Source organism: Sphingomonas sanguinis NBRC 13937, assembly GCF_001591005.1.
Lineage (GTDB): Bacteria > Pseudomonadota > Alphaproteobacteria > Sphingomonadales > Sphingomonadaceae > Sphingomonas > Sphingomonas sanguinis.
In genome coordinates this window covers 1-107,187 of sequence record NZ_BCTY01000006.1, presented here as the reverse complement: position 1 = coordinate 107,187, position 107,187 = coordinate 1, and the positions used below count along the sequence as shown (strand labels likewise).

Below are 107,187 nucleotides of genomic sequence, written 5' to 3'. Positions count from 1 at the left end.
ATACTCCTTCCGAAGCGCCATGGACTGACGCCTCGTTTCGACCAATGTCGGGACGGTGGGGCCCGGCATCAAGCGGGTGTAACGCACGGCCGCTGAACAAAGCGTATCGCGCGAACGAAAATCTACGGGCCGTCTCGGTGCGAGTGCGCCGGAAGAGGCCCGGCCGGGTCACCGCTTGAAGAGCGCGTCGGCGCTGGCGCGGTGGAGCGTGGCGCGGTCCATGTGCCGACGGGTCCGCGCGATCTCCTGTTCCAACACCGCGATTCGCGTCTCCAGTTCGGCAAGCGAGAGCGGGTCGAGATCCGCCTGCACCAGCGCGGTCAGGCTGTCGGGAAGGCGGATCGGAGAATCGTCCTGTTCCATAATGGGATGCAGCGTTGACCCGGCCGCCGCCGATGTCAATAACGGTGTCACGAGAGCCGATGATGGGGGGATGGCAGCCAGTGCACGCATTCGGCGAGGAAATGGGCGGCGACGATATGAGCGGCAAGGAAAAGGGGATCGGCGATATCCCCAAGCTGATGACCGCCATCGACCCCGAGGAGCCGGGCGGCCCCGACGTGCTGGTGCCCGTCCAGCGCCCGACACCCATGCCGGGCGAGGGCGAGGTGCTGATCCGCGTCGCGGCCGCCGGCGTCAACCGGCCGGACGTGATGCAGCGCCAGGGTCTGTATCCGCCGCCGCCCGGAGCGCCCTCGATCCCCGGTCTGGAGATAGCGGGCGAGATCGTCGCGCTGGGCGAGGGTGTGGGGCCGGAACTGCTGGGCCAGCCGGTCTGCGCGCTGATCGGCGGCGGCGGCTATGCGCAATATGCCGTTGCGGTCGCCGAGCATTGCCTGCCCGTGCCGCACGGCCTGTCGATGGCGCAGGCCGCGGCCCTTCCCGAGACGCTGTTCACCGTGTGGACCAATGTGTTCGAGCGCGCCTATGCCCGTGACGGCGAGAGCCTGCTCGTCCATGGCGGGACCAGCGGGATCGGTACCATGGCGATCGCGCTGGGCCGGATCTTCGGGCTGAGCGTGATCGTGACGGCGGGATCGGACGAAAAATGCGCTGCCGCCGAGAAGCTCGGCGCGGCCAAGGCGATCAACTACAAGGCGGTCGATTTTGTCGAGGCGGTAAAGGACTTTACCGACGGGCGCGGCGTCGACATCGTGCTCGATATGGTCGGCGGCGATTATCTGCCGCGCAACATCCAGTGCCTGGCCGAGGATGGTCGCCACGTCTCGATCGCGGTGCAGCGCGGCGCGAAGGCCGAAATCCCCATTTGGGAAGTGATGCGCCGTCGCCTGGTCCTGACGGGTTCGACGCTGCGCGGGCGTGACCGCGAATTCAAGGCGATGGTCGCCGACGAGATCGCGCGCATCGTCTGGCCGCATGTCGAGGAGGGGCGGTTGCGGCCCTTGATCGACCGGAGCTTCCCGCTGGCACAGGCGGCTGATGCGCATCGCCGGATGGAAGCGGGCGATCATCTGGGCAAGATCGTCCTGACCTTCGACACCTGATAGCCGCAAGGCTTGATCCAATTGCAAAAGATTGCAACGGAGCGAATGGCCGGACCGGTCGTTTTTCGGCCCGGGAAATGGGGGGTGTCGGTAATGCAGGGCTATGGTCGGGCTGCGCTCGTGATGTCGGTCGGTTTGGGAGCCGCGACCGTCGCTGTCCCGGTACAGGCCGAATCCGCCCGCGAAATCCTGACCCAGGCGTCCTTTTCCGACAACGACGAGGCAAGCGCGCTGCGCCGCGTGGCGCTGGCTTATAACGCCGCGCTGGGCGCATTGCGCCGCATGCCGGAGGATCATGAGGCGTTGTTGATGCGTGCGACCGCGCTCGGCTATCGCGCCAAGTTGACCGGCAATCGCACTGATGCGGTCGCCGCGCGTCACCAGTTTGAGGCGCTGGTCGCGCAAAATCCCCGCGATGCCGAGGCGCTGTTAGCGCTGGGAGCGTGGCATGTCGGTGCGGTCAAGAAACTCGGGGCGATCGTGGGCCGCGCGGCGGTCGGGGCGCAGCGGGGCGTCGGCTTGGCCGCGCTCGACAAGGCAGTGGCGCTGGGCGGTGACCGGGCGCTGTTTTCGGGGCTGGCGGGGCTGTTGCGTCTGGAGGTCGACCCGCGCGATCCGCGTGGGCGCCTCTTGACGGAAGCGGCGGCGCGGGCGGGGGGATCGAGTGCGATCGACCGGATCATGCAACGCGCGGCGATGGCCGTTCTGGTCCCCTTGCGCGCCGGTGACACCCAGGCGACGCGCAAGCTGGCCTCGCAACTTTTGCCCTTCGGCCGGTTCGACGACGACAATTGACGCACTCGTGGCGGGTGGACGACGGGGTCACATCCGTCTATCGGGCCGGGTTTCCGACAGATTGTCGTGCCGCACCTTGCTCTTGGGGGCGGCTTTCATTAGGTTTGCCGCCGCTACGGCCGCTCCGATGAGGGGCGGCCCTTTTATTTTCCGACTGGAGTGATCCCCGTGGCCCAGCCGCTCATGCCCCATGCGACCGCTTCCTGGCTGGTCGACAATACTTCGCTCTCGTTCGAACAGATCGCGGATTTCTGCGGCCTCCATATCCTCGAAGTGCAGGCGATCGCCGACGACACGGCGGCGACCAAGCTGACCGGTCGCGATCCGGTGCGCGCGCACGAGCTGGCGCAGACCGAGATCGAGAAGGCGCAGGCCGATCCCGATTATCGCATGAAGATGATCAAGGGCCCCGAACAGGTCCGCCGCACCAAGGGCCCGCGCTATACGCCGGTCAGCAAGCGGCAGGACAAGCCGGACGGCATCGCCTGGATCATCCGCAACCACCCGGAAATCTCGGACGGCGCGATCAGCAACCTGATCGGCACCACCCGCACGACGATCGCCGCGATCCGCGACCGCAGCCACTGGAACATCGCCAACATCACACCGAAGGACCCGGTGACCCTGGGCCTGACCACCCAGCGCGAGCTGGACTCGGCGGTGGCGAAGGCGGCGAAGGCGACCGGCGGCAATGCCGAGGCGCAGCCGACCGACACCCGCCTGGAAGGTGACCGCGAAGCCCTGCTCGCCTCGCTGCGCGCCGAGCGCGAACAGGCGAGCCGCGACGTGGATTCGGTTGGCCATCACGGCGACGTGATCGATCCGCACTCGCTATTCCGCAACTGATCGCGGATCAGGCTGTAGACGAGGGGGCGTCCACCGACCGGGTGGGCGCCCCTTTTGCGTGTCGGGGAACGGCGTCTGTCCTGTCCCGTTGAACCGGACAAAGGAGAGACGTCCTATGTCCGAGCAGGAAAAACCCTTCGACCATGATCGTGGCCATAGCGGCCAAGCCTATCACCGCGACGATGAGCAGGCGATGGGCCGCGCCGAACCGTCGGGCAGCGTGACGATTACCCCGCCAGCAGCAGGTGATGGCAATGCGGGTACCGACCTGCCAGCCGACAATGGCAAGCGCGCCTCGGTCGACCCGAAGACAGGCGAAGTGCATGGCAGTGGGGCAGGGGCCGGTGGTGGCCATCGCGGTGACGAGATCGACGAGGTGGACCCCGCGACTCGGCCGGGCGTGGGACCGCGGCCGGTGAATTGATCAATCCTCCCCGCTCGCGGGGAGGGGGACCATGCGCAGCATGGTGGAGGGGGCGTGGGGCAAAGGACTTCCCTTGCAGAAGCCCCCCCCTTCGTCAAGGCTGCGCCCTGCCACCTCCCCGTGCCGGGGAGGATAAGGACACAGCTTCGCCCACCGGTTAGGCGATGCGAGCAAATCCAACGATGTCATGAAAAGTGGCAGGAGTGCACGGACTCGAACCGTGGGCCCTCGGTTTTGGAGACCGATGCTCTACCAACTGAGCTACACTCCTGCGAGGCGGCCGCCATTAGCCCGGCTGACCGGGCGGGACAAGGCCAAATTTGCGATTTTCGTAAATCGCCCCGAAAGAGCAGGGGAGTCCCCTCTGCCCCGACATTGACCATCGTCCGACTCCCGCGTATAGCCCGTCGCTGCACGAAGGGAATTTCTCGGGATTCGGGACTTATCCGTCGGGCAAGCTTGAACATTGCTGGATGCGAATAGGGCCGGGCGAAAGCCGCAAAGGCCCCTTTTTGTATTCCGAAGTGCTGTGATGGCTCCAGCAAAGTAACCTCATGGAAAGGTGAAGGCTTCAATGCCGACGATCAACCAGCTGGTCCGCAAGGGCCGCGAACTGCAGAAGGCCAAGTCCAAGGTCCCTGCAATGGAGCAGAACCCGCAGAAGCGCGGCGTTTGCACCCGTGTCTACACGACGACCCCGAAGAAGCCGAACTCGGCACTTCGCAAGGTGGCCAAGGTTCGCCTGACCAACCAGCGCGAAGTCATTTCGTACATCCCGGGCGAAGGCCACAACCTGCAGGAGCACTCGGTGGTGCTCATCCGCGGCGGCCGTGTGCGCGACCTTCCCGGCGTGCGCTACCACGTGCTGCGCGGCGTTCTCGACACGCAGGGCGTGAAGGATCGCAAGCAGTCCCGCTCGAAGTACGGCGCGAAGCGTCCGAAGTAAGCCGGTCGGGCCTCTCTTGAGGCTCCTCGACCATCCAAGGCTGAAGTTTTGTAAGGAAATACGAGAATGGCTCGTCGTCGTCGTCCCGAAAAGCGGGAAATTCTGCCGGACCCCAAGTTCGGAGATGAGGTCCTGTCGAAGTTCATGAATTCGGTCATGCTGGACGGTAAGAAGTCCGTGGCCGAAGCCATCGTCTACGGTGCTCTGGAAACCGTCGAGACGCGCGCCAAGCGCGATCCGATCGGCGTGTTCCACGATGCGCTGAACAACATCAAGCCGGGCATCGAAGTCCGTTCGCGCCGCGTCGGCGGTGCGACCTACCAGGTCCCGGTCGAAGTCCGTCCGGAGCGTGCCCAGGCTCTGGCCATCCGTTGGCTGATCGGTGCGTCGCGCGCCCGTTCGGAGAACACGATGGCCGCCCGTCTGTCGGGTGAGCTGATGGACGCCGCGAACAACCGTGGCAACGCGGTCAAGAAGCGCGAAGATACGCACCGCATGGCGGAAGCGAATCGCGCCTTCTCGCACTACCGCTGGTAAGGGCCTGCGGCGGGACCGGAATTATTTCCGTCCTGCCGCAACCTTTTCAGGGTGCGGTGCCGGCGGTCTTCCGCTGGTCACGCAAACAGCCTATATAAGGGGGAGCCGGGCCAACCGGCTCCCCCCTACGCTTGAGGAAGATCGATCATGGCCCGCAGCCATCCGCTCGAGAAGTATCGCAACATCGGCATCATGGCGCACATCGATGCCGGCAAGACGACCACGACCGAGCGCATTCTTTATTACACCGGCAAGTCCTACAAGATCGGCGAAGTGCACGAAGGCACCGCCACCATGGACTGGATGGAGCAGGAGCAGGAGCGCGGCATCACCATCACGTCGGCCGCGACGACCTGTTTCTGGAACGACAACCGCATCAACATCATCGACACCCCCGGGCACGTCGACTTCACCATCGAAGTGGAGCGTTCGCTCCGCGTGCTCGACGGCGCGGTCGCCTGCTTCGACGGCGTGGCGGGTGTTGAGCCGCAGTCGGAAACCGTGTGGCGTCAGGCCGACAAGTACGGCGTGCCGCGCATGTGCTTCGTCAACAAGCTCGACCGCACCGGTGCCGACTTCTACTTCTGCGTGAACTCGATCATCGAGCGTCTCGGCGCGCGTCCGGCGGTCCTGTATCTGCCGATCGGCATCGAGGGCGGCTTCAAGGGTCTCGTCGATCTGGTCGAGAACCGCGCGATCATCTGGCTCGAAGAGTCGCTGGGCGCGAAGTTCGAATATCAGGACATCCCGGCCGACATGGCCGAGAAGGCCGCGAAGTATCGCAGCGACCTGATCGAAATGGCCGTCGAGCAGGACGACGCCGCGATGGAAGCGTATCTGGAAGGCAATGAGCCGACCGTCGCTGAACTCAAGGCGCTGATCCGCAAGGGCACGCTGGAAATGGCGTTCGTCCCCGTGGTCTGCGGCTCGGCGTTCAAGAACAAGGGCGTGCAGCCCCTGCTCGACGCGGTCATCGACTATCTGCCGTCGCCGCTCGACGTTCCCGCCATCAAGGGCGTGAAGCTCGACGGCGAGACGCCGGACGAGCGTCCTTCGTCGGACACCGAGCCCTTCTCGGCGCTGGCGTTCAAGATCATGAACGACCCGTTCGTCGGTTCGCTGACCTTCGCCCGCATCTATTCGGGCAAGCTCGAGACCTCGTCGCAGGTCCTGAACTCGGTCAAGGACAAGAAGGAAAAGATCGGCCGCATGCTGCTGATGCATGCGAACAGCCGTGAGGACATCCAGGAAGCCTATGCCGGCGACATCGTCGCTCTGGCGGGTCTCAAGGATACCACGACCGGTGACACGCTCTGCGCGCAGAATGCCCCGATCATCCTGGAGCGCATGGAATTCCCCGAGCCCGTGATCGAGCTGTCGGTGGAGCCCAAGACCAAGGCCGACCAGGAGAAGATGGGCGTCGCGCTCAATCGTCTCGCTCGCGAGGACCCCTCGTTCCGCGTGACCTCGGACGCCGAGTCGGGCCAGACCATCATCAAGGGCATGGGCGAGCTCCATCTCGAGATCCTGGTCGACCGCATGAAGCGCGAGTTCAAGGTCGAGGCGAATGTCGGTGCGCCGCAGGTGGCGTATCGCGAATACCTTAAGAAGCCGGTCGACATCGACTACACGCACAAGAAGCAGTCGGGCGGCACCGGCCAGTTCGGCCGCGTCAAGGTCAAGCTGACCCCGGGCGAGCGTGGTTCGGGCTTCGTCTTCAAGGACGAGATCAAGGGCGGTAACATTCCGAAGGAATATATCCCCGCGATCGAGAAGGGCTTCCGTGAAACTGCGGAAACCGGTTCGCTCGTCGGCTTCCCGATCATCGACTTCGAAGTCCTGCTGTATGACGGCGCGTATCACGACGTCGACTCGTCGGCGCTGGCGTTCGAAATCTGTGCCCGCGGCGCCATGCGCGAAGCGGCCCAGAAGTCGGGCATCACGCTGCTCGAGCCGGTCATGAAGGTCGAAGTCGTGACCCCGGAAGACTATCTGGGCGACGTCATCGGCGACATGAACAGCCGTCGTGGTCAGATCCAGGGCACCGACACGCGCGGCAACGCGCAGACGGTCGAGGCGATGGTCCCGCTGGCCAACATGTTCGGCTATGTGAACGCGCTCCGCTCGTTCACACAGGGCCGTGCGCAGTACTCGATGCAGTTCTCGCATTATGACGAAGTGCCGCAGAACGTCGCGGACGAAGTCAAGGCGAAGATGGCCTAAAGCGTCCGTCGCGCCTCCGGGGCAACTGGAGGCGCGAACACGCTAGGGGCTGGCAATCACCTGAAACACCCGCTATGGGGCCGCGTTCGCGTGGCCTCGGATGCGGCACCGAATTCGATTCAGAAGGTAGGAAAATGGCAAAGGCAAAATTCGAGCGGAACAAGCCGCACCTCAACATCGGCACCATCGGTCACGTCGACCATGGCAAGACCTCGCTGACCGCCGCGATCACCAAGGTTCTGGCCGAGACCACCGGCGGCACCGCCGTTGACTTCGCGAACATCGACAAGGCTCCGGAAGAGCGCGAGCGCGGCATCACCATCTCGACCGCGCACGTCGAGTATGAGACGACGAACCGCCACTATGCGCACGTCGACTGCCCCGGCCACGCCGACTATGTGAAGAACATGATCACCGGCGCGGCGCAGATGGACGGCGCGATCCTCGTCGTGTCGTCGACCGACGGCCCGATGCCGCAGACCCGCGAGCACATCCTGCTCGCCCGCCAGGTCGGCGTGCCCGCAATGGTCGTGTTCATGAACAAGGTTGACCTGGTCGACGACGAGGAAATCCTCGAGCTGGTCGAGCTGGAAATCCGCGAGCTGCTGAGCTCGTACGAATTCCCGGGCGACGACATCCCCGTCGTTAAGGGTTCGGCCACCTGCGCGCTGTCGGGCTCGAACGACAAGTTCGGCAAGGAAGCCGTTCTCGAGCTGATGAAGCAGGTCGACGAGTACATCCCGCAGCCGGAGCGTCCGCTCGACAAGCCGTTCATGATGCCGATCGAAGACGTGTTCTCGATCTCGGGTCGCGGCACCGTCGTCACCGGCCGTGTCGAAACCGGCATCATCAAGGTTGGTGAAGAAGTCGAGATCGTCGGCATCAACGACACCCGCAAGACCACCGTCACCGGTGTCGAAATGTTCCGCAAGCTGCTCGACTCGGGCCAGGCCGGCGACAACATCGGCGCGCTGATCCGTGGCGTTGCTCGTGACGAAGTCGAGCGTGGTCAGGTTCTGGCCAAGCCGGGTTCGATCACCCCGCACACCGACTTCAAGTCGGAAGTGTACGTCCTGTCGAAGGAAGAAGGCGGCCGTCACACCCCGTTCTTCGCGAACTATCGTCCGCAGTTCTACTTCCGCACGACCGACGTCACCGGCACCGTCGAGCTGCCTGAGGGCACCGAGATGGTCATGCCGGGCGACAACGTCGCTCTGGGCGTGAAGCTGATCGCTCCGATCGCCATGGACATCGGTCAGCGCTTCACGATCCGTGAAGGCGGCCGCACCGTCGGCGCCGGCGTCGTCAGCGCGATCGACAAGTAAGTCTCGGGCGAAAGCCTGAAATTTCTTAGGAAAGGGCCGGCCCCGGTGACGGGGTCGGCCTTTTTCGTTCGTGGGTTTGCTGTTGCGGCACCCGAACCCTTCCGGCGCTTCCTCTCCCGGCGGGAGAGGGAAGGGGCCTGCCCGTTGCGAGCGGGGGGAAGGGTAAGGGTGCGATTTGGGTAATTGGGGGCCGGTTCCATCCCCTCCAACAAAAACCCGTCGCCACCCCTTGCGGCACCCCCGGCATATGCGTATAGGCACACGCCTTGAGGGAATCGGCTGGCACCGGAAACACCGGAGTCGGCCTTTTGCTTTTAGTGAGGGCAGGGGTGGTTTGCCGCCACTGTCGTAACCCAGAGTTTGTTTCGGCCCAGGGTCGCCTTCACGGCGAACGGTCGAGTGCCCGGTCGGATCGCCGATCGCACTTGCCGCTCACTGTGATCGCGAACCGAAAGCCCGCTCTTTCGCATCGGTAGGGATCATGGACAGCAATATCCGCATTCGTCTGAAGGCGTTCGACCATCGCGTGCTCGATCAGGCCACTGGCGACATCGCCGACACCGCACGCCGTACCGGCGCGCTCATCCGCGGTCCGATCCCGCTTCCGACGCGCATCGAGAAGTTCACGGTCAACCGTGGTCCGCACATCGACAAGAAGTCGCGTGAGCAGTTCGAGGTCCGCACCTACAAGCGGATGCTGGACATCGTGCAGCCGACCCCGCAGACCGTCGATGCGCTGATGAAGCTCGACCTGGCCGCAGGTGTTGATGTCGAGATCAAGCTGGCGTAAGAGGGCCAGCACTCCCGTGGTTGACGATTCCGTCCCACGGGATTTTGGCGTTTTCCGGTTCTGAAGCAGCCGGAAAACGCGCCGAGGTCGCTCCCGCGATCCGGCACTCTTTAGGGATACCGCCCGGTGGTTTCGCGCAAGCGAGATGGTGCCGGGGCAGCGTCCCCCGTCTGACCGGTTCGCCGGTCGCCAGCCCGGGACGGGGGCTCGTTTCGCTTTAATCGGGCTGGATATGCCCCCCTTGAATGGTTCTTGGGGGCCTCTGTCGAGGAAGGAACAGGATCATGCGTACCGGCGTGATCGCGAAGAAGCTGGGGATGACCCGCCTGTTCCAGGACGATGGTCGGCACGTGCCGGTCACCGTCCTGGCGCTTGAAGGCGTACAGGTCGTCGCTCGCCGCGAGATGGATCGTGACGGCTACACCGCCGTCCAGCTTGGTGCAGGTGTCGCCAAGACCAAGAATGTTGCCAAGCCGCAGCGTGGCCACTTCGGCAAGGCCGAAGTCGAGCCGAAGCAGGTGCTGGTCGAGTTCCGCGTGAACGAAGACGGCCTGCTGGACGTCGGCGCGGAAATCTCCGCCGACCATTTCGTCCCCGGCCAGTATGTCGATATCCAGGGTCGTACCCAGGGTAAGGGCTTTGCCGGTGCGATGAAGCGCTGGAACTTCGGTGGTCTGCGCGCGACCCACGGCGTCTCGGTCTCGCACCGTTCGCATGGTTCGACCGGTAACCGTCAGGACCCGGGCCGCGTCTTCAAGAACAAGAAGATGGCCGGTCACATGGGTGACAAGAACCGCACGCAGCAGAACCTCGAAATCGTGTCGACCGACGTCGAGCGCGGCCTGATCTTCGTCAAGGGCTCAGTGCCCGGCTCGAAGGGTGGCTGGCTGATCGTCAAGGACGCGGTCAAGGTTTCGCGCCACGCGGACGCCCCGTTCCCCGCCAGCATCAAGGCGGCCGCCAACAACAACGCTTCTGCCGAGCCTGCTCCGGAAGCCACCGAGAGCCAGGAGGGCTAAGTCGTGAAGGTCAAGGTTCAATCCTTCGCCGGCACCGACGCCGCGGACATCGAGCTCAACGACGAGGTCTTCGGCCTCGATCCGCGCGCCGACATCCTGCACCGCGTTGTGACCTGGCAGCTGGAAAAGCGTCGCGCCACCGCGCGCGGCACCCGTGAGCGCGCCGATGTCGCGCGTTCGGGCAAGAAGCTCGGTCGCCAGAAGGGCGGCGGTGTCGCTCGTCACGGCGATCGTCGGGCCCCCGTCTTCATCGGCGGTGGTAAGGCGCACGGCGCTCGCGTCCGCGACTTCAACCCGGGCCTGAACAAGAAGGTTCGCGCTCTGGGTCTGAAGATGGCGCTGTCGAGCCATGCCAAGGCGGGTTCGCTGATCGTGATGAACGATCTGGCGGTCGCTGGTAACAAGACGAAGACGCTGCAGGGCGATCTGGTGAAGCTCGGCTTCGGCAAGACCGCGCTGGTCATCGATGGCGACGCCGTCGAAACGTCGTTCGCGCTGGCCGCAGGCAACCTGAAGGAAATCAACATCCTTCCGGCCGCTGGCGCCAATGTCTACGACATTCTGAAGCATGACACCCTGGTGCTGACGCGCTCGGCTGTCGAAAAGCTGGAGGCCCGTTTTAATGGCTAAGCAGCAGAAGGCGGTCGATCCGCGTCATTACGACGTGATCGTTGCGCCGCACATCACCGAGAAGGCGACGCTCCTCAGCGAGCACAACGCCGTGGTGTTCAAGGTCGCTTCGGGCGCTACCAAGCCCGAGATCAAGGCGGCCGTCGAGGCTCTGTTCGACGTGACCGTCACCGGCGTGAACACGATCGTCCAGAAGGGCAAGACGAAGCGTTGGAAGGGTGCTCCCTATCAGCGTTCCGACATGAAGAAGGCGATCGTCACCCTCAAGGACGGTCAGTCCATTGACGTGACGACGGGGATCTGAGGCGATGGCACTCAAGCATTATAACCCGACGAGCCCGGCCCGCCGTGGCCTGATCCTCGTCGACCGCTCGGCGCTCTGGAAGGGCGCGCCCGTCAAGGCGCTCACCGAAGGCAAGCGCAAGACCGGCGGCCGCAACAACAAGGGCCATGTGACCAGCCGCGGTATCGCGGGCGGCCACAAGCAGCGCTATCGCTTCATCGACTTCAAGCGTCGCCAGTGGGACGTCGAGGGCACCGTGGAGCGGATCGAATATGATCCCAACCGCACCGCTTTCATCGCGCTCATCAACTATGGCACCGACGAAGCCGGCAAGGTTGACCAGTCCTACATCATCGCGCCCCAGCGTCTGGCTGTTGGCGATAAGGTGATCGCGGGCAAGAAGACCGACGTGAAGCCGGGCAATGCCATGGAGCTGGGCCAGATGCCGGTCGGCACGATCGTCCACAACGTCGAGATGAAGCCCGGCAAGGGCGGTCAGATCGCACGTTCGGCCGGCACCTATGTGCAGGTCGTGGGCCGCGACAAGGGCATGGTCATCGTCCGTCTGAACTCGGGCGAGCAGCGCTACATCCATGCGAACTGCATGGCGACCGTCGGCGCGGTGTCGAACCCCGACAACGGCAACACCAACCTGGCGAAGGCCGGTCGCAACCGTTGGAAGGGCCATCGTCCGCTGACCCGCGGTGTTGCGAAGAACCCGGTCGACCACCCGCACGGCGGTGGTGAAGGCCGGACCTCGGGCGGCCGTCATCCGGTCACCCCGTGGGGCAAGCCGACGAAGGGTGCGCGCACTCGTCACAACAAGGCGACGGACAAGATGATCATCCGTAGCCGTCACGCCAAGAAGAAGGGCTAACACGCAATGGCTCGTTCCGTTTGGAAGGGTCCTTTCGTGGACCTCCATCTCCTGAAGAAGGCCGAAGTGGCTCAGGATGCTGGCAATCGCGCAGGTCCGATCAAGACCTGGTCGCGTCGCTCGACCATCCTGCCGTCGTTCGTCGGTCTGACCTTCAACGTCTACAACGGTCGCAAGTTCGTTCCCGTCTCGGTGAACGAGGACATGGTCGGCATGAAGCTCGGTGAATTCGCGCCCACGCGCTACTTCCCCGGTCACGCTGCCGACAAGAAGGGTAAGCGCTGATGTCGAAGCCCGCATCCCCCCGCAAGGTCGGTGACAAGGAAGCGCTGTCGGTCGGCACGCAGATCCGTGGTTCGGCGCAGAAGCTGAACCTGGTTGCAGCGCTCATCCGCGGCAAGAAGGTCGGCGACGCGATGAACATCCTCGCCTTCTCGACGAAGGCGATGGCCGTCGACGCGCGCAAGGTGCTCGCCTCGGCGATCGCCAATGCCGAGAACAACCACAACCTCGACGTCGACGCCCTCGTCGTCGCCGAGGCGTCGGTCGGCAAGTCGATCACCATGAAGCGTTTCGCGACGCGCGGTCGTGGCAAGTCGACCCGCATCCTGAAGCCGTTTTCGCGGCTCCGCATCGTCGTCCGCGAGCAGGAAGAAGCATAATGGGTCAGAAGAGCAATCCGATCGGCCTGCGTCTCCAGATCAACCGTACCTGGGACAGCCGCTGGTTCGCCGAAGGCCATGACTATGGCCGCCTGCTGCTGGAGGATCTGAAGATCCGCCAGTTCATCATGAAGACGCTGCCCCAGGCCGCGATCTCGAAGGTCGTTATCGAGCGTCCGGCCAAGCTGTGCCGCATCTCGATCTTCGCGGCGCGTCCGGGCGTGATCATCGGCAAGAAGGGCGCCGACATCGAAAAGCTTCGCAAGAAGCTGGGTTCGATGACCTCGTCCGACGTGTCGCTGAACATCGTCGAAATCCGCAAGCCCGAGATCGACGCCAAGCTCGTCGCCCAGGGCGTGGCCGACCAGCTGGAGCGCCGTATCGCGTTCCGTCGCGCCATGAAGCGTGCGGTGCAGTCCGCGCTCCGTCTGGGCGCCGAAGGCATCCGTATCACCTGCGGCGGCCGTCTGGGCGGCGCGGAAATCGCGCGTACCGAATGGTATCGTGAAGGCCGCGTTCCGCTGCACACGCTGCGTGCGAACGTCGACTATGCCGAAGCGCAGGCCCACACCGCTTATGGTGTGTGCGGCGTGAAGGTGTGGATCTTCAAGGGCGAGATCCTGGGCCATGACCCCATGGCGCAGGACCGGCTGATGATGGAGGCTCAGACCTCCGGCGTGCGCCCGGCGCGCGACGATCATCGCCGCTAAGGATCAAAGAACATGCTGCAACCAAAGCGCACCAAGTTCCGCAAGGCCTTCAAGGGCCGCATCCACGGCGATGCGAAGGGCGGCACCAGCCTGAACTTCGGTTCCTATGGCCTGAAGGCCATGGAGCCGGAGCGTATCACGGCTCGCCAGATCGAGGCGGCTCGCCGCGCGATCACGCGTCACATCAAGCGCCAGGGGCGTTTGTGGATTCGTATCTTCCCGGACGTGCCCGTCTCGTCGAAGCCTGCCGAAGTCCGCATGGGCTCGGGCAAGGGTTCGCCGGAATTCTGGGCCGCCCGCGTGAAGCCCGGTCGCATCCTGTTCGAGCTCGACGGTGTCGACGGCCCGCTGGCCGCCGAGGCATTCGAGCGCGCGGCGATGAAGCTGCCCATCAAGACCAAGGTCGTTGCCCGCCTGGGCGACACCTCGCACCTCGGAGGCGAGTAATGGCCAAGACTGAATATACCGGCCAGAGCGACGACCAGCTCGTCGAGGCGCTGGGCAACCTGAAGCGTGAGCAGTTCAACCTGCGCTTCCAGGCGGCCACGAGCCAGCTCGAAAAGCCCAGCCGGGTCAAGGAAGTCCGTCGCGACATCGCGCGGATCAAGACCATTCAGGCGCAGCGCACCGCTGCGGCTGCCAAGTAAGGACCGAGACACATGCCGAAGCGCGTGCTGACCGGGGTGATTGTCTCGGACAAGACCGACAAGACGGTCGTCGTCAATGTGGAGCGGAAGGTTAAGCACCCCCTCTACGGCAAGATCATCCGTCGGTCGAAGAAGTATCATGCTCACGATGAGAGCAATGAGTACAAGGCCGGTGAGACGGTGCGGATCGAAGAGACCGCCCCGATCTCCAAGCTGAAGACCTGGAAGGTCGTCGAGCGGGTCGATACCCACCTGACGCCCGAGCGGGCCTCGGCCGAAGGCTAAAAGCCCTTGATTGCGTGCCCCGCTTCTCCGTCAAGGGAGGGGCGGGGTTCGGAATGAAGGCCGTCCCTTCGGGGGCGATGAGCGGATTGGTCGAAAGGGCGGGGCGACTCGCTTGCCTTTCGCACCAGGAGTGGCTATGGGGCCTCTCCCCCTGGCGCAGCAGCCCTGCGCCGGGGGTCGTTTTTTAAGGCGGGGTCGGGTCGGTATCCACCCCAGAAGAGAGAAGGAAGCGGATCCATGATCCAGATGCAGTCCAATCTCGACGTCGCGGACAACAGCGGCGCGAAGCGGGTGCAGTGCATCAAGGTGCTGGGCGGCTCGAAGCGCCGTACCGCATCGGTCGGCGACATTATCGTCGTCAGCGTCAAGGAAGCGCAGCCGCGTGGCCGCGTGAAGAAGGGCGACGTTCACCGCGCTGTGATCGTGCGTACCGCCAAGGACATCCGCCGCGCCGACGGTTCGGTGATCCGTTTCGACGGTAACGCCGCCGTGCTGGTCAACAAGAACGAGGAGCCGATCGGCACCCGTATCTTTGGCCCGGTCGTGCGTGAGCTTCGCGGTAAGAAGCACATGAAGATCATCTCGCTGGCGCCGGAGGTTTTGTAATGGCCGCTGCACGCATCAAGAAGGGTGACAAGGTCATCGTCCTGTCCGGCAAGGACAAGGGCAAGACCGGCACCGTGTCGCTGGCGATGCCGAAGGACGGCAAGGTCGTCGTGGACGGCGTGAACATCGCCACCCGTCACCGCAAGCCGACCCAGGCGAACCCGCAGGGTGGCCTGGAGCGCACGGCTGCTCCGCTGCACATCTCGAAGGTTGCGCACGTGACCGCCGATGGCAAGCCGACCCGCGTCCGTTTCGAGACGCAGGATGGCAAGAAGGTCCGCGTGGCCGTCAAGACCGGGGAGAAGATCGATGGCTGATTACAAGCCCCGCATGAAGGCTATCTACGAGGATAGCATCATCAAGGCGATGACCGAGAAGTTCGGTTACAAGAACGTCAACGAGATCCCCCGGATCGAGAAGATCGTGCTCAACATGGGCGTGGGCGAAGCGACGCAGGACAAGAAGCGCGTCGACCAGGCCGCCTCCGAGATGGAGCTGATCGCCGGTCAGAAGCCCGTCATCACCAAGGCGAAGAAGTCGATCGCGCAGTTCAAGCTGCGTGAAGGCATGCCGATCGGTGTGAAGGTCACGCTGCGTCGCGAGCGCATGTACGAATTCCTGGACCGCTTCATCACGATCGCGCTGCCGCGCGTTCGCGACTTCCGCGGCCTGAATCCGAAGTCCTTCGACGGTCGCGGCAACTATGCCTGCGGCATCAAGGAACAGATCATCTTCCCCGAAATCAACTATGACCGCATCGACAAGGTGCGCGGCATGGATGTGATCGTGACCACCTCGGCGAAGACCGACGACGAAGCGCGCGAGCTGCTGCGTCTCTTCGGCTTCCCGTTCCCCAAGGAAGACGCTGCCGACGAGAAGAAGGCGGCGTAACCGGACTGCCCCCTCTCCACGCCGGGGAGGGGGTCCTTACAGAAAGAGCTTAAGTCCATGGCGAAACTGAGTTCAATCAATAAGAACGAGAAGCGTCGCCTTCTCGTCAAGAAGTATGCGGGCAAGTACGCGAAGCTCAAGGCGATCGCGAACGACCAGAGCCTCGATGAGACCGAGCGTCTGATCGCGCGCCTGAAGATGGCCGAGATCCCCCGCAACGGCAATCCGACCCGTATCCGCAATCGCTGTGAGATCACCGGTCGTCCGCGTGCGTATTACCGCAAGTTCCGTCTCGCTCGCGTCATGCTGCGTGAACTGGCCAACAAGGGCCAGATCCCCGGCGTCACCAAGTCGAGCTGGTAAGGACCATTTGAGATGGCAGTGACCGATCCCCTGGGTGACTTGCTCACCCGCATCCGCAACGGCCAGCGCGCGCGCAAGGACTCCGTCCTGACGCCTGCGTCGAAGCTGCGCGCCCGCGTGCTCGACGTGCTTCAGCGCGAGGGCTATATCCGTGGCTACAGCGAAGAGCAGATGGGCCCCGCGGCCGGCATCCGCATCGAGCTGAAGTATTTCGAAGGCCAGCCCGCGATCAAGCACGTCGCGCGCGTGTCGAAGCCCGGCCGCCGTATCTATTCGGGCGCGCAGGATCTTCCCCGCGTTCGCAACGGCCTGGGCATCACCATCGTGTCGACGCCGCGTGGCGTTCTGTCGGACGCCGAAGCGCGTGAGCAGAACGTCGGTGGCGAAGTCCTGGCGGAGGTGTTCTGATGAGCCGCATCGGTAAGAAGGCGGTCCCGGTTCCGGCCGGCGTCACCGCAACCATCGCCGACAAGGTGCTGAGCGTGAAGGGTCCCAAGGGTACCCTCTCCATGCCGCTCGCCGACGAGATCACCTATGACGTCCAGGCGGACGCCATTGCGGTGCAGCCTGCCAACGCCACGAAGCGCGCTCGCGCGTTCTGGGGCATGCAGCGCACCATGGTGCAGAATCTCGTCACCGGCGTGACCGCAGGCTTCTCGAAGAAGCTGGTCATCACCGGCGTCGGCTACCGCGCCGCCGCGCAGGGCAAGACCCTGAAGCTGCAGCTCGGCTACAGCCACGACGTCAACATCGACGTGCCGGAAGGCCTCGAGGTGAAGACGCCGGACGCCACCACCGTCGAAATCAGCGGTGCGGACAAGCAGAAGGTCGGCCAGCTGGCCGCCGAGATCCGCCGCTGGCGTAAGCCCGAGCCGTATAAGGGCAAGGGCATCAAGTACGACGGCGAGTTCATCTTCCGCAAGGAAGGGAAGAAGAAGTAATGACCAAGGGTCTCTCTCTTTTCGAGAAGCGCCGTCGGCGCAACCGTACCGCGCTGCGTGCGCGGGCCGGCACCCGTCCGCGCCTGTCGGTGCATCGCTCGGGCAAGCACATCTATGCCCAGGTGATCGACGACGAGGCAGGTCGTACCGTGGCTTCGGCCTCGACGCTGGAGAAGGACGCACGCGGCCAGTCGGGCGCGAACGTCGCAGCGGCGAGCGAAGTCGGCAAGCGCGTGGCCGAGAAGGCCAAGGCCGCCGGTGTCACGCAGGTCGTTTTCGACCGTGGCGGCTTCCTGTTCCACGGTCGCGTCAAGGCGCTGGCCGAGGCGGCACGCGAAGCGGGATTGGAGTTCTAATATGGCTGACGAGAACAACGTGGCCGTTGCCGGTGCCGAAGGCGCTGCGCAGGACGCGACCCAGGGTCGTGGTCCCCGGGGCGGCCGTGGCCGTGGTCCGGGCGGCGGTGACCGCGGCCGTGGTGGCCGTGACGGCAACCGTGGTCGTCGCGACGACCGTCGCGGCAACCCCGAGGAGCAGGGCGAAGAGCTGATCGAAAAGCTCGTCCACATCAACCGCGTCTCGAAGACCGTGAAGGGTGGTAAGCGTTTCGGCTTCGCCGCGCTCGTCGTGGTCGGCGATGGCAAGGGACGTGCGGGCTTCGGTCATGGCAAGGCGCGCGAAGTGCCGGAAGCCATCTCGAAGGCGACGGCTGCCGCCAAGAAGGCGATGGTCCGCGTTCCGCTGAAGGACGGTCGCACGCTGCATCATGATGGCAACGGCCATTTCGGTGCGGGCCGCGTGACGGTGCGTTCGGCTCCGCAGGGTACCGGCATCATCGCCGGTGGTCCGATGCGCGCCATCTTCGAATCGCTCGGCGTTGCCGACGTGGTGACGAAGTCGGTCGGTACGTCGAACCCGTACAACATGATCCGTGCCACCTTCGAGGCGCTGGGCGAGCAGACCTCGCCCAAGTCGGTGGCGCAGCGTCGTGGCAAGAAGATCGCCGACCTGCTGGGTCGCGGTCACGGTGCCACCCAGCAGACTGCCGAGGCGGAAGCCGCGGCCGTCGTGGAGTAAGCGACCATGGCTACCATCAAGATCAAGCAGACCGGTTCGCCGATCCGCCGCACCAAGGACCAGCGCGCGACCCTCGTCGGCCTGGGCCTGAACAAGATGCACAAGGTCTCCGAGCTTCAGGACAGCCCTGAAGTCCGCGGCATGATCCGCAAGGTGCAGCACATGGTTCAGGTGGTGGACTGAGCTCTGTCCTCAAGACAGACTCATATCCGTCACATTGAACAGTGACAAACACGGGGAAGGGGGCTATGCGGCCCCCTTCCTTTTATCTAGCGGCCGTGATTCTTCGGAGTGACGGCCATGCGCGAAACAAGCGAAAGCGAGTGCAAATCATGAAGCTGAACGAACTTTTCGACAACCAGGGTGCCCGCAAGTCCAAGATCCGCGTCGGTCGCGGTATCGGTTCGGGCAAGGGCAAGACCGGTGGTCGCGGCGTCAAGGGCCAGAAGAGCCGTGAGGGCGTGTCCATCGCGGGCTTCGAGGGCGGTCAGATGCCGCTCCACATGCGTCTGCCGAAGCGTGGCTTCAACAACATCTTCGCCAAGGACTATGCCGAGGTGAACCTGGGCGCGATCCAGAAGGCGATCGACTCGGGCAAGCTGAAGACCGACGGCACGATCGATCACGCCGCGCTGAAGGCCGCTGGCCTGGCCCGTGGCGGCAAGGATGGCGTGCGTCTGCTCGGCAAGGGCGAGCTGACCACCAAGCTGTCGTTCGTCGTGCAGGGCGTGTCGGCCTCGGCGCGTGAAGCGGTCGAAAAGGCCGGTGGTTCGGTCGACGTGCCGCACGTCGTGCCCGCCGCCGAAAAGGCCGCCGCGAAGAAGGGCCAGACCCGCGCCGCGAAGCTCGCCGCCAAGGCCTGAACCGGATAAAGTCCGCCGCTGTCACGGGGCAAATGCCACACGGACAGCGGCGGATTTTTCATCCGGGTTAGACAAGCGCGTCTTCGCGCCTATATGAGCGGCGGGGCGGTTCAAAACGCATCCCGCCGTTTTTCGTTTCCAGGATAACGCAACAGCTATGGCATCCGCAGCCGACCAGATGGCGCAAAGCATCAGCCTGGCGAAATTCGCCAAGGCCACCGACCTCAAGAAGCGGCTGTGGTTCACGATCGGCGCGCTGATCGTCTTCCGCCTGCTCAGCTATGTTCCGCTGCCGGGCGTCGACCCGACCGCGCTGGGCCTGCTGAGCCAGAAGACCACGGGCGGCGTGCTCGACTTCTTCAACACCTTCTCGGGCGGCTCGCTCAGCCGCATGTCGCTGATCGCGCTGGGCGTGATGCCGTACATTACGGCGTCGATCGTCGTGCAGCTCGCGACCTCGCTGAGCCCGCAGCTCGCCGCCATCAAGAAGGAAGGCGAGAGCGGCCGCAAGAAGCTGAATCAGTATACGCGCTACGGCACGGTGCTACTGACCGCGATCCAGGGCTATTTCATCGCCGCCGGGCTCGAGACGCTGGGCGCCAGCCAGGGCATCCAGGCGGTGATCGAACCGGGCATGACCTTCCGCATTGCGGCGGTGATCTCGCTGATCGGCGGTACCATGTTCCTGATGTGGCTGGGTGAGCAGATCACCAGCCGGGGCATCGGTAACGGCGTCTCGCTGATCATCATGGCGGGCATCGTCGCCCACCTGCCGACGACACTCATCAACCTGCTGGAAGGCGGGCGTTCGGGCAGCATCGATCCGGTGCGCCTGATCCTTATCATCCTGGCGGTCGTCGTCCTCGTCCTGTTCATCTGTTTCATGGAGCGCGCGCAGCGCCGCATCCTGATCCAGTATCCGAAGCGCGCGACGCAGCGGGGCATGCAGGCGGATCGCAGCCACCTGCCGCTGAAGATCAACACTGCGGGGGTGATCCCTCCGATCTTCGCCTCGTCGCTGTTGCTGATGCCGCTGACCATCTCGCAGTTTGCGGGCCAGCGTGTGGCGGGTGAGAGCCGCTGGGGCGACTTCATCATCAGCCTCAACCAGTATCTGCAGCACGGCAGCCCCGTGTACATGCTGCTCTACGGCGCGGGCATCATCTTCTTCTCGTTCTTCTACACCGCGGTGGTGTTCAACCCGGAAGAGACGGCCGACAACCTGAAGCGCTATGGCGGGTTCATCCCCGGCATCCGTCCGGGCAAGAACACCGAGACCTATCTCGATTATGTGCTGACCCGTATCACGGTCATCGGTGCGGCCTATCTGACGATCATCTGTCTGCTGCCCGAATATCTGGTCTCGGCGCTGCAGATCCCCTTCTATCTAGGTGGCACCAGCCTGCTGATCGTCGTCAACGTGACGATGGATACGGTGACCCAGATCCAGAGCCACTTGCTCGCGCATCAATATGGCGATCTGATCAAGAAGGCGAAGCTGAAGGGCGGTCGCCTGCGCTGATCGCGCAGGTGGTTTCAGGGACAAGAAGGGGAGAGTGACGTGGGCGTGAACATCATCCTGCTGGGTCCGCCGGGGGCGGGCAAGGGAACCCAGGCGCAGCGGCTGGTGGCCAATCGCGGCATGGTGCAGCTGTCGACCGGCGACATGCTGCGTGCTGCGGTGAAGGCGGGCAGCCCCGTCGGGCTCCAGGCCAAAGCGGTGATGGACGCGGGCGAGCTGGTGTCGGACGCGATCGTCTCGGCGCTGATCGGCGAGCGGCTCGACCAGGCCGATGCCGAAGGCGGCGCGATCTTCGACGGCTATCCCCGCACCGCCGCCCAGGCCGAGGCGCTCGACATGCTGCTGGCCGAGCGTGGCAAGACGCTGGACCATGTCATCGAGCTGGCGGTGGACGAGGATGCGCTGGTCGAGCGAATCACCGGCCGCTTCACCTGCGCCTCGTGCGGCGCGGGCTATCACGACAGCTTCAAGCCGACCCAGGTCGAGGGCGTCTGCGACGTCTGCGGCTCGACGGAGTTCAAGCGTCGCCCGGACGACAATGCCGAGACGGTGCGCACGCGCATGGCGGAATATCGGGCGAAGACGGCGCCGATCCTGCCGATTTATGAAGCGCGCGATATCGTGACCCGGGTCGACGGCATGGCGGCGATGGATGAGGTGGGCGCGGCGATCGACGCGGTGCTCGACCGCTGATCCTCGGTTCGATCGGATTTCAGGAGGGGCGCGGCCGAAAGGCGGCGCCCCTTTTTTCGTTACATCCCGAAAGAAACTTTTTGTAAAAAGCCCCTCTCCCGGCAGGGGGAGGGGTGGGGAGGGGCAGGGCCGCGAAGACTGGTCTCGGTGAGACCTTAAGCCCTCCCCCATCCCCTCCCGCCTGCGGGAGGGGAGCGGCCAAGGGCCATCGTTGGAAGCGTTCTGGGTGCAGAGAGGCGGACGGCTTCGGCGGAACACGCCAAACGTCTCGCCCGCATCAGGGAACCGGCCTACACCGCTTCTCATGACCGTGCCGATCGCCGACTATTACCGCCACTTGACCGTCGACTTGCGCCGCTCGGACCATACAGTGCGCGCCTATGTCACGACGGCGGAGCGGCTTTGCGCTTTTCTCTCCGAACATTGGGGAGAGGCCATTGACGGCGCAGCGCTGGCCCGCATTACTGCCGCCGACCTCCGGGCCTATCTGGCGCGACGTCGGGGCGAGGGGCTGGCGGCGTCCTCGACCGCGCGGGAATTGTCGGCGGTGCGGACCTTCCTTCATTGGGCCGGCGTTGAGCCGCCCGCCCTGAAGGGACCTCGCCGCAAGCGCAGCCTGCCGCGCCCCCAGTCACCCGCCGACATCATGGCGCTGGGCGAGGATATGGGAGACCATGCCGCCGAGCCGTGGATCGCGGCGCGGGACTGGGCGGTGCTGCTGCTGCTTTATGGCGCGGGCCTACGCATCGGGGAGGCGTTGGCGCTGACCGCCGATATCCTGCCGTTGGGCGAGACGATCCGGGTGACGGGCAAGCGCGGCAAGACCCGGATCGTCCCGCTGCTCCCTGAACTGCGCTCCGCGATAGAGGCCTATGCCGCGCAGAGCCCCTATCCGTTGATCCCGAACGAAGCGCTGTTTCGGGGCGCGAAGGGCGGTCCGCTATCGCCCGCAATCATCCGGCGGGCGGTGCAGGGCGCGCGCGAGCGGTTGGGGCTGGGCGGGCGGACGACGCCGCATGCGTTGCGGCACAGCTTCGCGACGCACCTGCTGGGTCGCGGAGCGGATTTGCGGCAACTCCAGGAACTGCTCGGCCATGCCAGCCTCAGCTCGACCCAGATTTATACGGCGGTCGATGCCGCGCATCTGCTCGACGTGTACCGGACCGCACACCCGCGCGCCTGATTACCGTTTGCCGTGGGGCTTCCAGGTGACCACGCGCCAGAGATAGCCGATGACGATCGCCACCGTCATCGCGATGGCCGCCGGGCCGATATAGCGGTTGATCGCCTCGAAGTTCGATCCCAGCCACAGTCCGGCATAGGCGAGGATCACGTTCCAGATCGTGCTGCCCGCAAAGGTCCAGAGCAGGAACTTGCCCAAGGGCATCCGCGTGATCCCCGCAGGCAGCGAGATCAATGTGCGGAACGCGGGCATGAAGCGAAAGACGAACACCACCCAGCCGCCATGCCGAACGAAGAACAGGTGCAGCCGCTCGACATCGCGCCACTCCATGGTCAGCCACCGGCCATGCTTGTCAATGAACGGGCGGAAGCGCTCATAGCCGATATAGCGCCCGACCGCGTACCAGGCGTAATTGCCCGCCGTCGTCCCGGCCGTGCCCCAGAGGATCAGCGGGATCATCTCCATCTGCCCGCGCGCCACCGCCATGCCGCCCAGGCCCATGATGACCTCGGACGGGATCGGCGGTATGATATTTTCCAGCGCCATCAGCAGGAAGATGCCGAAATAGCCGCCCCAGGCGATCAGGTTGAGAATGAAATCGGTCATGCGTGCAGGGATGTACCGATGAGGGCAGGGGCGGTTCCCGTAGACGGCCTGGGCACTCGGCGAAAGAGCCGGACCGACTGATGACGCCGCTTGACGGAACCGGCGGGTTGCGCGAACCCGCTGGCCATGGCCGATACACCCAAAACGTCGGAGACGAAGGACACGCTGCGCTTCTTCCTGAAGCTGGCCCTGTTCGTCTTCATCCTGCGCAGCTTCATCGTGACGTCGTTCGTCATCCCCTCGGAATCGATGCTGCCGCGCCTGTTGATCGGCGACTATCTGTTCGTGACCAAGTGGAATTACGGCTATTCGCGCTGGTCGCTGCCCTTCGGCCTGCCGCTGCTGCCTGGCCATATCCTGGGCCGTGCGCCGACACGCGGCGATGTCGTGGTGTTCCGCTCGCCGGGGCCCGACGATCATGACGTCATCAAGCGGGTGATCGGCCTGCCCGGCGATACGATCCAGGTGACGAACGGTCAGGTGATCCTGAACGGTCGCCCGATCCCCAAGCAGCGCGTCGCCGACTTCGTCCTGCCGCTGACCCCCAATTTCGGCTTCAAGGAGTGCGGACCGTTCGTCGACACGGTCGATGGCAAGCCGGTCTGCCGCTATGCCCGGTTCCGCGAGACGCTGCCGAACGGCAAGACCTATGACGTGCTCGACCAGGGCAACTTCCCCGACCGCGACGATACGGTTCTCTACAAGGTGCCAGAGGGCCATGTCTTCCTGATGGGCGACAATCGCGACGACTCCGCCGACAGCCGGTTCGCGCCGCCCCAGGGCATGGGCATGATCCCGATGGAGCGGCTGGAAGGGCGCGCCGCGATCACCTTCTTCTCGACCGATGGCTCGGCCGAGTGGATCAAGCCCTGGACCTGGGTATCGGCCGCGCGCTGGAACCGGATCGGAGAAGGGTTTTGAGCGCGGTCGATGACTGGCTGGCGCAGGTTCTGGGCCGGGCGCCCAAGGATAGCGTCCCCTTTCACCGGGCACTGACCCATGGCAGCCAGGCGGCCGAGAATTACGAGCGGCTGGAGTTTCTGGGCGACCGGGTGCTGGGTCTGGTCATGGCCGAATGGCTGTGGGAGCAATTCCCGACCGAGCCCGAGGGGCAGTTGTCGCGTCGGCTCAATTCGCTGGTGACCGGCGCGGTCTGTGCGGAGGTTGCGCGGGACCTGGGCGTGCGCAATCACTTGCGCCTCGGCAAGCAGGCACGCGACGACGGCGCGTCGGACAGCGACAATGTGCTCGGCGACGTGATGGAGGCGCTGATCGGTGCCTGGTATCGCGAGGCGGGGCTGGACGCGGCGCGCGCCTTTATCCGCCGGGCCTGGGGCGACCGAGTGCACTCGCAAGGCAAGGCACCGCAGCACCCTAAATCGGCGCTGCAGGAATGGGCCGCCGCGCATAATCGCAAGGCCCCGGAATATGTGGTGACGGACCGCTCGGGCCCGCATCATGCGCCGCGCTTCACCGTGACGGTGCGGATCGGTCGCACGGCGGAAGCCAGCGCGACGGGAGCCAACAAGCAGGAAGCCGAGACGGCCGCCGCCAAGGCGTTGTTGGCGAAGCTGAAGGCTTAAACCCTGCGTTCCCCGGCGAAGGCCGGGGTCCAGTTTCTATGCACTATCGAGAACGATATCTGTCTGGCGCGTTGGCGAACAGGCAGCTGTGTGGAATCTGGGCCCCGGCCTTCGCCGGGGAACAGATAGATTCATGACGCTGCTCGCTCGTTCACCGGACTCAGCGCCCCTTGGCCGCCGCGGCTTGTTTCTTGGCCTGCACCTTGGCGCGGTGATGGCCGATCGCGCAGCCCGCCGCCGCACCCAGCACGGCATGGCCCTTGCCGACGAAATGGCCACCGACGCCACCGACCGCCGCGCCCTTCAGGCAGCCCTTGGCCGAGGCAGGGCCCGCGACGGTCAGCAATGCAGCGGCCGACAGGGCGGTGATGAGGGTCTTCATGGCAACTCTCCTGGCTCTTGAAATCGTGGCTGGAAAAATGCGCGCGGGGGCGTGGCCGTTCCGTGATGCGACCATTACATTCCGTCCATGTGGGCTGGCCGTTGCGGGAAGGGGGCCGGACCTGTACCGCTGGGGCATGACTGAACAACGTTGCGGCCTCGTGGCCGTCGTCGGCGCGCCCAATGCCGGCAAATCCACCCTCGTCAATGCGCTGGTCGGCCAGAAGGTCGCCATCGTCAGCCCCAAGGCGCAGACGACCCGCGCCAAGCTGCTTGGCGTCGCGATCGAGGGGGATGCGCAGATCCTGCTGGTCGACACGCCCGGCATCTTCGAGCCCAAGCGCCGCCTGGACCGCGCGATGGTCGCCGCCGCTTGGGAAGGCGCGGAGGGCGCCGACATCCTGGCGCTGGTCGTCGACGGCAAGGGCGGCATCGGCCCCAAGGTCACCGCCATCGCCGAATCGATCGCGCACCGGCCCGAGCCCAAGCATCTGATCCTCAACAAGGTCGACATCGCCGACAAGGCGCGTCTGCTGGGTCATGCCGAGAAGCTGAACGCGGTCGTGCCCTTCGACGAAATCTGGTTCGTCTCGGCCCAGACCGGCGACGGCCTGCCCGAGCTGAAGGCGCATTTCGCCAAGCTGATGCCCGAGGGGCCGTGGCATTACCCCGAGGATCAGGTGTCCGACGCCACCGAACGCGCACTGGCCGCCGAGGTGACGCGCGAGCAGATCTATCTCCAGCTTCATGCCGAGCTGCCCTATGCCAGCGCGGTCGAGACCGAGGCCTATAAGGAGCGCGAGGACGGATCGGTCGAGATCCACCAGCAGATCCTGGTCGAACGCCCGACCCAGCGCGCCATCGTGCTGGGCAAGAATGGGGTGCGGATCAAGGAAATTGGGGCCAGGGCCCGCGAGGAACTGTCGCGCATCCTGGGGCACAAGGTTCACCTGTACCTGCATGTGAAGGTGAAGCCGGGCTGGGACGAGGATCGTTCGGTGTACAAGGATATCGGGTTGGATTGGGTGGACTGATTTTGTTTGGGTTGGGGGCTCGGTGAGACACCTTTGCCCTCCCCCATCCCAGTTTCAGGTAAACGATGCCCCGCATCGTTTAGGTCATGCCGGGGGCATGACCGACCTGAAACTCGCCTGCGGGAGGGGTGCGTTGTTAGGCAAGTGTCGGGTATAAGCCTCGCGACCATCGCTTATAGAAGCGTGACCCTTTGAGCGGGGCACGCCCCTCCCGCAAGCGGGAGGGGATGGGGGAGGGCAGGGGCTAGGCGGCAGACCCGCCAAGCCGCCCTAAAGCCCACTCCACCGCCTCCACTACCACCGGGTCAACATCCCCCAGCAACCCCTGCAACACCGGCACCAGCTCCGACGCGCCGCTATTTCCCGCCGCAATCGCGGCATTGCGCACCATCCGGTTGCGCCCGATCCGCTTGATCGGCGAACCCGAAAACACCTGCCGGAAACCGGCATCGTCCAGCGACAGCAAATCCCCTAGCTCCGGCGCGGTCAGCTCGGCGCGGGGGTGAAACGCCATGTTTGCCTGTGCGGCGGCCGCGAACTTGTTCCAGGGGCACACCGCCAGGCAATCGTCGCAGCCATAGATGCGGTTGCCCATCGCCGCCCGGAATTCCTCGGGGATTGGCCCGGCATGTTCGATCGTCAGATAGGAAATGCACCGCCGCGCATCGAGTTGGTAAGGTGCCGGAAACGCGTCGGTAGGGCAGGCCCGCTGGCACGCGTCGCACCGCCCGCAGGTGTCGCGCGCCACGGCATCGGGCTCCAGTTCCAGCGTGGTGTAGATCGCCCCCAGGAACAGCCAGCTGCCATGGTCCCGGCTGACGAGGTTGGTGTGCTTGCCCTGCCAGCCCAGCCCGGCCGCCTCGGCCAGCGGCTTTTCCATCACCGGCGCGGTGTCGACGAACACCTTCAGGTCGCACTTGGCCTCCTGCGCCAGCCAGCGGCCCAGCGCCTTTAGCTGGCGCTTCACCACATCGTGATAATCCGCGCCCTGCGCATAGACCGAGATGCGCCCGATCCGCCCCTGATCGGCCAGCCGCATCGGGTCCTCGGCGGGAGCATAGCTGACGCCCAGCGAGATGACGCTCTTCACCTCGGGCCACAGACTGGCGGGGCTCTGGCGCTGGTGCGCGCGGTCGGCCATCCAGATCATCGACCCGTGCCGTCCCTCGGCCAGCCATTGGTGCAGCCGCTCGACGGTTTTGGGCGCGGCGTCGGGATGGGTGATGCCGATCGAGGCGAAGCCCAGTTCGGCCGCCTTTGCCTTGATCCGGGTTTCCAGCTTGTCTTGCGCCACAAACGCCCGCTACCACAGGCGATCAGGGAGGGACAATCAGCGTGGAAAATCAGTGGGCGGTCAGCGCCTCGGGCCTCGCCAAGCGTTTCGGCGACCGGCGTGTCGTCGATGGGGTGGACATCGCTGTCCCGACCGGCGCGGTGTACGGTGTGCTCGGCCCCAATGGCGCAGGCAAGACGACGACGCTGCGCATGTTGCTGGGCATCATCGAACCCGATGAGGGGCAGCGGACGCTATTGGGTTATGCCCATCCGCGCGAGGCGAGCGATCTGGTCGGCTATCTGCCCGAGGAGCGGGGGCTGTACCCGGCGATGAAGGCGCGCGAGGCGATCGCCTTCATGGGTGCGCTGCGCGGGCTCGACTGGAAGACGGGTCGGGCGCGGGCGGGTGAGCTGCTCGAACAGGCCGGGCTCGGCCATGCCGCCGACAGCAAGATCCGCAAATTGTCCAAGGGCATGGCGCAGCTGGTCCAGCTGCTTGGCTCGGTCGTCCATCGCCCGAAGCTGCTGGTGCTGGACGAACCTTTCTCCGGCCTGGACCCCGTCAATCAGGAACGGCTGGAGGCGCTGATCCTGGGTGAGCGCGACCGGGGGGCGACGATCCTGTTCTCCACCCATGTCATGGCCCATGCCGAGCGGCTGTGCGACCGCCTGGCGATCATCGCGGGCGGGCAGCGGCGGTTCGAGGGGACGGTGGACGAGGCGCGCGGTACGCTGACCGCCCGGGTGCGCTATCGCCCGCGCGATCCCGACCGGGTGACACCCACCCTGCTGCCCGCCGATGCGGTGCGTGACGGGGCCGACTGGCGCTTTCCCCTGCCGGATGAGGGGATAGAGCCGGTGCTCGGTCGGTTGCTGGCGGCAGGAGCCGGTATTCTGAACCTGTCGATCGAGCGGCCCAGCCTGCACGAAGCCTTTGTCCGCATCGTCGGCGAACAGACTCCCCAGGAGAATGCGGCATGAGCCCGACCCGTCGGTTGATCCGCCAGACCATGACGATCGCGCGCCGCGATTTCGTCGCGACTGTCTTCACCCCCATTTTCCTGCTGTTCCTGTTCGCGCCGCTGATCATGGTGGCGTTCAGCACCGTCGGCGCGATGGGCGCGGCGCAGGCGGCCGACCATGGCGCCGACCGGGTGCGCATCGTCGCGATCGTCCCGGATACGCTCGCCCGGACGCTTGTCGAGGCGGACACCCGCACCCGCACGGTGTTTCGCCGCGACGAGGAGCCGCCCGAGCTGGTCACCCTCGCACCCGACGGAAACCCCGCCGCCCAGGCCCGCGCGGCGTTCGAGGCGAAGGATTATGACGCGACGGCGGTGCTGTACGGCCCGCTCGACCGACCGACGATCCTGTACGGCGCGCGCGGATCGCGGGCGGCCGATTATCTGGTTGTACTGGCCGGACAGGCACTGTCGGCCGAGCGGCTGGGCGGGCCCCTGCCTCGGATCGAGGCGACCAAGACCGCCTTTTCGCGCCAGCGTGCGACGCTGGGCGGGCAGAACCAGACCGCGTTCCTGGCGGTGTTTGGCGTGTTCTTCCTTACCCTGTTCCTGGCGGGGCAGGTCGTCGGCACCATGGCCGAGGAACGGTCGAACAAGGTGATCGAGGTGCTGGCCGCCGCCGTGCCGCTGGAGGCGGTGTTCCTGGGCAAGCTGCTCGGCATGTTCGGGGTAGCGGTGCTGTTCGTCACCTTCTGGGGCACGGTGCTCGGCCAGGTGACGAGCGTGTTGCCGCCCGCCTTTGCCGGGATGGTGGGGGAGCTGTCGCCGGCGGTCGGCCTGCCGATGTTCACCGTCCTGTTCGTCACCTATTTCACCATGGCCTATCTGCTGCTGGGCTCGGTGTTCCTGACGATCGGGGCGCAGGCCTCGACCATGCGGGAAATCCAGATGCTCTCGCTGCCGATCACCATCGTGCAGGTCGGCATGTTCACCCTGACGCTGAGCGGCCTGTCGCAGCCGGGTAGCTGGCTGGCGGTGGTTGCCGAAGTCTTCCCGCTATCCTCGCCTTTTGCGATGGCGGGCATGGCGGCGGCGAGCGACTCGCTGTGGCCGCATGCCGTGGCGCTGGCGTGGCAGGCGCTGTGGGTAGCGCTGTTCGTGACGCTGGGCGCACGACTGTTCCGGCGCGGGGTGCTGCAATCGGGGAGCGTCCGGCCGTTCTGGCGGCGCAAGGGGGTTTAAGCGGAAAGGAGAGTGGGCGTGCTTGCCGGTGCGCCGGGCCTTCCTATCTTAGGTGAATGACTGCATCCTCTTCTGATCGCCGCGCATTTCTTTCGCTGATGGGCCTGGGTACGCTGGGTATCGGCCTGTCCGCCTGCGGGCGTCAGGCCGATGCGGCCGAGCGCTTTCCCGTGGCCATGAGCGATGCTGCCTGGCGGCAGAAGCTCGGCCCGGCGGCCTATAATGTCCTGCGGCACGAAGGGACCGAGCGGCCCTATTCCAGTCCGCTCAACGGCGAACACCGCAACGGCATTTTCGCCTGCAAGGGCTGCGCGCAGCCTGTCTTCTCCTCGAAGACCAAGTTCGAGAGCGGCACCGGCTGGCCGAGCTTCTGGGCGCCGCTGCCCCGCGCGGTGGCGACGCGGAGCGATCGGTCGCTGATGATGGAGCGGGTGGAGGTGCATTGCAGCCGGTGCGGCGGGCATCTCGGCCATGTCTTCGATGACGGGCCCAAGCCGACGGGCAAGCGTTACTGCATGAATGGTGTGGCGATGACGTTTCGGGCGGCGTGAAGCAAGGCTAAGTTACGCCTGTCTTCGCAAGGAGTGGAAAGCCCGCGCTTACTCGACCGGAGCGGCGAAGGTCATGATGCCCGAAACCCGGCCATCGTTGCGCGAAGCGATTTCGGTGGCGGGCAGGTCGGCGGTGCCGCCCTTGTGGCCCGAATAGATGAAACCCTTGGTCGGATAGGCCGAGGTGCCCAGGCCGCCAGTCGGGCCGTACCAGACCTTGACCATCGACCAATCATTGTTCGGCGAGACGTCGATGGCGCGGACGTCACGCTCGATGCCGCCGCGACGCGACCAGTTGGCATGGGTCAGGAGGACTTCGCGGTCGCTGACGACCTTGCTGACCATGGCGACATGGCCGACGCGCATCCGGTGGGTGGCCTCGAAAGCGAGGACGGCGCCTTCCTGCGGGGTGTGGCCACGGTCGTAGCGACCCTGGGCCTGGCTCCACCAGGTGTTGGCGTTGCCGTGAAGATCGATGCCCGAAATCTCGCGAGCATAGGGCGCACACTGCCAGAACTGCGCGGCAGCGGGAGTGGCCATCATCAGGCCGCACGATGCCATCAGCGCGAATCGCACTGCAAATGCCTTGAACTTCACATGACCCCCCGGTCGGAATGTCGGTGTGAGTGTCGATTAACCGGGGCTAAACGGATTGGAAAGGCGAGCCGGAACCATATCCGGTGAACGGTGTTCGGGCGGCGGTGACCCGAAAATCACGCGGCGAAACGATTTTTTCGTTCCTCGTTTCGCCGCGCCAGGGGCTCGGCTTATCGTCCGAGCAGGCGATCCACCGTGACTTGGGTCACGGAATGATAGCCGGAGCGCGCCTTGTCATAGATTCGGCTGGCCAGCACCTTGCCCCATTCGCCCTGGCCCTGAAGCTGCTGGAACAACGGCGCGACGAACTTGCGACGGCCCTGTGAGGTCAGGAACTGTTCGGCCGAGGCTTCGGCGGGCTGATAGCGATTGGCGAGCGCGAGGCGCAGCCAGGCGAAGCGGATTTCGCTGTTGCCGGTCTCGTTCCAATGGAACCGCCCGTCGAGCGCGGCGAGCCGTTCGGCCGACAGCTGGCGGGGTAGCTGGTCGAGGAAGCGGACATATTCCTGCGTCGTCACTTTGTCCGGCACCGCTGATACCGGGCCACCGGCGGCGAACGCCTTGGCGGCCGCGTCGATCGCGGGGAAGGCGTCGGAGCGGACATGCACGGCGTTGGCGGGAATGCCGGGCTGATAGACCCATTGATCGACGCCGATTTTTTCCGCTTCGCCGGGCTTGAGCAGGTTCTTGCGCAGGTCCGCCAGGAAGCCCGCGCTCGTCTGCGGCTGGAAGGCATGGCGGTCGAAATAGCTCCGCAGATACGCGTCCCAGCGGGGGCGGCCGACCACGGACTCGATCGTCCGCAGGAAGGTCGCACCCTTGTCATAGGCGATCTGGGTCATGCCGTCATCGGGATCGCGGGCCGCGTTCAGGTCCAGGTGCAGCTTGGTGTCGGGCGATTGCGGGCCGCCCGCTTCCTTCACCGCGTTCTGCATGTCGGTCCAGGCGAGATCGGCCTCCATCGCGGCGCGGCGCTTGCCGTACATCGACTCCATGATCCGGTTCTCGAAATAGCTGGTGAAGCCCTCGTTCAGCCAGAAATCGTCCCAGGTCGCGTTGGTGACCAGATTGCCCGACCAGCTATGCGCCAGCTCGTGCGCGATCAGGCTGACGAGGCTCCGGTCTCCCGCCAGCACGGTCGGCGTCGCGAAGGTCAGCATGGGGTTCTCCATGCCGCCGAACGGGAAGCTGGGCGGTAGAACCAGCACGTCGTACCGGCCCCAGCGATAGGGGCCGTACAGTCCCTCGGCGGCGCTCACGAACTTGTCGAGCCCGGCAAATTCCCAGGCCGCTTTGTCCAGCATCGCGGGCTCGGTCCAGATGCCGGTGTGCGCGCTGAGCGGCTTGAACTTCAGGTCGCCGATCGCCAGCGCGATCAGATAGGGGGCGACGGGCTTGTCCATGCGATAGCTGGCGGTGTGGCGGCCGTCATTACATGGCGTCTCGCCGGTCCGCTCGCCGCTCATCACGACGGTCAGCGCGCAGGGGGCGTTGATCGTCGCGTCCCAGGTCTGGCGGATGCCCGGCGAATCCTGGGTCGGAATCCAGCTGCGGTTGAGGATCGCCTCACCCTGGCTGAACAGATAGGGCTGCTTCTTGCCCGCCGTCTGTTCGGGCGACAGCCATTGCAGCGCCTTCGCGCCGGGAACCGAGGCATAGGCGATCTTGACCGTGCGCTGGCCGTTCAGCGTGATGGTCAGGGGGGCGCCATGCACCTTGTCGACCGCACCGATGCTATAGGGCAGGGGGCGGTTCTGCGCGTCCGTCACCGCCACGATGCGCAGGCCGTTGTCGTCGACGACCAACGTCTTGGCATCGGGCTTCGCATCGACCGACAGGGTCGCGATCCCGCGCATCACATGGCTGTCGAAATCGGCATAGAGGTTCAGCGAGACATGGGTCACCCGCGCCTCCAGCGGCCGGGCATAGCTGTGCACGTCGCGCGCGTCGGCGCTGGTCAGCACGGGGGCCACCTGCGGGGCGGCAGCGGGGGATTGGGCGGCGAGCAGAATCGCCAGGGCGGCCAGGGACATGGGCACTCCGAATGGGACAGGATGATTGCACCATAGCCGGATTGCGGACGAATGGGAGGGCTCTGGACGGGGACGCCGCTCGTAACCAGTTAGGGACGATGGATGAAATGACGCTGGCCGTGGTCGGGATCGACTTTCCCAATGAGGACAAGGCGCGAAGTAATCGACGATTCGAATTGCTCGCCTCGTCGGCGGGCGACCCGGTAAGCCTCCGGCCCGAGCCGCGCAACCGGCATGATCCCCATGCCGTCGCCGTCTTCAGCGCGCGGGACGTGCAGGTCGGCTATCTCTCCGCCGAGCGGGCGCCGCTGATCGGTGCGCGCATGCGGCGCGGGGAGGAGGTGCGGGCCATCTATCAGGGCATGAAGGGCTCGGTGGCCTATATTCGGGTGCGCTTCGGCGGCGGGGAGCCGACGCTGCCGGTCGTGGCGGCGTCGTCACCCACGCCGGTGGAAGATGACTTCCATCCCGATCCCGAAGGACCCGACTGGGGCGCCTGACGCTGGCAACAAAAAAGGGAGCCGAAAACGGCTCCCTTTCCGTTCGCCCGGAACTGCTCCCAAGCGATGAAAGTCCGGGCGAGGTTGCCCCCGCCCAGAACGATCAGTTGCTGTCGGCGTTGTCGTCCTTGACGATCGCGACAACGCCGATGGCGACAACGCCAGCAGCGATCAGAGCAGCCAGGATGCCGCCGCCGGCCAGCTTGTTGCCCTTGGCGGTCGGAGCCGACGCGCGGACCGACTTCGAGACCGACAGGCTGGCGGCGGGGTTGGCCGGAGCGGCAGCAACCGGAGCAGCAACCAGAGCGGTGGCGGCAACAGCAGACAGGAACTTCATCATACTCATTCTCCCATGGCGAACGACCGCCAAGACGCGGTGGTGTTCTTCGTCCCGATAGCGCATACGCACGCACCGGTAAATTTGTTCCTGCACTGCACCAAATTTTTTGCAGATGCGTGGAACATTTTGCCACACTATCTTCGTGCTCATGATCCTAGTGCAGAGAATGGTGTGGGATTACCGGCGGATAGCGGCCGTTGCCAGTCCGGCAAAGATCAACGCTCCGCCGCCCGCACGCTGGGCCCAGGCCTGGGCGCGGGGCGAACGCAGCAATCCGCCCGCACTGGACGCGGCCCAGGCATAGCAGGAGTCGGTCAGCGCCAGGACGATCACGAACGTCGCGATCAGGACCGGCGCCTGCGTCCAATAGGGGCGCGACGGATCGATGAACTGCGGGGCAAAGGCGGCCAGGAACAGGATCGTTTTGGGGTGAAAGGTGCCGACGCCCAGATTGCCCAGAAACGCCGCACGCGGCGAGATCATGCGCGGACGAATCGCCACGGCATGGGCGTTCCGCGCACGCCACAGGCCCATCGCGCCGACGACGATCAGATAGACCGCTCCGGCCCATTTGAGCAGCCCGAACAAAAAGGTCGACGCGGCCAGCACCGCGCCCATGCCGAGTAGGCTGGCGGTCGAGGCGGCCAGATTGCCCAGCATCAGGCCGCCGACCGAGGCAAAGGCGGTCCGCCGTCCCGATCCGATGGCATAGCCCAGGATCGCCGCCACGCCCGGTCCGGGGATCAGCCCGATCACCAGTGTCGCCGCGACAAAGGCGAACCACAGATCGAGGCGCATCAGCGGCCGCCGTCGCGCCGGGTCAGCGCCGCGACGCAGCTCGCCCGGTCGATCGCGCTGCCATCGGGCTCGCGCGCGTCTAGATAGGTCACGCGCGGCTCACCACCGTCCTTGGGATAGAGATAGGCGTCGAGCACGCAGAAACTGCCCTGAAACTGCAGCTTGCGTGCGGCCCCTTCGCGAACATCGGCGTCGGGCGTGCCGAACAGCTTCGTCAGTCCGGCGGCGTCCTGACCGATCACCCGTTCCAGACCGACATGGGTATAGGGGACGGGAACCGGGGCCATGCCGCCGCGGACGGGGGCGGCGGTCTGGGGCACGGTACAGCCTGCCAGCACGACGAACGGCAGCAAGGCCAGCGCAGGGGTGCGGATCACGCGCGGGGTCTCCTGTGAAAGACATGGGTCGCCATGCTCGCGCCCAGAACGGGTGCGAGCAGATTGAGCCCCGGAACCACGAACAGGGCCGCCGCGGCAAGCCCCAGCAGGAAGCGGGCGGGCCCGGTTGCCTTGCGCCAGCGCCGCATCGCCGCGCGGTCCATATGCCGCGCCGCCACCATATCGCCCAGGTCGCGCGACAACAGCCAGGCATTGACCAGCAGGAATGCCGCCGCCGTACCCACCCCGGTTGCGAGCAGGACGATGTAGAGCGGCAGCAGGAGCAGGTTGATCGCGATGACCCGGGCCGCCGATCCCAGGCCCATCGCCATGCCCCGCGCCAGCGGCACGGGCCTCGCGGTCGCCAGCGCCTGAGGATAATGGCGCGCCTCGACCGCCGCGACGATGTCGTCGGCGAACACGCCCACCACCGCGACGGCCACCGCGCGAAAGGCGAGCCAGAGCGCCAGTATCTCGACCACAAGGGTCAGCGCCGTCGACCAGCCACCCGCCTGCGCGCCCAGCCATCCGGTCAGGGCCGCGCGCACGCTCCACCACAGCGCGACCCCGGCGGCGGCGAACAGCGCGAAGGTGACCGCGAGCGAGCGGATCAGCACCCGGCGGATCGCCGGATCACCGAGCTGGCCCAGCGACAGGAAAAACGCGCTTATCATGGTCCAGGGATGACGTGGTGCACGGCGCAAAGTCAATGCAGTGCGGCCGGGCGAGGGGGCCAGCTTGCGCGGGACAGGCACCCTGACTAGGGCGGCGTCATCACCTGATTATTTTCGGAGCCCGTTTCTTGACCAACCCCACCTATGACGTGGTGGCGATCGGCAATGCGATCGTCGACATCCTCAGCCCGGCCGAGGATGCTTTCATCGCCGAACAGGGCATGACGAAGGGCGCGATGCAGCTCGTCTTCTCGCCCGAGGAAGCCGATGCGCTCTATGCCAAGATGGGCCCCGGTCGCGAGATTTCGGGTGGCTCGGCCGCCAACACGCTGGCGGGCATGGCGGCACTGGGCGGCAAGACCGCGTTCATCGGCCAAGTCGCCGACGACCAGCTGGGCGAGGTCTTCGCGCACGACATTCGCGCGGCGGGCGTCAAGTTCGACACGCCGGTCCGTCCCGGCCAGCCGACGACCGCGCGCTGCATGATCTTCGTGAGCCCCGATGGCCAGCGGACGATGAACACCTTCCTCGGCGCGTCGCATTATCTGCCTGCCGAGGCGCTCGACAAGGCGCTGATCGCCGATGCGGCCTATCTGTATATCGAGGGCTATCTGTGGGACCCCGAAGAGCCGCGCGCCGCGATGCGTGCCGCCATCGACGTCGCCCGCGCGGCCGGGCGCAAGATCGCCTTCACCGCCTCGGCCGAGTTCGTCATCGACCGCCACCGCGCCGATTTCCATGCGCTGATCGACGGCGGCATGATCGACGTGATCTTCGCCAACGAGACCGAGATCGTCGCGCTGACCGAGACGGCGGACGTCGATGCGGCGATCGCTTCGCTGAAGGACAAGGTCGAGACGCTGGTTGTCACTCTCGCCGAAAAGGGCGCGCTGGCGCAGCGCGGGGATGAGCGGGTCACGGTGCCGGCCCATCCGGTCGACAAGGTCGTCGACACGACGGGCGCGGGCGATCTGTTCGCATCGGGCTTCCTCTATGGTCAGACCCATGGCCAGGACCTGAAGGCCTCGCTGACGCTGGGTGCTGCCTGTGCGGCCGAGATCATCAGCCATTTCGGTGCCCGGCCCCAGGTCGACCTGAAGGCCCTGGCCGCCAGCCTGTAAGGCTCGGGCATAAAGGCCAAATAAGAAGGCCCGGAGGATCGCTCCTCCGGGCCTTTTTCGTGTCTTCGCGAAAGCCGATCAGCGATCGAGCGGCTTCGCGACTTCCGGCTGCATCGCGGGATCGTCCACCACGTCCAGCATGCCGCGACCGACATAGCTGCGCTTGCGGCTGTAGAGGAAGTAGATCGCCAGGCCGATCGCGCCCCAGCCCGGCAGGACCAGGATCGCGACCAGCGGCAGCGAGAAGTACAGATACGCGCAACCGAGCATCGCGGCAGGCGCAACGATGAACACGGCGGGCGTGCGGAACGGACGCTTGCGCGTCGGATCGGTCTTGCGCAGCACCATCACCGACAGCGCCACCATGAAGAAGGCGAACAGCGTGCCCGAGTTGGAATAGTCCGCCAGCTTGCCGACCGGCAGGAAGGCCGAGGCGAGCGTCGCGGCAATGCCGGTCACGATCGTCACGACGTGCGGCGTGCGATAGCGCGGATGCACCGAGGCGAGCTTTTCGGGCAGCAGGCCGTCACGCGCCATGGTGAAGAACACGCGGGTCTGACCGAACATCATCATGAGCACGACCGAAGGCAGCGCCAGCGTGGCGGCCAGACCGATCAGGTTGCCGATCTTTTCCCAGCCGATGGTGCGCAGGACATGCGCCAGCGCCTCACGCGAGCAGGACAGCGGCTCGGTCGCGCCGCTGGCGACGATCGCCTTGCACTGCGCGGCGAGCTCCGACGTGCCGGGCGATAGCACGACACCGGCGGCGTCGCGCACCGGCTGCGCCCCCAGCGGCGAGCCGATCGCACCCGCCGACACCAGCAGGTAGAATACGGTGCAGAACAGCAGCGACGCGATCAGGCCGATCGGCACGTTGCGCTGCGGGTTCTTGGTTTCCTCGGCGGCGGTCGACACCGCGTCGAAGCCGACATAGGCGAAGAAGATCGATGCCGCGGCCCCCGCCACGCCGGTCAGGCCGGTCGGCATGAACGGCTCGAAATGCGCACCGTTGATGACCGGCACCGACAGCGCGATGAACAGGGTCAGCGCGGCGACTTTGATCGCGACCAAGATCGCGTTGAAGCGTGCGCTCTCGGTCGTGCCGATGACGAGCAGCCAGGTGACGAGCAGCGAGATGATGACGGCGGGCAGGTTGATATAACCGCCCGAAGAGGGGCCGTTGACCCACTCCATCGGTATGTCGATGCCCAGCAGGTTGCGGATCTGTCCCACGACATAACCCGACCAGCCGACCGCGACGGCCGACGCGCCGACCGCATATTCCAGGATCAGCGCCCAGCCGACCATCCAGGCCAGCAACTCGCCCATGACCGCATAGGTATAGGTATAGGCCGACCCCGCGACCGGCACCATCGAGGCCAACTCGGAGTAGCACAAGGCCGCCACCGCGCAGACGAAGCCCGCCAGCACGAAGGACAGCATCATCCCCGGCCCCGCCTTTTGCGCGGCTTCGGAGGTGAGAACGAAGATGCCCGTGCCGATGACGGCGCCGATGCCCAGCATGGTGAGCTGGAACGCGCCTAGCGATCGTTGCAGCCCCTTCTTCTCGGCGGTCGCCAAAATGGCGTCCAGAGGCTTAACGCGCCCGAAAATCATGAATGTCCAATCCCCCCAAGGGAAGGGCCGCCCCGATCGAGGGCGCGCCCGGTGTTTGGTGAATGATTAGGAAGGTTAGCTGCAATTTTATTACGCGCAATCCCTAAGGTGCGTGGGATGCGATCGGGAGAGTGGAAAGGCGGTGATTGCCGCCACCTTCTACCGTCAGCACTGAGGAATGGGATCACCAATCCATCTCGCGGTAAGCCCCTCCCGTAAACGGGAGGGGTTTGGGGAGGGCAGGGTGTCTCACTGAGACCGTCGCCTGTGGCTTTCTCTCCCCCATCCCAGTTTCAGGTAAACGATGCCCCGCATCGTTTAGGTCATGCCGGGGGCATGACCGACCTGAAACTCGTTTACGGGAGGGGAGCGGCAAGAGGCTCTGTCAACGCGCCAGCATCGGGCCGAGCGGCTTGCCCGCCAGGATATGGACGTGAAGATGCGGTACTTCCTGCCCCGCATCCGCTCCGATATTGGCCAGCAGCCGGTATCCCGGCTCCACCGCGCCAGCCTCCCGCGCGACATGGCCGACGGCGCGGACGAACCCGGCAATCTCCGCCTCGCTGGCGCGGGCCGAGAAATCGTCCCACGACACATAGGGGCCGCGCGGGATCACCAGAATATGCGTCGGCGCATGCGGCGCGATGTCGTGGAAGGCGATCGCCCATTCGTCTTCGTAGACCCGCTTCGACGGGATTTCGTCGCGCAGGATCTTGGCGAAGATATTCTGGTCGTCATAGGGCAGCGTGGCGTCGATCGGCATCGAAACTCTCCGGGGGTTTAGCGGGGCCGCGCGGCCTTTTCGTCATGACCCGACACACCCTCGCGCCGCGCCAGTTCGGCGCGAACATCGTCGAGTGTGTGGCCGGTATCGGCCAGCAGGACGATCAGGTGGAACATCAGGTCGGCGGCCTCGGACACGATCTTGTCGGGCTGGGCCATGGCGGCGATGACGGTTTCGACCGCTTCCTCGCCCAGCTTCTGCGCGATCTTGGGGCGTCCCTTCGCGAACAGGCTGGCGGCATAGGAAGTGGCGGCGTCGCCTGCGTCGCGGCGTGCGCGGATCGTGGCTTCGAGGCGGTCGAACATGTCCATGGCGGCTGGGTGGCGCGGGGCGGCGTCCGCGTCAATCCTTGCGGTTGCGGCGGCGCATCGCGCGGCGAAGAAACCAGATCGCGCCGATGGCGAAGACGAACAGCGCGATGTCCGACAGCTCCGGGTGGGTGCGGACGCGGATGATGCCGCTATGGCCGTTGGCGGGGGTCATGATCGCGAGGGGCATGGGGGGATTTTAGCAGCGTCTGCCCGGCCGGTCATCCAAGGGATTCTGGTTCACGCGAAGCCGCGAAAATCAATGCGCTCGAACCGGCACCCCCGCCGCCGCCAGCGCCCGGTGCGCGTCGGCAATCGAGGCATCGCCGAAGTGGAAGATCGACGCCGCCAGCACCGCCGAGGCATGACCGTCGCGCACGCCCGCGACCAGATCGTCCAGCCCACCGACGCCGCCCGACGCCACCACCGGCACGCTGGTCCGGTCGGCGATGGTGCGGATCAGGTCGAGGTCATAGCCGCCACGCGTCCCATCGCGATCCATCGACGTCACCAGCAACTCGCCCGCGCCCAGTTCGGCCAGGCGCAGCGCGTGTTCGACTGCATCGATCCCCGTCGCGCGCCGCCCGCCATGGGTGAACACCTCCCAGCCGGTTGCGGTCCGCCGCGCGTCGACGCTGGCGACGCAGCATTGGCTGCCGAATCGCTCGGCAATGTCGGAGACGACTTGCGGGTTACTGACGGCGGCCGAGTTGACCGCCACCTTGTCCGCGCCTGCCAGCAGAAGCGCGCGCGCATCCTCCGCCGTGCGCACGCCGCCGCCGACGGTCAGCGGCATGAAGCACACCGCCGCCGTCCGCCGCACCACATCAAGGATCGTGCCGCGCGCCTCATGGCTGGCGGTGATGTCGAGGAAGCATAGCTCGTCCGCGCCCGCCGCATCATAGGCGCGCGCCTGCTCGACCGGATCGCCCGCGTCGATCAGGTCGACGAAGTTGACGCCCTTGACCACGCGCCCATTGGCGACGTCGAGGCAGGGGATGACGCGCGCGCGGACGGTCATGCGGCCGCCGCCACCGACAGCGCCGCCGCCAGATCGAGCCGCCCGTCATAGAGCGCCCGGCCGGTGATGACGCCCTCGACTCCGTCCTGATGATGGAGCGCCAGCATATGGATGTCGCCGATCCCCGCCACGCCGCCGCTGGCGATCACGGGAATCCGCACCGCGCGGGCGAGGTCGACGGTAGCGGGCACGTTGCAGCCCTTCAGCATCCCGTCGCGACCGACGTCCGTGAACAGCAGCGAGGCGACGCCCGCATCCTCGAACCGGCGCGCGAGATCCTCGACCGAGACGGTCGACACATCGGCCCAGCCGCGCGTGGCGACCATGCCGTCCTTGGCATCGACCGCGACGACGATGCCGCCGGGATAGGCCTTGGCCATGTCGCGGACGAAGTCGGGATTCTCCAGCGCCGCCGTGCCGATCACGACGCGCGACACGCCTACGTCGAACCAGCGTTCGACATTCTCCGGCTTGCGGATGCCGCCGCCCAGCTGGACATGGCCGGGAAAGGCTTTGACGATCGCCTGCACCGCCTCGCCATTGACCGACTCGCCCGCGAACGCGCCGTCGAGGTCGACGACGTGCAGGTGCTGAGCGCCCGCCTCGGCGAACAGCATCGCCTGGTGGGTGGGATCGTCGCCATAGACGGTGGCGCGGTCCATATCGCCCTCGGCCAGACGCACCACTTGGCCGCCCTTCAGGTCGATGGCGGGGAAGACGATCAAGCTCACGGATGCCACTCCAGGAAACGGGTGAGGAAGGAGAGGCCATAACGCTGGCTCTTCTCGGGATGGAATTGCGCGCCGACCACCGTGTCGCGGCCGATCGCGGCGGTGACGGGGCCTGCATGGTCGGTCGTCGCCAGCACATGCTCGCCGGTAAAGGCATAGCTGTGGAGGAAATAGGCCTCGCCCGGCACGATCAGCGGATGCTCGCGGGTCGGGCGGACATCGTTCCAGCCCATATGCGGGACCTTCGCCGCCGGATCGGAGGGCATGAGGCGCGTCACGCGGCCGGGAATCCAGCCCAGGCCCCGATGCTCGCCCATCTCGTCGCTGGCGTCAGCGAGCAACTGCATACCGACGCAAATGCCCAGGAACGGCTGCGCGCGGGTGAGGGCGGCGTCGCGCAACGCCTCCTCCAGTCCGTCGACCGCGCGCAAATTCGCCGCGCAGGCCCCGAACGCGCCGACGCCCGGCAGCACGATCCGGTCGGCCTTGGCGATCACATCCGGGTCGGCGGTGATGACGACATCGCTCGCCCCCGCCGCGCGCAGGGCATTGTCGACCGAATGGAGATTGCCCGATTCGATGTCGATCAGCGCCAGCGTCACAGCATGCCCTTGGTCGAGGGGATGGCGTCGGCCTTGCGCGGGTCGATCTCGACCGCCATGCGCAGGGCACGGGCGAGGCCCTTGAAGATGCTCTCGGCGATGTGATGGTTGTTGTGGCCGTGCAGCAACTCGACATGGAGCGTGATGCCCGCCTCCTGCGCGAAACTGTGGAACCAATGCTCGATCATCTCGGTCTGGAGCGTGCCCAGCATCGGATTGGTGAACGGCACCTTCCACACCAGCCAGGGCCGCCCCGAAATGTCGAGCGCGGTGCGGGTCAGCACCTCGTCCATCGGCGACAGCGCCTCGCCGTAGCGGGTGATTCCACGCTTGTCGCCCAGCGCCTTGGCAAAGGCCTGTCCGATCGCCAGCGCGCTGTCCTCGGTGGTGTGATGCCCGTCGATATGCAGGTCGCCCTGAACCCTGACCGACAGGTCGATCAGCGAATGCCGCGACAGCTGGTCGAGCATATGGTCGAGAAACCCGATGCCGGTGGCGTTCTGATAGACGCCGGTGCCGTCGAGATTGACGGTGACGTCGATGACGGTTTCCGCGGTGGCGCGGTGGACGGTGGCGGTGCGCATGGCCCCTCCCTTAAACACCTATCCGTCCCATGCAATCTTGACCCGCGATCAAAGGCCGCTAGTCCATGGGCCATGACCGAAGGATTGCCCGACAGCCTCATCCCCTATGACGACATCGTGCAGGAGGCCCTGCGCGCCGTGGTGGGGCGTGTGCTCGGCCCGGTGGCGGAGACGGGGCACCTGCCCGGCACGCACCATTTCTATATCACCTTCAAGACGCAGGCGCCGGGTGTCGACATCCCGCAGCGGCTGGTCGAGCGATTCCCGGACGAGATGACGATCGTCCTGCAGAATCGCTTCTGGGACCTGACGGTGGACGAGAATCGCTTCTCGGTCGGCCTCAGCTTCAACCAGGTGCCGTCGAAGCTGGTGATTCCCTATTCGGCGATCACCCGCTTCCAGGACCCCGAGGTTCAGTTCGAGCTGGGCTTCCATGTCGCCGACGATCCCCAGAGCGATCCCGATCCGCATGGCTCGGCCGAGAATGACGAGCCGGTCGCCAAGCCGGTCGAGGACGGCAGCAACGTCGTCGCGGTGGATTTCAAGCGCAAGAAGTAAGGCTGCGGAGGACGCGGCCCGCCCGCTGATATAGGCAGGCCTGCTCCACCATCTTGGTGAGGCAGGATGCGGTGGCCAAACGCCAAACCCCTCCGCGTTCTCCGCGCCTCCGCGCGAATCAAATCTTCCTTGTTCCCCGGCGAAGGCCGGGGCCCAGGCTCCACAAAGTATAAGGCGCGCCACGCGGTTGCGAGGGAGGCGAGTGCCAAACTCTATCGAGAGTGCGCCGTAACTGGACCCCGGCTTCCGCCGGGGTGGGGCTTGAGGGTCGGGCTCGCCCTTCTACATTCACCGGGAACCCAATCCCCATCCGGTGAGTCGCCTCCGTCATGACCCAGACCCGCACCGAAACCGACTCGATCGGCCCGATCGAAGTCCCCGCAGACGCCTATTGGGGCGCGCAGACCGAGCGCAGCCTCGAAAACTTCCCCTTCGGCGAACGCGAGCGGATGCCGGTGGGCATCGTGCACGCGCTGGCCATCGTCAAAAAGGCCGCCGCGCGAATCAACCGGGGCCATGGCCTCGCCGCCGAGAAAGCCGATGCCATCGAGGCGGCGGCGCAGGAGGTGATCGACGGCCGGCATGACGACCAGTTCCCGCTGGTCATCTGGCAGACCGGCTCCGGCACCCAGTCCAACATGAACGCCAATGAGGTGATCGCGGGCCGCGCCAATGAGATGCTGACCGGCACGCGCGGCGGCAAGTCGCCGGTCCATCCCAATGACGATGTGAATCGCGGCCAGTCGTCCAATGACACCTTCCCGACCGCGCTGCATGTCGCCGCCGCGTCGGCGGTGACGAAGCAGCTCTTCCCCGCGCTCGACCGGCTGCACGCGGCGCTGGACGCCAAGGCGAAGGAATGGGATTCGATCGTCAAGATCGGCCGTACCCATTTGCAGGACGCGACGCCGCTGACCCTGGGCCAGGAATTTTCCGGTTATGTGCAGCAATTGGCGAATGCCCGCGACCGGATCGAGGGGACGCTCCACCGCAATATCCTGCCGCTGGCGCAAGGCGGGACGGCGGTCGGCACCGGGCTGAACGCCCCCCACGGCTTTGCCGAGGCGATCGCGGCGGAGATTGCCGAGGCGACCGGCCTCGACTTCGTGAGCGCGCCCAACAAGTTCGAGGCGCTGGCCAGCAATGACGGGCTGGTCGACCTACACGGCACTTTGAACGTCTTGGCGGTGGCGCTGACCAAGATCGCCAACGATATCCGCCTGCTGGGCTCCGGCCCGCGCTCGGGCCTGGGCGAGCTGGAGCTGCCCGCCAATGAACCGGGCAGCTCGATCATGCCCGGCAAGGTCAATCCGACCCAGTGCGAGATGCTGACCATGGTCGCGGCGCAGGTCATCGGCAACAATGCCGCCGTCACGGTCGGCGGCTTGCAGGGGCATCTGGAACTCAATGTCTTCAAGCCGCTGATCGGGGCGAATGTGCTGCGCTCGATCCATCTGCTGGCGGTCGGCATGGAGAGCTTTGCGACACGCACGGTCGAGGGGATGACGGTCAATCGCGACCGGATCAGCGAGTTACTCGACCGCTCGCTGATGCTGGTGACCGCGCTGGCGCCCGAGATCGGCTATGATAATGCCGCGAAGATCGCCAAGCACGCGCACCAGAAGGGGCAGACGTTGAAGGAGGCCGGGCTGGAGCTCGGGCTGGTCGATGAGGCGACTTTCGACCGGGTGGTGCGGCCGGATTTGATGCTGGGGCGGTGAGGGTCGGGTCTTACCCCCGATCTTCCCACCCCTTGGCCGGATAGGCGGGCAGGGCGATCCGGTAATGGATCGCCGCCCCGCGCAGCAGGAAGCCCGCCAGCGCCGCGATCGGCCCCGCGCCCGGGACGCCCAGTTGCATCAGCACCACATAGCTGGTCGAGGCGAGCGCGGCGGCGGTGACATATAGCTCGGGACGCATCAGGATCGACGGTTCGCCCGCGATCACGTCGCGAATGATGCCTCCGACACAGGCCGAGACCACGCCCAGCATCGCCGCCGGAATAGGCGGGATGCCATAGCCGCTCGCCTTCGCCGCTCCATAGACCGCGTAGGCCGCCAACCCCACCGCATCGAACCAGTCGAGCGCGCTGCCCCGCCACCAGCGCTCCGGCGTCGCCCAGACCGCGACCGCCACAATCAGGCAGACGAGCGGCACCCGCGCGTCATGCACCCAGAAGACCGGCGCATCGATCAGCAGGTCGCGCAGCGTGCCACCGCCGACACCGGTGATGAGTGCGAAGAAGACCAGCGTCACGATCGTCTGGCGATGCTTGGCCGCCGCCAGCGCGCCGGATACGGCGAAGACGGCCAGCCCCGCCAGGTCGAGCCAGGGCATCACGGCGGGCAGCATGGCGGTCGGTTGGGGCAGCATCACGGGCGACCCTAGAGGGGCTTTCCTCCTCCGGAAAGGGCGTCGGCGATATGAACGCGACGTTATCTCACGTTCATGCAACGGACAGTAGAATTGGAACGTTACGGCGTCAGAACACATCGAAAAGGAAGTTTGTCATGCGGAAATTGATGCTTGCCCTGGGCTGCACCGCCATGGTCGTCCCTTCGCTCGTCCTCCCGGCCACCGCCGCCGATGCGCAGCGTCGCTATAAGTATCGCGAGTGGCGTGACGATCGCGGCCGCGTTCGCTGCCGCAAGCCAGACGGCACCACCGGCCTGGTGGTCGGCGGTGTTGCGGGCGCACTGCTGGGTCGCACGATCGATACGCGCGGCGACCGCACGCTGGGCACGCTGGGCGGTGCCGCCGTCGGCGCACTGGCCGGTCGCGAGATCGAACGCGGCACCAGCAATCGTCGCTGCCGCTAAGAAAGCTGTTCCCGTTCGGGAAGCACAGGGGCGTCACCTTCGGGTGGCGCCCTTTCTCGTTTCATGATCTGTTGAGGGTAACAGAACAGATGTCCCTGTATTGCCGGTGAACAGGACGTAGTTTCCCGTTCACGCAACATTGCGGAATGGCGCGGGTTCTGTTCTCCATCTTCAACGGGAGTTCAGTTATGCGTATCGCTCTGTTGTCGGCGACGATCGCCGCCACTGCCTTTACGGCCATTCCTGCCGAGGCGCAGCGCAATGGATGGGAAGCGCGCCAGGAATATCGCGAAGAGGTTCGCGACGCCCGCCGCGATTATAATCGCGATGTCCGTAACGCCGATTCGCGCCGCGACATCCGCGAGGCCCGGCGGGAATATCGCGAAGACATCCGCGATGCGCGCAAGGATTATCGCAAGGAAATGCGGAATGTCCGCTGGCGCAATTATGACTATAACCGGTTCGAGCCGGGCCAGCGCGGCTATTATCCCGAGCGTTATTATCGTGATGGCCGCTATTATCAGCCGCGTGCGCTGGGCCGGAACGACCGCATCTATCGGGGAATGAATGGCCGCTACTACTGCCGTCGCAATGACGGCACGACCGGTCTGGTGATCGGCGGTCTGGCGGGCGGTGCGCTGGGCAATGTGATCGCGGGCGGCGGGTCGCGCCTGCTGGGCACCGTGATCGGTGCGGGCGGCGGCGCGCTGCTGGGCCAGCAGATCGACCGCGGGCAGGTCCGCTGCCGCTAAGTCGCCTTGGCGACCAAAAGCACGGCCCGGTGGGGAAACCCGCCGGGCCGTTTGCTGTTAGATGAACCCGCCGCCCAGCATCAGGCGAAGGCCGAAGATCAGGATGAGGATCAGGTTCAGATTGCGCCCCGTGTCGCGCGACGACAGCGCGCCGACCGCCGCGCCGATGATCGCGATGGGAATGACGAACCAATAGCCCCAGGCAAAGAAGGGCAGGAACGGCACGATCCCCAGCACGAGGGCGACCAGGCCGATGAGGATGGAAAACAGGTTCAGCATGACCCGAAAGATGGCGACCGTCATGCCGGACTGCAAGAACCGCGCGGTGCCTTGGCGTGTCATCCCGTGCTGGGACGAACAGCTGCACCTTCGGAGCCGGTCGTTAAGGAACGGACCGTATCCTCATGCTAAGGCACGGTCATGATGGCCAAGATGCGACCGCTGCTGATTCCGCTGGGATGCCTGTTACTTGCCGCGTGCGGGGGCAAGTCGGACGACGATGCGCAGCTCAATGCGCTCGACAAGGAACTCGCCGCGATGAACGACGGCAGCCCTGCCCGCGACCCGCAATTGCGCGAGGCGCTGGCCGGTCAGATCATGGTTGATCCCGGTCTGACCCAGACCTCCAACGCCAATGCCGTGCGTCCGCCCAACCGGCCCGCCAGCGACAAGGTGCCGTCCATGCCCTTGCCCGCCGACCCGGTCGATCCGCGCACACTGAAGGCCGCGCCCGCCGCATCGCGCGATTGCCCCGAATGCCGTGCCTCGGCAGGGGCGTTTACCCTGGCGGCCAAGGCGGGCCAGCAGGCTGCGAACGCTGCCTGCCTGTCCGGCCTGCGTTACTCGGCGGGCTGGGCGCAGCGGCTGCCGGGTGCCTTCGCCCCCTATCCGGGCGCGCAGGTCGCGGAGGCGGCGGGCAACGACGCCAACGCCTGCGCCTTTCGCATCGTGTCGCTGCGCACCGCCGCGCCGCCTGCCAAGGTCATCGACTATTATTACACCCGCGCCAGCGGAGCGGGGTATACTGCCGAGCACAAGATGGACGGCGGCCAGCATGTGCTGGGTGGCACGCGGGGCGGGGCGGCGTACATGGTCTATGCCACCCCGCGCGATGGCGGCACCGATATCGATCTGGTGGTGAAGGGCGGGTAGAAAGTCCTGCCCGATACGGGGGCGTCTGACCGAGGGGGCTTCCTCATAAGACGTCCTCAGCGGCATGCCCCCTCCACCAGCCTGCGACTGGTCCCACTCCCGTACCGGGGAGGATCGGACGTTCGCTTGTCCTTTGCGTGAAACGCGGCGTTGCGCTAAGGGCGGCAGAATTATGTCACCGCTTCTACTCGTGATGCTGGGCGGCGCGCTGGGCTCGGGGGCCAGGCATCTGACCGGGCGGTTCATGCTCCAGACGTTCGGACCCGACTTTCCCTATGGCACGCTGACCGTCAACTGGGTGGGCGGCCTGCTGATGGGTGTGCTGGCGGGAGTGCTCGCGCGCCATGGCGGGTCCGAGGGGTGGCGCATGTTCATCGGCGTCGGGATATTGGGGGGCTTTACCACCTTCTCCTCCTTCTCGCTCGATACCATCACGTTGATCGAACGCGGCCAGATGACGGTCGCGCTCGGTTATATCGCCTTGTCGTTGCTGGGTTCGCTGGCCGCGTTGTGGGCCGGACTTTCGATTACAAGGATGTTTGCATGACGGACTCTGTCCGCCAATTCACGGTCGGCTATGACGATGACGGCATCCGGCTGGACCGCTGGTTCAAGCGGCATATGCCCGACACCAGCTTCACCACGGTCGCCAAATGGGCGCGTACCGGCCAGCTGCGCGTCGATGGCCTGCGCGCGACGCCGGGTGACCGGATCGCGGCGGGCCAGGTGCTGCGTGTGCCCCCCGCCGAGCCCGCACTGGCCGAAAGCAGCAAGCCGACGATGCGCCCGCGCCACATCCTGTCCGAGGATGAGGAGTCTTTCGCGCGCGAGATGGTGATCCACAAGGACCGCGACGCTCTGGTGCTGAACAAGCCGCCCGGCCTGGCGACGCAGGGGGGGACCAAGACGACCACCCATGTCGACGGCCTGCTCGACGCGTTGCAGTTCGAGGCGGAAGGGCGGCCCAAGCTGGTCCACCGGTTGGACAAAGACACGTCGGGCGCGCTGCTGGTCGCGCGCAACGCGCGCGCGGCGGCGTTCTTTGCCAAGGCCTTTTCCGGCCGCACCGCCAAGAAGATCTATTGGGCGCTGGTCGTCGGCGTGCCCTCGATCGACGACGGCACGATTGAGCTGCCCATCGCCAAGCAGCCGGGCACCGGCGGCGAAAAGATGCATGTCGACGAGGAAAACGGCCAGTCGGCACGCTCGCGCTACCGCGTGATCGAGCGCGCGGGCAATAGCTGCTGCTGGGTCGAGTTGCAGCCATTTACCGGCCGCACCCATCAGCTGCGCGTGCATATGGCGGCGATCGGCCACCCGATCGTCGGCGATGGCAAATATGGCGGCGCGGCGGCGTTCCTGACCGGCGGGATCAGCCGCAAGATGCATCTGCACGCGCGCCGTATCCGCGTGGACCATCCCGATGGCGGCCGCATCGACCAGACCGCCGAACTGCCGACTCACTTCGCCGAATCGATGAACCAGCTCGGCTTCGACGAGATTCGCGGCGACGTCCTGCCCCAGGACGAGGATCGCGGCCCGCCGCCCAAGGACGTCCTGAAGCAGCGCGCCAAGGCCCACGCCAAACAATATCGCAAGGAACGGCGCGGCGAACGGCGCGGCCGGGGCGCGCGGTAACCCAATCCTTTCTATCGAAAAGGCCCCGCCGACCTGGGTCGACGGGGCCTTTGATGTCAGGGGAGGGGGCATGACGCCCCCATCCGGTTAGCGGCGGCAATAGCCGGGGTTGTTCGACTTTTCGATCGCGTTACCGGCCAGCGCACCGGCGCCACCGCCCAGGATCGTGCCGAGGGTACGGTCGCCCCGGGTGTCGATGGTGCGGCCCAGCAGGCCACCGGCGATCGCGCCGACGATGGTGCCCGTCGTGCCGTTGTTGCAGCGCTGCGGACCGCGATAGGCGTAGCCGCGCTGGTCGTAATAGCCGCGATCACCCCGGTAGCCGCGATCGTAACGCGGGCCACGGTTGTAACCGTCCGAATAGGCATCGCCATAAGCGCGGTCGTAGCGGTCATAATAACGCTGCGCCGAGGCAGCGGTCGGAACCATGGCCGTGGCGCCGACGGCAAGGGCGGCGGCAGCGAGCGAGAGCTTCTTGAACATCACAATCTCCCTTGATCTTCAAACCGGCGGCGGCGGGGTGATTCCCGTCGTCGTTGAAGCCCTTATGGGTGATTCGCCATGTTCCGATGCTGAATGCGGTTGTTAGCTGTTGTTCATGCGAAACGTCATGCTTCCCCCCATGCGGGCTTGCCGATAGGAGGGGGCGATGACGCGCCCGCGCCTTGCCCTGTTCGATTGCGACGGCACCCTGGTCGATAGCCAGGCCAATATCTGCCTCGCTGCTGTGGAGGCGTTCAGCCTTTCCGGCCTGACCCCACCGCCCGCCGCCGCGATTCGCCGAATCGTCGGGCTCAGCCTGGTCGAGGCGATGCGCGTGCTCGCGCCGCAGGAGAGCGAGGCGGCGCACCACCAGTTGGCGATGGATTACAAGGCGGCGTTCTTTCGGCTCCGTACGGAGGGGGCGATGGAGCCCGAGCCTCTGTTCGAGGGCATCCCCGCGCTGCTCGACCATCTGGCGGCGCAGGGCTGGCTGATGGGCGTGGCGACGGGCAAGTCGGATCGCGGTCTGGCGCGGGTGCTGGCCGAACATGGGCTGGCGCATCATTTCGTGACCTTGCAGACCGCCGACCGGCATCCGTCCAAGCCCGACCCTTCGATGGTCCTGGCCGCCATGGCCGAGACCGGGGTCGCGGCGGAGGACGTGGCGATGATCGGCGACACCAGCTTCGACATGGCGATGGGCAAGGCGGCGGGCGCGTTCGCGGTCGGCGTCGCCTGGGGCTATCATGACGTGCATGAGCTGGTGAGCGCGGGTGCCGAGGTCGTGGCGCAAGAGGTGGCGGACCTGCCCGCTCTGCTGGTGCGCGCATGAGCCGCGAAAGCCTGGCGCGGCGGCGCTGGTTCATCATCATGGGCGTGCGCCTGATCGGCGTTGCGGGCGCCTTGTTCGGCGTGGTGCTGGCGTCGCGCGGGGTGGCATGGCCGCACAAGGCGCTGGGCGTCGCCATCGTCTTTTCCGCGCTGGGCATGATCGCGGTGGTGCCGACGGGCCTCGCCCACCGCTGGCGGAGTGACGGCGAATGAAGCGGTTCTGGAAAGACGTCACCGTCGATGCCGAGCGAGTCGTGCGGCTGGACGATCGGCCGGTGCGCACGCCGGGCCGGGTGCCGCTGGCGCTGCCGACGCCTTCACTGGCCGAGGCGGTGGCGGACGAGTGGCGCGGTGTAGAGGAAACGGTCGATCCGCGCGCCATGCCGCTGACCGGGCTGGCCAATGCCGCGATCGACCGGATCGCGGCGGACCCGGCCCCCTTTGCCGAGGGGCTGGCGCGTTATGCGGAGACCGATCTGCTCTGCTACCGCGCCGATTCGCCGCCCGAGCTGGTGGAGCGACAGGATGCGGTCTGGAACCCGCTGCTCGACTGGGCGCGGGATCGCTATGATGTCCGTTTCACGCTGGTGACCGGCATCATGCACCAGCCCCAGCCCGAGGCGACCGTCGAGCGGCTGGCCCAGGCGGTGGCGGTGCTCGATCCGTTCCGGCTGGCGGCCCTCTCGCCGGTGGTGACGATCACCGGATCGCTGGTGCTGGCACTAGCGCTGCTGAAGGGCGCGGCGGATGCGGATGCCGTGTGGCAGGCCGCCCATGTCGACGAGGATTTCCAGGCCGAGATATGGGGCGAGGATTATCTCGCGATCGAGGCGCGGGAGGCCAAGCGGCGCGAGTTCGACGCGGCAGTGCGGTTCTTGGGGGCGCTGGGATAAGTCCAGCGTCGTTCTCGTTCAGGTCCGGTGACGCTACCAGGGTCTGACCCCGGCGACGGGCCGGGGGTGCCTTGAAAAAGGAACGCCGTCCTTACTTCGTCGTCAGCTTCCGAATGAACCCGATCAGCCCGGTCTGGCGCGAGCGCTTGAGCCGTTCGGCTTGCAGGATGGTCTTCACCCCCTGGAAGCATTGCTCGACATCGTCATTGACCAGGACATAGTCATATCCGTCCCAGTGGCTGACCTCGTTGGTCGCGCGCGCCATGCGGGCGTCGATCACCTCGACCGAGTCGGTCGCGCGGCGCTCGAGTCGCTGGCGCAATTCCTCCATCGACGGGGGGAAGATGAATACGCGGACCACGTCGCCGCCCGCGATCTGGAACAGCTGCTGCGCACCCTGCCAGTCGATATCGAACAGCACGTCCTTGCCCGCGGCCAGCATCGCCTCGACCTGCGCGCGCGGCGTGCCATAGCGGTTGTCGAAGACATGCGCCCATTCGAGGAACTCGTCATTCGCCACCATGCGGCGAAATTCCTCGAGGTCGACGAAATGATAGTCCTTGCCGTCGACTTCGCCCGGCCGCATCCCGCGCGTCGTGGCCGAAACCGACATCTGCAAGCCGTCATCATCGGCCAGCAGCTTGCGCGCGATCGTCGACTTGCCCGCACCCGAGGGCGAGGACAGCACGAACAACATGCCGCGGCGCTTCAGCTTGTGGGGATCGTCGGGATGGGCGGGCGAATTGGACATGCCTGCCTTTGACGCACGCAGTCGCAGCGCGTCAAGACATGCTTGACGCGCTGCGGCAAGAGGAGGGGACGAAAGCGTTATTCGTAGCGGCCGCTCGCGGCCTTGTTGGCCTTGTGTCGGTCATAGGCCTTCTTGGCGGCATAACCGCCACCGAGCAGCAGACCCAGCGGGCCCAGGCGGCGCATCCCGCCCACGGCCAGCGCGCCGATGGCGGCACCCTTGAGGCCGTCATTGCCTTCACGACGGCTGACTTCGCGCCCGACGAGCGCGCCAATAATACGTCCGATCATGCTGTCTCTCCGAAAATCCGGTCCTTGATCTCGCCCGCGCCGCGCAGCACCGCCCAGCCCACCGCATAGGTGATGGCGAGCGGCAGCACGATTTTCAGGACATTGGCGGTAACCGCGCCGATGACCGCGCCGTCCGCGACACCGTCGTCGCCCGACATGCCGTCGATCGCGGCGCCCACCATGGCGCCAATGGTCGTTGCACCCATGCTCTTGCCCTTCCTTGCTCGGCGGAGAAAAGCATGGAGAGGGGGATGGGTTCCGCCTTGCGTCATTCCTCCCCAGCAAGGGGAGGGGGCCAGCAAAGCTGGTGGAGGGATATCGCCGCTACCGAGAGCGGGACACCCCTCCGTCGCGCTACGCGCGCCACCTCCCCTTACAGGGGAGGAAAAAGGTTACGCCTTGGCCGCGACCTTAGCCTCGATCGCGTCCCAGATCAGACCCGCGACATCTGGCCCGTCGAACTTTTCGATCGCGACGATGCCGGTGGGAGAGGTGACGTTGATCTCGGTCAGCCATTCGCCGCCGATCACGTCGATGCCGACGAACAGCAGCCCGCGCCGCTTCAATTCCGGGCCCAGTACCGCACAAATTTCGCGCTCACGCTCGGTCAACTCGGTCTTCTGCGCCGAGCCGCCGACCGCCAGATTGGAGCGGATCTCACCTTCGCCCGGCAGGCGGTTGATCGCGCCCGCGACCTCGCCGTCGATCAGGACGATGCGCTTGTCGCCCTTCGCGACGGCCGGAAGAAAGGCCTGCACCATATGCGGTTCGCGATAGGCGGTGTTGAACACCTCGATCAGCGCGGACAGGTTCGCGCCATCGCGGCCGACCTTGAAGATCGCCTTGCCGCCATTGCCGTGCAGCGGCTTGATGACGATCTCGCCATGCTGGGCCAGGAAGGCGCGCGCCTCGTCCAGCGAACGGGTAACGAGCGTCGGCGGCATGAACTGCGGATAGTCGAGGACGAAGACCTTTTCCGGCGCGTTGCGCACGCTGCGCGGATTGTTGACGACCAGCGTCTTCTCGGCGACCCGCTCCAGCAGATGCGTGGCGGTGATATAGCCCAGGTCGAAAGGCGGGTCCTGGCGCATCAGGACGACATCGGCCTCGTCGCCCAGGTCCAGCTTGACGGGCTCGCCGAAGCTGTAGTGATCCCCCGCGACCCGCTGCACGGTGACGGGATGCGCGCTCGTCCAGAGATGCCCGTCCGACCAGTTCAGGTCGCCCGCGTCGTAATGGAACAGCCGGTGCCCGCGCGCCTGCGCCGACAGCATCAGCGCGAAGGTCGAGTCCCCTGCGATGTTGATCTGGTCCATCGGGTCCATCTGGACGGCGACGGTCAGCGGCTTCGACATGGGGGCTTCCTTCCTTGGGGTGTTGCGGACGGGAGGTAATCGCTGCCTGCGCGCCTGTCACCCACACCATGCGTTTTCGATATGATGCGGCCGTGTCCCCGGCGCGAGCAGGATGACGTCGACGCGGATATCGTCGCCCGGCCCGGCATAGCTCGGCATCAGTATCTCGGCGGCAGCGGCCACCCGCGCCAGCCGCCTCTCGTCGATCGCGAAGTCCAGCTCGGCGGCCGTCTTGCGGGTCTTGACCTCGACAAACGCGACCAGCGACCCGCGCCGGGCGATCAGGTCGACCTCGCCCGCAGGCGTGCGCACCCGGCGGTCGAGGATGGTCCAGCCCTTCAGGCGAAGCCACCACGCGGCGAGGCGCTCCCCGCGGCGGCCGGATTGTTCGGCCTTACGGCGCTGATTTACATCTCTACGTGAGCCGCACATGGATCAGCCCCACAAATGAGCATGCAGATAGCCGGAGAGTGCCCGTGCGTGTCGACCCCAATGTGGGAACAGCAGGCGAAAATTGAATGCGGCGTCGTCCGGCCCGTAATTCTCATCCCACCAGATCACCTCGCGTAAATCACGGGTAATATCGGCAATATCGTCGACGCCGTCCCCCAGCATCATCTTTTCATCCAGAGAAGCGAGTGGGTCAGCAAGGCAATAAAGGCCGAGGTACGGGAAGCGATCTGCCACGCAACGGTAGAGGGAGGGAGCATCTATTGAGGGCGGATCTACGTCGTCGCCCGTACAGTCGCCCGACGCGGTGTCGTGCGATTGCGCCAAAAGGCGATCTATAGCCTGAATCAGCATCGTCATGTCCGGCGCTTCACCGGCCCATATGGCGGATAGGAACTGGCGTGAAACATCGGCGGCGGAGGGCATGATGATAACTTTGGCATCAGCCTTGAGAGGTCACAAGTTGATTGGTTCAGAAAGCCCGGAAATGGGCGACCCATGACCCGTCAGACAATGTTCGATCGTCAGGCGGCCATCTCCTCCGCCGACGTCAGCCAGGCCAGACTGTCCGCCGCATTATCGAACACCCGCAGATAGGGCTGGGTCATCAGCCGCCGGATCTGCTGGCGGCCGACCGCGCTGCCATTGACCATCGCGATCCGGCTGGCGCGGGGAAAGTCGCGCAGGGCTTCGTGTACGGTCATGATCGCGTCCTTGGGCTGCACCGTGGTCGCGGACATGTCGATGCGCAGCCGATAGCCGGGACGGAAGCCGCTGTAGCGAAAGGCGTTCAGCAACTCATGGGCATAGCGCCTGGCGATCTCGGGCGTGAACAGCCCGTTCCAGCTGATGTCCAACAGATTGATATCATGACGAAAGGTGAAGGCGTACATGGAGGCTCCTGCCCCCTGTTCTTGCGCCGCCGACCCTTGCCGAATCGCTAATGCCGGAGCCTAATCGTCTGGGTTATCGCCCCTCATCGCCAGCGCGCGGGCATAGAGCGCCTTGCGGTCCAGCCCCAGCGCCTTGGCGACCTCGCTGGCCGCACGACCGACGGGCAGGCGGGTGAGCGCCTCGGCCAGGGCGGTATCCGCATCCTGCTCGGTCGCCGGCGGCGCTTCGCCGGGCGGCGCCACGACGATGGCGATCTCGCCCTTGGGACCACCCTCGGCATAGCGCGCGGCGAGGGTGGAGAGGGTGCCGGTCACCGCCTCCTCGAACTTCTTGGTGATCTCGCGCGTCACCGCCGCCTCGCGGTCGCCCAGCCCCTGGGCCAGCGCGGTCAGCGTTGCGGCCAGACGGGGGCCCGATTCGTAGAGGACCAGGGTGGCGCGGATCGTGGCGATCTCGGCAATGGCGTCGGCGCGCGCCTTTTCCTTGGGCGGCAGGAAGCCCGCGAACAGGAAGCGGTCGGTCGGCAGCCCCGCCAGCGTCAGCGCGGCGATGGCGGCGCACGGGCCGGGAATCGTCACCACGGCATGGCCCGCCGCGCGCGCGTCGCGCACCAGCTTGTATCCGGGATCGGAGATCAGCGGGGTTCCCGCGTCCGACACCAGCGCCACCGCCTGAGTCGCCATGCGCGCGATCAGGCCGGGTCGGACATGCTCGGCATTATGGTCGTGATAGGGCTGCATGGGCCGCTTGATGCCGATATGGCGGAGCAGTCCGGCCGTCACGCGGCTGTCCTCGACCGCGATGACATCGGCTTTTGTCAATATGTTGGCCGCGCGCGGGGATAGATCGCCGAGATTGCCGATCGGGGTCGCGACGATGTACAGCCCGGGTTCGAGAGTGTGTTCAGGTTGGGTCACGGGGATCGTCATGACAGAGGCAAGGCTGTTCGTACAACCGGGGGCCGCAGATTCGGGCGCTCCCCAGATTCGGGTCCGGTGGTTGGGGCGTAGTGTCGCGCTGGCGACGACATTGATGCTGGCGGCGTGTCAGACGATCGTCCCGCGTGGGCCGGTCGACCAGCAGCCGACCGGTCCCGTCCCCTCCCGGCCGCGCCCCTCGACCGAGGTCGAGCCCGGCCTGCCGCGCGACACCGCGCGCCACCGCGTCGCGCTGCTCGTGCCATTGTCGGGCAGCAATGCCGGGGTGGGGCAGTCGATCGCCAACGCCACGATGATGGCGCTGCTCGATGCGCAGGCGGACACGATCCGAATCACCAATTACGACACCACGCCCGGCGCGGCGGCGGCGGCGCAAAAGGCGATCGCCGAGGGCGCGCAACTGATCCTGGGGCCGCTCCTGTCCGAGGACGTCCGCGCCGTCGCCCCCATCGCTCGTGCCGCGCGCGTGCCGGTCATCAGCTTCTCCAACGACAGCGGCGTGGCGGGGGGCGGCACCTATCTGATGGGCTATACCCCCGCCCAGTCGATCGAGCGGGTGGTCGACTATGCGCGCGGGCGCGGCGTCACGACCTTTGCCGGGCTGGTGCCCAATGGCCTGTATGGCGAGCGCGCGTCCACCGCGTTCCTGCGCGCGGTCGAAGGGGCGGGGGGACAGGTCGTCTCGCTTCAGCCCTATGGCCGGGTGGCGGGCGGCATCGCGGCGGCGGCGCAGCGGCTGAACGCCAAGGCCCCCTATGACGCCGTTCTGATCGCCGATGGCGGCGCGACCGCGGCGGCGGCGGCTCCTATCATCAAGCGCGGCTCGGGCGCGACGACGCGGCTCCTGGGGACCGAGCTGTGGAATTCGGAATCGGGCATCGCCGCGCGCGCTCCGCTGAACGGGGCCTGGTTCGCCAGCGTGTCGAATTCGCTCTACCGCCAATATGCGACCAAATACCGCGCCCGGTTCAAGACGGCGCCCTATCGCTTGTCGAGCCTGGGCTACGACTCGGTGCTGCTGACGGTGCGGATCGCCCGCGACTGGAAGATGAACGCGCCCTTCCCGGAAGCGCGCCTACGCGCGTCGGACGGGTTCGCCGGGATCGACGGCGCCTTCCGCTTCGGCCGAGACGGCGTAGCCGAACGCGCGCTGGAGGTGCAGGAAATCCGCGACGGCACCGCAGTGACGGTTTCGCCTGCGCCGTCCGGGTTCGGGGGGTAAGGGGGCGGTCAGGCTGCGGCCTGCCCGGCGAGGCAGGGACTGTGCCCCTTTTTTAAACTCAAAAAGGGGCCGGGATGATTGCTCATCCCGGCCCCAGTCGATGGATGGCCGGTCCCGCAGGCCCGGACATCCATCGGGGGTAATGATCAGAAGGCGTACTGGAATTGCAGGCGGGCGTTGCGAGCCCCCTGATAGCCTTGGATCTGACGATAGTAGATCGACGCGGTGCCGTTGCCGGTCGTGCCGAATTCGTTGAAGTTGGTCGGCGTCTTCAAGTTCAGGAAGTTGAACACCGACAGGCGCAACGTGGCGGTCGAACGACCGATGGGGATCTTTGTCGAGATGTCGATATCGTCGGTGAAGAGCCAGCGACCATCGAACGCCGTACCACGGCGGACGAGTTGCGCGGGGAAGGCCACGGTCGGATCGGTGTTGATCGTGCCGTCCGGCTTGACCTGGCAATAGGCACCCGCCGCACCATAAGCGCGTGCATAGGGGTCGACCGAACGCGGAACCGTGCCGATGCAGCCATATTTGCGCGGTGCGGTCGCCGAGAAGCTGCCGCCGATGTTGAAGATGCCCAGCTGATAGCTGCCGAACAGCTTGAAGACGTGACGACGGTCGTTCGGCGTATAGCCGTACATGCCGCGCGTCAGGCCGGGCTGATCGAAGTCTTGGGTCAGACCAGTATCGCTCTGCCCGTTGTCGCTCTTCACGCCGCCTTCGTAATTGCCGTAGGTCTTGCCATAGACATACGAGCCCTCGATGCTCCACACGCCGTCGAATTCACGCCAGGCGCGGAATGTCATCGAACGGTGGTAGCGTTCCGCCTTCGGATAACCGAGATCGGCGGCCGAGAAGTTGACGGTACGCAGGCCAGTTTCCCCATTAATCGGGTCTGATAGCGTGATCGCCGCCGGGGAGCCCGGGTTGATCAGCACATATTGGTGGAAACCGCCCCAGATATTGCCGCAGCCTGCGATCTTCTGCGCCGTGCAGTAATTGTTGACGGCGGCGTCGATCGCGGCGTCTTCCAGCACTTCGTTCAGCCGGGTGACCGTCAGGAACGTCTGGAAGCGCCAGCGGTCGATCCGCTTTTCATAACCGAAGATCATCTCGTCGGCCGATTGCGGCTTCAAGCCCTGCGCCACCAGCGAGCGGGTATCGGGTGCTCGACCGGTGCCTGTCACGTCGCAGTTGGCGATACCAGTATCGGGGCACGCCACGGCGCCGGAGTACAATACGGGGGCACCCAGGATCGGAATGTTGTTCGGACCCAAGCCGCCGAACAGATTTGTCCGCCAGTAGTAGGTCTCGCCACCCGCCAAGCGAATGTTCGTGTTGGCCGGGACCGGAATATAAAGGCGGCTGAAGCTCCCGTAGAATTTATCGGTCTGGTTACCGATCGGGTCGAAGGAGAACCCGAGACGTGGCCCCCACTGGTTGCCGGACTTATAGAAGGTGATGCCATCACCATTCTTGTTCTCGAACCGGTCTAGGCGTAGGCCCAGGTTGAGGTTCAGCCGGTTTTCCAAAAGCGACCAGCTATCTTGCACGTAAAAGGCGTCGTTACGCGACGAGAAGGCACCACCCACCTTGTAGTTGGATTGACGCACATAGTCGGTACCCACGGGTACGCCATATGCGTCACCGGGACGACCGCGCAGGATCGTGTAGCCGATGCCGCCGCCATTGCCGAGGCTCTGAACCGTAGAAGCCAAGTCTTCGCGGTCATAGCCAAAGCGGACGTGGTGTGTGCCCAGCGCCTTGAAATACACGTCGACGTCGCCGCGATAGAATTTCCGGACGTCTTCGGCAGACTGGATGGAGCCGCCTGGATTGGTCAGGCTAACCGACTGGTCAGTGCGAGCGTCGGTGACGGGCGGCAGGGTCGAGTTCGCCCCGTTGATCGATTGGCCGAATGAGATGTTCTCGTTCCGTCCATAAGCGGCAGAGACAGTCAGCCACTTGCTCATCACGCCGGTGTAGCGACCGACATAGTTGGCGCCGCCATATTTGCCGAAGGTATAACCCTGATAGGGGCCGTCCTGGCCGGTCGTTAGGTTGAAGCGGTTAGCGAGCGAGTTGGTGTTGCCGTAGTAGCGGCTGGTATCTTCACCCGATGTGTTGAAATAGGTGAACTCCAGGCGCTGACCATTGGTGATGACCGCGTCGATCTTGCCGCCGTAGAAGGGCGAAGTGGTACGATAGAAGGTGCGCGAAGTCCCGAGGAAGGTGTTGGTCGCCGGGAAATACTGGCGACCCGCTCCGGTCGAGGCGATGCTGCGCGACTGATATATACCGTAAAAGAACAGGTGGTCTTTCCACAACGGCCCTGACAGTTCCGCCGTCATGCTGGCGGACTCGCTGCGCGAGAACTGGTTGGCCGAGTAGATCGTGTCCTTCGTCTTCGAGATCAGCGAATTGGGGTTCCAGCTGAACAGAATACCGCCATGGAACTGGTTCGAGCCGGACTTGGTGGTTGCATTGATGAAACCGCCTGTCGAACGGCCGAACTCCGCCGCATAGCCGCCGGTCTTCACTTCCACCGTCTGATAGAAGTCGAACGGCACGGTCACCGCGCCAAGGCTCTTGCGGAAGTCGGTGATATTTAGGCCGTTGATGAAGAAGGCGTTTTCCGACACGGCTGAGCCGTTGATCGACGGCAGGCCACCGAACGCGCCGGCACCGGCATTGGCGCCCGGCGCTAGCAGCACGACCGATTGCAGGCTGCGGCCGACGGGAAGCCGAGTCGCGATGTCGGAGACGTCGAGGACCGCGCCAGTGGTAGTGCTGTCGAAATCCGAAGTGCGGATGCGCTTGCCCGACACCATGATCTCGCCCGAATTGCCCTCGACTTCGCCACCGAGCGCGAAGCGATTCGACGCCGAACCGGCGCGCAGCGTGACCTTGTCTTCCTTATAGATCGCATAGCCCGAGGCGGTGATCGTGAAGGTGTAGTCGCCCGGCGGCAGTTCTGGGATCTGATAGCTGCCGTCCTTGTCGGTCGTCGCGCTACGCGAGAAGCCTTGCGCATCCGATGTCACGGTGACCGTGGCCCCTGCGATCGGCTTGCCTGCCGAGTCCGTGACCTGGCCACCGGCGATGACGTTGACGTAACCTTGGGCCGCAGCGGGTGCGGCGATGACGGTCAAACTGGAAACGGCGACAATTCCGGCCGCTGCGGACAAGAGAATGCCTTTGCGGCGACGCCGCATGGATTCGATCCCCATCGATGTAATCCCCCTATTATGCCCGCCCGCAATCGGGTCGGCCATCAGAGAGGCCTCGCCGGACTGGTTTGGCCTCTGGGGATATCTAGGCAGACCACAAAACGACGGTCAACATAGTATAATATATTGTATTATGCGGATAAATCACATGCTAAATCACTAATTTGTAAAGTAAATTTTATAAAACTGTCACGGTTGGATAGAGCGCCGCTGAATATTTCGAAAATTACATTCATTTTACGTTCAGATGTTGCATTGTTGCAACAAGCGCTCGTGAGTAGATGTGATTGTTGCGACCGGGCTGATCGCCGTTCCGAGTGGCGGGGCGGCGGAGGACACGAATGCCGCTTCCGTAGCCTCCGACGACCCTCCAAAACCGTTCAGATCACCAGATCGCGCAGGATCGCATCGAGCAACAAGGCGCCCGCGTCGGTGACGATCAGTCGGTCGCCATCGCGCCGGATCAGCCCCTGTGCAGCCATTCGCGTCGCGGCGTTCTCGTCCACCATCGGTCGTCCTTCGGCCAGGGCGGCGACGCGGGACAGGTCGACGCCTTCGGTCAGGCGCAGACCCATGACCAACGCTTCGGTCGCGCGGGTGACGGGGGGGAGGCTTTCCTCCTGTTCGATGCCGTGGCCGTTGCGGTCGACCGCCGTCATCCAGTTTTCCGGCTTCTTGCGCCGGACCGTCGCCACGCCCTCTCGCCGACCATGCGCGCCGGGGCCGATCCCGGCATAGTCGCCATAGCGCCAATAGGTCAGGTTGTGGCGACTCTCCGCGCCGGGCGCGGCGTGGTTGGACGTTTCATAGGCGGGCAGTCCGGCGGCGGCGGTGAGGCTGCGCGTCGTCTCGAACAGATCGGCGGCGGCGTCGCCATCGGGGATGACCAGACGCCCGGCGGCGGCTTCGGTGTGGAAGCGCGTGCCGGGTTCGATCGTCAGCTGGTAGAGGGACAAGTGCTCCGTGCCATAGCCGATCGCGCGGGTGAGCTCGGCCTCCCAGTCGGGGAGCGGCTGGCCGGGGCGGGCATAGATCAGGTCGAAGCTGACGCGTCCGAACAGGCCTTGCGCGGTCTGGAGCGCCCGCAGCGCCTCGTCGACGCCATGGGCGCGGCCGAGGAAATGAAGGGCCTGATCGTCCAGCGCCTGCACGCCCAGCGAGGCGCGGTTGACCCCGGCGGCGGCCAGGTCGGCGAAGCGCGCCGCCTCGACCGAGGAGGGGTTGGCCTCCAGCGTGATCTCAATATCCTCCGCAAAGCCCCAATGGCGCTCGGCCGCGTCGAGGATCGCGGCGACCGTGGAGGGCGGCATCAGCGACGGCGTACCCCCGCCAAAGAAGATCGACGTCAGCCGCCGCCCGGGCAGGGCCTCCGCCTCATGCGCCAGATCGGCGAGCAGCGCCTTGGCCCAGGCGGCCTGGTCCACCGACTCGCGGACATGGCTGTTGAAGTCGCAATAGGGGCATTTGGAAACGCAGAAGGGCCAGTGGACATAGAGCGCGAGCGGGGAGGGAGCCGATGACGAACGGGGCGATATTGCGGAGGACATGATGTCGCCCGATATGGCGGCGATGCGCACGCTTCGCCATCTCTTATCGATTCCCGTCCTGGCCCCGATCGTTGCCATCATGCTGGCGGCTTGTGGTCCCGTGGTGCCGTCGCAGACCGGTGGTGTCGAGAGCCCGCCGGCGCGGGTGGTCGAGGAACGCGCCTCCGACACGCCGACGGCGCGGGGGGCAGGGCTGTTGCGTCAGGCGATGCTGGAGGGGCACCGGGCGGCGCGCGCGGCGGTGGGCCTGCCGCCGCTGAGCTGGGACGAAGGGCTGGCCGCCAGCGCGCTCGCCTATGCGCAGGAGATGGCGCGGACCGGCCGCTTCCAACATGCCGACCAGCCGCAGGGGCCGACCCGGCTGGGCGAGAATTTGTGGACCGGTACGCGCGGCGCCTATCGCTATGACGAGATGATGAGCCATTGGCTGGCCGAGCGGAGCAATTTCGTAAACCTGCCGGTGCCGCAATCCAGCCGGACGGGCCAGTTCGGCGATGTCGGCCATTACACCCAGATCGTCTGGGCCCGATCCACGGCGGTCGGTTGCGCGATGGCGAGCAACAGGCGCGACGACTTCCTCGTTTGCCGCTATAGCCCCACCGGCAACGTCTTTGGTGAGCGGGCTTTCTGACTCAGGCCGGGACGGACGAAAGGTTTGACGCACATGGCCAATCCCTATGATCCGATGGCGTGGCTCGCCTTCTGGACGGCGCCCGCCCGCTTCGCGGTGATGGCGAGCGAAGCGATGCTGAGCGCGCAGAGCGTGATTGCGACTCGCATGGGGGCGATGGCGACGGGCACCTCCTCGATCGCGGAGATGACGTTGATGGTCAGCGAGAAGGTGAAGGCCTTCGACCAGTCGGCCAAGGTTTGGAACCGCGATCAGGCGGCGCTGTCGCGGTTGTCGCAGCATGACCCGCGCGGCGGGGTGATCGATGCGTGGGAGACGATGGCGCGTGCCATGCTGATCGGGGCATCGATGCCGGTCCAGGCAATGGCGCCGGTGCACCGGGCCGTGACCGCGAACCAGAAGCGGCTGGCGAAGGGTTAGGGTATTTCCTCCCCTTGAAGGGGAGGTGGCAGGGCGAAGCCCTGACGGAGGGGTGTCCCGCTATCGATAGGGCGACACCCCTCCATCAGCTTTAGAACACCGCCTTCACCAGCTGGCCGAATGCGTCGGCGCGGTGGCTGATGCGGTTCTTTTCGTCCTGGTCCATCTCGGCAAAGGTCTCGGTCTTACCCAGCGGCTGGAAGATCGGGTCATAGCCATGGCCCTTGTCGCCGCGCGGCGGCCACACGATCGTGCCGTCGACGCGACCCTCGAACCATTCGACATGCCCGTCGGGCCAGCCGACCGCGAGCGCGCAGACGAAGTGCGCGGCGCGGCTCATGTCCGGTTCCTCGTTCAGCCGATCCTCGACCGAGCGCATCGCCATCGCAAAGTCCTTGGTCGGCCCGGCCCAGCGCGCCGAGAATAGCCCCGGATCGCCGCCCAGCGCATCGACGCACAACCCGCTATCGTCCGACAGAGCGGGCAGCCCCGACAGGTCGGCGGCGGCCAGTGCCTTCAGCTCGGCATTGGCGACGAAGGTCGTGCCGGTCTCCTCGGGCTCGGGCAGGTCCAGATCGGCGGCCGCGATCACTTCGACGCCGTACGGTGCCAGCAGTTCGCGGAATTCGACGATCTTGCCCTTGTTGTGGCTGGCGAGGACCAGCTTGCCGGGCTCCAGCTTGCGGATCGCCTGACGGCCGCTTCCCTCGCCGCTCATGCGCGGATCGCCCGGTCCTGCGCCGCGTAGATTTCGGCGCAGCCCATGCGTGCGAGACGGAGCAGACGCAGCAGCGCCTCTTCGTCATAGGTGGCGTGCTCGGCGGTCGCCTGCACCTCGGCGATGTGGCCGTTCTCGATCAGCACGAAATTGGCGTCGGCATCGGCATTCGAATCTTCGATATAATCGAGGTCGAGGACCGGCGTGCCCTGATGGATGCCGCAGGACACGGCGGCGACCTTGTTGCGGATCGGGTCGCTGGTCAGCTTGCCTTCGGCCATCAGCTTGTTGACCGCCATGCGCAGCGCGACCCAGGCGCCCGAAATGGCGGCGGTGCGGGTGCCGCCATCGGCCTGGATCACGTCGCAGTCGATGGTGATCTGCCGCTCGCCCAGTGCCTTCAGGTCGCAGACGGCGCGCAAGCTACGGCCGATCAGCCGCTGGATTTCCTGGGTGCGGCCCGACTGCTTGCCCTTGGCGGCCTCGCGGCTGCCGCGCGTATGGGTGGCGCGGGGGAGCATGCCGTACTCGGCCGTGACCCAGCCCTCACCCTTGCCGCGCAGGAAGGGGGGCACGCGCTCTTCGACGCTGGCGGTGACGAGCACCTTGGTATCGCCGAACCCGATCAGCACCGAACCTTCGGCGTGGCGGGTGAAATTCGGCTCGATGGTGATGGGACGCATCTGGTCGGGCATCCGGCCGGACGGGCGCATAGTCTTCTCCTTGTTCCTTGAAGACAGCCCTAACCGGCCCCCGCGCGATGCGCCAGAGACCAAGGTGGCGATCGGAAGACACTCCCCTTCTTCTCTGCGCCCTCTGCGCCTCTGCGCCTCTGCGCGACAAAATGGTTCACGCGAAGCCGCGACGCCGCGAAGAGGGACTGGAAATCTTCGCGCCTTCGCGGCTTCGCGTGATCAATCTCTTTTTTTTGCGCGCAGAGGCGCGGAGAAGAAGAGTGTCTCCCGATCGCGGTTGAGTGATGCAGTGCGCGCGCCTACATTTCCATCATGGTCACCCCACCGATCACCGAGCTGACCGACCGGGCGCGCGATATCTTTCGCGTGGTGGTCGACAGCTATCTGACCAGCGGTCAGCCCGTGGGGTCGAAGACGATCGCGCTGTCGGGGATCAACCTGTCTCCCGCCTCGATCCGCAACGTCCTTCAGGAACTGGAGGAGCGCGGGTTGCTGGCGGCACCGCATACCAGCGCGGGGCGGATGCCGACCGATGTCGGCCTGCGGCTGTTCGTCGATGGCATGATGCACGCGATGGAGCCCAGCATCGAGGAGCGCGCCGCGATCGAGGCGCGGGCCGCCCGCTCCGGCCCGGTCGAGGAGGCGCTGGCGGCGACGACGGCGGTGCTGTCGGGACTGTCGGCCTGTGCCGGGCTGGTGATGGTCCCCAAGCGCGAGTTGAAGCTGCGCTCGATCGGTTTCGTGCCCTTGTCGATGACCCAGGCGCTGGCGGTGCTGGTCGCCGAGGATGGCGCGGTGGAGAATCGCGTGCTGGAACTGCCGCCGGGCATGACCGGCTCTGCGTTGATCGAGGCGGGCAATTATCTCTCCGCTACGCTCGCCGGCCTCACGCTGGGACAGGCGCGAGAGCGATTGGAGCGCGAGCTTGCGGCGGGCCGTGCCGCGCTGGACGGCGCGGCGCGGGCGCTGGTCGAACAGGGGCTGATCGTCTGGAGCGAGGATGGCGCGCGGCGGCCGATCCTGATCGTGCGTGGACAGGGGCGGCTGATCGACGCTGCGGCCGCCGCCGATCTGGAACGGGTCCGCGACCTGCTCGACGATCTGGAGGGCAAGCAGGAAATCGCCAGCCTGCTCGATTCGGCGCGCGCGGGCGATTCGACCCGCATCTTCATCGGCGCGGAGAACAAATTGTTCGCGCTTTCCGGGTCTTCGGTGATCGCCCGGCCTTTTCGCGGCCTCGACGGCCAAGTGGTCGGTGTGGTCGGCGTAATCGGGCCGACGCGGTTGAACTATGCCCGCGTCGTGCCCATGGTGGATTTCACGGCGGCAACGCTCGCCCGGATGATGGGCTGAACAGGGATTATGATGAGCGAGAATACGACCAACGAAACCCAGAACGACCTGCGTGAAGAGACGGCCGAGGCCGCGCCCGAAGTGGCGGTGCAGGACCGCGTCGCCGAGCTGGAGAACCAGCTGGCCGAGGCCAAGCAGCAATATCTCTACGCCCAGGCCGAGAACCAGAATGTCCGTCGCCGCGCCGAGAAGGAAGCGGTCGACGCGCGCAACTATGCCGCGACCGCGTTCGCGCGTGACGTGCTGTCGGTCGCCGATAACCTCCAGCGCGCCCTTCAGGCGATCCCGGCCGATCTGCGTACCGATGACAAGTGGAAGGGGCTGGTGACCGGCCTCGACGCCACCGGCCGCGAGCTGGACAGCGTGCTCGGGCGTCACGGCATCACCAAGATCGAGGCGCTGGGCCAGCCGCTCGACCCCAACAAGCATCAGGCGATGATCGAAATGCCCTCCGACCAGGAGCCGGGCACGATCGTGCAGGAGATGCAGTCGGGGTATATGATCAAGGACCGCCTGCTTCGCCCGGCGCTGGTCGCGGTGGCCAAGAAGCCGGACTGATCGGGCTTTTTTTGACGTTTGACGAAGGGGCGGGCCGGTTGGTCCGCCCTTTTTGCGTTCGGGGCCTGGGGCTTTCCCTCCCCCATCCCCTCCCGCCTGCGGGAGGGGAGCGCTGTGCGGCTAAGGTTTCCCCACTCTGGGGATGAAGCGCTTGCGGTGCCCACAGGCACGCCCCTCCCGCAGGCGGGAGGGAAGGGGGGAGGGCAGTCACCCTAAAGGACCAACACCCGCTAAGTCCCCCGAAACGGCACCAACGTCTCATATTGCGCCACCGCCGGAGCCCCCGCCACCACCGCCCCGCGTTTCAGCAGAAAGGCATGGCGAACGATCTCCGCCTGCTGCTCCAGGCCATAGCGGGCAAAGGCTTGTCCGGGCTTCAGCGCATAGGTGTAGCGGCAGAAAGGATGCCGCTTCAGCGGCAGGAAGATGCCCCGTTGATGCTGCCAGATATGGACCATCTCATGCACGAACAGCCCCTGTTCGTGTAAGGGGCAGGTGCCGAAATCCCCGCGCCACAGCCCGCCTTTGGGATGGAAATGGATGCAGCCGGTGGGGGCCATCACCGTGTCGCGCGGCTGGAAGAAGGCCCATTTGGTCGGCGACAGCCGCACCTTGGCATAATCGATCGCATCGCCGAAGACGCTGCGGGCCAGCGCTTCCTCGGCCGGGGTGAGGGCGCGCTTCGTCACGAGCCGGTCGGCGCGGGATCGCCCGCCGCGATCACCCGCGCCCCCTGGCGCAGCCGGGTGCCGTCGGAAAAGGTCAGGAGCAGCGACAGGATGCGCCCCGGCTTCACGCCCGGATTCATGTTGTACAGCATCACATGCCGACCGCCCGGCTGGAAGGTGACGGTGCCGCCCGCCGGAATATCGACGGCGGCGACCTTCTTCATCGCCATGCCGCCCTCATGCATCTCGCTGCCGATCGCGACGTCGCTGCTGACGTCGATCAGCTTCAGGGGCTGGGGGCCGCCATGAATGGTGAAATAGGCGGCCGCCGGGCGTCCCGGTACGGCGGGCAGGCGGACCCAGCCTTCCGTGCTTTCCAACGTCGGCTTGCCGCTGCATGCCGTGAGCAGCGCCGCGCTCGACACGGCGCAAAGCCCCCAAAAAAACGCACGACGCATGGCAAACCCTCTCGTTTCGGCAAATCCTGACACGACCCTAGGTTCCATCCAATCTTGCGGCAACAAATCGCCCACCTATATCCGGCTTCGTGAACGGGGTTTTCGGTTGCCGCTTTCGGGACCGGACGGCCCCGGCATCGAACTTCCAGACTATGTTCTTGAGGGGCATTTAGAGACTTATGGCAAAAGTGATCGGCATCGACCTCGGCACCACCAACAGCTGTGTCGCTGTCATGGAGGGCGGCAAGCCCAAGGTTATCGAAAACGCGGAAGGCGCGCGCACCACGCCGTCGATCGTCGCCTTCGCCAAGGATGGCGAGCGCCTGATCGGCCAGCCTGCCAAGCGTCAGGCGGTGACCAACCCCGACAACACCATCTTCGCGGTGAAGCGCCTGATCGGCCGTCGCTTCGACGACCCCGTCACCAAGAAGGACACCGAACTGGTCCCGTACACGATCGCGCGCGGTCCGAACGGCGATGCGTGGGTGAATGCAGGCGGCAAGGATTACAGCCCGTCGCAGATCTCGGCCTTCACGCTGCAGAAGATGAAGGAAACCGCTGAATCGTATCTCGGTGAGACGGTGACCCAGGCGGTCATCACGGTTCCCGCCTATTTCAACGACGCCCAGCGCCAGGCGACCAAGGACGCCGGTCAGATCGCGGGCCTCGAAGTGCTGCGCATCATCAACGAGCCGACGGCGGCTGCTCTGGCCTATGGCCTTGAGAAGCAGGACGGCAAGACGATCGCGGTCTATGACCTTGGCGGCGGTACGTTCGACATCTCGATCCTCGAGATCGGCGACGGCGTGTTCGAAGTGAAGGCGACCAACGGCGACACCTTCCTGGGTGGCGAAGACTTCGACAACAAGATCGTCGAGTTCCTGGCATCGGGCTTCCAGAAGGACGAGGGCATCGACCTCGCCAAGGACAAGCTAGCGCTCCAGCGTCTGAAGGAAGCGGCCGAAAAGGCGAAGATCGAGCTGTCCTCGGCCCAGTCGACCGAGGTCAACCTGCCCTTCATCACCGCCGATCAGAATGGTCCGAAGCATCTGGTCAAGACCATCACCCGCGCCGATCTGGAGCGTCTGGTCGAGGACCTGATCCAGCGTACGCTGGAGCCCTGCAAGAAGGCGCTGGCCGATGCGGGCATGAAGGCCGACGAGATCGCCGACGTGGTGCTGGTGGGCGGCATGACCCGTATGCCGCGCGTCCGTGAGGTCGTGAAGAACTTCTTCGGCAAGGACCCGCACACCGGCGTGAACCCGGACGAAGTCGTCGCCATGGGCGCGGCGATCCAGGCGGGCGTGCTGCAGGGCGACGTCAAGGACGTGCTGCTGCTCGACGTGACCCCGCTGTCGCTGGGTATCGAGACGCTGGGCGGCATCATGACCAAGATGATCGACCGCAACACGACGATCCCGACCAAGAAGAGCCAGGTCTACTCGACCGCCGACGACAACCAGAATGCGGTGACGATCCGGGTCTTCCAGGGCGAGCGCGAGATGGCGCAGGACAACAAGCTGCTGGGTCAGTTCGACCTGGTCGGCATCCCGCCCGCGCCGCGCGGCGTGCCGCAGATCGAGGTCACGTTCGACATCGACGCCAACGGCATCGTCAACGTCTCGGCCAAGGACAAGGGCACCGGCAAGGAGCAGCAGATCCGCATCCAGGCCTCGGGCGGTCTGTCGGACAACGACATCGACCAGATGGTCCGTGACGCGGAGAAGTTCGCAGAAGAGGACAAGAAGCGTCGTGCCGAGGCTGAGGCCAAGAACAACGCCGAGTCGCTGATCCACACCACCGAGCGTCAGCTGGCCGACAATGGCGACAAGGTCGACGCGTCGCTGAAGTCGGAAATCGAGGCGGCGATCGCCGAGACCAAGACGGCGGTCGAGGGTGGCAACCCCGACACCATGAACGAGAAGGCGCAGGCCCTCGCTCAGGTCGCGATGAAGCTGGGCCAGGCCATCTACGAAAAGCAGCAGCAGGCCGAAGCCTCGCCGTCTGCCGACGCAGGGGCGGCCAAGCAGGACGATGTGGTCGACGCCGAATTCTCGGAAGTCGACGACACCAAGTAAGGCGCATGCGCCCGGCCTGCCTTCGGGTGGGCCGGGCCATGGCCATTGCGATTGATTACCGCCCCGGTTGAGTGAAGCCGGGGCCCATGACTGAAGCGCTTCGCGGCGTCGCTCCCGCCGGTCGGGCCGGAGCCGAAGCGCGCACGGGCGGACGGGGCGAGACCGGGCATGAGCACCACGATCGATTATTATGAACTGCTCGAATGCGAGCGCACCGCGGATGATGCGACGATCAAGTCGCGCTACCGCAAGCTGGCCATGCAGTACCATCCGGACCGCAATGCGGGCTGCAAGGACTCCGAGGCCAAGTTCAAGGCGATCAGCGAAGCCTATGACTGCCTGAAGGACCCCCAGAAGCGGGCGGCCTATGACCGTTATGGCCATGCCGCGTTCCAGCAGGGCATGGGCGGCGGTGGCGGCGGCGCTCAAGATTTCGGCGCATTTTCCGACATTTTCGAAAGCGTCTTCGGCGAGTTCATGGGTGGCGGGCGTGGCGGCGGCCGGCAACAGGCCCGGCGCGGCGCGGACCTGCGCTACGACATGGAAATCACACTCGAAGAGGCGTTCCACGGCAAGCAGACCGAGATCACCGTCGATGTGTCGGCGGCATGCGACACCTGCGACGGCACGGGGGCCAAGCCCGGGACCAGCGCCAAGACGTGTCAGCATTGCGGTGGCCATGGCAAGGTCCGCGCGCAGCAGGGCTTTTTCGTGGTCGAACGAACCTGCCCGGTCTGCCAGGGGGCGGGCCAGATCATCGCCGATCCGTGCCCCGATTGTCGCGGCGAGGGCCGCGTCGAGAAGACCAAGACGCTGGCCGTCAACATACCGGCGGGCGTCGACGAGGGCACCCGCATCCGCCTGTCCGGCGAGGGCGAGGCGGGCGCGCGCGGTGCTCCTGCGGGCGACCTCTACATCTTCCTCCACGTGAAGCGGCACGCCCTGTTCGAGCGTGAAGGTACGACCCTGTTTGCGCGCGCGCCGATCAGCTTCACCACGGCGGCGCTGGGCGGTTCGCTGTCCATCCCCGGCCTCGACGGCCGTAGCCATGAGATCAAGATTCCGGCGGGTATCCAGTCGGGCAAGCAACTCCGCCAGCGCGGCGCGGGCATGCCCGTCCTGCAGGGGCGCGGCACCGGCGACTTGGTCATCCAGATCGAAGTTGAGACCCCGACTCGCCTGTCGACCCGCCAGCGCGAACTGCTCGAACTCTTCCGCGAAACCGAGACGGGCGACGAATGCCCCGAAAGCCAGGGCTTTTTCGCCAAGTTGAAGAGTGTGTTTGCGGGCGAATAGTCAAGTTTTTCATCTGCTTCCATAATATTGGCTCATATGGGGGCGGGTTCAGCTGTATCCCGACCTTATTGACTCCAACGTGGCGCAAGCGTCATGATCCGCATTGCGACTTTTGGGAGAAAGTTCTGCGATGCGTCAGCTGTTCGGTTGCTTGGTCGCCATGAGCGCGATGTTGGCCGGTCCGGTATCGGCTCGAGACGCGAAATCGGATAAGACGAACAAGGTCCTCTTACCCGATGGCGGTTCCTCCGACGAAATCATCGTCCGCGCGCTCAGCCTTCCACGTGATGAATTGCCGGTCAATGTCCGCTGGGCCCCCGTCGACAATAGCGCGATCAACATCACCTATGAGCGCGCTGACCAGTTCCTCGCCTGTGCGATGACCAAGGCCGATCGTGATGGGCTCCGCAAGGCGGTGGAAGGGCTGCCTGCACTGGCCAGCACCCAATATGCGCAAGGTTGGCTCATCTCGACGAACTGGGGTTGCTATCCGCCGCGTGGAACCTTCACCCCCTGGGACCCTGGCGAAGCCGGACAAAGTTTTATCGATCGCGGCATCCTGCTCGAGCGGACACTGCGTAGCTTTGCGCCCGATGCCGCGCTGACCCCGGCACAGACCTTCGATCCGGCAGTGCGCGCTCGCTTTCGTACGGTCGAGACCCGGCATAATCGTTATCGCCAGAACCCTGAGATGTCGGGCTATATCGTCGCGGCTTGTCTGGTGCAGACGCAGCCGGTTCTGGCCACCCGGCTATTCCATGCACCGCAGGGCAGCGATCTGGTCCGGGGATTGGAGCAGGCGATGCTCGTCAATTCGCCCGAGTGCCTGGAGGGCGTAAAGAAACTGAGTGTCGAACCCACGACGATGCGGCTTTATGTGGTCGACGCCTTTTATCGCTGGGTGCTCGCCGCGCGGAACGTGTCGAGCCTGATTCCCAAGGAAGGGGTCTAGTTTCTCCAGTCTGCGGGAATTTCAGGGCATTCGGGCCTTACGCGCCGGTATCCGCCGGTCAGGGTTTGGAAAGCGGCGCCTTCATGCCCTCCAACTTCTTGAGCTGCTCCGCCTGCACGGGCACGCCCAGCGCGGTGCGCAGGCTGTCGGGGATTAGCGCGCGGTCATAGGGGGCCATGGTCACCCCGCTCTCCTTTGACCGGGTATATTGGGTGCCGTAGATTTGCGGCTGGCCGATCTTCATCAGATAGCGGTCGAGCGTCGCGGCCGCGATCCAGTTCGCCTCGGCCTTGCCCCGTGCCACCGCCGCCATCGCAAGCGAGTGGGCGAGCAGATAGTCCGCCGCGTCCGAGCTGTGCTGGAAGAGGAAGGCGGCGTGATAATAATCCTCTGCGGTGGAGAGCTTTCCCTCGGCCAGCAGCGTCCGGGCAGTCGCCCGGCGTGTGGCGTCCTCGGCGATCATGCGACGGACCTGCGCCATGTCGATCGGCTTGGCGGGGTCGATCAACGCGCGGATCGCCTGATCGGCATCGAACATCGCGGTCAGCTGCGGATTGTCTTTCGGTTGAGGCGCTTGCGCCTGGATCGATGCGGGGAGGAGTGCCATCCAAGCCAGTATCGCCACACCACGCTTTTGCATCGCCGATCCCTTTCGTTGGTTCTGCGTTATTGATTACACCTGTAAACAATGTTGGCAAGGCGTAGGTGAACTTGATCCGCGCGCAGCAACGCTGGCTTGTCAAAAGGCGGCTTTCGGGGTCCATTGTCGGCTATCCGATAGAAGGAAGCCTTTCGCATGAAATCCCGGCTGTTCGCCCTGTCCCTGATCGCCGCGTCCGTCGCGCTCCCCGCCGCCGCGCCGGTATCGGCGCCGCGTGTCGGCGTCGCCAGTTTCGAGGCTTTGGCCAAGCCTTTGCCGCTGCCCTATCATGCAGGCGATGCGAAGGCCACGATCGCGGCGGCGCGGGCGCGGGCGGTGAAGGCGCACAAGCGGGTACTGATCGACCTGGGCGGCAATTGGTGCCTCGATTGCCGCTTGCTGGCAGGCGTGATGGAGACGCCGCAGATGCGTCCCTTCGTCGCGAAGCATTTCGAGGTGGTGACGGTCGATGTCGGCCGCTTCGACCAGAATATGGATATCCCGGCGGCTTATGGGATCAAGGGGCGTCTGGCGGGCGTACCGGCTGTGCTGATCGTCGATCCGAAGACCAACAAGCTGATCAATGCGGGCCGCGAGACGGCGCTGGCCGATGCGCGCTCGATGACGCCGCAGGCGGTGGCGGACTGGTTGGCGGGCTGGGTGGGGTGAGACTCATCGACCGATCGCTCAAATAACAGCGGGCTTTCCCTCCCCCAGCCCCTCCCGCCTGCGGGAGGGGAGAGGGCATGGGCAGTCGTTTCCGCAAATAGCTCCCCTCCCGCAGGCGGGAGGGGGCGGGGGAGGGGAGTCCCTATCGGCACATTACCGCGCCAATGGGACTCCTTCGACAGTTACTCGCCGAACACCCGCGCGAAGATCGTGTCGATATTCTTGTAGTGATAATCGAGGTCGAACCGCGCCTCGATCTCCTCGACCGACAACGCTGCCGTCACGTCGGCATCGGCCTTGAGCAACTCCATCAGCGACAGCTCGCCGTCCGACTCCCAGACCTTCATCGCGTTGCGCTGGACCAGGCGATAACTGTCCTCGCGGCTCACGCCCGCCTGGGTCAGCGCTAGCAGCACGCGCTGCGAATGGACCAGGCCGCCCATCTTGTTGAGGTTCTTCTCCATCCGCGCCGGATAGACGACCAGCTTGTCGATCACGCCGGTCAGACGAGCTAGCGCGAAGTCCAGGGTGATGGTCGCGTCGGGACCGATATAACGCTCGACCGAGGAGTGGCTGATGTCGCGCTCATGCCATAGCGCGACATTCTCCAGCGCCGGGGTCACGTAACCGCGCACCATGCGGGCGAGACCGGTCAGGTTCTCGGTGAGCACCGGGTTGCGCTTGTGCGGCATCGCCGACGAGCCCTTCTGGCCGGGTGAGAAATATTCCTCGGCTTCCAGAACCTCGGTGCGCTGGAGGTGGCGGACTTCGGTCGCGAGGCGCTCGATCGAGCTGGCGATGACGCCCAGCGTGGCGAAGAACATCGCATGGCGATCGCGCGGGATGACTTGGGTCGAGACGGGCTCGACGGTCAGCCCCATCTTCTCGGCGACGTGGCGCTCGACGCTGGGGTCGATATTGGCGAAAGTGCCGACCGCCCCCGAGATCGCGCAGGTGGCGATGTCGGCGCGCGCCGCGACCAGGCGGGCGCGGTTGCGGTCGAACTCGGCATAGGCCTGCGCCAGCTTCAGGCCGAAGGTCACCGGCTCGGCATGGATGCCATGGCTGCGCCCGATGGTCGGAGTCAGCTTATGCTCATAGGCGCGGCGCTTGATGACGGCGAGCAGCGCGTCGAGATCCTCGATCAGGATGTCCGAGGCGCGGGCGAGCTGCACCGCCAGGCAGGTGTCGAGCACGTCGGACGAGGTCATGCCCTGGTGCAGGAAGCGCGCTTCCGGCCCGGTGCGCTCGGCGACATGGGTCAGGAAGGCGATGACGTCGTGCTTCGTCTCGGCCTCGATCGAATCGATGCGGTCGATGTCGAAATCGCCCGCCGCCTTGTCGGCTTCCCAGATGCGTGCCGCCGCTTCCTTGGGCACCACGCCCAGCTCGGCCAGGGCGTCGGTGGCGTGCGCCTCGATTTCGAACCAGATGCGGAAACGGGTCTGCGGGTCCCAGATTCGGGTCATGGGGGCACGGGAGTAACGCGGAATCATGGGGCACCTCTGGTCGTGGAATCGGCACGGGCGACCGTGCACTCCCTCTCGGAATCACGGTGTGCCGTGCCGTTAGCAGGGACGAGCCGAGCCTTCAAATCCGAAGGAGCAATCCCCATATGGCAAAATGCAGAACGGGACCGTATCACTAATGACGAAGATGCGTTCCCGGTCTTCATAGTCATCGATCGAACCAGAGTAGGGAGAGACGAGATGATGAAATATGCTTTTCTTGGCGCCGCGATGATGGTGTCTGCCCCCGTTCTTGCGCAGGTGACCCCGGCACCAGCTCAGACCACACCGAGTGCGCCGCAAGCGGCCCCGGCAACCACGGCCGACCCGGCACAGACTGCGCAACCAGCAACGTCGACTGAAGCGGCTCCGGCAGGAGGCCAGGTCCAGGCGACCGGCAGCCAGATCGCGCAGGTCGTCGACACGCAGTTCCCGACCTATGACAAGGACGGCGACGGCAAGCTGAACAAGGCCGAATTCGCGCAGTGGATGGTCGCGCTGAAGTCGCAGACCGACCCGTCGACCAAGGCCGAGGCACCCGCCACCAAGAAATGGGTCGGTAGTGCCTTTGCCCAGGCGGATACCGACAAGGACAAGACGGTGTCCAAGACCGAGCTGACCGGCTTTCTGAGCCAGGGTCAGGGCTGATCGGCCTGACGAAATCGGAACATCCCTCCGTTCCGTACCATCCCTGAGCGGGGATGCCGGGCCGCCGGACCTGCGGGTTCGGCGGCCCTTTTGCTCGGTGCCGTCGCCCAAGCAGACTCGCGAAGATTTCGACCGCCCACGAAAAAGGGCAGGGGCGTCGCCGCCACCTGCCCTTCGTTTTGTTCGCTGACCCGGAGGGACAAGCGAGGCCGGATCAGGCCTCTTCCGAACCTTCGGCCTGCGCCTCGGCGTCGGCCGCCTCGTCCTCGGCGGTCAGGACCGTCGGGGCAACGATGGTGGCGATCGCGAAGTCGCGGTCGTCGATGGCGGGCTCGGCGCCCTTGGGCAGCTTCACGTCCGAGATGTGGATCGAGTCGCCGATCGCCAGACCCTTCAGCGAGACGCTGATTTCGGTCGGGATGTTGGCGGCGTCGACGACCAGCTCGATCTCGTGGCGGGTGACGTTCAGGACGCCGCCCTGCTTCACGCCGCTCTGGTCTTCGTCGGTGAACACGACGGGCACGGCGACCGTGACGGTCTCATGCTCGCCGATGCGCAGGAAGTCGACGTGCAGCGGGCGGTCGGTGACCGGATGGAACGCGACGTCCTTTGCCAGCGTGCGCTGGCCGTCCACCATGATGACCGAGGTGAAGAAATGACCCGTCATCAGCGCCTTGACGAGGGCCTTCTCTTCGAGATGGATCGACGCGGCGGCCTGGTTGCGGCCATAGATCACGGCGGGGACGCGGCCTTCACGACGCAGCGAACGGGAGGCTCCCTTGCCAACCTGATCGCGCGTCTCGGCGGCGAGCGTAAGGGTGTCGCTCATTCCAGTTACTCCGAAACAAAATGGATATGGTTTTCCCGACCACGCCTCCAGGGATGACCATGACCGGAAGCGGCGGCGCATAGCGGGGATGCGCCGGAAAAGCAAGGTCGGGGCGGGGCGGCCGCGTGGGTCCCGCCCCGTCACCGATCAATAGGCGATACGCTGCGCCTTGATCCCCTGCTTGGCGAGCTGCGCCTGGACGCTGTCGTTACCCGCCAGATGGCCGGCGCCGACCGCGATGAAGATGGTGCCGGGCTTGGCCATGCGTTGCTTGATCCACGTCGCCCAGCGGGCGTTGCGGTCGGTCAGCAGGGTCTTGGCGACCTCGGGCGAGTCCTTCAGGCTTTCGTTCATCGTCTTGGCGAGCGCGTCGGGGTCGCCCTTGGCCCATTCGTCGACCATCTCGGCCATTTCCTCACCCGCCTTGGGCAGGTCGTCGATGGTCGAGGTCAGGAACTCGATCTGCGCCTTTTGCGACAGGCCGTTGAAGAAGCCGATCTGCTGCTCGGCGGTTTCCAGCCCGGCGACGGGCTTGTTCTGGGCCTTGGCGGCGTCGGCCAGCACGGTTTCGGGCCCGTTCTTGGGATCATAGCCCAGCTTCTGGATCGGCGCGAGCGACAGGGTGACACCCACCAGCCACGGCTTCATCCGGTCGAAGTTGCGCGGATCGGCCCCCAGATCGGTCACCGCCTTCAGATAGGCCCCGCGCTTGTCGGCGGGCAACTGCTCGGTCAGGGTCGGGCCGGTGGTGACGAAGCCGTTCTTCATCACGATCTGCTGCATCGTCGCCGGATCGGGCTGCACCATCTCCAGCATCAGTTGGTCCGACTTGTCGAAGGCGGTCTTCACCGCCTCGTCGAACCAGGACAGGCCGGGCTTCAGCACATGGATGGTGCCGAACAGATAGATGGTGGTGTCGGCATCCTTGACCACCCAGAGCGCGGGATCGGCGTCATTGGGGTTCGGCGCGGGCTTGCTCTGCGCACAGGCGGGCAGGGCCAGCATCAGGGCGAGCGAGGTGAGGGCGGCTTTCATGATCGTCTTCATGGGATCGGACTTTCGGAAAGGGAAGGGGAAGGGGGCGGGATCAGGCATATTTGCGCCACAGCCAGACCAGGCCGCCGACCGCCAGCATCGCGCCGTACACCCATTCGATCTGCACCGGCGGCAGCGCACCGCCGCGCCACAGGAACCACCAGACGGGAACGCCCAGGCCGACCGTGTAGAAGCTGGCGACGTCACCGTCGCGATAGGCTTGGCGTTCATGCTCGTCGGCGACCCGGTGCCAGCGCCACGAAATAACGGGCACGACCACGCCCCAGATCAGCGCCATCAGCACGGCGAACCAAAGCGGCAAAGGCGAGAACCAAAGGTCGGGACGGGCAGCGCCGTCCGCCGGTTGTTGCAGCACGATCAGCGCGGTCGACAGCCCGGCGATCCCGCCGACGGTGCCGGACATCGCCAGCAGCCGGTGATTGGCGCGTTCGCTCGGCCCCTTGCCGATGCGCGAAGCATTGATGGTCATGGTCGCACCTCGATGGACAGATGGACGGAGAATTTGGGCAGCCTTGCATTATGGGCGGCTATGGTCGCGGCCTGAATATCGGGGCGGATCGCCTCGAGCGTGACCTCGCCCAGACGACCGGCTCCCCAGCCGAGCAGCGACAGCGCGATGCCGCCTCCGATGGCTATATGGGTCAGTCGGCGGTTCATGACCGTATCCTCCGGATGAAATAGGAGGCCATGCCGATGGCGACCGAGGCCCACCAGCTATTGTCCTCAAGATCGGCATGATGCGTGTGCGTGCCGATCAGGGTCAGCAACGGGTGCAGGACGAAATTGGCAAGCCCGATCACTGCCCAGGTTTCGATCGCCAGCCGCCGCTGCATCTCGTCGGTTTCACGCCAGTTGCGCCAGCTCACAATGCCGCCGACGATCAGGATCACGACCGCGGACCCCTGCGCCAACAGCCGGGGCGGGGGCGCGAAGGGACGATCGAGCAAGCCGTCGATGAATCCTGCGATAAAGGGCAGGCCGACGACCAAGAGGGTCACGACGACGACCAAGGCGATCCGCCGCCGCTTCCGGCGTGCCGCCCGCGCCGCCTCGCGGCTCTCGCCCCAGCGGGCCCCGTCCTCACTCACCATGATGTTCATCATCGAAAATCTCCTCGATCGGCATCTCGAACAGCCGTCCGATGCGGAAGGCGAGCGGTAGCGAGGGATCGTATTTCCCCGTTTCGATGGCGTTGACGGCCTGGCGCGACACATCCAGCCGCCCGGCGAGTTCCGCCTGGCTCCAGTTGCGTTCGGCGCGCAGCACCTTGAGGCGATTTTTCATGTCCACCTCCTCTTGCATAGCCAACCTCCCTTTGTCACCCGTGCATGACGTAATGTCAGGTGACCATGACAAAGTGACAGCGAGTCGTGACGTTGTCAACAAGACCTGACAAAATATCACGGGTGGTTGACTTGTCGGGGTGATTAGGACGGCCGCTCGCCTTGACCGCACAAGGGCCATCCGCCAAAGCCTGCGCCATTATGCAGACCCGAAACGGCCCCTCGGAAGGACCACTTTCCTTCCAGCGCATGATCCTCACCCTCCATGACTATTGGAGCGAGCGGGGATGCGTGATCCTGCAACCTTATGACATGGAGATGGGGGCGGGCACCTTTCACCCCGCGACCACACTGCGCGCGCTGGGGCCTGACAGCTGGAACGCCGCTTTCGTCCAGCCGTGCCGTCGCCCGACCGACGGCCGTTATGGCGAGAACCCCAACCGGCTCCAGCATTACTACCAGTATCAGGTTATCCTGAAGCCCTCGCCCGCCGACCTGCAGGACCTGTATCTGGGCAGCCTGGCCGCGATCGGTGTGGACATGACGAAGCACGACATCCGCTTCGTCGAGGACGATTGGGAAAGCCCGACGCTGGGTGCCTGGGGTCTGGGCTGGGAAGTCTGGTGCGACGGGATGGAGGTGACTCAGTTCACCTATTTCCAGCAGATGGGCGGATACGACATGAAGCCGGTCGCGGGCGAGTTGACCTACGGCCTCGAACGCCTCGCCATGTATATCCAGGACGTCGACAATGTGTACGACCTGCGCTTCAACGATGCGGGCGTGAGTTACGGCGACGTGTTTCTCGAAAACGAGAAGCAGATGTCGACTTGGAATTTCGAGGTCGCCGACACCGACACGCTGTTCGACGCTTTCAAGAAGGCGGCGGCCGAATGCGAGCGCTGTCTGGAGGCTAAGCTGCCCATCCCCGCCTATGAACAGGCGATCAAGGCCAGCCACACCTTCAACCTGCTGCAGGCGCGCGGCGTGATCTCGGTGGCGGAGCGCCAGGCCTATATGGGCCGCGTCCGCGATCTGGCGAAGGGCGCGTGCGGCGCCTGGATGGACAAGAACGGCTGGGCCGCGTGATGACCGATTTTCTGCTCGAACTCCGCTCCGAAGAAATCCCCGCCCGGATGCAGGCGGGGGCCCGCGAGAACCTCGCCAAGCTGTTCGCCGCCGAACTCGCCAAGGCCGGACTGTCGGCGGGTGAGATCGTCACCTATGCGGGGCCGCGCCGTCTGGCGCTGATCGCGCGTGGGCTTCCGTCTGCGACCGAAGCGGTGTCCGAGGAAGTGAAGGGGCCCCGCGCCTCTGCCCCGCCGCAGGCGTTGGAGGGCTTTCTCCGCAAGACCGGGCTGACGCGCGAGCAACTGACCGAGCGCGACGGCGTGCTCTTCGCGATCACCGAGAAGCCCGGCCGCGCGACGGCGCAAGTGCTGGCCGAGGCGATCCCCGCCATCGTCCGCGCCTTCCCTTGGCCCAAGTCGATGCGCTGGGGCGGCGAGTCCGCCTCGACCGAGTCGATGCGATGGGTCCGCCCGTTGCACGCCATCGTCGCGCTGTTCGGCGGCGAGGTGGTGCCGTTCGAGATCGCCGGGATCACCAGCGGCAACACGACGCGGGGCCACCGCTTCCATGCCCCGGCCGAAATCACGCTGACCGGTGTCGACACCTATGTCGAGCAGCTGCGCGCCGCCAAGGTGCTGGTCGATCAGGACGAACGCGCCGCGATCATCCGCGAGCGTGCGTCGGCGCTGGCCGCCGAGGCCGGGCTGGAGCTGGTCGAGGACGAAGGGCTGGTCGCCGAGAATGCCGGGCTGACCGAATGGCCGGTGCCGCTGCTCGGGCGCTTCGACGAAGCGTTTCTCGACGTGCCGCCGGAAGTCATCCAGCTGACCGCGCGGGTGAACCAGAAGTACTTCGTCTGCCGCTCGGCCGATGGCAAGCTGGCGAATGCGTTCGTCTGCACCGCCAATATCGAGGCGACCGACGGCGGCGCGAAGATCGTCGAGGGCAATGGCAAGGTGCTCGCCGCCCGCCTGTCCGACGCGCGCTTCTTCTACGAGACGGATCGGAAGACGAAGCTCGACGATCTGCGGCCCAAGCTGGAAAAGATCGTCTTCCACGAAAAGCTCGGCACCGTCGCCGACAAGGTCGAGCGGGTGGCCAAGCTCGCCCGCTGGCTGGTCGAAGAGGGCATCGTCAACGAATCCCCCCCCGCAAGCGGAGGGGGCGAGCTTGCCGATCTGGCGGAGCGCGCCGCGTATCTGGCGAAGGCCGATCTCGTCACCGGCATGGTCGGCGAGTTCCCCGAATTGCAGGGCCTGATGGGCGGCTATTACGCCGCCGCGCAGGGCGAAGACCCGCGTGTCGCCGAGGCGGTTCGCGATCACTATAAGCCGGTCGGGCAGGGGGATGACGTCCCCACCGCGCCGGTGACGGTGGCCGTGGCGTTGGCGGATAAGCTGGACACACTGGTCGCATTCTTTGCTGTAGGTGAGCAGCCTACGGGGTCCAAGGACCCGTTCGCTATCCGGCGAGCCGCATTGGCAATTTTGCGACTTATCCAAGTCAACGATCTTCGAATGCAGATGGCCAGAGTTATGGCTGCGTCAGCAAAGCCAGTCATCGACCGGATTTTGGACGAGCCGTATCGTTCCGCATGTAACGCCGAAGAACTGATCAGACATGGCTTCGTGTCGAAGACGCCGTATGTGGCTGATCCCACCAGCATCACGGGACCGGGAGCTTACATTCGGACGAACGTTTTGTTGGGCTTGCCAGCATTGGCAGGCTTCTTCGCCGACCGTCTGAAAGTCCAGCAACGCGAAGCAGGCGTCCGTCACGACCTGATCGACGCGGTGTTCGCGCTCGGCGGCGAGGACGACCTCGTCCGCCTGCTCGCCCGCGTCCGCGCGCTGCAAGCCTTCGTCATCACCGACGACGGCACCAACCTGCTCGCCGGATACAAGCGCGCCGCGAACATCCTGAAGAAGGAAGGCGTCGAGGGCGACCAGAGCTGGACTGCGCCGACCTACACGCTCGAACCCGCCGAGGCCGATCTGATCGCCGCGCTCGACGCGGCCGAGCCTAAGGCGGCCGCGGCGGTGAAGGCCGAGGATTTCGAGGCCGCGATGGCCGCGCTCGCCTCGCTTCGCGCGCCGATCGACCGGTTCTTCGACGATGTGACCGTCAACGACGCCGATCCGGCCAAGCGGACCGCGCGCCTCGCGCTGCTCGCGCGTGTCCGGGCCGCCGTCCATACGGTGGCGGATTTCTCGCGGATCGAGGGATGACGTAACTGGCGGATCGGACGGGCGGAATGTCGCATTCATGCTCTTCCCCTCCGCCAATAACGCCTTAATAAAGCCGACGCCTGTGTCCCCAGGGCGTCGGACGATACGACCAGTAAAGGATCGAACCGATGACCTATGTGTACCGTTTCGGCGGCGGCGTTTCGGACGGCGGTAAGGGGGACAAGAACCTGCTTGGCGGCAAGGGCGCTAACCTCGCCGAAATGGCCTCGATCGGCCTGCCAGTGCCGCCGGGCTTCACCATCTCGACCGCAATGTGCACCCGCTATTATGAGGATGGCGAGCAGTTCCCGCAGGAGCTGCGCGACGAAGTGGCCGACGGCATCGCGCATATCGAGGCGGTGACGGAGAAGCGCTTCGGCGATCCTGAAAATCCGCTACTGGTCTCGGTTCGCTCGGGCGCGCGCGTGTCGATGCCGGGCATGATGGACACGGTGTTGAACCTCGGTCTGAACGACGCGACCGTCGAGGGGCTGGCGAAGAAGGCGGGCGACGAGCGTTTCGCCTGGGACAGCTATCGCCGCTTCATCCAGATGTATGCCAATGTCGTCCTGGAGCTGGATCACGGCGCGTTCGAGGAAGCGCTGGAGATCGCCAAGGAAGACAATGGCTTCACCCTCGACACCGAGATGTCGGCCGAGGACTGGAAGGCGCTGGTCACCACCTATAAGGGCCTGGTCGAGGAGCAGTGGGGCAAGCCCTTCCCGCAGGACGTGCAGGACCAGCTTTGGGGCGCGGTCGGCGCGGTGTTCGGATCGTGGCAGTCGGAGCGTGCGAAGGTCTATCGCCGCCTGAACGATATTCCCGCCGACTGGGGCACCGCCGTCAACGTACAGGCGATGGTCTTCGGCAATATGGGCGACACCTCGGCGACGGGCGTGGCCTTCACGCGCGATCCGTCCAAGGGCGACCGCGCCTATTATGGCGAGTTCCTGATCAACGCGCAGGGCGAGGACGTGGTCGCGGGCATCCGCACGCCGCAGTACCTGACCAAGGCCGCGCGCGAGGAAGCGAACGCCAAGCCCGCCTCGATGGAAGAGGCGATGCCGGAGGTGTATGCCGAGCTGGCCGCCGTCTTCGACCAGCTCGAGACGCATTACCGCGACATGCAGGACATCGAGTTCACGGTCGAACAGGCCAAGCTCTGGATGCTCCAGACCCGCTCGGGCAAGCGCACCGCCAAGGCCGCGCTGAAGATTGCGGTCGATATGGCCAATGAGGGGCTGATCACCCGCGAGGAAGCGATCGCGCGCGTCGATCCGGCGGCGCTCGACCAGTTGCTCCACCCGACACTCGATCCGAACGCGCACCGCGACGTGCTGACCAAGGGCCTGCCGGCGTCACCTGGTGCGGCCTCGGGCAAGGTGGTATTCGACGCCGATGCCGCCGAGCGTGCGGCGGCGGCGGGCGAGGCGGTTATCCTCGTCCGGGTCGAAACCTCGCCCGAAGACATTCACGGGATGCATGCGGCCAAGGGCATCCTGACCGCGCGCGGTGGCATGACCAGCCATGCGGCGGTGGTGGCGCGCGGCATGGGGCGGCCTTGCGTTTCGGGCGCGGGCTCGCTGTCGATCGACAACAAGGCCAAGCTGCTGCGCGTCGGTTCGCGTGAGGTGCGCGAGGGCGACATCCTGACGCTCGACGGTTCGACCGGCGAGGTGATGGTCGGCGCGGTCGCGACCGTACAGCCCGAGCTGGCGGGTGACTTCGGCACGCTGATGGAATGGGCCGATCAGGTCCGCCGCCTGAAGGTCCGCGCCAATGCCGAAACCCCGCTCGACTGCCGCACCGCGCGCGAGTTCGGTGCGGAGGGCGTGGGCCTCTGCCGCACCGAGCATATGTTCTTCGACGCTGCGCGGATCACGGCGGTGCGCCAGATGATTCTGGCGACGGACGAAGCGGGCCGCCGCGCCGCGCTCGCCAAGCTGCTGCCCGAACAGCGCGCCGACTTCACCGCGATCTTCGAGGTGATGGCGGGCCTGCCGGTGACGGTGCGCCTGCTCGACCCGCCGCTGCACGAGTTCCTGCCGCAGCAGGAGGCCGAGTTCGCCGAGGTCGCCACGGCGGCGGGCGTGGACGTCGATACGCTGAAGCGCCGGGCGAACGAATTGCATGAGTTCAACCCGATGCTCGGCCATCGCGGCTGCCGCCTGGGCGTGACCTACCCGGAAATCTACGAGATCCAAGCGCGCGCCATCTTCGAGGCGGCGCTGGACGTCGCGGAAAAGTCGGGCGAGGCGCCGATCCCCGAGGTCATGATCCCGCTGGTCGCCACGCGCCGCGAGCTGGAGCTGATGAAGGCGGTTGTCGACAAGGCGGCACAGGCCGTGTTTGCCGAGCGCGGCAAGACGGTCGAATATCTGGTCGGCACCATGATCGAGCTACCGCGCGCCGCGCTGAAGGCGGGCGAGATCGCCGAGGTCGGTGAATTCTTCTCCTTCGGCACCAACGACCTGACCCAGACGACGCTGGGCGTCAGCCGCGACGATGCGGCGCGCTTCCTGAGCGCCTATGTCGAGAAGGGCATCTACGCCAAGGACCCGTTCGTCAGCCTGGATGTCGAGGGGGTGGGCGAGCTGGTCAGCCTGGCCGCCGAGCGCGGTCGCGCGACGCGGCCGGGGATCAAGCTCGGCATCTGCGGCGAGCATGGCGGCGATCCGGCATCGATCGCGTTCTGCGAGTCGGTCGGGTTGGATTATGTGTCGGCCAGCCCGTACCGCGTGCCGATTGCTCGGCTCGCGGCGGCGCAGGCGGCTTTGAAGGCGCGGTGATCTGAGGGGCTGGGGTGTCGCCTAGCCCCTTTCCCTCCCCTATCCCCTCCCGCCTGCGGGAGGGGCATGCTGCTGGGCAAGGTATCGTGCCTCCCGGGCCGTCTAGCCCAGTACTGCTTGTGCTTATGTGCTGAATGCAGCTCCGAAGCTTCTCCCCTCTCGCAGGCGGGAGGGGTTTGGGGGAGGGCAGGGTGTCTCACCGAGCCTACCCGATCATGATTACCCGTTCGTCGTCACCCGGTTGCCGAAATCGAACCACCCACGACGCTCCCCCGCCGGATAGGCGGGACGCGCTGCACTCGCGGCGACCGGACGCGGGGCTGCACGCTCCACCACCGGCGTCGCCGCGACCGGCTGCGCGGTCGCGAGCCGCTGGTTCTCGCGCTCCAGTTCGGTAATACGGGTCTGGGCGGCCGACAGCTTGGTTTCGGTCGCCTTCACCTGCGCTGCATGGGCATCGCGTTCGGTGGCATAGCGGTTGCGCCATTTGCCGCCGCCTGGATGGCTGGCCAGGCCGAAAAGCCAACCAGCGATGAGGACCAGCCCCAGCACGGCGAATTGCGTCGTCGAAGTGAACAACATCGCGTCGATCCCTATCTGTTACGATGGACCAACGACTGGCGGCGCGGCTGGTTGCGAAACCGGGAGAGGGGGCGTCAGTGTCCGGTGATCAGCGTATCCTTGATCGAGCAGGCGGCGGGGCCCAGGATCACGACGAACAGGGTCGGCAGGATGAACAGGATCAGCGGCACCGTCATGATGGCGGGCAGGCGCGCGGCCTTTTCCTCGGCACGCATCATGCGCTCGTTGCGGAACTCGGCCGACAGGACGCGCAAGGCGCTCGCGAGCGGGGTGCCGTATTTCTCGGTCTGGATCATCGTGGTGACGACACCGCGCAGCGAGTCGAGATTGACCCGCGCCGCGAGATTCTCCAGCGCCTGCCGCCGATCGGTCAGGAAGCCCAGCTCGACCGAGGTCAGCTGGAATTCGTCGCCCAGTTCCGGGTAGGCGCGGCGCAGTTCGCGCGACACGCGGGCAAAGGCGGCATCGACGGTCAAGCCCGCTTCGGCACAAATCACCATCAGGTCGAGCGCGTCGGGCAGGCCCTTGCGGATGGCCGCGGTGCGCTTGTCGATCCGGTTCTTCAGCGCCAGGTCGGGTGCCTTGTAGGATAGCAGCAGCGTGCCCGCGACCAGCATATATCGGCTGAACCCGCTCCAGGTCGCAAAGCCGTTGGTCCCGTAGACCCACAGGGCCATGGTGCCGCCCAGCACGATCGGCAGGGCGAGGCGACCGAAGATCACCGCGACCGCCATTTCCTTGGACCGGATACCCGCCTGCAACAAGCGAACCTGCACCGCCTTGACCTGTTCATCCTGCAGCATCTTAAGCGAGCTGAGCACCCGGCGCATCCGCTCCAGCATGTCGGCACGGTCGATCAGCTGGGCACGACGCCGGGTGGGGGCGGCGATACCGGCCTTCAGTTCCTCGCGGCGTTCGTTCAGCGCGCGGACCCGCTTGGTCATCGGGTCGCGGCTGCCGAGCAGCACATAGCCGACGACCAGCAGCGCGAAGACACATACGCCCCAGAGCAGCGGAACGATCGCGGACGCATCGAGGCCGAGGATGGTGGGCGTGGGCATGCTCATTCAAATCTCGAAACTGATCATGCGGGACATGATAAAGGCGCCCAGGCCCAGCCAGATGAACGCGCCGACCCCGACGATCATCAGGCGCGGATCGACGAAGAAGCGCGCCATATAGGACGCGTTAATCATGTAGATGATGCCGAACACCAGGAAGGGCAGCGAACCGACGATATAGGCCGATGCCTTGGATTCCGACGACATCGCCTTGATCTTCAGCTTCATCTGCGCGCGCTTGCGCAGCACGTCGGCCAGGTTGGACAGGGTTTCGGCCAGGTTGCCGCCCGTCTCGCGCTGGATGGCGATGGCGATGACGAAGAACTGGAATTCGGGAATTTCCAGCCGGTCGGCGGTGTCCTGAAGCGCGGCGTCCATCGTCCGGCCGATCCGCATCTTGTCGGCGACCGAGCGGAATTCCTCGCCGATCGGACCCGGAATTTCATGGGCGACGACGCTCATCGTTTCGGCGATGGGCAGGCCGGAGCGCAGACCACGCACCAGCAGCTCGATGGCGTCGGGAAAGCGCGCGACGAACTTGGTGACGCGCCGCGTGATCGTGCGCTGCACCCACATGTGCGGCAGCCACAGGCCCAGGCCGAGGGCAAGGAGCAGCGCCAGGAAAAAGGACAGGTGCAGGATCAGGCCGAGCACCAGCACGGCCACCGCCACCGCGGCACACGCCATGCCGAACTGCCCCACCGTCCAGTCGCGTCCGGTCCGGTCGAGCATCTTGGCGAGGCGCGCGGGGTTGGGGAGCAGCCGGCCAAAGGCCTTATCCATCCTGGTATCGCCCGCCAGCGCGATCCCGCGCGACGCGGCAGCGACGGCCAGGGCGGGCTTGCCCAGGTCCAGGGCGACACGCTCGCGCAAGCCCGACAGCCGCCGTGCCTGCGCGCGCGACCGCTTGGGCGGCGAGAAGGCCGCCACGCCCAGCAGCAGCGTCAGGAAGACGCCCATCGCCAGGATCAGGGTCGCGAGCATCGACATGGGTATCAGTCGGCCTTGGCCCGCTTGGCCAGCAGCGCCTTCAGGTCGAACCGGTCGAGCAGACCGCGCCGCGCTGGGGCGACGGTCGCCTCGCCCTCGGCCGAGGCGCAGATACGCTGCGACAGTTCGAGCAGCGGCACGATGGTACGCGACGTGCGGCCCAGTTCGGCGATCGGCTTGCCGAGCTTGGCGGCCTGAACCACCAGCTTGGGGTCATAGGGGATGGCGAAATCGACTGGCCGCTCGATCGACCCCTCGAAATCGCTTTGCGCGATCTCGCTCTGGGCGGCGGGCTGGACGCGGTTGGCGACGGTCAGCACGGTCGATTGCGGGGCATGGGTCTTCAGCCAGGCGAGCAGGCGGATCGTGTCGCGCGCGGCCGCCAGCGTGAACTCGGTGACCAGAATAATGGTCTGTGCCGAGGAGACCAGCACCGGTTGCTGGATCATCATGCCGCGCGGGAGGTCGACGATCGTCGTCTCGAAATTCAGCCGCATCTCGTCCTGCAACTGGGCGAAGGCCAAGCCGTCAGTCATGATAGGTGCGCTGATCGGCGCTTCGGCGGACAGGATGGCCAGCCGCTCCGACGCCTTGACCATGGCGCGTTCCAGGAACAGCCCATCAATGCGGCTGGGATTGTCGATGGCGTCGACCAGCCCGCGTCCCGGCTCCAGGTCCAGTGAGAGGGCGGCGGTGCCGAAATGCACGTCGAGATCGAGGATCGCGGTGCTCCGCTCCAGCCGGTCGGCCATCAGCCAGCCGAGCGAGGTCGCGATGGTCGAGGTGCCGACGCCGCCGCGCGCGCCGACCACCGCGACGCTGCACGGCGCCTTTTCGGGGGTGGTGTCGAGGGTGCGGGGCGCGTGCAGGATCGCGCGCGCCTGGGCGATCGTATCGCGCAACTGGTCCGCGCTGATCGGTTTGAGCAGATAGTCGTGCAGGCCGCTGCTCATTAACATGCGGTACAGGCGCACGTCGTTGACCTGACCCACCGCGATCACGATCGTGCCCGGTTCGCAGACCTCGGCCAGGTTGTTGATCTCGGTCGCGGGATCGGCCGAGTCGCTTAGGTCGACTAGCAGGATCTGGGGGCTGGCGGACACGGACAGCGACTGGATCGCGCCGCGCAGGCCGCCCTTGACGACCTTTTCGGGCGACCAGCCCTGTTCGACGATCAGCGGCCGGATCGCCTCGGCGGTCCAGTCGTCGCAGGCAAAGGCCTGGAACGGTTCGCGCGTGGTCATCATGCCGGGTTTCCAGGGGGCGTTCACTGCGGCGTCCCCCCGCTGCTGGCCGCGCCCGCGCCGCCACCGCCGCTGCTTTTGCTGTTGGGATCGAGCAGCCGGGTGCCGCCACCGCCCGTCGGCGGCGCGGCGCGCAGCGCGTTGATCGCGCGGCTGCCCGTCGCCGGATCGGAGGTCGTCGGCCCATCGACGCCGCGGACGAGATCGGTCGGGTTGGCGACCATCGCGGCCAGGTTGCGATTGACCGCGCAACCATAGCCGGACGAGGTTTTGCCCTCCAGATCGGGCGAGGTGTCGCTGCGCAGGTCGGGGCAGCCGCGCACGAACGCGCGCGAGCGGGTGACGACGACGCGGATCGTCGCAGGGGCGACGGGCGTGCGCGGCATGGAGGAGGCCGGACCCAGGATCAGGCCATAGCGACCGATAACCTCTGCCACATCGCGGTACGCGCCGGGCCCTTCGCCCGCCGGGTCCTCCACACTGACGCGGTCGCCGTAACCCAGCCGCAGATTGCGCGCCCAACCGTCGAGCCGCCGGTCCTCATCGGCGGCCAGTCGCCCGCCCGACACGGCGAGGTCGAGCGCATAGTCGCGTTGCGACACGACCGGCTGGTGCGAGGATTCCAGACCGGGCTGGCCATGACCCATGCAGCCGCCCGTCATCAGCAGCAGGCCGATCGGCATCAGGGAGAGCGACGAAGCACGCATGGGACGCGATATCCTTGGACGAGCGATCATTCGGAAAAGCCCGGGGTCGGGGTGTTGCGGGTGCGGCGCGGGGCAATCGGCGCGCCTGTCGATACCGGTGCTTGGGCGCCTGCTACCGGACGGCTCTGGGCGGGCAGGGCCATGGTCGGCACCGGGCGCGGCGCGCCGTCGCCCGCCCCCATCCGGCCGAGCAGGACGCGCTCGGCATCGTTGGGTGAGCGTGCGCTGTCGGTCGGCAGCGCGATGTCGGAGGGCGCGTTGACCGGCTTGACCAGATAGGGGGTGATGATGATCACCAGCTCGGTCTCGCTGCGCTTGAAGGCGTTGGAGCGGAACAGCGATCCGATCAGGGGCAGGTCGCCCAGCCAGGGCGTCTTGTCGATCGAGTTGTCGCGGCTGTTGGACAATAAGCCGCCGATCATCATGCTCTGGCCCGATCCCAGCTCCAGCGTCGTCTCGGCGCGGCGGGTGGTGAGCGCGGGAATGCTGGTCCCGCTGACCTGTACCGCGCCCACCGACGAGATTTGCGAAACCTCCGGCCGGACGCGCAGCGAGATACGGCCATCGGCCAGTACCGTCGGGGTATAGGAAAGGCTGACGCCGTAGGGCTTATACTCGACCGAGACCGTGCCGAAACCGCTCGACAGCGGTATGGGGATTTCGCCGCCCGCCAGGAAGGTCGCGGTCTCGCCCGACAGCGCGGTCAAGTTCGGATTGGCCAGTGTCGACACCTGGCCCAGCGTCTCGCCCAGGTCGATCGCGCTGAGCAGGTCCATGCCCAGAACATGTCCGGCCAGGCCCAGCGTGGTGTGCGCCGTACCGGGGTTGAAGGTATATTGCGTGCCGGTCACCTGGCCCGTGCCCGGGTCGGTGATGGTGCCGATGGTGCCCGCCGTGCGGCCTGACGACACGCCGAAGATGAACCCACCGCTATTGTCGCGGCTCAGCAGGTTGACGCCGATCTGCTTGACGAAGCTGCGATTGACCTCGGCGATGCGGACCTGAAGATTGACCTGCAGCGGGGTCGCGGTCTTCAACCGGCTGATGATCTTGGTGTCCTTGCCGACATAGGCCTGGACCAGCCGCTCGGCCTCCGCTGCGTCGCTGGGCGCAGCGACGGTGCCGGTCAGCAGGATCAGGCCGTTCATCGGCGTCGCGACGATCGTCGCCTCGGGCATGGCGAGCTTCAGCATCCGGCCGATCGAATCGAGATTGTTGCCGATCCGCACCGTCGCCGCATAGACGACCGCGCCGCCACGCCCGGTCGCCGAGACGGTCGTCTCGCCGGGCTTCTTGCCGAAGATATAGAGCTGGGTGGGCGAGCGGACCTGGACATCGGCAATGCTGTCATCGGCGACGAACAGGTCGGTCATCTGCCGGGGCAGGGTGATCAGCCGTGCGCGTCCGGTATTGATCTCCAGCGCGCCCGAACCGTCGCTGGCGCGCGGCGTGTCGTCCGGCCCGGCGGGGGCCGCCAGGACGTCGACCGGGGTCAGGATCAGCGGCGCCAGAATCAGGGCGAAAACGGAGGCGCGCAGTGCGCCCGACAGGATGGATCGGCTCGACATCGTCAATTCTTGACCCCCACGGGCATCTCGGTGACGGCATTGCCCCGCGCGACCCGGATGACGGGCCCCTTGATGGTGGCGGGCTGCCCCGGCTGCGGTCCTGTGGCCGGATTGCCGGTGGGCATGGCGCCATTGGCGCTCCCCGCCTGGCGGCCCGGCACGGTGCTCCGCTGATAGCGGGATACGTCGCCACCGGTCACGAAGGACCCGTGATCGGCCTGGGGCTGCGCGATCGACGCCGTGTCACCCGACGCGAGCCGGGCCATGTCGTCGGGCCGCTCGGCCAGCGAACGCAGCGACAGCGACAGGGTGCCGACCGTTTGCGCGACCGCGAGCTGCTCGGCCATCTTGGGCGTCGCCTCGACGGTGACGGTGGTGAAGGTGTGGACGGGCGTCTTGCCGTCATCGCCCGCCTGGTTGTCGGTGCGCTGGTCGGTCGCCAGCACGCGCACGTTGCGCAGGATCGTCTCCGACGCCTTGAGCGGAGGGCCGTCGCCGCCGCCCGCGACATCCTGGGTCAGGACGACATCGATCCGGTCGCCCGGAAAAACGAAGCCCGCCACGGCGGTCTGGGCGGAGACGGGCACCGTCACCGCGCGCATCCCCGGCGTCAGCGCGGCGGCCAGGAAGCCCCGGTCGCCCGGCTGGACGACGGCCCCCTGGGTCAGCGGCTGCCCGGCGGTGATGGCATAGCGCAGGACCGTGCCCTGCAGCTTGGTCATGTCGGTCTGGCCCTTCAGATAATAGGCACGGGCGACCATGTCCTTGGGCCAGGGTTGGAACTTCAGGGCGGTGGCATCGATGATCGTACCCACGGGCAGGGTACGGGTGGCGACCAGCACCTCCGTCTGCGGCGCGGCGGGCGGAGTGACGACGGCGGCCTGGGCCTGGGGCACGCTGCTGCCCGACGTGATCGTCCGGGCGAATAGAGCCGTGACCCCTGCAATCAGCAGAGCCCCGACCAGCAGTAACACTTTGCGACTGTCCATCCTGCGTTCTTCGGCCTTGGCGCCAAGCCCGTTGCTTAGCTGTATGCGCCGTTAAGTATTCGGGAATGGGTTAAATATCGGTTCCCGTAGGATCAGCAGCGCGGCGATGGCGATGGCGACGCCGTACGGCACCTCGATGGCGGGGGCCTCTTCGCCCCTTTGGCGACGGCGCAACCGATGGTCGACCAGCATCGCGACCGTGACGATGCCGCCCGCGATCGACATCAGCAGCATCATGCGGAACAGAGGCGGCAGCGGCAGCCAGAGTGCGATGGCGGCGATCATCTTGACATCGCCGCCGCCCATCATGCCGATCCGAAAAGCCTGGGCGAACAGCAGAAAGACGGTGATCGCGACCGCGATCCGCATCGCCATGTCGGGCCAGACCGGCACGCCGCTCGCCCACCACCAGAGCGGCGCGATCAGCGCGATGGCGATGTTCTTGCGATCCGCGATTTCCCGCGTCCGCGCATCCTCGATCCCCGCCGACAGCAGCAGCAGGACGAAGGCGCTCAGGATCGCGATGCGGACAATGGTCCATTCCATGCCACAAGCACCTAGACGGCGGGGCTTTCAAAACCGTAACCGGGACGGGAATGACCGATAGCCTTGCCCTTCGCCGCCAATTTCCCGTTGGTGCGACCCTGTCGCGCTGGCAGGCCCCTGATGGCTGGGACCATCGGCGCTTCGACTGGCGGGCGGAAGCACCGGTCGGGCGGCTGCTGTTCCAGACCGGTCGCGCCGATGTGATCGAGAAATATCTGGAGGTCTTCGCCCATCTGGTCGCGCAGCGGTGGAGCGTCACCGCCTTCGACTGGCGCGGGCAGGGGGGATCGGGGCGGCTGCTCCGCGATCCGCATGTCGGGCATGGCGGCAACTTCTCCGGTCTGGTCGAGGATCTGCGGGCCTTTTGGCGCGAATGGCGGGCCGAGGAGCCGGGCGATGGCGTGCCGCACGTCCTGATCGGCCATTCGATGGGCGGCCATCTGGCCCTGCGCGCGGCGGTGGAGGGGGCAGTCGATCCCGACGCGCTCGTCCTGATCGCGCCGATGCTCGGCCTCAACCTGCCCACGGGTGCGCTGCTGGGCGCCGGGATCATCCGCCTGATGACGATGCTGGGGCGGAGCGAACGTGCCATCTGGGAGGCCAAGGAGGGGCCCGGCCTCCACACCCGCCAGCGCAACCTGACCCATGATGTCGAGCGGTTTGAGGACGAAGGCTATTGGTATGCCCGCCATCCCGAACTGGCGCTGGGGCCGCCGAGCTGGGGCTGGCTCGACTCGGCGATGCGCTCGACCCGCGCGCTGCTCCGCGACCCGCGACTGGACGGGCTGCGCATACCGACCCTGATGCTGGTCGCCGAAGCCGATCGGCTGGTCGATCCGCGTGTTGCGCTGTCGGTCGCCGCGCGGATCGGCGCGCGGGTGGAGCGGTTCGGGCCCGAGGCGGCACATGAGTTGCTGCGCGAGGTGGACCCGGTGCGCCTGCGCGCGCTGGCGGCGATCGACGGCTTTCTGGGCTCGGTGGCGGCGTGATCCACGACGTCGCGATCATCGGAGCAGGCATGGCGGGTGCGAGCCTGGCCGCTGCCATCGGCCCGCGCGCGCGGGTCGTGCTGATCGAGGCGGAGGACATGCCCGGCCGTCACGCGACCGGACGCTCGGCGGCCTTCTGGTCGGAGACCTATGGCGGCCCCGCGGTCCAGCCGCTGACCACCGCCTCGGGCCCGACCTTGCGGGCGGGGGGGTATCTGACGCCGCTCGGCTCGCTCCATATCGGCCGCGCCGAAGACTCGGGGCGGGTCGAGCAGCTGCTGCGTGATTTCGCCGATACCGGCGTGGACCTCTCGCGCGTCGATCCGGCGCAGCGTGTTCCGGGCCTGCGCCCCGAATGGGTGCATGGCGTGTGGGAGCCGAGCTGCGCCTATATCGATGTCGCCGCGCTCCATGCCGATTATCTGGCGGCGGCTCGGACGGCCGGAGCGACGGTGATGACCGACGCCGCCCTTTTGTCGGCGGTGCGCCATGCCGGGCTCTGGCATCTGGACACGCGCGCCGGACCGGTTGAGGCGCAGGTGCTGGTCAACGCGGCGGGGGCCTGGGCCGACCAGGTAGCGGCACTGGCGGGCGTCGCGCCGATCGGCATCACGCCCTATCGCCGGACCATGGTGCAACTCCGCACCGATCCCCCCGCGCCGGAGGGATTGCCGCATGTCGTCGATGTGGCAGGCGGCTTTTACTTCAAGCCCGAGACGGGGGGAAAGCTCTGGCTGACCCCGCATGACGAGACGCCGAGCGTGCCGTGCGACATCGCGCCCGAGGAATGGGACGTCGCGGTCGCCATCGATCGGCTGGAAAAGACGGTCGACTGGCGGGTCGAGGCGGTCGAGCGCCGCTGGGCGGGCCTGCGCAGCTTCGCCTCCGACCGCGCGCCGGTCTATGGTTATGACGTAAAAGTGCCTGGATTCTTCTGGTGCGCCGGCCAGGGCGGCTTCGGCATCCAGACCGCACCTGCCGCCTCCGCCATGGCGGCGGCGTTGCTGCTGGGCGAGGGGAATATGCCCGGCGGGGTAGATGCCGAACGCTATGGCGTGGGGCGATTTTCTGTTAAGGAATGATCGCCCTTTTCGAGGAGAGATCATCATGGCCCACAGCTTTGCGATCGAGAAGAACAAGGCGGGCGAGTATGTCGCCAAATTTCGCTACAACAGCGAACTCATCTGGTGGACCGAAGGCTATTCCAGCAAGGCCGGAGCCCGCAACGCCATCGAGTCGGTCCTGAAAAACGGCCCGAATGCGCCGATCCACGAACCGGAATAGGGCTTTCCCCTACACATTGCTGGAGATTTGATCTCTGGTCGTGAGGTTCATTTTTAGGGCCGCCAACGCCGAAGCGTCGACGGCCCACGACTATGTCAAACACGCCACGGGAAGGCAGGCTCTCGCCCGCCCCCCGCTTGTTTAGCCTCGACGCCAGCGCTGGTTGCCCGGGTTCCTCCACCACAGCTCATCCACAGTCTGGATCACTTGGTGATCCGAGATATCGATGATGCCGATGTTGGCGGCCAGAAGCGTGCCTGCCTTATGGCGGGCCCAGATAGTGTTAAGTTTAGTTTCGTCTAACATCTTTTTGTCGGGGACCAGGGTGTTTGTGTGAGGATTTTGTCCTGTCCCACATCCATGTAAGGCGAGGCGTAGGTGCCTGTCACTATCTTTAATCATTACGCTGCACGGTAACGGATGTAGGCGAGGTAATGTCGTGGGTTCGCTATTTCTTCTTTGAAAGTCAGCTCGACATTCTTTCGACTATCTCCGAAACGTCTCCGCCGCGTCGCTGGCCAGCTTGTCGGCGCGTTCGTTGTCGGGGTGGCCGGCATGGCCCTTCACCCATTTCCATTCGATCTGGTGGCGCTCGGCCGCTGCGAGCAGGGCCTGCCAGAGCTCGGCGTTCTTGACCGGCTTCTTGTCCGCCGTGCGCCAGCCATTGCGCTTCCAGCCGTGAATCCACTTGGTCAGGCCGTCCATCACGTACCGGCTGTCGGTGGACAGCGTGACGGCGCAGGGACGCTTGAGGGCGTTCAGCGCCTCGATCGCGGCCATCAGCTCCATGCGGTTGTTGGTCGTCAGCGCCTCGCCGCCGGACAACTCCTTCTCATGCGCGCCCGACCGGATCAGCGCGCCCCAGCCGCCGGGGCCAGGATTGCCCTTGCAGGCGCCGTCGGTGGCGATCTCGACCGGGGTCACAGGCCCGCCTTTCCGTTGCGATAGGCGATGTAGCGCCGCCAATAGGCGAGCGGGTCCTTGCGCGTCACCAGCGCATCGGCGGGGGTGTTGAGCCAGTCCCACGCCCGCGACAGAGCGAAACGCAGGCATGCCCCCATTGCCAGCTTCGCGAATGCCGCGCGCTCTACGTCGGTCAGCGGGAAGTGGCGCTGATAGCCCTCGACCAGCGCCTCGCCGATCTCGGGGGCGTACACTTCACCGCTGGCGTCGAAGCTCCAGGCCGAATGCATGATGGCGAGGTCGTAGACGCGGAAGTCGGTGCAGGCGAAATAGAAGTCGATCAGCCCCGTCACCCGGTCGCCGAGAACCAGCACATTGTCGGGAAACAGGTCGGCATGGATGACGCAGGTATCCAGTGGCTGTTCGTCCCAGCCATCCAGCACGGCGTCCAGCGCCTCGCCCATCGCGTCATGCAGGCCGGGCTCGATCCGGTCGAGGTCACGCCCGCATTGCGTGAACAGGGGGCGCCAGCTGGCATGGCCCATCGAATTGGCGCGGTTCTGTGGGAAGGCCGTGACCGCGCGGTGCATCGCCCCCATCGCGTCCGCCGCCGCCAACGCCTGCGCCGGGGTCGGGTGCGAGAGCGACACGCCGGTCAGGAACTGGATCAGGCAAGCGGGGCGGCCCGCCAGCTCCTGAATTTCCACGCCATCGCGGTCCTTGATCGCAGGGGGCACGGGCAGGCCCTTGCCTGCCAGATGGTCGAGCAGCGCGAGGAAAAAGGGCAGGTCGCCCGCCGCCACGCGCTTTTCGTACAGCGTCAGGATGAACCGCGCGGTCGTGGTGTCGACTAGATAGTTGCTGTTCTCGACGCCCTCGGCGATCCCCTTGGCGGAGATCAGGTCGCCCACGTCATAGCGTGCCAGAAACGCCGACAGCGCCTCGGCCGAAACCTGCGTATAGACGGCCATGGTTCAGGCGGCCGTTTCCAGCCCGCGGGGCAGCTTGAAGGCAATGGTCTCGCGCGTCGTCTCTTCCTCGCGCTCGCTCACGGTGAAGCGTTCCGACAGGCGATCGACCAGTTCACGCACCAGCAGTTCGGGCGCGGAGGCCCCGGCAGTCAGGCCCAGCGTCGTCACGCCGTCCAAGAACGCCCAGTCGAGATCGGCGGCACGCTGGATCAGCATCGCGCGCTTGCCCGCCCGCTCGGCCACTTCGACCAGACGCAGCGAGTTGGAGGAATTGGGCGCACCGATCACCAGCACCGCATCGCACTCGGCGGCGATCGCCTTGACGGCGGCCTGACGGTTGGAGGTAGCGTAGCAGATATCCTCGCCGCGCGGCCCCTGGATCGTCGGGAAGCGGCGCTGCAACGCCTCGATCGTCGCGGCGGTGTCGTCAACCGACAAGGTGGTCTGGGTCAGGAAGGCGAGATTGTCGGGATCGGCAGGCGCGAACGCCTCGACATCCGCGACCGTCTCGACCAGCGACATCGACCCCTGCGGCACCTGGCCGAAAGTGCCGATGACCTCCGGGTGCCCGGCATGGCCGATGAAGACGATGTGGCGGCCCATCTCGACTAGCCGTTCGGCCTGGCGATGCACCTTCGACACCAGCGGGCATGTCGCATCGAAATAGGCGAGGCCCCGATTCTCGGCGTCCGCGGGCACCGACTTCGGCACCCCGTGCGCGGAGAAGACGACATGCGCATTGGCGGGCACTTCGTCCAGTTCCTCGACGAAGATCGCGCCCTTGGCCTTCAGGCTGTCGACGACGAACTTGTTATGGACGATCTCGTGCCGGACATAGACCGGGCGCCCATGCTTTTCGAGCGCCAGCTCGACGATGCGGATGGCGCGGTCGACACCGGCGCAGAAGCCGCGCGGGGCGGCGATCAACAGGTCGAGCGGCGGCTTCATGGCATCGGTCATGGATGTGGCTCTACGCCATTGCTTGCGCGCGTCCAACCCGGTTCCTATGCTGGCGGCCAAACCGGCATCCTGCTTCGGCATCCAGAATAGGCGTTTCGACCTGTGAAAGCACCGCTCCTCGTATCCATTGCCCTTGCGCTTGTTCTCGGCGGCTGCGCCCGCACCGGTGAGATCGACGCCTCGGGCGGGATCACCGCCGTCCGTTCGGCCTGTCCGATCGTGGGCGTCGCGGCGGGGACGGGTGACATCACGCTGTTCAAGACGCCCGGCGCCACCGACGAGGGTTCGATCGACGTCGTGGCTAACCTGACCAATGTGCGCGGCACCTGCGCCGATGCGGGGTCGGATATCGTGACGAACGTGACCTTTACCGTCGAGGCGCGGCGGACCGACACGGCGGCGGCGCGCGATCTGGTTCTGCCCTATTATATCGCGATCGTGCGCGGCGGAACCAATGTGGTCGCCAAGCGCGTCGGCCGCGTCAACGTGCATTTCGACGCAGGCCAGGCACGCGGCCAGGTGGCGGGCGAGGCCTCGACCACCATATCGCGGGCGGCGGCGACCCTGCCCGACGATGTGCGCGAAAAGCTGACCCGTCGCCGCAAGGCCGGGGACGAGGATGCGGCGGTCGATCCGCTGACCACCCCCGAAGTGCGCCAGGCGGTGGCCAGCGCCAGCTTCGAGGCGCTGGTCGGGTTCCAGCTGACCGATGCGCAGCTGAAGTATAACGCGACTCGGTAATTTCGGTGCGCCCCGGCGGAGGCCGGGGCCCAGTTGCTGTAAGGCTTGTAGCGCGCGGAACATCGCGTGGGAGGCTCCGGCGCGCCCCTGACATTTGCCTACTACGGGATGTTCCGCACGTCTGGGACCAAGTGGCGCCTGGGCCTCCGCCTTCGCCGGGGAACGAAGAAGGGCGTCGATCTCGCATCCCTCTTGCCCCACTATCCACAATATTGATCGTACGCGCCGCCGTTCCCGATTGACTTGGCACCACCCGCCCGGCAGAGGGCGCGGCGTCGATGTCGGACATCTCCGACATAGGCGCGCGCGGGAGAGCGCCGGGTTCGCCTTTCAGGTGACGAAAACCCGGCCGCCGAAGGAGCAACCCCCCCGGAATCTCTCAGGCAAATGGGACCGCGCGATCGCCATCGACACTCTGGAAAGCGCGCCTCGGCCTCATGCCGTCGCGCCACCGAAGGGGTAAGCCGGAATTTCCGGCGAAAGCTCTCAGGTTCCGTGACAGAGGGGGATTGGATCGGTTAAGGACATTTGCGTCCCTAGCCGACACCCTTTTGACGGAGACCGGCCCCGTGAGCGACGCAACCGACCTGAATGTAGAAGACGCCCCCGAGGGTCAGGAGATCATCCAGACGCTGCCGCTGGACGCCTGGCACCGCGCGCGCGGCGGGCGGATGGTCCCGTTCGCGGGCTATGAGATGCCGGTCCAGTATGAAGGCATCATGGCCGAGCATCTGTGGACCCGCGAGTCGGCCGGGCTGTTCGACGTCAGCCATATGGGCCAGTTGGTCTTCACCGGCGACACTGGTCTGGCCCCGGTCATCACCGCGCTGGAAAAGGTCCTGCCGGGCGATATCGCTGGGCTCGGCTCCGCCAAGAACCGCTATTCGCTGCTGCTGAACGAAGAGGGCGGCATCCTCGACGACCTGATGGTGACGAAGCGCACCCTCGATGGCGCGGAAGAGCTGTACATGGTCGTCAACGGCGCGACCAAATATGACGACATCGCCTATCTGCTCGACTTCATCCCCGACGATGCGACGTTGAACCTGCTCGACGAGCAGGCGCTGCTGGCGCTCCAGGGCCCGAAGGCGGTCGATGCGCTGTCGCGGATCGTGCCGGGCGTCGAGAACCTCGTGTTCATGACCGCCGCCGACTTCGTGTGGAACGAGGAGCCGCTGTGGATCAGCCGCTCGGGCTATACCGGCGAGGACGGTTACGAAATCTCGATTCCCGCCGAGCACGCCGCCGCCTTCGCCGACGTGCTTTGCGAGCAGGCGGAAGTGAAGCCGATCGGCCTGGGCGCGCGCGACTCGCTGCGTCTGGAGGCGGGTCTGCCGCTCTACGGCCATGACCTCGACCCCGAGACGACGCCGGTGATGGCCGATCTGGGCTTCGCGCTCGCCAAGAAGCGCCGCGAGGCGGCCGACTTCCTGGGGGCCGGGCGCATCCTCGCCGAGCGTGAGAATGGCCCCGCCGTCAAGCGCGTCGGCCTGACCGTCGCGGGCCGCCAGCCGGTGCGCGAGGGCGCGTCGGTGGTCGCCGAGGACGGATCGGTCATCGGCCGTGTCACCAGCGGCGGCTTCGCCCCCTCGATGGGCGCGCCGATCGCCATGGCCTATGTGCCGACCGATCTGGCTGCCCCCGGCACCACCGTCAAACTGCTTCAGCGCGGCAAGACCCATGACGCCACCGTCACGGCCATGCCGTTCGTCCCCCATCGTTACGTTCGTTCAGGAGCCAATTGACCATGAGCCGCTATTTCACCGAAGATCATGAGTGGATCGACGTCGACGGTGATGTCGGCACGGTCGGCATCTCCGATTATGCGCAAGGAGCCCTGGGCGACATCGTGTTCGTCGACGTCCCCGAGGAAGGTCGCGAGCTGTCCAAGGGCGACGAGGCCGCCGTGGTGGAGTCGGTCAAGGCCGCGTCGGACGTCTATGCGCCGGTGTCGGGCACCGTGATCGAGGGCAATGCCCAACTGGCCGACGAGCCGGCGCTGGTGAACAGCGATCCGGAAGGCGAGGGCTGGTTCTTCAAGATCACGCTGTCGGACGCGTCTGAGCTGGACGGCCTCATGGACGAAGCCGCCTACGCCGCGTTCGTCGCGAAGCTCTAAACTATTTTCTCCCCTCCCGCAGGCGGGAGGGGCTGGGGGAGGGGTCTCGCTCTCCCCCGGACCATCAGGCTTGTTGAAGCCGACTGCCCTCCCCCGACCCCTCCCGCCTGCGGGAGGGGAGAAGAAGGGGATGGGCGATGACCCCTCGATCCGCGAGGTTTTCGGGGTGAGGGGCGGAGAAATGGAACGCATGCGCTACCTGCCCCTTACCTCTTCCGACCGGGCCGAGATGCTCTCGGTCATCGGCGCGGGATCGGTCGACGACCTGTTCGTCGACGTGCCCGAATCCGCCCGCCTGTCCGGCCCCATCGAGGGACTGCCCAACCACGCCTCCGAACTGGCGGTCGAGCGGCACATGACCGCGCTCGCCCGCAAGAACACCGTGGCGGGCGACGTGCCCTTCTTCCTGGGCTGCGGCGCGTACCGCCATCATGTCCCCGCCAGCGTCGATCACCTGATCCAGCGCGGCGAGTTCCTGACCGCCTATACGCCCTATCAGCCGGAAATCGCGCAGGGCACGTTGCAGATGCTGTTCGAGTTCCAGACGCAGGTCGCGCGTCTGCTCGGCACCGATGTCGCCAACGCCTCCATGTATGACGGCTCGACCGCCTGCTGGGAAGCGATCGGCATGGCGCGGCGCATCACCAAGAAGTCCAAGGCGATCCTGTCGTCGGGCCTGCACCCGCACTACGTTTCGGTCGCCAAGACCATGGCGAAGTACACCGGCGACACGCTGGAGACCGGCACGCTCGTCCTGACCGCCGAGACCGATATCGACCAGATGATCGCGGCGATCGACGGTGACACCTCGTGCGTCGTCGTCCAGTATCCGGACATTCTCGGCCGCATTGCCGACCTGACCCCGCTGGCCGAGGCCTGCCACGCCAAGAAGGCGCTGCTGATCGCCGTCGTGACCGAGCCGGTCGCGCTGGGTGCGATCCGTTCGCCGGGCGAGATGGATGCCGACATCGTCGTCGGCGAAGGCCAGTCGCTGGGCGTCGGGCTTCAGTTCGGTGGGCCTTACGTGGGCCTGATGGGCTGCAAGGATAAGTATATCCGCCAGATGCCCGGCCGCTTCTGTGGCGAGACGGTGGACGCGGACGGCAAGCGTGGCTTCGTGCTGACGCTGTCGACCCGCGAGCAGCATATCCGCCGCGAAAAGGCGACGTCGAACATCTGCACCAACTCCGGTCTGTGCGCACTCGCCTTCTCGATCCACATGACGCTGCTGGGCGAGGCGGGTCTGCGCCGGATGGCGGGGATCAACCACGCCAACGCCAGCCGCGCGGCGGACCGTCTGGCCAAGGTGCCCGGCGTCAAGCTGGTCAACGACGTGTTCTTCAACGAGTTCACGCTGGACCTGGGCCGTGAGGCGCGTCCGATCGTGCGGACGCTCGCCGAGCGCGGCGTGCTGGCGGGCGTGTCGCTCGGCCGGCTCTATCCGGGCGAGGACGCGCTCGCGAACGGACTGGTGGTGGCGGTCACCGAAACGGTGACGGCGGAGGATATCGAGACGCTTGCCCAAGCGCTTGAGGAGGTGCTGGCATGACGATCAACCAGAGCGGCTGGAAGCCCACGAGCCCCGAGGCCAAGGACGGCGAGGTCAGCGCGACCTTCACCGGCAACCGCGCGCTGATGCTGGAAGAAAAGCTGATCTTCGAGATCGGCGATGCCGAGACGACCGGCGTCGACTTCGCCGAGGGCGATGTCGCGGGTTCGCGTCTGGGCGACCTTAGCCGCAAGGCCCCGATCGGCCTGCCCGGCCTGTCGGAGCCGGAGACGGTCCGCCACTATACCCGTCTGTCGCGCCAGAATTACGCGATCGACCTCGGCCTCTTCCCGCTCGGTTCGTGCACGATGAAGCACAATCCGCGCCTGAACGAGAAGATGGCCCGCCTGCCGGGGTTCAGCGACGTTCACCCGCTCCAGCCCGTCGACACGGTGCAGGGCGCGCTGGAGGTCATTCACCAGCTGGCGCACTGGCTGGTCACGCTGACCGGCATGACCTCGGTCGCGATGAGCCCCAAGGCGGGCGCGCATGGCGAGCTGTGCGGGATTCTCGCGATCAAGGCGGCGCTGGAAAAGCGGGGCGAGGGCCATCGCAAGGTCATCCTGGTGCCGGAGTCGGCGCACGGGACCAATCCGGCGACGGCAGCGTTCGCGGGCTTCTCGGTCGAGGATATTCCCGCGACCGCCGACGGCCGTGTCGACACGGACGCGCTCAAGGCGCGGCTGGGGCCGGACGTGGCGGGGGTGATGATCACCAACCCCAACACCTGCGGCCTGTTCGAGCGCGACCTGAAGGACATTTCCGACGCGGTCCATGCCGCTGGCGGATACGTCTATTGCGACGGCGCGAACTTCAACGCCATCGTCGGACGCGTGCGTCCGGGTGACCTGGGCGTCGATGCGATGCACATCAACCTGCATAAGACCTTCTCGACCCCGCATGGCGGCGGCGGGCCGGGTTCGGGGCCGGTGGTGTTCTCGGAGGCGCTGACGCCGTTCGCACCGCTCCCCTTCGTCGAGAAGACGGGTGAGGGCTTCCGGCTGGTCGAGGAGGAAAATGCCGACGACCATCACGCCGACAGCTTCGGTCGCATGGTCGCCTTCCATGGCCAGATGGGCATGTTCACCCGCGCGCTGACCTATATCCTCAGCCACGGCGCGGACGGGCTGCGCCAGGTCGCCGAGGATGCGGTGCTCAACGCGAACTATGTCCTGCGCTCGCTGGAGAACACGCTCGACGCGCCGTTCGCCAAGAGCGGGCCGTGCATGCACGAAGCGATCTTCTCGGACGAAGGCTTGGCCGAGGGTTTCTCGACGATCGACGTCGCCAAGGCGCTGATCGACGAGGGTTTCCACCCGATGACCATGTATTTCCCGCTGGTCGTCCACGGTGCGATGCTGGTCGAGCCGACCGAAACCGAGTCGAAGGCGGCGCTCGATCAGTTCATCGGTGCGCTGGCATCGGTGGCGGAGCGGGCCAAGGCGGGCGACGCGTCGCTCAAGACCGCGCCGCACTTCGCGCCGCGGGCGCGCCTCGACGAGACGCTGGCCGCGCGCAAGCCCGTGCTGGTGTGGAAGGACAAGGCAGCCTGATCGGCTGATCACACCCTCACCCTTCCGGCGCTTCGCGCCTCCCTCCCTCTCCCATCGGGAGAGGGAAGGGGCCCGCCCGCGATAGCGGGTGGGAAGGGTGAGGGCGGCTTGCCGATCAAAGCGCGGTGAACAGGCAGATCCCACCCAGGATCACGCCCGGTGCATTGGCGAACACGATCGGCCAGTCGCGCTTCTGTCGCAAAAACCCATAGGCCACCCAGAGCGAACAGTTCACCATCGTCGCCAGTGGTTGAATCACCGAACCCTTCTGTCCCGCCAGATTGAGCTGAATCTGGTCGATATAGGACAGGTACATCGCCACCGCCGTGGCCGTCGCGATCCAGCCGAGCAGCATCAGTTTCCGTTCACTCACGATATCGAAATCTCCTTGAATGGTCGTGAAATCGATTGAAGTCGGTCCGTTCAACGCACAAGCCCAACGGGATGGTCCGCGCCGGGAAGGGGACGAAGATGCGCTTTGACAGGGATCAGGCCGACACGCTGGACGCGATCCTACGCTGGCGGCGGGATGTCCGGCATTTCCTCGACCGCCCGGTCGACGAGGCGTTGCTGGCGCGTCTGGCCGAGACGATGGCACTGGCTCCCTCGGTCGGCAATGCCCGGCCGTGGCGGGTGATCCGGGTCGAGGACGCCGCCCTGCGCGCCGCCGTCCGCGCCGATTTCCGACGCTGTGACGAAGAGGCGGCGGCGGATTATGCCGATGACCAAGCGGCCGCATACCGCGCGTTGAAGCTCGCCGGGCTGGACATCGCGCCGGTGCAACTGGCCGTTTTCACCCATATCGATCCGGCCGAAGGGCACGGCTTGGGCCGCCGCACGATGCCCGAGACGCTGCGCCAGTCGACCGCGATGGCGATCCATACCCTGTGGCTGGCGGCGCGGGCGGCCAATCTGGGGATGGGGATGGTATCGATCCTAGACCCGGGCGCTATGGAGCGCCTGTTTGCCGTGCCGCAGGACTGGGCCTTCACGGCCTATCTGTGTCTGGGCCATGCCGAATGGGATGACGACACGCCGCTGCTCCACCGGGCGGGCTGGCAGGAAAATGTGCCGACGAGGTGGGAGGCGCGGTAAGCAGCATGTCCTCTGTACCTGGGCGGATCAGTCCTCCGGTGCAGTGGTCAGCGTCTGTTGCTTGCCCAGCTTCTGCTCGCGCCACACGATGAACAGCCCGCTGGCGATGATGATCGGCGCGCCCAGCCAGGTGCTGGCCGCGGGCAATACGCCGAAGATCAGCCAGCCATAGAGCGTCGCCCAGATCAGCCCGGAATAGTCCATCGGCACCACCGCCGCGACCGGCGCCAGCCGCGAGGCCCCGGTCAGTGCGATCTGGCCGAAACCGCCGACCAGCCCGATCGACATCAGGATGCCCCAGGTCAGCGGATCGTGCGGCTGGATGTGGAAACTATAGGGGATGGCGATGAAGGGCAGGGTCAGCGTCGTGAAATAGAAGACCGTCGTCCCCGCCGGCTCCTCACGCAACTGGCGCAGCAGGATCGCGACGACCGCCACAAAAAGCGCGGCCAACAGACCCACCGCCGCGCCGGCAAGCGACATGTCATTGGCCCCCGGCCTGACCACGATCAGTACCCCCGCAAAGCCGATCAGCACCGCGCTCCACCGCTGGATGCCCGTCCGCTCGCGCAGCACCAGCGCGCCGAGCAGCGTCGCGAAGATCGGCACGGTGAACTGGAACGTCGTCGCCTCGGCCAGTGGCAGCAGCAGGACCGCGCCGAAGGTGAAGACCATGCCCACCAGCCCGACCATCGAGCGCGCCAGATGCCCCTTGAACCGGGTGGTGCGCAGCGAACCCAGCCCTGGCCCCGCCAACACGAAGCCCAGCACCACCGGCAGCGCGCACGCCTGTCGCCAGAACATGGTTTCGAACAGCGTCGCCCCGCGCGACTCCGCCAGCTTGATGAGCGCCGACATGGTCGACAGAAAGAAGATGGCGATCAGGCGCAGGCCGATGCCTTTGAGCACGCGGTCGCCGGTCATGAGGCCGTTCCTAACGATTGCGGCGGTGCAGCGAAACCCCGAACGCGCGGCCCCTTGGCGAGACCGGGTCTTTGCCGCTATCGGGCAGGCATGAAGCACGCTCTGTCCGTCACCCGCGACGCGGATTTCTCCGCCTGGTATCAGTCCGTCATCGCCGAGGGCGATCTGGCCGAGGAATCGGGCGTCCGCGGCTGCATGGTCATCCGCCCCTGGGGTTATGGCATCTGGGAGCGCATCCAGCGCCTGCTAGACGATCGCATCAAGGCGACCGGCCATGAGAATTGCTATTTCCCGCTCTTCATCCCGCTCAGCTATTTTGAAAAGGAAGCCGAGCATGTCGACGGCTTCGCCAAGGAAATGGCGGTCGTCACGCATCACCGGCTGATCGCGGATGGCAAGGGCGGTCTGGTCCCCGATCCCGAGGCCAAGCTGGAAGAGCCTCTGGTCGTGCGCCCGACGTCGGAGACGGTGATCGGCGCCGCCTTTGCCCGCTGGGTGCAGTCGTGGCGCGACCTGCCGGTGCTGATCAACCAATGGGCGAACGTCGTCCGCTGGGAAATGCGCACCCGCATGTTCCTGCGCACCGCCGAATTCCTGTGGCAGGAAGGGCATACCGCCCATGCCACGGTCGACGAGGCGCGCGCCGAGACGCTCCAGATGCTGGAAGTCTATCGCAGCTTTGCCGAGGACTGCCTCGCCATGCACGTCATCGCGGGCGAGAAGCCGGAGAATGAGCGTTTCCCCGGCGCGGTCGAAACCTATTCGATCGAGGCGATGATGCAGGACGGCAAGGCGCTGCAGGCCGGGACCAGCCACTTCCTGGGCGACAATTTCGCGCGCGCCCAGAATATCCGCTTCCAGAACGCCGAGGGCGGACTGGACTTCGCGCAGACGACCAGCTGGGGCGTGTCGACCCGGATGATCGGCGGCATGATCATGGTGCACGGCGACGATGACGGCATGCGCGTGCCGCCCAAGGTCGCGCCGTGGCAGGTGGTGATCGTGCCGATGCTACGCGACCAGCCCGAAGACGAGGCGCTGCTGGCCTATTGCCGCGACCTGCAAAAGGAACTGGTCGGTCAGTCCGCGCTGGGCGAGCCGATCCGTGCGATGGTCGATGCCCGCGCGCAAAAGGCCGCCAACAAGCGCTGGGGCTGGGTCAAGAAGGGCGCGCCGGTCATCATCGAGGTCGGCGGTCGCGACATGGCGGGCGGCAATGTCTCGGTCATCCGCCGCGACCGGCTGTACCGTGAGGACGGTAAGCTCGACTCGGTCGTCCAGCCGCGTGGGGACTTCGTGTCGGGTGTCGAGGCGCTGCTGGCCGACATCCAGGCCGAACTCCACCGCCAGTCGGCCGAGCGGCTCAAGGCGCAGATCGTGCCGGTGAACGACTGGGCGGGCGTCGAGGCGCATTTCGCGGACGGCGTAAAGAACCCCGGCTGGGTCGATGTCCGCTGGGCCAAGCCCACGGGGGCTGAACTGGAGCAGGTGGTCGAAAAGCTGAAGGGGCTGAAGCTGACCATCCGCAACGCGCCGATGGGCCAGACGGGGTGCGACGACGGCCCCTGCATCTTCACCGGCCGCGAGGCGGTGGAGCGCGTGCTGATCGGCCGGGCGTATTGATTTTGGCCCGCCCCATCTAGGCTGGGCACGCCCCTCCCGCAGGCGGGAGGGGATGGGGGAGGGAAGGCCGC

General features: G+C 65.9%; 129 protein-coding genes, 1 tRNA gene and 1 riboswitch. Of the genes, 73 read left to right on the top strand and 57 right to left on the bottom strand.

Features of this window, described 5'->3' with window-relative positions:
* Positions 1–168 precede the first annotated feature (168 nt).
* On the bottom strand, positions 169–363 hold the full coding sequence (locus SSA01S_RS05420; RefSeq protein ID WP_058717981.1) for a DUF1192 domain-containing protein: 195 nt from the start codon (positions 361–363) through the stop codon (positions 169–171).
* Positions 364–521: 158 nt separating this feature from the next.
* On the opposite strand from SSA01S_RS05420, the gene SSA01S_RS05415 reads away from it, so the two are divergent.
* The 4 genes from SSA01S_RS05415 (at position 522) to SSA01S_RS05400 (ending at position 3,570) form a co-directional block, all read left to right on the top strand.
* Positions 522–1,505, top strand: coding sequence for an NAD(P)H-quinone oxidoreductase (locus SSA01S_RS05415; RefSeq protein WP_061779550.1), 984 nt, complete (start codon positions 522–524; stop codon positions 1,503–1,505).
* Between the two features lie 93 nt (positions 1,506–1,598).
* Positions 1,599–2,300, top strand: coding sequence for a hypothetical protein (locus tag SSA01S_RS05410; protein WP_061779532.1), 702 nt, complete (start codon positions 1,599–1,601; stop codon positions 2,298–2,300).
* A gap of 168 nt (positions 2,301–2,468) precedes the next feature.
* Positions 2,469–3,146, top strand: coding sequence for a DUF1013 domain-containing protein (locus SSA01S_RS05405; RefSeq protein ID WP_058717987.1), 678 nt, complete (start codon positions 2,469–2,471; stop codon positions 3,144–3,146).
* A gap of 115 nt (positions 3,147–3,261) precedes the next feature.
* Positions 3,262–3,570 (top strand): hypothetical protein, encoded by a 309-nt coding sequence (locus tag SSA01S_RS05400; RefSeq protein WP_061779531.1) that lies wholly within the window; start codon positions 3,262–3,264, stop codon positions 3,568–3,570.
* A gap of 195 nt (positions 3,571–3,765) precedes the next feature.
* Here the strand turns inward: SSA01S_RS05400 and SSA01S_RS05395 are convergent.
* A tRNA-Trp gene (locus tag SSA01S_RS05395) sits at positions 3,766–3,841 on the bottom strand.
* A 303-nt stretch (positions 3,842–4,144) separates the two neighbouring features.
* Here SSA01S_RS05395 and rpsL point away from each other — a divergent pair.
* The 28 genes from rpsL (at position 4,145) to SSA01S_RS05255 (ending at position 22,643) form a co-directional block, all read left to right on the top strand.
* Positions 4,145–4,516, top strand: a complete 372-nt coding sequence (rpsL, locus tag SSA01S_RS05390) for a 30S ribosomal protein S12 (RefSeq protein ID WP_058716507.1) — start codon at positions 4,145–4,147, stop codon at positions 4,514–4,516.
* A 66-nt stretch (positions 4,517–4,582) separates the two neighbouring features.
* Positions 4,583–5,053: a 30S ribosomal protein S7 gene (gene rpsG / locus SSA01S_RS05385; protein ID WP_042491196.1), complete on the top strand. Its 471-nt coding sequence runs from the start codon at positions 4,583–4,585 to the stop codon at positions 5,051–5,053.
* A gap of 147 nt (positions 5,054–5,200) precedes the next feature.
* Positions 5,201–7,276: an elongation factor G gene (gene fusA, locus SSA01S_RS05380; RefSeq protein ID WP_058716508.1), complete on the top strand. Its 2,076-nt coding sequence runs from the start codon at positions 5,201–5,203 to the stop codon at positions 7,274–7,276.
* 134 nt (positions 7,277–7,410) lie between these two features.
* A complete protein-coding gene (tuf, locus tag SSA01S_RS05375) occupies positions 7,411–8,601 on the top strand; it encodes an elongation factor Tu (protein ID WP_061779530.1) in 1,191 nt (396 codons plus the stop codon).
* 481 nt (positions 8,602–9,082) lie between these two features.
* Positions 9,083–9,391: a 30S ribosomal protein S10 gene (gene rpsJ, locus SSA01S_RS05370; RefSeq protein ID WP_007406109.1), complete on the top strand. Its 309-nt coding sequence runs from the start codon at positions 9,083–9,085 to the stop codon at positions 9,389–9,391.
* A gap of 284 nt (positions 9,392–9,675) precedes the next feature.
* Entirely contained in the window at positions 9,676–10,410 is a 735-nt protein-coding gene (gene rplC / locus SSA01S_RS05365) for a 50S ribosomal protein L3 (protein ID WP_056430750.1), read from the top strand.
* A 3-nt stretch (positions 10,411–10,413) separates the two neighbouring features.
* On the top strand, positions 10,414–11,040 hold the full coding sequence (gene rplD, locus SSA01S_RS05360) for a 50S ribosomal protein L4 (protein WP_058716509.1): 627 nt from the start codon (positions 10,414–10,416) through the stop codon (positions 11,038–11,040).
* On the top strand, positions 11,033–11,344 hold the full coding sequence (locus SSA01S_RS05355) for a 50S ribosomal protein L23 (RefSeq protein ID WP_058716510.1): 312 nt from the start codon (positions 11,033–11,035) through the stop codon (positions 11,342–11,344). Before rplD ends, SSA01S_RS05355 begins: the two co-directional genes overlap by 8 nt.
* Before the next feature lie 4 nt (positions 11,345–11,348).
* Positions 11,349–12,200: a 50S ribosomal protein L2 gene (gene rplB, locus SSA01S_RS05350; RefSeq protein ID WP_042491179.1), complete on the top strand. Its 852-nt coding sequence runs from the start codon at positions 11,349–11,351 to the stop codon at positions 12,198–12,200.
* A 6-nt stretch (positions 12,201–12,206) separates the two neighbouring features.
* Entirely contained in the window at positions 12,207–12,485 is a 279-nt protein-coding gene (gene rpsS / locus SSA01S_RS05345; RefSeq protein ID WP_037569384.1) for a 30S ribosomal protein S19, read from the top strand.
* Positions 12,485–12,862: a 50S ribosomal protein L22 gene (rplV, locus tag SSA01S_RS05340; protein ID WP_058716511.1), complete on the top strand. Its 378-nt coding sequence runs from the start codon at positions 12,485–12,487 to the stop codon at positions 12,860–12,862. Before rpsS ends, rplV begins: the two co-directional genes overlap by 1 nt.
* A complete protein-coding gene (rpsC, locus tag SSA01S_RS05335; RefSeq protein WP_056430744.1) occupies positions 12,862–13,572 on the top strand; it encodes a 30S ribosomal protein S3 in 711 nt (236 codons plus the stop codon). The genes rplV and rpsC overlap by 1 nt, the downstream gene beginning before the upstream one ends.
* Positions 13,573–13,584: 12 nt before the next feature.
* Positions 13,585–14,019 (top strand): 50S ribosomal protein L16, encoded by a 435-nt coding sequence (gene rplP, locus SSA01S_RS05330; RefSeq protein ID WP_007406071.1) that lies wholly within the window; start codon positions 13,585–13,587, stop codon positions 14,017–14,019.
* Positions 14,019–14,219, top strand: a complete 201-nt coding sequence (gene rpmC, locus SSA01S_RS05325) for a 50S ribosomal protein L29 (protein WP_007406063.1) — start codon at positions 14,019–14,021, stop codon at positions 14,217–14,219. Before rplP ends, rpmC begins: the two co-directional genes overlap by 1 nt.
* A 12-nt stretch (positions 14,220–14,231) precedes the next feature.
* Entirely contained in the window at positions 14,232–14,504 is a 273-nt protein-coding gene (gene rpsQ, locus SSA01S_RS05320; protein ID WP_058716512.1) for a 30S ribosomal protein S17, read from the top strand.
* A gap of 237 nt (positions 14,505–14,741) precedes the next feature.
* A complete protein-coding gene (gene rplN / locus SSA01S_RS05315; RefSeq protein WP_007406105.1) occupies positions 14,742–15,110 on the top strand; it encodes a 50S ribosomal protein L14 in 369 nt (122 codons plus the stop codon).
* Positions 15,110–15,427, top strand: coding sequence for a 50S ribosomal protein L24 (gene rplX / locus SSA01S_RS05310; protein WP_007406132.1), 318 nt, complete (start codon positions 15,110–15,112; stop codon positions 15,425–15,427). Before rplN ends, rplX begins: the two co-directional genes overlap by 1 nt.
* Positions 15,420–16,001, top strand: coding sequence for a 50S ribosomal protein L5 (rplE, locus tag SSA01S_RS05305; protein ID WP_058716513.1), 582 nt, complete (start codon positions 15,420–15,422; stop codon positions 15,999–16,001). The genes rplX and rplE overlap by 8 nt, the downstream gene beginning before the upstream one ends.
* A 57-nt stretch (positions 16,002–16,058) precedes the next feature.
* Positions 16,059–16,364 carry a 30S ribosomal protein S14 gene (rpsN, locus tag SSA01S_RS05300; RefSeq protein ID WP_058716514.1) on the top strand — a complete coding sequence of 102 codons (306 nt, stop codon included), beginning with the start codon at positions 16,059–16,061 and terminating at the stop codon, positions 16,362–16,364.
* Between the two features lie 12 nt (positions 16,365–16,376).
* Complete coding sequence (gene rpsH, locus SSA01S_RS05295) at positions 16,377–16,772, top strand: 30S ribosomal protein S8 (protein ID WP_058716515.1); 396 nt, start codon at positions 16,377–16,379, stop codon at positions 16,770–16,772.
* Positions 16,772–17,305: a 50S ribosomal protein L6 gene (gene rplF, locus SSA01S_RS05290; protein ID WP_042491159.1), complete on the top strand. Its 534-nt coding sequence runs from the start codon at positions 16,772–16,774 to the stop codon at positions 17,303–17,305. The genes rpsH and rplF overlap by 1 nt, the downstream gene beginning before the upstream one ends.
* Complete coding sequence (gene rplR / locus SSA01S_RS05285; protein WP_007406066.1) at positions 17,305–17,661, top strand: 50S ribosomal protein L18; 357 nt, start codon at positions 17,305–17,307, stop codon at positions 17,659–17,661. The genes rplF and rplR overlap by 1 nt, the downstream gene beginning before the upstream one ends.
* Position 17,662: 1 nt before the next feature.
* Positions 17,663–18,382, top strand: a complete 720-nt coding sequence (rpsE, locus tag SSA01S_RS05280) for a 30S ribosomal protein S5 (RefSeq protein WP_061779529.1) — start codon at positions 17,663–17,665, stop codon at positions 18,380–18,382.
* A 6-nt stretch (positions 18,383–18,388) separates the two neighbouring features.
* Entirely contained in the window at positions 18,389–18,565 is a 177-nt protein-coding gene (gene rpmD, locus SSA01S_RS05275) for a 50S ribosomal protein L30 (RefSeq protein ID WP_042491154.1), read from the top strand.
* A gap of 149 nt (positions 18,566–18,714) precedes the next feature.
* Entirely contained in the window at positions 18,715–19,245 is a 531-nt protein-coding gene (gene rplO / locus SSA01S_RS05270; RefSeq protein ID WP_061779528.1) for a 50S ribosomal protein L15, read from the top strand.
* A gap of 157 nt (positions 19,246–19,402) precedes the next feature.
* On the top strand, positions 19,403–20,767 hold the full coding sequence (gene secY / locus SSA01S_RS05265; RefSeq protein WP_058716517.1) for a preprotein translocase subunit SecY: 1,365 nt from the start codon (positions 19,403–19,405) through the stop codon (positions 20,765–20,767).
* A gap of 45 nt (positions 20,768–20,812) precedes the next feature.
* Entirely contained in the window at positions 20,813–21,460 is a 648-nt protein-coding gene (locus SSA01S_RS05260; protein ID WP_061779549.1) for an adenylate kinase, read from the top strand.
* Between the two features lie 304 nt (positions 21,461–21,764).
* A complete protein-coding gene (locus SSA01S_RS05255) occupies positions 21,765–22,643 on the top strand; it encodes a tyrosine recombinase XerC (RefSeq protein WP_061779527.1) in 879 nt (292 codons plus the stop codon).
* On the opposite strand, the gene SSA01S_RS05250 is transcribed toward SSA01S_RS05255, so the two are convergent.
* On the bottom strand, positions 22,644–23,249 hold the full coding sequence (locus tag SSA01S_RS05250) for a DedA family protein (protein ID WP_061779526.1): 606 nt from the start codon (positions 23,247–23,249) through the stop codon (positions 22,644–22,646).
* Positions 23,250–23,375: 126 nt separating this feature from the next.
* Between SSA01S_RS05250 and lepB the strand changes: the two genes are divergently transcribed.
* Both lepB and rnc read left to right on the top strand, forming a co-directional pair.
* The gene (gene lepB, locus SSA01S_RS05245; protein ID WP_061779525.1) at positions 23,376–24,170 is read left to right on the top strand and encodes a signal peptidase I; all 795 of its coding nucleotides are present in this window, start codon (positions 23,376–23,378) and stop codon (positions 24,168–24,170) included.
* Positions 24,167–24,832 (top strand): ribonuclease III, encoded by a 666-nt coding sequence (gene rnc, locus SSA01S_RS05240; RefSeq protein WP_061779524.1) that lies wholly within the window; start codon positions 24,167–24,169, stop codon positions 24,830–24,832. The genes lepB and rnc overlap by 4 nt, the downstream gene beginning before the upstream one ends.
* Before the next feature lie 160 nt (positions 24,833–24,992).
* On the opposite strand, the gene SSA01S_RS05235 is transcribed toward rnc, so the two are convergent.
* The gene (locus SSA01S_RS05235) at positions 24,993–25,214 is read right to left on the bottom strand and encodes a hypothetical protein (protein WP_058733090.1); all 222 of its coding nucleotides are present in this window, start codon (positions 25,212–25,214) and stop codon (positions 24,993–24,995) included.
* A gap of 136 nt (positions 25,215–25,350) precedes the next feature.
* Here SSA01S_RS05235 and era point away from each other — a divergent pair, with 136 nt between their 5' ends.
* A complete protein-coding gene (gene era, locus SSA01S_RS05230) occupies positions 25,351–26,247 on the top strand; it encodes a GTPase Era (protein ID WP_061779523.1) in 897 nt (298 codons plus the stop codon).
* A 244-nt stretch (positions 26,248–26,491) separates the two neighbouring features.
* On the opposite strand, the gene queG is transcribed toward era, so the two are convergent.
* Positions 26,492–27,541 (bottom strand): tRNA epoxyqueuosine(34) reductase QueG, encoded by a 1,050-nt coding sequence (queG, locus tag SSA01S_RS05225; RefSeq protein WP_061779522.1) that lies wholly within the window; start codon positions 27,539–27,541, stop codon positions 26,492–26,494.
* A gap of 41 nt (positions 27,542–27,582) precedes the next feature.
* Between queG and SSA01S_RS05220 the strand changes: the two genes are divergently transcribed.
* The 3 genes from SSA01S_RS05220 to msrB are packed head-to-tail and all read left to right on the top strand — an operon-like array spanning position 27,583 to position 30,277.
* Positions 27,583–28,503 carry an ABC transporter ATP-binding protein gene (locus SSA01S_RS05220; protein ID WP_419836505.1) on the top strand — a complete coding sequence of 307 codons (921 nt, stop codon included), beginning with the start codon at positions 27,583–27,585 and terminating at the stop codon, positions 28,501–28,503.
* Positions 28,500–29,726, top strand: coding sequence for an ABC transporter permease (locus tag SSA01S_RS05215; RefSeq protein WP_061779520.1), 1,227 nt, complete (start codon positions 28,500–28,502; stop codon positions 29,724–29,726). The genes SSA01S_RS05220 and SSA01S_RS05215 overlap by 4 nt, the downstream gene beginning before the upstream one ends.
* Positions 29,727–29,782: 56 nt before the next feature.
* A complete protein-coding gene (gene msrB, locus SSA01S_RS05210; protein WP_061779519.1) occupies positions 29,783–30,277 on the top strand; it encodes a peptide-methionine (R)-S-oxide reductase MsrB in 495 nt (164 codons plus the stop codon).
* A 48-nt stretch (positions 30,278–30,325) separates the two neighbouring features.
* On the opposite strand, the gene SSA01S_RS05205 is transcribed toward msrB, so the two are convergent.
* A complete protein-coding gene (locus SSA01S_RS05205; RefSeq protein ID WP_244885568.1) occupies positions 30,326–30,820 on the bottom strand; it encodes a CHAP domain-containing protein in 495 nt (164 codons plus the stop codon).
* A gap of 224 nt (positions 30,821–31,044) precedes the next feature.
* Positions 31,045–32,907 (bottom strand): M1 family metallopeptidase, encoded by a 1,863-nt coding sequence (locus SSA01S_RS05200; RefSeq protein ID WP_061779518.1) that lies wholly within the window; start codon positions 32,905–32,907, stop codon positions 31,045–31,047.
* A 107-nt stretch (positions 32,908–33,014) separates the two neighbouring features.
* Between SSA01S_RS05200 and SSA01S_RS05195 the strand changes: the two genes are divergently transcribed.
* Positions 33,015–33,407 (top strand): HIRAN domain-containing protein, encoded by a 393-nt coding sequence (locus tag SSA01S_RS05195; protein ID WP_240954594.1) that lies wholly within the window; start codon positions 33,015–33,017, stop codon positions 33,405–33,407.
* Positions 33,408–33,510: 103 nt separating this feature from the next.
* Here SSA01S_RS05195 and SSA01S_RS05190 read toward each other — a convergent pair whose 3' ends face one another.
* From SSA01S_RS05190 to SSA01S_RS05175, 4 genes are all read right to left on the bottom strand, one after another.
* Complete coding sequence (locus SSA01S_RS05190) at positions 33,511–33,747, bottom strand: hypothetical protein (protein ID WP_058734754.1); 237 nt, start codon at positions 33,745–33,747, stop codon at positions 33,511–33,513.
* Positions 33,748–33,924: 177 nt separating this feature from the next.
* On the bottom strand, positions 33,925–34,545 hold the full coding sequence (locus SSA01S_RS05185; protein WP_061779516.1) for a LysE family translocator: 621 nt from the start codon (positions 34,543–34,545) through the stop codon (positions 33,925–33,927).
* Positions 34,545–34,922 carry a hypothetical protein gene (locus tag SSA01S_RS05180; protein WP_156477670.1) on the bottom strand — a complete coding sequence of 126 codons (378 nt, stop codon included), beginning with the start codon at positions 34,920–34,922 and terminating at the stop codon, positions 34,545–34,547. The genes SSA01S_RS05185 and SSA01S_RS05180 overlap by 1 nt, the downstream gene beginning before the upstream one ends.
* Positions 34,919–35,596 carry an EI24 domain-containing protein gene (locus SSA01S_RS05175; RefSeq protein ID WP_061779515.1) on the bottom strand — a complete coding sequence of 226 codons (678 nt, stop codon included), beginning with the start codon at positions 35,594–35,596 and terminating at the stop codon, positions 34,919–34,921. Before SSA01S_RS05175 ends, SSA01S_RS05180 begins: the two co-directional genes overlap by 4 nt.
* A 128-nt stretch (positions 35,597–35,724) precedes the next feature.
* On the opposite strand from SSA01S_RS05175, the gene SSA01S_RS05170 reads away from it, so the two are divergent.
* Complete coding sequence (locus SSA01S_RS05170; RefSeq protein ID WP_061779514.1) at positions 35,725–36,717, top strand: adenosine kinase; 993 nt, start codon at positions 35,725–35,727, stop codon at positions 36,715–36,717.
* A gap of 78 nt (positions 36,718–36,795) precedes the next feature.
* Here SSA01S_RS05170 and SSA01S_RS05165 read toward each other — a convergent pair whose 3' ends face one another.
* The 8 genes from SSA01S_RS05165 to hisB form a co-directional block, all read right to left on the bottom strand.
* Entirely contained in the window at positions 36,796–38,334 is a 1,539-nt protein-coding gene (locus SSA01S_RS05165; RefSeq protein WP_061779513.1) for an amino acid permease, read from the bottom strand.
* A 385-nt stretch (positions 38,335–38,719) separates the two neighbouring features.
* Positions 38,720–39,097 carry a histidine triad nucleotide-binding protein gene (locus SSA01S_RS05160; protein ID WP_061779512.1) on the bottom strand — a complete coding sequence of 126 codons (378 nt, stop codon included), beginning with the start codon at positions 39,095–39,097 and terminating at the stop codon, positions 38,720–38,722.
* A gap of 17 nt (positions 39,098–39,114) precedes the next feature.
* Positions 39,115–39,429, bottom strand: a complete 315-nt coding sequence (locus tag SSA01S_RS05155) for a phosphoribosyl-ATP diphosphatase (RefSeq protein WP_058752128.1) — start codon at positions 39,427–39,429, stop codon at positions 39,115–39,117.
* Between the two features lie 31 nt (positions 39,430–39,460).
* The gene (locus SSA01S_RS19770; protein ID WP_167348890.1) at positions 39,461–39,616 is read right to left on the bottom strand and encodes a hypothetical protein; all 156 of its coding nucleotides are present in this window, start codon (positions 39,614–39,616) and stop codon (positions 39,461–39,463) included.
* A 69-nt stretch (positions 39,617–39,685) separates the two neighbouring features.
* Positions 39,686–40,447, bottom strand: a complete 762-nt coding sequence (gene hisF, locus SSA01S_RS05150; protein ID WP_058732181.1) for an imidazole glycerol phosphate synthase subunit HisF — start codon at positions 40,445–40,447, stop codon at positions 39,686–39,688.
* The gene (hisA, locus tag SSA01S_RS05145) at positions 40,444–41,178 is read right to left on the bottom strand and encodes a 1-(5-phosphoribosyl)-5-[(5-phosphoribosylamino)methylideneamino]imidazole-4-carboxamide isomerase (protein WP_061779511.1); all 735 of its coding nucleotides are present in this window, start codon (positions 41,176–41,178) and stop codon (positions 40,444–40,446) included. The genes hisF and hisA overlap by 4 nt, the downstream gene beginning before the upstream one ends.
* Entirely contained in the window at positions 41,175–41,780 is a 606-nt protein-coding gene (hisH, locus tag SSA01S_RS05140; protein WP_061779510.1) for an imidazole glycerol phosphate synthase subunit HisH, read from the bottom strand. Before hisH ends, hisA begins: the two co-directional genes overlap by 4 nt.
* Complete coding sequence (hisB, locus tag SSA01S_RS05135; protein ID WP_061779509.1) at positions 41,777–42,364, bottom strand: imidazoleglycerol-phosphate dehydratase HisB; 588 nt, start codon at positions 42,362–42,364, stop codon at positions 41,777–41,779. Before hisB ends, hisH begins: the two co-directional genes overlap by 4 nt.
* A gap of 72 nt (positions 42,365–42,436) precedes the next feature.
* Here hisB and SSA01S_RS05130 point away from each other — a divergent pair, with 72 nt between their 5' ends.
* Together SSA01S_RS05130 and fumC are read left to right on the top strand one after the other, a co-directional pair.
* Positions 42,437–42,922: an SspB family protein gene (locus SSA01S_RS05130; protein WP_042486441.1), complete on the top strand. Its 486-nt coding sequence runs from the start codon at positions 42,437–42,439 to the stop codon at positions 42,920–42,922.
* 329 nt (positions 42,923–43,251) lie between these two features.
* On the top strand, positions 43,252–44,643 hold the full coding sequence (gene fumC, locus SSA01S_RS05125) for a class II fumarate hydratase (RefSeq protein ID WP_061779508.1): 1,392 nt from the start codon (positions 43,252–43,254) through the stop codon (positions 44,641–44,643).
* Positions 44,644–44,653: 10 nt separating this feature from the next.
* On the opposite strand, the gene SSA01S_RS05120 is transcribed toward fumC, so the two are convergent.
* Positions 44,654–45,295 (bottom strand): trimeric intracellular cation channel family protein, encoded by a 642-nt coding sequence (locus SSA01S_RS05120; RefSeq protein WP_061779507.1) that lies wholly within the window; start codon positions 45,293–45,295, stop codon positions 44,654–44,656.
* A gap of 137 nt (positions 45,296–45,432) precedes the next feature.
* On the opposite strand from SSA01S_RS05120, the gene SSA01S_RS05115 reads away from it, so the two are divergent.
* Positions 45,433–45,741 (top strand): glycine zipper 2TM domain-containing protein, encoded by a 309-nt coding sequence (locus tag SSA01S_RS05115; RefSeq protein ID WP_058715332.1) that lies wholly within the window; start codon positions 45,433–45,435, stop codon positions 45,739–45,741.
* A gap of 188 nt (positions 45,742–45,929) precedes the next feature.
* Positions 45,930–46,493: a glycine zipper 2TM domain-containing protein gene (locus tag SSA01S_RS05110; protein ID WP_061779506.1), complete on the top strand. Its 564-nt coding sequence runs from the start codon at positions 45,930–45,932 to the stop codon at positions 46,491–46,493.
* A 57-nt stretch (positions 46,494–46,550) separates the two neighbouring features.
* On the opposite strand, the gene SSA01S_RS05105 is transcribed toward SSA01S_RS05110, so the two are convergent.
* On the bottom strand, positions 46,551–46,796 hold the full coding sequence (locus SSA01S_RS05105; protein WP_240954595.1) for a hypothetical protein: 246 nt from the start codon (positions 46,794–46,796) through the stop codon (positions 46,551–46,553).
* Positions 46,797–46,913: 117 nt separating this feature from the next.
* Between SSA01S_RS05105 and SSA01S_RS05100 the strand changes: the two genes are divergently transcribed.
* From SSA01S_RS05100 to SSA01S_RS05090, 3 genes are all read left to right on the top strand, one after another.
* Positions 46,914–47,645, top strand: a complete 732-nt coding sequence (locus SSA01S_RS05100) for a hypothetical protein (protein ID WP_061779505.1) — start codon at positions 46,914–46,916, stop codon at positions 47,643–47,645.
* A gap of 172 nt (positions 47,646–47,817) precedes the next feature.
* The gene (gene crcB, locus SSA01S_RS05095; protein ID WP_082794938.1) at positions 47,818–48,192 is read left to right on the top strand and encodes a fluoride efflux transporter CrcB; all 375 of its coding nucleotides are present in this window, start codon (positions 47,818–47,820) and stop codon (positions 48,190–48,192) included.
* Positions 48,189–49,283 (top strand): RluA family pseudouridine synthase, encoded by a 1,095-nt coding sequence (locus SSA01S_RS05090; RefSeq protein WP_058732172.1) that lies wholly within the window; start codon positions 48,189–48,191, stop codon positions 49,281–49,283. Before crcB ends, SSA01S_RS05090 begins: the two co-directional genes overlap by 4 nt.
* A gap of 87 nt (positions 49,284–49,370) precedes the next feature.
* On the opposite strand, the gene SSA01S_RS05085 is transcribed toward SSA01S_RS05090, so the two are convergent.
* Complete coding sequence (locus SSA01S_RS05085) at positions 49,371–49,766, bottom strand: glycine zipper 2TM domain-containing protein (RefSeq protein WP_058715339.1); 396 nt, start codon at positions 49,764–49,766, stop codon at positions 49,371–49,373.
* A gap of 166 nt (positions 49,767–49,932) precedes the next feature.
* Between SSA01S_RS05085 and SSA01S_RS05080 the strand changes: the two genes are divergently transcribed.
* The 3 genes from SSA01S_RS05080 to SSA01S_RS05070 are packed head-to-tail and all read left to right on the top strand — an operon-like array spanning position 49,933 to position 51,490.
* Entirely contained in the window at positions 49,933–50,598 is a 666-nt protein-coding gene (locus tag SSA01S_RS05080; RefSeq protein ID WP_058732171.1) for an HAD-IA family hydrolase, read from the top strand.
* The gene (locus SSA01S_RS05075) at positions 50,595–50,810 is read left to right on the top strand and encodes a hypothetical protein (RefSeq protein WP_058715341.1); all 216 of its coding nucleotides are present in this window, start codon (positions 50,595–50,597) and stop codon (positions 50,808–50,810) included. Before SSA01S_RS05080 ends, SSA01S_RS05075 begins: the two co-directional genes overlap by 4 nt.
* Positions 50,807–51,490 (top strand): ATP12 family chaperone protein, encoded by a 684-nt coding sequence (locus tag SSA01S_RS05070; RefSeq protein WP_061779503.1) that lies wholly within the window; start codon positions 50,807–50,809, stop codon positions 51,488–51,490. The genes SSA01S_RS05075 and SSA01S_RS05070 overlap by 4 nt, the downstream gene beginning before the upstream one ends.
* A 91-nt stretch (positions 51,491–51,581) precedes the next feature.
* Here the strand turns inward: SSA01S_RS05070 and gmk are convergent, their stop codons facing one another.
* The 8 genes from gmk to rsmI form a co-directional block, all read right to left on the bottom strand.
* The gene (gene gmk, locus SSA01S_RS05065; RefSeq protein ID WP_170171388.1) at positions 51,582–52,241 is read right to left on the bottom strand and encodes a guanylate kinase; all 660 of its coding nucleotides are present in this window, start codon (positions 52,239–52,241) and stop codon (positions 51,582–51,584) included.
* Between the two features lie 77 nt (positions 52,242–52,318).
* Positions 52,319–52,531: a hypothetical protein gene (locus SSA01S_RS05060; protein ID WP_061779502.1), complete on the bottom strand. Its 213-nt coding sequence runs from the start codon at positions 52,529–52,531 to the stop codon at positions 52,319–52,321.
* On the bottom strand, positions 52,528–52,737 hold the full coding sequence (locus SSA01S_RS05055) for a hypothetical protein (protein ID WP_058732168.1): 210 nt from the start codon (positions 52,735–52,737) through the stop codon (positions 52,528–52,530). Before SSA01S_RS05055 ends, SSA01S_RS05060 begins: the two co-directional genes overlap by 4 nt.
* 186 nt (positions 52,738–52,923) lie before the next feature.
* Positions 52,924–53,886, bottom strand: a complete 963-nt coding sequence (gene gshB / locus SSA01S_RS05050) for a glutathione synthase (RefSeq protein ID WP_061779501.1) — start codon at positions 53,884–53,886, stop codon at positions 52,924–52,926.
* A gap of 57 nt (positions 53,887–53,943) precedes the next feature.
* A complete protein-coding gene (locus SSA01S_RS05045; RefSeq protein ID WP_061779500.1) occupies positions 53,944–54,318 on the bottom strand; it encodes a YraN family protein in 375 nt (124 codons plus the stop codon).
* A gap of 3 nt (positions 54,319–54,321) precedes the next feature.
* A complete protein-coding gene (locus tag SSA01S_RS05040) occupies positions 54,322–54,762 on the bottom strand; it encodes a hypothetical protein (protein ID WP_206378870.1) in 441 nt (146 codons plus the stop codon).
* Between the two features lie 98 nt (positions 54,763–54,860).
* Entirely contained in the window at positions 54,861–55,229 is a 369-nt protein-coding gene (locus tag SSA01S_RS05035; RefSeq protein WP_061779498.1) for a hypothetical protein, read from the bottom strand.
* 60 nt (positions 55,230–55,289) lie between these two features.
* A complete protein-coding gene (gene rsmI, locus SSA01S_RS05030; protein WP_061779497.1) occupies positions 55,290–56,159 on the bottom strand; it encodes a 16S rRNA (cytidine(1402)-2'-O)-methyltransferase in 870 nt (289 codons plus the stop codon).
* On the opposite strand from rsmI, the gene SSA01S_RS05025 reads away from it, so the two are divergent.
* Positions 56,158–57,390 carry a penicillin-binding protein activator gene (locus SSA01S_RS05025; RefSeq protein ID WP_061779496.1) on the top strand — a complete coding sequence of 411 codons (1,233 nt, stop codon included), beginning with the start codon at positions 56,158–56,160 and terminating at the stop codon, positions 57,388–57,390. The genes rsmI and SSA01S_RS05025 overlap by 2 nt on opposite strands.
* Positions 57,391–57,536: 146 nt before the next feature.
* Here the strand turns inward: SSA01S_RS05025 and SSA01S_RS05020 are convergent, their stop codons facing one another.
* Together SSA01S_RS05020 and hemW are read right to left on the bottom strand one after the other, a co-directional pair.
* Positions 57,537–60,623: a TonB-dependent receptor gene (locus SSA01S_RS05020; RefSeq protein WP_061779495.1), complete on the bottom strand. Its 3,087-nt coding sequence runs from the start codon at positions 60,621–60,623 to the stop codon at positions 57,537–57,539.
* Between the two features lie 380 nt (positions 60,624–61,003).
* A complete protein-coding gene (hemW, locus tag SSA01S_RS05015) occupies positions 61,004–62,170 on the bottom strand; it encodes a radical SAM family heme chaperone HemW (protein ID WP_061779545.1) in 1,167 nt (388 codons plus the stop codon).
* Here hemW and SSA01S_RS05010 point away from each other — a divergent pair.
* Complete coding sequence (locus SSA01S_RS05010; RefSeq protein ID WP_240954597.1) at positions 62,169–62,801, top strand: CAP domain-containing protein; 633 nt, start codon at positions 62,169–62,171, stop codon at positions 62,799–62,801. The genes hemW and SSA01S_RS05010 overlap by 2 nt on opposite strands.
* Positions 62,802–62,834: 33 nt before the next feature.
* The gene (locus tag SSA01S_RS05005; RefSeq protein ID WP_058732161.1) at positions 62,835–63,221 is read left to right on the top strand and encodes a hypothetical protein; all 387 of its coding nucleotides are present in this window, start codon (positions 62,835–62,837) and stop codon (positions 63,219–63,221) included.
* A 91-nt stretch (positions 63,222–63,312) separates the two neighbouring features.
* Here the strand turns inward: SSA01S_RS05005 and rdgB are convergent, their stop codons facing one another.
* On the bottom strand, positions 63,313–63,939 hold the full coding sequence (gene rdgB / locus SSA01S_RS05000; protein WP_061779493.1) for an RdgB/HAM1 family non-canonical purine NTP pyrophosphatase: 627 nt from the start codon (positions 63,937–63,939) through the stop codon (positions 63,313–63,315).
* Complete coding sequence (gene rph, locus SSA01S_RS04995) at positions 63,936–64,652, bottom strand: ribonuclease PH (RefSeq protein ID WP_058732159.1); 717 nt, start codon at positions 64,650–64,652, stop codon at positions 63,936–63,938. The genes rdgB and rph overlap by 4 nt, the downstream gene beginning before the upstream one ends.
* Before the next feature lie 294 nt (positions 64,653–64,946).
* On the opposite strand from rph, the gene hrcA reads away from it, so the two are divergent.
* Together hrcA and grpE are read left to right on the top strand one after the other, a co-directional pair.
* Positions 64,947–65,987 (top strand): heat-inducible transcriptional repressor HrcA, encoded by a 1,041-nt coding sequence (gene hrcA / locus SSA01S_RS04990; protein ID WP_061779492.1) that lies wholly within the window; start codon positions 64,947–64,949, stop codon positions 65,985–65,987.
* A 12-nt stretch (positions 65,988–65,999) separates the two neighbouring features.
* On the top strand, positions 66,000–66,545 hold the full coding sequence (gene grpE / locus SSA01S_RS04985; RefSeq protein ID WP_061779544.1) for a nucleotide exchange factor GrpE: 546 nt from the start codon (positions 66,000–66,002) through the stop codon (positions 66,543–66,545).
* Positions 66,546–66,775: 230 nt separating this feature from the next.
* On the opposite strand, the gene SSA01S_RS04980 is transcribed toward grpE, so the two are convergent.
* Both SSA01S_RS04980 and SSA01S_RS04975 read right to left on the bottom strand, forming a co-directional pair.
* Positions 66,776–67,234, bottom strand: a complete 459-nt coding sequence (locus SSA01S_RS04980; RefSeq protein ID WP_061779491.1) for a hypothetical protein — start codon at positions 67,232–67,234, stop codon at positions 66,776–66,778.
* Positions 67,231–67,671, bottom strand: a complete 441-nt coding sequence (locus SSA01S_RS04975; protein ID WP_082794936.1) for a copper chaperone PCu(A)C — start codon at positions 67,669–67,671, stop codon at positions 67,231–67,233. The genes SSA01S_RS04980 and SSA01S_RS04975 overlap by 4 nt, the downstream gene beginning before the upstream one ends.
* A gap of 179 nt (positions 67,672–67,850) precedes the next feature.
* Between SSA01S_RS04975 and dnaK the strand changes: the two genes are divergently transcribed.
* The 3 genes from dnaK (at position 67,851) to SSA01S_RS04960 (ending at position 71,997) form a co-directional block, all read left to right on the top strand.
* A complete protein-coding gene (gene dnaK / locus SSA01S_RS04970) occupies positions 67,851–69,749 on the top strand; it encodes a molecular chaperone DnaK (protein ID WP_061779490.1) in 1,899 nt (632 codons plus the stop codon).
* A gap of 168 nt (positions 69,750–69,917) precedes the next feature.
* Positions 69,918–71,045, top strand: a complete 1,128-nt coding sequence (dnaJ, locus tag SSA01S_RS04965) for a molecular chaperone DnaJ (RefSeq protein ID WP_061779489.1) — start codon at positions 69,918–69,920, stop codon at positions 71,043–71,045.
* A gap of 130 nt (positions 71,046–71,175) precedes the next feature.
* Complete coding sequence (locus SSA01S_RS04960; protein ID WP_061779488.1) at positions 71,176–71,997, top strand: hypothetical protein; 822 nt, start codon at positions 71,176–71,178, stop codon at positions 71,995–71,997.
* Positions 71,998–72,055: 58 nt separating this feature from the next.
* Here the strand turns inward: SSA01S_RS04960 and SSA01S_RS04955 are convergent, their stop codons facing one another.
* Positions 72,056–72,604: a DUF6624 domain-containing protein gene (locus tag SSA01S_RS04955; protein ID WP_082794941.1), complete on the bottom strand. Its 549-nt coding sequence runs from the start codon at positions 72,602–72,604 to the stop codon at positions 72,056–72,058.
* A gap of 189 nt (positions 72,605–72,793) precedes the next feature.
* On the opposite strand from SSA01S_RS04955, the gene SSA01S_RS04950 reads away from it, so the two are divergent.
* Positions 72,794–73,306 carry a thioredoxin family protein gene (locus tag SSA01S_RS04950; protein ID WP_061779486.1) on the top strand — a complete coding sequence of 171 codons (513 nt, stop codon included), beginning with the start codon at positions 72,794–72,796 and terminating at the stop codon, positions 73,304–73,306.
* A gap of 182 nt (positions 73,307–73,488) precedes the next feature.
* Here the strand turns inward: SSA01S_RS04950 and purB are convergent, their stop codons facing one another.
* The gene (gene purB, locus SSA01S_RS04945; RefSeq protein WP_082794935.1) at positions 73,489–74,802 is read right to left on the bottom strand and encodes an adenylosuccinate lyase; all 1,314 of its coding nucleotides are present in this window, start codon (positions 74,800–74,802) and stop codon (positions 73,489–73,491) included.
* Between the two features lie 213 nt (positions 74,803–75,015).
* Between purB and SSA01S_RS04940 the strand changes: the two genes are divergently transcribed.
* On the top strand, positions 75,016–75,462 hold the full coding sequence (locus SSA01S_RS04940) for an EF-hand domain-containing protein (protein ID WP_061779484.1): 447 nt from the start codon (positions 75,016–75,018) through the stop codon (positions 75,460–75,462).
* Between the two features lie 214 nt (positions 75,463–75,676).
* On the opposite strand, the gene SSA01S_RS04935 is transcribed toward SSA01S_RS04940, so the two are convergent.
* The 6 genes from SSA01S_RS04935 to SSA01S_RS04910 form a co-directional block, all read right to left on the bottom strand.
* Entirely contained in the window at positions 75,677–76,291 is a 615-nt protein-coding gene (locus SSA01S_RS04935; RefSeq protein ID WP_061779483.1) for a 50S ribosomal protein L25/general stress protein Ctc, read from the bottom strand.
* Between the two features lie 147 nt (positions 76,292–76,438).
* Entirely contained in the window at positions 76,439–77,338 is a 900-nt protein-coding gene (locus tag SSA01S_RS04930) for a TraB/GumN family protein (RefSeq protein WP_061779482.1), read from the bottom strand.
* Between the two features lie 40 nt (positions 77,339–77,378).
* Positions 77,379–77,816: a hypothetical protein gene (locus SSA01S_RS04925; RefSeq protein ID WP_061779481.1), complete on the bottom strand. Its 438-nt coding sequence runs from the start codon at positions 77,814–77,816 to the stop codon at positions 77,379–77,381.
* A complete protein-coding gene (locus tag SSA01S_RS04920; protein ID WP_061779480.1) occupies positions 77,813–78,004 on the bottom strand; it encodes a hypothetical protein in 192 nt (63 codons plus the stop codon). The genes SSA01S_RS04925 and SSA01S_RS04920 overlap by 4 nt, the downstream gene beginning before the upstream one ends.
* Positions 78,001–78,450, bottom strand: a complete 450-nt coding sequence (locus tag SSA01S_RS04915; RefSeq protein WP_156477669.1) for a hypothetical protein — start codon at positions 78,448–78,450, stop codon at positions 78,001–78,003. Before SSA01S_RS04915 ends, SSA01S_RS04920 begins: the two co-directional genes overlap by 4 nt.
* A complete protein-coding gene (locus SSA01S_RS04910) occupies positions 78,428–78,631 on the bottom strand; it encodes a helix-turn-helix transcriptional regulator (RefSeq protein ID WP_058753695.1) in 204 nt (67 codons plus the stop codon). Before SSA01S_RS04910 ends, SSA01S_RS04915 begins: the two co-directional genes overlap by 23 nt.
* A 248-nt stretch (positions 78,632–78,879) precedes the next feature.
* Between SSA01S_RS04910 and SSA01S_RS04905 the strand changes: the two genes are divergently transcribed.
* From SSA01S_RS04905 to ppdK, 3 genes are all read left to right on the top strand, one after another.
* A complete protein-coding gene (locus tag SSA01S_RS04905) occupies positions 78,880–79,719 on the top strand; it encodes a glycine--tRNA ligase subunit alpha (protein ID WP_056434449.1) in 840 nt (279 codons plus the stop codon).
* Positions 79,719–81,929 carry a glycine--tRNA ligase subunit beta gene (gene glyS / locus SSA01S_RS04900; RefSeq protein ID WP_061779542.1) on the top strand — a complete coding sequence of 737 codons (2,211 nt, stop codon included), beginning with the start codon at positions 79,719–79,721 and terminating at the stop codon, positions 81,927–81,929. The genes SSA01S_RS04905 and glyS overlap by 1 nt, the downstream gene beginning before the upstream one ends.
* A gap of 128 nt (positions 81,930–82,057) precedes the next feature.
* A complete protein-coding gene (gene ppdK / locus SSA01S_RS04895; RefSeq protein WP_061779478.1) occupies positions 82,058–84,718 on the top strand; it encodes a pyruvate, phosphate dikinase in 2,661 nt (886 codons plus the stop codon).
* 219 nt (positions 84,719–84,937) lie between these two features.
* Here ppdK and SSA01S_RS04890 read toward each other — a convergent pair whose 3' ends face one another.
* The 8 genes from SSA01S_RS04890 to SSA01S_RS04855 all read right to left on the bottom strand — a co-directional run bounded on the left by SSA01S_RS04890 (position 84,938) and on the right by SSA01S_RS04855 (position 92,405).
* Positions 84,938–85,300, bottom strand: a complete 363-nt coding sequence (locus SSA01S_RS04890; RefSeq protein WP_061779477.1) for a hypothetical protein — start codon at positions 85,298–85,300, stop codon at positions 84,938–84,940.
* Positions 85,301–85,374: 74 nt separating this feature from the next.
* Positions 85,375–86,367 (bottom strand): type II secretion system F family protein, encoded by a 993-nt coding sequence (locus SSA01S_RS04885; RefSeq protein WP_061779476.1) that lies wholly within the window; start codon positions 86,365–86,367, stop codon positions 85,375–85,377.
* Positions 86,368–87,351: a type II secretion system F family protein gene (locus tag SSA01S_RS04880; protein WP_061779475.1), complete on the bottom strand. Its 984-nt coding sequence runs from the start codon at positions 87,349–87,351 to the stop codon at positions 86,368–86,370.
* A 5-nt stretch (positions 87,352–87,356) separates the two neighbouring features.
* A complete protein-coding gene (locus SSA01S_RS04875) occupies positions 87,357–88,622 on the bottom strand; it encodes a pilus assembly protein CpaE (protein WP_061779474.1) in 1,266 nt (421 codons plus the stop codon).
* A complete protein-coding gene (locus SSA01S_RS04870; RefSeq protein WP_240954600.1) occupies positions 88,619–89,302 on the bottom strand; it encodes a CpaD family pilus assembly protein in 684 nt (227 codons plus the stop codon). Before SSA01S_RS04870 ends, SSA01S_RS04875 begins: the two co-directional genes overlap by 4 nt.
* Positions 89,303–89,328: 26 nt before the next feature.
* The gene (locus SSA01S_RS04865) at positions 89,329–90,870 is read right to left on the bottom strand and encodes a type II and III secretion system protein family protein (protein WP_061779473.1); all 1,542 of its coding nucleotides are present in this window, start codon (positions 90,868–90,870) and stop codon (positions 89,329–89,331) included.
* A gap of 2 nt (positions 90,871–90,872) precedes the next feature.
* Positions 90,873–91,859, bottom strand: coding sequence for a Flp pilus assembly protein CpaB (gene cpaB, locus SSA01S_RS04860; protein ID WP_061779472.1), 987 nt, complete (start codon positions 91,857–91,859; stop codon positions 90,873–90,875).
* A 51-nt stretch (positions 91,860–91,910) separates the two neighbouring features.
* On the bottom strand, positions 91,911–92,405 hold the full coding sequence (locus SSA01S_RS04855) for an A24 family peptidase (protein WP_061779471.1): 495 nt from the start codon (positions 92,403–92,405) through the stop codon (positions 91,911–91,913).
* A gap of 50 nt (positions 92,406–92,455) precedes the next feature.
* Here SSA01S_RS04855 and SSA01S_RS04850 point away from each other — a divergent pair, with 50 nt between their 5' ends.
* Genes SSA01S_RS04850 through SSA01S_RS19025 form a run of 3 tightly spaced genes read left to right on the top strand, consistent with a single transcriptional unit; the run spans position 92,456 to position 94,678 of the window.
* Positions 92,456–93,394: an alpha/beta fold hydrolase gene (locus SSA01S_RS04850; RefSeq protein ID WP_061779470.1), complete on the top strand. Its 939-nt coding sequence runs from the start codon at positions 92,456–92,458 to the stop codon at positions 93,392–93,394.
* Positions 93,391–94,476, top strand: coding sequence for an NAD(P)/FAD-dependent oxidoreductase (locus tag SSA01S_RS04845; RefSeq protein WP_061779469.1), 1,086 nt, complete (start codon positions 93,391–93,393; stop codon positions 94,474–94,476). Before SSA01S_RS04850 ends, SSA01S_RS04845 begins: the two co-directional genes overlap by 4 nt.
* A 25-nt stretch (positions 94,477–94,501) precedes the next feature.
* Positions 94,502–94,678 (top strand): YegP family protein, encoded by a 177-nt coding sequence (locus SSA01S_RS19025; protein ID WP_082670129.1) that lies wholly within the window; start codon positions 94,502–94,504, stop codon positions 94,676–94,678.
* A gap of 486 nt (positions 94,679–95,164) precedes the next feature.
* Here the strand turns inward: SSA01S_RS19025 and rnhA are convergent, their stop codons facing one another.
* The 3 genes from rnhA to ispH are packed head-to-tail and all read right to left on the bottom strand — an operon-like array spanning position 95,165 to position 97,512.
* Positions 95,165–95,602: a ribonuclease HI gene (gene rnhA / locus SSA01S_RS04840; RefSeq protein ID WP_061779468.1), complete on the bottom strand. Its 438-nt coding sequence runs from the start codon at positions 95,600–95,602 to the stop codon at positions 95,165–95,167.
* Positions 95,599–96,552 carry a homoserine kinase gene (gene thrB, locus SSA01S_RS04835; RefSeq protein ID WP_061779467.1) on the bottom strand — a complete coding sequence of 318 codons (954 nt, stop codon included), beginning with the start codon at positions 96,550–96,552 and terminating at the stop codon, positions 95,599–95,601. The genes rnhA and thrB overlap by 4 nt, the downstream gene beginning before the upstream one ends.
* A 3-nt stretch (positions 96,553–96,555) precedes the next feature.
* Positions 96,556–97,512 (bottom strand): 4-hydroxy-3-methylbut-2-enyl diphosphate reductase, encoded by a 957-nt coding sequence (gene ispH / locus SSA01S_RS04830; protein ID WP_061779466.1) that lies wholly within the window; start codon positions 97,510–97,512, stop codon positions 96,556–96,558.
* A gap of 102 nt (positions 97,513–97,614) precedes the next feature.
* Here ispH and SSA01S_RS04825 point away from each other — a divergent pair, with 102 nt between their 5' ends.
* The 5 genes from SSA01S_RS04825 (at position 97,615) to gcvPB (ending at position 103,474) form a co-directional block, all read left to right on the top strand.
* A complete protein-coding gene (locus SSA01S_RS04825; protein WP_174521621.1) occupies positions 97,615–98,253 on the top strand; it encodes a hypothetical protein in 639 nt (212 codons plus the stop codon).
* Positions 98,254–98,550: 297 nt separating this feature from the next.
* Positions 98,551–98,659: riboswitch (glycine riboswitch) on the top strand.
* Positions 98,660–98,822: 163 nt separating this feature from the next.
* The gene (gene gcvT / locus SSA01S_RS04820) at positions 98,823–99,998 is read left to right on the top strand and encodes a glycine cleavage system aminomethyltransferase GcvT (protein WP_082794940.1); all 1,176 of its coding nucleotides are present in this window, start codon (positions 98,823–98,825) and stop codon (positions 99,996–99,998) included.
* 2 nt (positions 99,999–100,000) lie between these two features.
* Positions 100,001–100,372: a glycine cleavage system protein GcvH gene (gcvH, locus tag SSA01S_RS04815; protein WP_058734627.1), complete on the top strand. Its 372-nt coding sequence runs from the start codon at positions 100,001–100,003 to the stop codon at positions 100,370–100,372.
* A gap of 190 nt (positions 100,373–100,562) precedes the next feature.
* The gene (gene gcvPA, locus SSA01S_RS04810) at positions 100,563–101,921 is read left to right on the top strand and encodes an aminomethyl-transferring glycine dehydrogenase subunit GcvPA (protein WP_061779539.1); all 1,359 of its coding nucleotides are present in this window, start codon (positions 100,563–100,565) and stop codon (positions 101,919–101,921) included.
* Entirely contained in the window at positions 101,918–103,474 is a 1,557-nt protein-coding gene (gene gcvPB, locus SSA01S_RS04805) for an aminomethyl-transferring glycine dehydrogenase subunit GcvPB (protein ID WP_061779465.1), read from the top strand. The genes gcvPA and gcvPB overlap by 4 nt, the downstream gene beginning before the upstream one ends.
* Positions 103,475–103,589: 115 nt before the next feature.
* On the opposite strand, the gene SSA01S_RS04800 is transcribed toward gcvPB, so the two are convergent.
* A complete protein-coding gene (locus SSA01S_RS04800) occupies positions 103,590–103,847 on the bottom strand; it encodes a SemiSWEET family transporter (protein ID WP_217996048.1) in 258 nt (85 codons plus the stop codon).
* Between the two features lie 98 nt (positions 103,848–103,945).
* Here SSA01S_RS04800 and bluB point away from each other — a divergent pair, with 98 nt between their 5' ends.
* A complete protein-coding gene (gene bluB, locus SSA01S_RS04795) occupies positions 103,946–104,569 on the top strand; it encodes a 5,6-dimethylbenzimidazole synthase (protein ID WP_061779537.1) in 624 nt (207 codons plus the stop codon).
* A gap of 27 nt (positions 104,570–104,596) precedes the next feature.
* Here bluB and SSA01S_RS04790 read toward each other — a convergent pair whose 3' ends face one another.
* Positions 104,597–105,493, bottom strand: coding sequence for a DMT family transporter (locus SSA01S_RS04790; RefSeq protein WP_061779464.1), 897 nt, complete (start codon positions 105,491–105,493; stop codon positions 104,597–104,599).
* Between the two features lie 90 nt (positions 105,494–105,583).
* Here SSA01S_RS04790 and proS point away from each other — a divergent pair, with 90 nt between their 5' ends.
* Positions 105,584–107,116: a proline--tRNA ligase gene (gene proS / locus SSA01S_RS04785; RefSeq protein ID WP_061779463.1), complete on the top strand. Its 1,533-nt coding sequence runs from the start codon at positions 105,584–105,586 to the stop codon at positions 107,114–107,116.
* Positions 107,117–107,187: the final 71 nt, after the last annotated feature.

Bases quoted from the DNA above. Each gene is read 5' to 3' on its own strand.
- rplE (WP_058716513.1), top strand. From the start codon at position 15,420: ATGGCTGATTACAAGCCCCGCATGAAGGCTATCTACGAGGATAGCATC.
- SSA01S_RS04910 (WP_058753695.1), bottom strand. From the start codon at position 78,631: ATGAAAAATCGCCTCAAGGTGCTGCGCGCCGAACGCAACTGGAGCCAG.
- rplN (WP_007406105.1), top strand. From the start codon at position 14,742: ATGATCCAGATGCAGTCCAATCTCGACGTCGCGGACAACAGCGGCGCG.
- SSA01S_RS05165 (WP_061779513.1), bottom strand. From the start codon at position 38,334: ATGATTTTCGGGCGCGTTAAGCCTCTGGACGCCATTTTGGCGACCGCC.
- rplV (WP_058716511.1), top strand. From the start codon at position 12,485: ATGTCGAAGCCCGCATCCCCCCGCAAGGTCGGTGACAAGGAAGCGCTG.
- SSA01S_RS05120 (WP_061779507.1), bottom strand. From the start codon at position 45,295: ATGCTGCCCCAACCGACCGCCATGCTGCCCGCCGTGATGCCCTGGCTC.
- rplC (WP_056430750.1), top strand. From the start codon at position 9,676: ATGCGTACCGGCGTGATCGCGAAGAAGCTGGGGATGACCCGCCTGTTC.
- SSA01S_RS05155 (WP_058752128.1), bottom strand. From the start codon at position 39,429: ATGGACATGTTCGACCGCCTCGAAGCCACGATCCGCGCACGCCGCGAC.
- rpsC (WP_056430744.1), top strand. From the start codon at position 12,862: ATGGGTCAGAAGAGCAATCCGATCGGCCTGCGTCTCCAGATCAACCGT.
- msrB (WP_061779519.1), top strand. From the start codon at position 29,783: ATGACTGCATCCTCTTCTGATCGCCGCGCATTTCTTTCGCTGATGGGC.
- SSA01S_RS05250 (WP_061779526.1), bottom strand. From the start codon at position 23,249: ATGACCGATTTCATTCTCAACCTGATCGCCTGGGGCGGCTATTTCGGC.
- gshB (WP_061779501.1), bottom strand. From the start codon at position 53,886: ATGTCGAAGCCGCTGACCGTCGCCGTCCAGATGGACCCGATGGACCAG.
- SSA01S_RS04790 (WP_061779464.1), bottom strand. From the start codon at position 105,493: ATGACCGGCGACCGCGTGCTCAAAGGCATCGGCCTGCGCCTGATCGCC.
- secY (WP_058716517.1), top strand. From the start codon at position 19,403: ATGGCATCCGCAGCCGACCAGATGGCGCAAAGCATCAGCCTGGCGAAA.
- lepB (WP_061779525.1), top strand. From the start codon at position 23,376: ATGGCCGATACACCCAAAACGTCGGAGACGAAGGACACGCTGCGCTTC.
- SSA01S_RS05415 (WP_061779550.1), top strand. From the start codon at position 522: ATGACCGCCATCGACCCCGAGGAGCCGGGCGGCCCCGACGTGCTGGTG.
- rpsG (WP_042491196.1), top strand. From the start codon at position 4,583: ATGGCTCGTCGTCGTCGTCCCGAAAAGCGGGAAATTCTGCCGGACCCC.
- SSA01S_RS05085 (WP_058715339.1), bottom strand. From the start codon at position 49,766: ATGTTCAAGAAGCTCTCGCTCGCTGCCGCCGCCCTTGCCGTCGGCGCC.
- rplX (WP_007406132.1), top strand. From the start codon at position 15,110: ATGGCCGCTGCACGCATCAAGAAGGGTGACAAGGTCATCGTCCTGTCC.
- SSA01S_RS05090 (WP_058732172.1), top strand. From the start codon at position 48,189: ATGACGGACTCTGTCCGCCAATTCACGGTCGGCTATGACGATGACGGC.
- SSA01S_RS05105 (WP_240954595.1), bottom strand. From the start codon at position 46,796: ATGACGGTCGCCATCTTTCGGGTCATGCTGAACCTGTTTTCCATCCTC.
- SSA01S_RS04975 (WP_082794936.1), bottom strand. From the start codon at position 67,671: ATGCGTCGTGCGTTTTTTTGGGGGCTTTGCGCCGTGTCGAGCGCGGCG.
- SSA01S_RS04915 (WP_156477669.1), bottom strand. From the start codon at position 78,450: ATGATGAACATCATGGTGAGTGAGGACGGGGCCCGCTGGGGCGAGAGC.
- rpsJ (WP_007406109.1), top strand. From the start codon at position 9,083: ATGGACAGCAATATCCGCATTCGTCTGAAGGCGTTCGACCATCGCGTG.
- crcB (WP_082794938.1), top strand. From the start codon at position 47,818: ATGTCACCGCTTCTACTCGTGATGCTGGGCGGCGCGCTGGGCTCGGGG.
- SSA01S_RS04955 (WP_082794941.1), bottom strand. From the start codon at position 72,604: ATGGCACTCCTCCCCGCATCGATCCAGGCGCAAGCGCCTCAACCGAAA.
- SSA01S_RS05110 (WP_061779506.1), top strand. From the start codon at position 45,930: ATGCGTATCGCTCTGTTGTCGGCGACGATCGCCGCCACTGCCTTTACG.
- rsmI (WP_061779497.1), bottom strand. From the start codon at position 56,159: ATGACGATCCCCGTGACCCAACCTGAACACACTCTCGAACCCGGGCTG.
- gcvPA (WP_061779539.1), top strand. From the start codon at position 100,563: ATGCGCTACCTGCCCCTTACCTCTTCCGACCGGGCCGAGATGCTCTCG.
- SSA01S_RS04865 (WP_061779473.1), bottom strand. From the start codon at position 90,870: ATGTCGAGCCGATCCATCCTGTCGGGCGCACTGCGCGCCTCCGTTTTC.
- SSA01S_RS05205 (WP_244885568.1), bottom strand. From the start codon at position 30,820: ATGATGGCCACTCCCGCTGCCGCGCAGTTCTGGCAGTGTGCGCCCTAT.
- SSA01S_RS05400 (WP_061779531.1), top strand. From the start codon at position 3,262: ATGTCCGAGCAGGAAAAACCCTTCGACCATGATCGTGGCCATAGCGGC.
- rpsH (WP_058716515.1), top strand. From the start codon at position 16,377: ATGGCAGTGACCGATCCCCTGGGTGACTTGCTCACCCGCATCCGCAAC.
- tuf (WP_061779530.1), top strand. From the start codon at position 7,411: ATGGCAAAGGCAAAATTCGAGCGGAACAAGCCGCACCTCAACATCGGC.
- SSA01S_RS04850 (WP_061779470.1), top strand. From the start codon at position 92,456: ATGACCGATAGCCTTGCCCTTCGCCGCCAATTTCCCGTTGGTGCGACC.
- rdgB (WP_061779493.1), bottom strand. From the start codon at position 63,939: ATGAGCGGCGAGGGAAGCGGCCGTCAGGCGATCCGCAAGCTGGAGCCC.
- SSA01S_RS05200 (WP_061779518.1), bottom strand. From the start codon at position 32,907: ATGTCCCTGGCCGCCCTGGCGATTCTGCTCGCCGCCCAATCCCCCGCT.
- SSA01S_RS05420 (WP_058717981.1), bottom strand. From the start codon at position 363: ATGGAACAGGACGATTCTCCGATCCGCCTTCCCGACAGCCTGACCGCG.
- SSA01S_RS05045 (WP_061779500.1), bottom strand. From the start codon at position 54,318: ATGTGCGGCTCACGTAGAGATGTAAATCAGCGCCGTAAGGCCGAACAA.
- SSA01S_RS05215 (WP_061779520.1), top strand. From the start codon at position 28,500: ATGAGCCCGACCCGTCGGTTGATCCGCCAGACCATGACGATCGCGCGC.
- glyS (WP_061779542.1), top strand. From the start codon at position 79,719: ATGACCGATTTTCTGCTCGAACTCCGCTCCGAAGAAATCCCCGCCCGG.
- gcvPB (WP_061779465.1), top strand. From the start codon at position 101,918: ATGACGATCAACCAGAGCGGCTGGAAGCCCACGAGCCCCGAGGCCAAG.
- purB (WP_082794935.1), bottom strand. From the start codon at position 74,802: ATGATTCCGCGTTACTCCCGTGCCCCCATGACCCGAATCTGGGACCCG.
- SSA01S_RS04920 (WP_061779480.1), bottom strand. From the start codon at position 78,004: ATGAACCGCCGACTGACCCATATAGCCATCGGAGGCGGCATCGCGCTG.
- SSA01S_RS04870 (WP_240954600.1), bottom strand. From the start codon at position 89,302: ATGCGTGCTTCGTCGCTCTCCCTGATGCCGATCGGCCTGCTGCTGATG.
- era (WP_061779523.1), top strand. From the start codon at position 25,351: ATGACTGAACAACGTTGCGGCCTCGTGGCCGTCGTCGGCGCGCCCAAT.
- SSA01S_RS05070 (WP_061779503.1), top strand. From the start codon at position 50,807: ATGAAGCGGTTCTGGAAAGACGTCACCGTCGATGCCGAGCGAGTCGTG.
- proS (WP_061779463.1), top strand. From the start codon at position 105,584: ATGAAGCACGCTCTGTCCGTCACCCGCGACGCGGATTTCTCCGCCTGG.
- SSA01S_RS05060 (WP_061779502.1), bottom strand. From the start codon at position 52,531: ATGATCGGACGTATTATTGGCGCGCTCGTCGGGCGCGAAGTCAGCCGT.
- SSA01S_RS05255 (WP_061779527.1), top strand. From the start codon at position 21,765: ATGACCGTGCCGATCGCCGACTATTACCGCCACTTGACCGTCGACTTG.
- rpsN (WP_058716514.1), top strand. From the start codon at position 16,059: ATGGCGAAACTGAGTTCAATCAATAAGAACGAGAAGCGTCGCCTTCTC.
- hisF (WP_058732181.1), bottom strand. From the start codon at position 40,447: ATGACCGTCCGCGCGCGCGTCATCCCCTGCCTCGACGTCGCCAATGGG.
- SSA01S_RS05020 (WP_061779495.1), bottom strand. From the start codon at position 60,623: ATGGGGATCGAATCCATGCGGCGTCGCCGCAAAGGCATTCTCTTGTCC.
- SSA01S_RS04855 (WP_061779471.1), bottom strand. From the start codon at position 92,405: ATGGAATGGACCATTGTCCGCATCGCGATCCTGAGCGCCTTCGTCCTG.
- rplP (WP_007406071.1), top strand. From the start codon at position 13,585: ATGCTGCAACCAAAGCGCACCAAGTTCCGCAAGGCCTTCAAGGGCCGC.
- SSA01S_RS05040 (WP_206378870.1), bottom strand. From the start codon at position 54,762: ATGCCCTCCGCCGCCGATGTTTCACGCCAGTTCCTATCCGCCATATGG.
- hisB (WP_061779509.1), bottom strand. From the start codon at position 42,364: ATGCGCACCGCCACCGTCCACCGCGCCACCGCGGAAACCGTCATCGAC.
- SSA01S_RS04885 (WP_061779476.1), bottom strand. From the start codon at position 86,367: ATGAGCATGCCCACGCCCACCATCCTCGGCCTCGATGCGTCCGCGATC.
- SSA01S_RS05410 (WP_061779532.1), top strand. From the start codon at position 1,599: ATGCAGGGCTATGGTCGGGCTGCGCTCGTGATGTCGGTCGGTTTGGGA.
- SSA01S_RS05115 (WP_058715332.1), top strand. From the start codon at position 45,433: ATGCGGAAATTGATGCTTGCCCTGGGCTGCACCGCCATGGTCGTCCCT.
- ppdK (WP_061779478.1), top strand. From the start codon at position 82,058: ATGACCTATGTGTACCGTTTCGGCGGCGGCGTTTCGGACGGCGGTAAG.
- hrcA (WP_061779492.1), top strand. From the start codon at position 64,947: ATGGTCACCCCACCGATCACCGAGCTGACCGACCGGGCGCGCGATATC.
- rplR (WP_007406066.1), top strand. From the start codon at position 17,305: ATGACCAAGGGTCTCTCTCTTTTCGAGAAGCGCCGTCGGCGCAACCGT.
- SSA01S_RS04940 (WP_061779484.1), top strand. From the start codon at position 75,016: ATGATGAAATATGCTTTTCTTGGCGCCGCGATGATGGTGTCTGCCCCC.
- rph (WP_058732159.1), bottom strand. From the start codon at position 64,652: ATGCGCCCGTCCGGCCGGATGCCCGACCAGATGCGTCCCATCACCATC.
- rplF (WP_042491159.1), top strand. From the start codon at position 16,772: ATGAGCCGCATCGGTAAGAAGGCGGTCCCGGTTCCGGCCGGCGTCACC.
- SSA01S_RS05190 (WP_058734754.1), bottom strand. From the start codon at position 33,747: ATGATGAAGTTCCTGTCTGCTGTTGCCGCCACCGCTCTGGTTGCTGCT.
- SSA01S_RS04935 (WP_061779483.1), bottom strand. From the start codon at position 76,291: ATGAGCGACACCCTTACGCTCGCCGCCGAGACGCGCGATCAGGTTGGC.
- SSA01S_RS04930 (WP_061779482.1), bottom strand. From the start codon at position 77,338: ATGAAGACGATCATGAAAGCCGCCCTCACCTCGCTCGCCCTGATGCTG.
- rpsL (WP_058716507.1), top strand. From the start codon at position 4,145: ATGCCGACGATCAACCAGCTGGTCCGCAAGGGCCGCGAACTGCAGAAG.
- SSA01S_RS05075 (WP_058715341.1), top strand. From the start codon at position 50,595: ATGAGCCGCGAAAGCCTGGCGCGGCGGCGCTGGTTCATCATCATGGGC.
- dnaJ (WP_061779489.1), top strand. From the start codon at position 69,918: ATGAGCACCACGATCGATTATTATGAACTGCTCGAATGCGAGCGCACC.
- SSA01S_RS05080 (WP_058732171.1), top strand. From the start codon at position 49,933: ATGACGCGCCCGCGCCTTGCCCTGTTCGATTGCGACGGCACCCTGGTC.
- fumC (WP_061779508.1), top strand. From the start codon at position 43,252: ATGACCCAGACCCGCACCGAAACCGACTCGATCGGCCCGATCGAAGTC.
- SSA01S_RS05235 (WP_058733090.1), bottom strand. From the start codon at position 25,214: ATGAAGACCCTCATCACCGCCCTGTCGGCCGCTGCATTGCTGACCGTC.
- grpE (WP_061779544.1), top strand. From the start codon at position 66,000: ATGAGCGAGAATACGACCAACGAAACCCAGAACGACCTGCGTGAAGAG.
- SSA01S_RS05175 (WP_061779515.1), bottom strand. From the start codon at position 35,596: ATGATAAGCGCGTTTTTCCTGTCGCTGGGCCAGCTCGGTGATCCGGCG.
- gcvH (WP_058734627.1), top strand. From the start codon at position 100,001: ATGAGCCGCTATTTCACCGAAGATCATGAGTGGATCGACGTCGACGGT.
- rpsQ (WP_058716512.1), top strand. From the start codon at position 14,232: ATGCCGAAGCGCGTGCTGACCGGGGTGATTGTCTCGGACAAGACCGAC.
- SSA01S_RS19770 (WP_167348890.1), bottom strand. From the start codon at position 39,616: ATGCCCCTCGCGATCATGACCCCCGCCAACGGCCATAGCGGCATCATC.
- SSA01S_RS04960 (WP_061779488.1), top strand. From the start codon at position 71,176: ATGCGTCAGCTGTTCGGTTGCTTGGTCGCCATGAGCGCGATGTTGGCC.
- SSA01S_RS05185 (WP_061779516.1), bottom strand. From the start codon at position 34,545: ATGCGCCTCGATCTGTGGTTCGCCTTTGTCGCGGCGACACTGGTGATC.
- bluB (WP_061779537.1), top strand. From the start codon at position 103,946: ATGCGCTTTGACAGGGATCAGGCCGACACGCTGGACGCGATCCTACGC.
- SSA01S_RS04905 (WP_056434449.1), top strand. From the start codon at position 78,880: ATGATCCTCACCCTCCATGACTATTGGAGCGAGCGGGGATGCGTGATC.
- SSA01S_RS05355 (WP_058716510.1), top strand. From the start codon at position 11,033: ATGGCTAAGCAGCAGAAGGCGGTCGATCCGCGTCATTACGACGTGATC.
- SSA01S_RS05130 (WP_042486441.1), top strand. From the start codon at position 42,437: ATGACCGAAGGATTGCCCGACAGCCTCATCCCCTATGACGACATCGTG.
- cpaB (WP_061779472.1), bottom strand. From the start codon at position 91,859: ATGGACAGTCGCAAAGTGTTACTGCTGGTCGGGGCTCTGCTGATTGCA.
- hemW (WP_061779545.1), bottom strand. From the start codon at position 62,170: ATGTCCTCCGCAATATCGCCCCGTTCGTCATCGGCTCCCTCCCCGCTC.
- rpsS (WP_037569384.1), top strand. From the start codon at position 12,207: ATGGCTCGTTCCGTTTGGAAGGGTCCTTTCGTGGACCTCCATCTCCTG.
- gmk (WP_170171388.1), bottom strand. From the start codon at position 52,241: ATGTCCAATTCGCCCGCCCATCCCGACGATCCCCACAAGCTGAAGCGC.
- SSA01S_RS05195 (WP_240954594.1), top strand. From the start codon at position 33,015: ATGACGCTGGCCGTGGTCGGGATCGACTTTCCCAATGAGGACAAGGCG.
- SSA01S_RS05055 (WP_058732168.1), bottom strand. From the start codon at position 52,737: ATGGGTGCAACGACCATTGGCGCCATGGTGGGCGCCGCGATCGACGGC.
- rpsE (WP_061779529.1), top strand. From the start codon at position 17,663: ATGGCTGACGAGAACAACGTGGCCGTTGCCGGTGCCGAAGGCGCTGCG.
- SSA01S_RS05160 (WP_061779512.1), bottom strand. From the start codon at position 39,097: ATGCCGATCGACGCCACGCTGCCCTATGACGACCAGAATATCTTCGCC.
- SSA01S_RS05010 (WP_240954597.1), top strand. From the start codon at position 62,169: ATGATGTCGCCCGATATGGCGGCGATGCGCACGCTTCGCCATCTCTTA.
- SSA01S_RS05100 (WP_061779505.1), top strand. From the start codon at position 46,914: ATGATGGCCAAGATGCGACCGCTGCTGATTCCGCTGGGATGCCTGTTA.
- fusA (WP_058716508.1), top strand. From the start codon at position 5,201: ATGGCCCGCAGCCATCCGCTCGAGAAGTATCGCAACATCGGCATCATG.
- dnaK (WP_061779490.1), top strand. From the start codon at position 67,851: ATGGCAAAAGTGATCGGCATCGACCTCGGCACCACCAACAGCTGTGTC.
- SSA01S_RS05035 (WP_061779498.1), bottom strand. From the start codon at position 55,229: ATGTACGCCTTCACCTTTCGTCATGATATCAATCTGTTGGACATCAGC.
- SSA01S_RS04890 (WP_061779477.1), bottom strand. From the start codon at position 85,300: ATGTTGTTCACTTCGACGACGCAATTCGCCGTGCTGGGGCTGGTCCTC.
- rplB (WP_042491179.1), top strand. From the start codon at position 11,349: ATGGCACTCAAGCATTATAACCCGACGAGCCCGGCCCGCCGTGGCCTG.
- SSA01S_RS05025 (WP_061779496.1), top strand. From the start codon at position 56,158: ATGACAGAGGCAAGGCTGTTCGTACAACCGGGGGCCGCAGATTCGGGC.
- SSA01S_RS05005 (WP_058732161.1), top strand. From the start codon at position 62,835: ATGGCCAATCCCTATGATCCGATGGCGTGGCTCGCCTTCTGGACGGCG.
- SSA01S_RS04925 (WP_061779481.1), bottom strand. From the start codon at position 77,816: ATGACCATCAATGCTTCGCGCATCGGCAAGGGGCCGAGCGAACGCGCC.
- rpmC (WP_007406063.1), top strand. From the start codon at position 14,019: ATGGCCAAGACTGAATATACCGGCCAGAGCGACGACCAGCTCGTCGAG.
- thrB (WP_061779467.1), bottom strand. From the start codon at position 96,552: ATGGCCGTCTATACGCAGGTTTCGGCCGAGGCGCTGTCGGCGTTTCTG.
- SSA01S_RS19025 (WP_082670129.1), top strand. From the start codon at position 94,502: ATGGCCCACAGCTTTGCGATCGAGAAGAACAAGGCGGGCGAGTATGTC.
- ispH (WP_061779466.1), bottom strand. From the start codon at position 97,512: ATGACCGATGCCATGAAGCCGCCGCTCGACCTGTTGATCGCCGCCCCG.
- SSA01S_RS04950 (WP_061779486.1), top strand. From the start codon at position 72,794: ATGAAATCCCGGCTGTTCGCCCTGTCCCTGATCGCCGCGTCCGTCGCG.
- rpmD (WP_042491154.1), top strand. From the start codon at position 18,389: ATGGCTACCATCAAGATCAAGCAGACCGGTTCGCCGATCCGCCGCACC.
- SSA01S_RS04880 (WP_061779475.1), bottom strand. From the start codon at position 87,351: ATGTCGATGCTCGCGACCCTGATCCTGGCGATGGGCGTCTTCCTGACG.
- rplO (WP_061779528.1), top strand. From the start codon at position 18,715: ATGAAGCTGAACGAACTTTTCGACAACCAGGGTGCCCGCAAGTCCAAG.